The following is a 108,298-nucleotide window of genomic DNA, read 5'->3' as shown; positions in this document are numbered from 1 at the left end:
CTGCTCAAAACGGATGGTGGGCACGGATCGATCACACGTGAATGTCGCTTAATTTACAAGCTTCGAAGTTTCAGATGAGGATTCCATTCGGAAGCCGTGCTGAAAACGGTGTCGACCAAGCGAATGCCCGATCAGGAGGAAGCGGCCGTGACACACCTGTCCAGCAGCGGCTGAACCGCATCCACGTCACGCCATCCGCCGATTTCCGTCACACGACCTTCCATGTTTTTGTAGGTGCGGAAAAATTCAGCAACGTCCTCCAGCTGATTGTGAGCGATCTGATGAATGCTCTGAATCGTCTGCTGACGTGGATCTGCCACAGGCACACAGAGGATCTTGCCGTCGTAGTGGCCCATGTCGTGCATATCGAGGACACCAATCGGTCGTGCCTGAATCAGACATCCAGCGAAGGTTGGTTCAGCCATGATCACCATCGCATCGAGCGGTGAGCCATCCTCCGCAAGCGTGTTCGGAATGAAGCCGTAATCAAACGGATATCTGACCGCGGAATGGAGAACGCGGTCAAGAGCCATCACCCCCGCACCAGCGAAATACTCATATTTGTTGCTGCTGCCAGCTGGAATCTCAACGATCAGATTGACCAGTCCTGGAGATGGAGACGGGGTAAGAGCCCTGAGATCCATGACGCTCCTTGGCGGCGACGGAGGGATTGGTGGGACGATCGGTCAGCACAGCGGCCAATGGAATACCCAGCCCAGTGATGGCAAGGGTGAATCCGAAAACAGCAAGAGCAGGGATAGCCACGAACTGTGCTGCAGACACAGGGGGCTTGGGGGCAGGCTCAGGATCCATTCAGTGGTGGTCGGGGACATCCCAGGCTTTCCGCCCGGAGGCAGAGGCCGATTCAGAACATCTCATGGGCGTTCTGAAGGGAGATTGAGTCATGAATCGAGGACTCGATGACTCACATTCATTGTGACACCAATGCAAGTCTTATGCAGCGGGGCGATCCTGACGATCGCGGCGCGACGCCAGATCCGAAGGAGCTTCGGGAAGACCGTCAAGACGGGATCGGATTAAACGCAACTCATCAAGGATCGCTCCAAGTACTTGCTGGGTGGCTGTGGAAGGCGAATTGAGGACCTCAACGGTGACCTCCTTGATCCTCAGCACGTCCTTGGCGAAACGAGCTACCTCGTTGGGATGAAAAAGAAGGGGATCTTTTTGATCGCTCCTGTATTCAGGATTGAGTTTACGAGGGTTGAAAACTCGGTTGAGGTTGCGCGGATCAGTATTGGTGTAGCGATATACGGATGCACGAGATCGATTCAACGACTTCTGAACATCATCGATTCCAACAAGCGCTTCTGACTGCGAAAGTACAGATGCAGCATCACTCCGAAAATCCGAGGATTCGCTTACGGCCGGCACTGAAACTTCTATCGGCCGAGGAAACATGAGACAGCCCTGGGACAGCTTGGAATTTGCTGAACATAGCAGCTGAGACTCAGGACGCCAGCATCGATCACAGCAAAAGTGACAGTTCCCGGATCGACCGTTTTCTTGGCGGTGATAGCTTCCTGACCCCACCTATTTATTGCCGTCATGCGCGTCTCCCGCCTGTCGCTGGTGACGTTAAGGAACGTTCCCGCAGACGCTGAGATTCCATCTCATCAATTACTTGTTCGCGGTGGTTACATCAGACGTGTTGGGCCTGGCCTCTACGCCTACCTCCCCTTGATGTGGCGCGTGCTGAGCAAGATCAACACCATCGTTCGTGACGAGCTTGACAGCCTCGGTGCACTCGAGACGCTGCTTCCTCAGCTTCAACCCGCGGAACCATGGGAACGCAGCGGTCGCTGGCAGGGCTATACAGCCGGCGAGGGAATCATGTTTCATCTGGAGGATCGCCAGGGCCGGCAGGTGGGCCTTGGCCCAACTCACGAAGAAATCGTCACCGTGCTGGCCGGCGATCTGCTGCGCTCCTATAAACAGCTTCCGGTCACGCTTTATCAGATACAGACCAAATTCCGCGACGAGATCAGGCCCCGCTTCGGTCTGATGCGCAGTCGGGAATTCATCATGAAGGACGCCTACTCCTTTCACGCTGATGAAAAGGATCTAGAGAAGACCTATGCACTGATGGCCGGGGCCTATGCCCGCATCTTCAAGCGCTGCGGTCTGAACGCCGTTGCAGTGGATGCCGACAGCGGCGCCATCGGAGGAGCCGCATCCCAGGAATTCATGGTGATGGCGAATGCGGGCGAAGACCTGATTCTCTCCACGCCGGATGGGAGCTATGCCGCCAATCAGGAGAAAGCGGTGTCGCTTCCATCAGTTGCAGAGACACTGCCTCCGGGCGAGGAACGAAACCTTGACACGCCAGGTCAGGCAACGATTGAGGATCTCTGCGCTGCCAACGGCCTCTCCCCATCTCAGACCGTCAAGGTGCTGGTGCTGCTGGCCCGCCTCGACGATGGCCGAAAGCAACCGCTGCTGGTCAGCCTGCGAGGGGACCAGGAGCTGAACGACGTCAAATTGACCAATGCCGTGACCCAGCGCATGGGGTCCCCCGCACTGGAGATTGCACCAATCAACCCAGAGCAGCTCCGGCAGCAGGGGCTCTCTCCGCTGCCCTTCGGCTCCATCGGCCCTGATCTTGAAGACTGCTCACTGCAGGATGTTCGAAGCTGGGAAAAACGGTTTGTCCGCCTGGCGGATCCAACCGCCCTCAATCTTGACCGCTTCGTCTGTGGCGCCAACAGCGCCGACCAGCATCGCTGGGGAGCGACGTGGAGCTCGATGCCCGCTCAGATCGAAGCTGATCTGCGCAATGCCAAGGCCGGTGATCGCTCCCTCCACAACCAGGAACAGATCCTTGAGGAGAGGAGAGGCATCGAGGTGGGTCACATCTTCCAGCTCGGCAGCAAATACTCCGACGCTCTGGAGGCCCGCTTCACCGACAAGGACGGCAAGCAGGCGTCGCTGCTGATGGGCTGCTACGGCATCGGCATCTCTCGCCTTGCCCAGGCAGCAGTGGAACAGCATCACGATGAAGCGGGAATCTGCTGGCCAGTGAACATTGCGCCCTTCCAGGTGATCGTGGTTATCGCGAATGTGCAGGACTCGACACAGCTGGACTTGGGAGAGTCTCTTTACGGATCACTGCAATCCGCAGGAGTTGATGCCCTCCTGGATGACCGAAGCGAGCGTGCCGGAGTCAAATTCAAAGATGCCGATCTGATCGGAATCCCCTGGAGAATCGTTGTCGGTCGCGAAGCCGAAGCCGGACGGGTCGAAGTGGTGGAGCGTTCCAGCCGGTCCAACAGCACCATGTCGCATCAAGAAGCGCTGAACTCCGTGCTCGTGGCCGTCCAGGGGGGCACCTGATCGAAGTCTGCTCCGCCTTAAAGTTCCTCAAACTTTTCCTGCCATGCGAATAGCGCTGCAACGCCTCAGCCGACAACTCAGGGGATTCACCCTGGCCCTCTGCCTTGGTCTCTCCCTGTTGCTCACCGCTTGCGGCGACACCGTTTCAACCCTGACCGGTGACTACATCGAAGACACAGTGGCAGTCGTTCACTCTCTTCAGACCACGCTTTCACTGCCTTCAGATGCGGAAGGTCTCCAGACCTCGGAACAGGAAGCCCACGACCTCATCAATGACTACATGTCGAGGTATCGGCCCAGGCCCCAGGTGAATGGTCTCAGCTCCTTCACCACCATGCAGACAGCCTTGAATTCTCTGCAGGGTCACTACAACACCTACACCAATCGGCCGGTGCCTGAAGCACTGCGCACTCGCGTTGAAAAAGAGCTGAGCAAAGCCGAGAAAGCCGCTCTTCGTGGCACCTGAGCATCAGACCCCGCCAGGCTTTTCAGGTTCCAATCACAATTTCGCAACTCTCTTTGACCTCAGGCAGGTGGATCTGAGAGAGTTCCGGATTGTGCAGAATGGCGGCTTCGGGCCGCAGTGTCTTTGGCCAATGTTGTCGTCATCGGTGCGCAGTGGGGTGACGAAGGGAAAGGAAAGATCACAGATCTCCTCAGCCGTTCCGCCGATGTCGTCGTCCGCTATCAGGGCGGCGTCAACGCAGGCCACACCATCGTTGTGGACGATCAGGTTCTCAAGCTCCACTTGATCCCCTCTGGAATTCTCTATCCCGACACCGTTTGCCTGATCGGCTCCGGCACGGTGGTTGATCCCAAGGTGATGCTCGGCGAGCTCGACATGCTGATCGAGAACGGAATCGACATTGCCGGGCTGAAGCTCTCCTCAACAGCGCACGTGACCATGCCCTACCACCGCCTGCTCGATCAGGCGATGGAAAAGCAGCGAGGCGATCGGCGCATCGGCACCACGGGCCGGGGCATTGGTCCGACCTACGCGGACAAATCCCAGCGCAGCGGAATCCGCGTCATCGACATTCTCGACGAGGCGAGACTGCGCGATCGCCTTGAAGGCCCACTGAACGAAAAGAATCAGCTTCTGCAGACCATATACGGCGTGGAGCCGCTCGACTCAGAAGCGGTGATCAGTGAATATCTGGCCTATGGCAAACGGCTGGCCCCCCATGTGGTGGACTGCACCCGGGAGATTCACCAGGCCGCACGCGCTCGTCAAAACATCCTGTTCGAGGGCGCTCAGGGCACACTGCTCGACCTGGACCATGGCACCTATCCCTACGTCACGTCCTCCAACCCCGTCTCCGGTGGTGCCTGCATCGGGGCTGGCGTGGGCCCGACCCTGATCGACCGGGTGATCGGCGTGGCCAAGGCCTACACCACCAGAGTTGGAGAAGGGCCGTTTCCCACCGAACTCGACGGCAGCCTCAATGATCATCTCTGCGACCGGGGTGGAGAGTTCGGCACCACCACCGGCCGCCGCCGCCGCTGCGGCTGGTTCGACGGTGTGATCGGACGTTACGCAGTCGGTGTCAACGGTCTTGATTGCCTGGCCGTGACCAAACTCGACGTGCTGGACGAACTCGACGAACTTCAGGTTTGTGTGGCCTATGCACTTGATGGGGAAAGAATCGAACACTTCCCCTCCTGTGCAGAGGCCTTCGCACGCTGTCAACCGATTTTCGAGACACTCCCGGGCTGGCAGTGTTCCACCGCTGAATGCCGCACGCTTGAGGACCTCCCTGAGAAAGCCATGGCCTACCTGCGCTTCCTGGCCGATCTGATGGAGGTCCCGATCGCCATCGTCTCACTGGGCGCAGGTCGCGATCAGACCATTGTTGTTGAGGATCCGATTCACGGTCCAAAACGGGCACTTCTCAGCGCCTGATAACGGCAGAGCCCGTCAGGGCGTAAGACTGCCGCAGTCGATGCACCTTGTTCATGGCCGCTTCCTCCCGTTTCCAGCCCAACGCCTCCCTGGATGTCGTCGGAATCGGCAACGCCATTGTGGATGTGTTGGTGCAGACCAAGGACGGTTTTCTCAGTGAGCACGGTCTGCAGAAAGGGGGGATGTGCCTGATCGATGAACAGCAGGCGGAAGCGCTTTACACATCCAGTGGTCCTGGACTGGAAACCTCCGGCGGATCAGTCGCCAACACCATGGTCGGCATCGCTCAGCTTGGTGGGCGAACAGGGTTCATCGGTCGGGTGCGTGATGACCAGCTTGGATCGATCTTCAGTCACGACATTCGTGCAGTGGGCACTCGGTTTGAGACACCCTCCGCAACCACTGGCGCCACCACCGCACGCTGTCTCATCTACGTGACGCCGGACGCAGAGCGCACGATGTGCACCTTCCTCGGAGCCTCAACGCAGCTTGAACCGGAGGATCTCGACCTCTCGATGGTGAAGGAGACGAAAGTGCTCTATCTCGAGGGGTATCTCTGGGACAGCCCGGCAGCCAAGCGGGCCTTCATCGCGGCCGCGGAGGCTTGTCGTGCCGCCGGCGGAAAGGTCGCTCTGTCCCTCTCCGATGGCTTCTGTGTGGATCGCCACAGAGAGAGCTTTCTTGAGCTGGTGAACGGTCATGTCGATGTGCTGTTCGCCAACGAAGTGGAGATCAAATCCCTCTATGAAACAGAAGACTTCGACACCGCCATCGAGAAGGTACGCGGTTGTTGCTCAGTGACGGCGGTCACCCGCGGAAGCGATGGATCGGTCGTGCTCAGCGGCGATCAGCGCTGGGACATCGGCATCTATGGGCTCGGCGAACTGGTTGACACCACCGGTGCCGGTGATCTTTACGCCGGAGGATTTCTGCATGCCTTCACCCAGGGCGATTCTCTGGAGCGCTGCGGACAGCTGGGAGCTCTTTGCGCCGGTCAGATCGTCACCCAGCTTGGTGCTCGCTCCCAGGTCTCTCTGCCGGATCTGATGAAGAGTCATCTGAACTGAGGGCATCCAGCGCCCACGCCCCGTAGGCAGCTCCCGCCCGAGCTGCCAGGTGGAGGATTTCGGGAGTGTCGTAGCTGTGAATGGCTTCGAGAGAAGCAAGAAGCTGCTCCAGGCGCTGAGGGCTCGTCTTGATGATCAGCTGCACTTCCTGCGAACGCTCGATCTCCCCCTGCCAGCGATAACAGGACTGCACGGGCATCAAGGTGACGCAGGCCGCCAACCGCCCCGTGATCAATTGCTCAGCAAGGGCCTCTGCCTTGGACTGATCAGCCTCCGTGGTGAGCACCAGGCTCAGGTCCGTTGACATGGGCATCAAGCCGTCGACACAACTGGTTCACGCTATGAACCACCTCAACGTTGGGCATCGGGTTGGGGCGTTTCAGCTTCCAGAGCCTGACAGAACCTGTACTGGACAGCTCACTCCAGACTTGATCTGCAGATCCACCCGACTGCCGACAGAGCACATCGGTGATCTGCCAGCGACGACAGAGGGCGGCCTCCAAGCCACCGGTGCGTTCTCCACTGGCTGGTCTCAACACAGCCAGCTGCTCCCCACACAAGCCCGCGAGGCCGGCAAGACGAATGGCTTCAGGAGTGGGAAGCACCCGGGCGTGAACCCGAGCTCCGGCGAGCCTGGCAGCGGTGGCGGCGGCGGCCAGCTGCCGCGCCCCAACAGCGAGAAGCAGACGATGGCCTGACAGTGCACATCCGGCGAGATCACCCACCGTTTCCAGAACTGAACCTTCAAACACCGCGTGGTCAGGACGCTCGAATCGCATCAGCGGCAGATTGCTGCCGAAGCAGGCCGAACGGAGCTCGGTGCTGATTGTCATCGCAAAGGGATGCGTCGCATCCACCACATGCGATACCGCCCGAGCCGCCAGGTAATCACTGATTGACTCCGGGGACGGGAAAGGACCCACCTGCAGTGCATCCAGCGGCATACCCTCATAGGCCCTCGATGCAGCTGCACTGACAACGCTGACGCTGACGCGATGACCTGCCTCCAGCAGCGCCAGTGCGATGGAAGGGCCTTCACCTGTACCGGCGAAGATCAGCACATGAGTCAGGCGATTACGCCAGCGGTGCATCAGGATGGCGCTCACCGACCAGGCCGAGGATGAATCACTGCGTAATTGAGGTGGATGTTCTTCAGGCTCCCACCTTGCGTTACACCCAGGACAACCAGACACCGATCGCGGAGATGGAGGTGGGTTTTGATGCGTTGCGCCCGGATGACCCAAGAGGCCAGCTGAAAGTGGTCGGATGGGGCAATCTTGCCCAGGACCTCCAGAATCGGGTGCAGGTGGGTCAGCGGCTGCTGATCGAAGGCAGGCTGAGGATGAACACGGTGCCCCGTCAGGATGGCACCAAGGAGAAGCGGGCCGAATTCACCCTTGCCCGGCTCCACCCTGTGGGGGGAAGCGATGCCGCCGCAGCTCAGATGCCCTCCCCCGCTAAGCAGGCGCCAGCTGCCGCCGCTGCGGCACCCTCCCCTGCGAAGGAGCCTGCAGCGCAGTGGAACACCTCGCCTCTGGTACCGGACACTGACGACATCCCCTTCTGAGCCGCGGAAACACCTTTCAGCGCCGATCCTCTCAGGGCCGATCGTCGCCGTCACTGAAATGCTCGGAGGCACGCTGAAGCAGCTGCCCGAGCTCCCTCTCGAGTGCCGCCAGATCCAGGCGGAATTCCTGCCATCGACCCCGGTCGATCTGTTCCAGCAACCAGGCCCTGTCCTGCTCAAGCTGCTGGATCAGGGCTGTTGAATCCTCCATTGAACTCTGGTCCAGGTCTTGCGATCGGGTGCTGTCCATCAACTGCGGCCGCAGGTTCATCCATCCTGAACCCCGCACGGTCAGAATGGCGCCACTTCCAATGCCGCATGAACGATCTGCTCTCGCCAGGAAGCCTGGTCACCATCGCCGGCGGAGTGCTCACCGTGGTTGGTGCTGTGGCCTATGGAACCGGCGCCGCCAACCTGAGCCTGCCGACAATTTTTTACGGCATTCCGATTCTGCTGGGCGGTCTGGCCCTCAAATCATCGGAACTGCCACCGACTCGGCGTGTGACACCTAAAGCAAAGCTGAAGGGAGAACGTGAGGCTGCCACCCCTGAACTTGGAAAGCTTCTCGGCGATGTCACCCGTTGGCGCTACGGCCAAAAAGCCCATCTGGAAAGTTCTCTGGAATCGCTCAAGCTTTGGGATGAGGACAACCCCCCACAGCTTCTGGAGATTGAGGAGATCTGCCCCAGTGGCCACTACGGCCTGCGACTGAGGTTCGCCTGTGAGGCCGTTCCCATCCAGCTCTGGCAGGAGAAGAAAGGCCGACTCAGTCGATTTTTCGCCAAGGGATTCGAAGCCACAATCACTCCTCTGAAAGGAGACCGCCTGGATCTGTTTCTTCTGCCGGTGGGCGTTACCGCCTCTGGCGAACAGAGTGATTCCGGAGAAACGGTGAATGGATGATGCCCTCAGGGTCTCCGTTCTGAGTGAGGCTCTTCCCTATATCCAGCGGTTCGCCGGCCGCAGGATCGTGGTCAAGTACGGCGGTGCGGCCATGGCCCATGCCGAACTGCAAACAGCTGTGTTCAGAGATCTGGCGTTGCTCTGCAGTGTCGGGGTTCAGCCCGTTGTGGTGCATGGCGGGGGTCCTGAGATCAATCACTGGTTGAAGCGACTTGCCATCGCTCCAGAATTCCGGGACGGTCTTCGCGTCACTGACGCCGAGACGATGGACGTCGTGGAAATGGTTCTGGTCGGCCGGGTCAACAAGCAGATCGTCAACGGACTCAACCGGCTTGGCGCTAGAGCGGTCGGCCTCAGTGGCAGCGATGGCAGTCTGGTGGAGGCCCGCGCCTGGGGTGATGGCAGCCACGGGATGGTCGGTGATGTGGCACGCGTCAATCCCGACGTGCTCGAACCTCTGCTGGAGCGAGGTTATGTGCCGGTGATCTCCAGCGTGGCCGCCAATCTCGACGGCGTGGCCCACAACATCAACGCCGACACCGTTGCCGGCGAGGTTGCGGCCTCTCTCGAAGCTGAGAAGCTGATCCTGCTGACCGATACCCCCGGCATCCTTCGCAACCGCGATGATCCACAATCACTTATCCGTCAGCTCAAACTTTCAGAGGCCAGACAGCTGATTCATGACGGTGTTGTGGCCGGTGGCATGACACCCAAGACCGAATGCTGCATCAGGGCTCTTGCCCAGGGAGTCTCCGCTGCCCACATCGTGGATGGGCGTGTCCCCCATGCTCTTCTTCTGGAGGTGTTCACCGATGCGGGAATCGGCACCATGGTGGTGGGACGCAGCTGAGGCATGAGCACCGGGCTATCGGCAGCTGAGCGGGCACTTGAGCGTGGTGATTACGGCCTGTGCCTGCGCCTTCTGGAACCCCTCGCCGAAGCCAGCCCGATCACGGAGCCCGAGGGGGCGGCCATCCGGATGGTGATGGTGACGGCATGGATGGGACAGGGCGAAGAGCGCAAGGCCATTGCCACATGTCGGCTGCTGACACGCTGCAAGGACCCTGACCTGCGCAACCGTGCCCGTCAGCTGCTGAGTGTGCTTGAGGCTCCGAGCCTCGAACGTCCGGCGCGCTGGTCGATGCAGCTGCCCACTCTCGACATGGCTCCCCGGGTGGGGAAAGGAACCGTGACCGGCCGCCGCAGACGTGGCCCCAGTCCGCCACCACCACCCCCGACAGGTCCCACCCCGGCACCATCAGCTGGATTTGCCTCGCTGGTGCTGGCAGTTCTGCTCGGACTGACCCTGCTGCTCAGTGGCTGTGTGCGCATGACTGCCGAGATTGATCTGGCAGGTCCGGATCGCCTGTCGATGAGCTGGCGGATCAACAGCCTCAGCGGCAACAGCCTCCCATGGCAGCAGAACTTCGCGAAGTCACTGCGTCAGGCGGGTCTCGGCTGGTCGGTGCATCAGAGCCGAGAAGGTGCGCTGAACCTGAGCAGTCCGCCTGTTGGAGCTGACCGGGCCGCCACGCTGTTGCGCAGCAGTGTGGAGCTGGCGGGACGCAGCGCCGGACTGAGCCTGCCCGCTCCGGAACTGTCGGTCGTGGAGAGGAACTGGCTGATCGGGGTGCAGCAGCAACTGAACCTGAGCCTGGACCTCTCTCCCCTTGAGCGATTTCCAGCCGGTGATCTCCAGGTCACCATCACCCCTGTGCAAGATCTCCGACAGGTGAACAGCACACCCACAACGGGTCGGCTGGAGGGAAACAGACTGCTCTGGAGCCTAGAAAGCGGAAGCATCAACCAGCTGCAGATCCGGCGCTGGCAGTGGAGTCCTCTTGGCCTTGGCAGTGTGCTGATCGCTCTGCTGCTGCTGCTGAGTTTTCTGCTGCAGTCCGTGCGGCTTCGACTCGGCTTCGGCTACCCCGAGCTGCCCTCCTGATTCAGAGCTGCAAAGGATCCGGATCAACGGCGAGGGAAACATCTTTGGGGAGACCTTCCCAGAGTCCTGTTCCGGAAGGCAGGGGAATTTCACTCTCCCTGGGACCATGCAGAAGCAACTGCCAGCGGCTGCGACCCGCCACCCGCGCCACGGGTGCTGGAGCAGGACCCAGCAACTGCCAGCCTGCAGCGGTGCAGCCGGCGCGAATCCTTTCAGCCAGCAGGGTTCCGGCAGTCGCCGTATCAGTTGCGGACTCACCCGAAAGACGCAGCAGACAGGCCCGCGCGAAAGGCACCAGACCTGCCTGACGACGCAGAGCCGATTCCTCCTCCAGGAAGCGTTCGTAACGACCATCAACGAGATGACGAATCACCGGATGGTCGGGGCTGTAGGTCTGGACCAGCACCTCCCCGGGTTTCTCCGCCCTCCCCGCTCGACCCGCGAGTTGCAGCAGAAGCTGCAGGCACTGCTCTCCGGCTCTCAGATCAGGCCGATGCAGCAGGCCATCGGCGGCCAGCACAGCTGCCAGTGTCACTCGCGGCAGGTCCATTCCCTTGGCGAGCATCTGGGTGCCGACAAGTACGTCGGCTTCACCATCGGCGAACTGGGCCAGAAGCCTGCGGTGGCCATCCCGTCCTCCGGTGGTGTCCCGGTCGAAGCGCAGCAGGCGCAGATCACCGAGTTCCTCTCCCAGCCGCTCCAGCACTCTCTGGGTCCCTGCTCCAAAAGGCTTGAACGCCAGGGAACCGCATGACGTGCATGAGGGTGTGATGGCCGCTCGATGATCACACCAGTGACAACGCAGCCACTGCTGTGAGCCGCGGTTGCCGTGAACGGTGAGCGGAACATCGCAATGGGGGCACATCACCACCTCTCCACAGCTGCGACAGCTCAGAAACGTACTGTATCCGCGTCTCGGCACCAGCACGACCGCCTGTTCACCCTTTGCCGGCAGCTGTGCAAGACGATCCATCAGTGCGCGACTGATCAGTCGTTTGTTGCCCTCGGCCAGCTCATGGCGCATGTCGATGATCCGGACCGGCGGCAGCGGCTGGCTCGAGATCCGTGATCTCAGCCGGGCGAGAACCAGAGGTCCTTCTGGCCGCACAAGGCTCCAGCTCTCCAGCGATGGTGTGGCGCTTCCCAGCAGGAGACGGCCCCCCTGCAGCCTGACCCGCTCGGTTGCCATGACCCTTGCGTGGTAGCAGGGCATGGGTGAGTCCTGTTTGTAGGAGTTGTCATGCTCCTCATCAAGAACAACCAGACCGAGCGGTCGCAGAGGCAGAAACACAGCGGAGCGCGTGCCCACCACAACAAGCGGATCGTCGCTTTCGAGGCAATGCCGCCAGGCACGAACACGCTCGCGGGCGGTGCAGCCGCTGTGATACTCAAGAACCTGATCTCCGAATCGCTCACGGCAACGATCCACGAGCTGGGGAATGAGCCCGATCTCCGGAGTGAGCAACAGAGCGTGGCGACCGGCTACCAGCTCTGCAGCTGCCAGCTGCAGATAGACCTCGGTCTTGCCGGAGCCGGTGATGCCCCACAGCAATAGACCTCCACCTTCGGGGAGTGATCGAAAGCGATCCACCACAGATCGCTGCTCATCCGTGAGCGGGCGCGGTGACTCCAGCTCTGCAACGCAGGCTGATGTCCTGTCTGATCCACCGGGGCCTGCCTCTGATTTCCGTTGCCGGCGAATCAGGCCCTTGCTTTCCAGGCTCTTGACCATTCCCGATGGAAAGCCCTGCGCGAGAAGATCGCGCTGCCAGGCGCCACCGCCCCTGCGATCCAGCTCCGCAAGCAGTTCAAGCTGCCTGGCAGCCTTCAGGGTTGAGGGGGGATCAGCAGGTTCACACCGCTCCACCCACCACAACTGGCGCGAAACCGGACCCGCACAAGGTCGCTGCCCCAGCCATCCCGGCGGCAACGCCGCCTTGAGCATGCGAAAGGAACTGGTATGGCAACGGGCCGCCATGGCATCCAGCCATGACCGCCAGGATGGATCAACGGCGGCGCGCTGCACCAGCTCTTCGACGGGGTTGAGCCGAGCAACCCTGCAGTCAGCAGCATTCGCCCCTGCTTCGATCGGCCGACAGCCCGTGACCAGCCCCTGCAATCGACGGCCGCGCAGACGGACCGCCACCAGATCCCCCAGTCCCACTCCGAGACTGCGACTGTCGCAATAACTGAACGTACGCCCGTCTCGACCGGCCTCCAGCCAGACATCGACTTCTGAAACCGACTGCGCTGCAGAAGGACTGGTGGATTGATCGACGGGGGTTGCCGACATCACATGTTTTTCTTAAGATACAGATGTTGGACAGCTCATCAGCTGTTGTCGGAACAGAGCAGAGTTCCGTCCAGTGGGAAGACTCGAAGCTCGAGCCAGGGATTATCCCGACGGCCGACCGGTCTGCGAACGCCCCTGACAGCCCTGCCCCTGACCACAGCCCATCAATCGATTCACAATCACCGTCATCAGTTTCCAACCCCTTTGTCAGGGGAGATCTGATCATTGTGATGCGCCTGCAGGTTGAGCCTGTTTGCGTTTCAGTTGACTGCGTTAGTTCCGAACACCCTCACCATCCCTATCCCCATGAGTCCTGCTGCGAGCAAGTCAGCTCAGCCCAAGGCCGCGTCGCCCAAGACTGCCTCTCCCAAAGCGGCGGCATCGAAGGCGGCTCCATCCATCGTGATGCTGGCGGATTCGAAGGGACTTCCCAAAGGCATGAGCAAGAAGGGCAAACCGGAGTCAACAACCTCAGCCGCGAAGTCTTCAACAGCCAAAGCCTCAACCACGAAGACCGCAGCGAAATCGAAACCGGCCAGCAAAAGCAGCACAACCAAGAGCACCAAAACAACCAAGAGCGCGAAAACCCCCGCCAAGGCGACCCGAGCCAAGACCTCGGCCGCTGCCAAACCCGCTGATCTCGATGCGGCCGCCGATCAGTTGCTGGCCAAAGCCTCCGGAAACTCTGCGGCAAGCAAGGAAGAGAAAGCCAAAGCAGACGCCAAGGCCAAGGTGCTGGCAAGCATCAAGGTTGGGCCTAAAGGGGTCTACACAGAGGATTCCATTCGGGTTTATCTGCAGGAGATCGGCAGGATCCGGCTGCTGCGTCCAGACGAAGAGATCGAACTGGCCAGGAAGATCGCCGATCTTCTCTACCTTGAAGAGCTCGCTGCCCAGTTCGAGAGTGACAACGGACGCGAACCCGACAACAAGGAGTGGGCGGCGCTGGTCGAGATGCCTCTGATCCGTTTCCGCCGCCGGCTGATGCTCGGCCGCCGAGCCAAGGAAAAAATGGTTCAGTCGAATCTCCGTCTCGTGGTGTCGATTGCCAAGAAATACATGAATCGAGGTCTCAGCTTCCAGGACCTGATTCAGGAAGGCAGTCTTGGCCTGATCCGTGCCGCGGAGAAATTCGATCACGAGAAGGGCTACAAATTCTCCACCTACGCGACCTGGTGGATTCGCCAGGCGATCACACGGGCCATCGCTGATCAGAGTCGAACGATTCGCCTCCCGGTGCACCTTTACGAAACCATCTCGCGCATCAAGAAAACCACCAAAGTGCTCAGCCAGGAGTTCGGCCGCAAACCAACGGAGGAAGAGATCGCCGAATCAATGGAAATGACCATTGAAAAGCTGCGATTCATTGCCAAGAGCGCTCAGCTTCCCATCTCCCTTGAGACACCCATCGGCAAAGAGGAGGATTCACGCCTCGGCGACTTCATCGAAGCAGACATCGAGAATCCCGAACAGGACGTTGCCAAGAATCTCCTGAGGGAGGATCTGGAAGGGGTGCTGGCCACCCTCAGCCCGAGGGAGCGCGACGTGCTCCGCCTTCGCTACGGCCTTGATGACGGACGCATGAAGACACTCGAGGAAATCGGACAGATTTTTGATGTGACCCGAGAAAGAATCCGTCAGATCGAAGCCAAGGCATTACGCAAGCTGCGGCATCCCAATCGCAACGGAGTGCTCAAGGAATACATCAAATAATCAGCCACTCGATTCGCATCGCCCCAGGATCCCTGGCCACATAGGAATTCTGGGGCTTTTCAGTGTCTGAATATTGGCCTGGATACTGAGACATTTCAGCAATTATCAGCCTGAAGAAGCCTCAAAACGCACTCAGCCCGAGCAGTGCGCCCGTACCAGCCATCAATGGATGATCTGGTCACTTGGGGCAACAGTGGTCATCTTGGTATCGGTGATTGGTTGGAGTCGATGACGACATTGATGCATTTTCTCGAGGCCGATTACGGAGTTTGGACTTTACTTTTGGCGTTGTTGCTGGGCGCTTTGCAGACACGGCAGCAATGGACGCTCAGCCGTTGGTCGGAAGCCTCTTTACTTTGGATTGCGTTCTGGGTTCTTGGCTTTGGTGGCGTCTATGGATTCATCATGCATCTTGTCTTCGGAACATTCTCAGCAGAACAGATTGGCTGGCCCAATAGTCCTTTTCAGTACGAAGTGGCTTACGCCAATCTCATGATCGGCATTCTGGGTTACAGCAGCTTCCTGTATCGCAAACGTGATTACCTTCTGGCGAGCATGGTGGCTTTTGCCAGCTGGCTCTTCGCTGACGGGGTTGGTCATGTGGTTTCCCTTGTGGTGTTTAAGAAAAACGCTGCTTCCAATGCCGGTGCCGTGCTGTACACCGATCTCCTGACTCCTTTGCTCGTTATTCTTCTGCTCTGGATTAGTCGAGACGAACGCCGTCGGCTGAGCGGTCAGCGTCAAAGGATCCTATGATCACGTTTGTGGAGACAGGAACCCAAACATTCACTTACTTTTTCACGTTGCAGACATCAACGACGATGCAATCGGGTGGATCGGTGGTGACACAGCGGGGCATATCCTTCACACAATTGACGGGCTCTTTGACTCACTGAACTGCGGGTCGTAAGTAATTCATCTCTTTGGTCATTAATAGTGATCGGAATAGTCAGCTTGCCATAGATCTTATGAATCCAACCTTTTTCTCTTTCCCGTCGCTACCACCGCCCTCAACTGACCCAAATCCTCCAGTCCCTACATCGTGCACCCTCACGTCGCGATAACTTGCTCTTGATGTCAGAGCATTGATAACAGGTAGTTGTTGAACTTCTTGTCGCTGCGCTGTTGTATTCGCACCACCAAAGCGAACTTCAAGGTCTGCTGAAACTCTGGTTTCAAAGGCTTCGTCATAGGAGATGTTTATCCTTACGGTTAAACCCCTGCTGATTTCATAGGCCATGCGTCCAAGCACACCTGAACCATCAGCTGTTCCTAGATCACCATTTTGGTAGTAGTAACCAACAGAAGCATTCAGTTCAGGCGTGATGAAATAGCCAACATCCAGTCCATAGGTGTTGAGTGCTCCGCCTTGGTAGAAGACGTTGAGATCTTGTTCCGTGTCGCCAACGGGTAACAAGGCATAGGCATTGAAGTTCCAGTCATTAGCAACAGCTTCTGCATTGACTGCAACCTGCTGGAAGAAAGCACTCTTCTCTGTACCGCTGACATTGATTCCGGTATCGGCTCCACCTGTATTCATGGGGCGGCTGTCATAACCACCATTCAGTCCGAACATCCAACTGCGATCAGCATTGAGCCAGCGATAGCCAATACGCGTTGAGGTGCTGACAGTGGTGCCAGCCACATCGGTGTTGATGATGCTGCTGTCACCCTCACGGTCGCGAAATTGGCGTTGATCAGGGCATCAACAAACCAGACGCTGTTGTCGCCAACCGACAGTGGCAGGAACCCGCCGATTCCTGCCTGGTTCGGTGTTCCAGCACCCTGCAATGCGCCCTGGAAGCCAAAGTTGGGTTTGACCAGACCCTCGAGGCTGATGCTCATCACATCGCCGAGATCCTCAGCCTTGCCGTCCTGTGCCTTCAAAGGCAGCGGGGCGATGGCAACAGCAGACGCAAGCAAACCAATCGAGAGACGGCGGAGCATTGGCGTGGCGTCAGTCCGCGCATGATGCCGGGCTTGGCCTGACTGCGCTTGCCAGCCCCACCAAGAGCACAGGGCAGACAAAAAAACCTCTGCCTGAGGCAGAGGTTCCGAAGACTCCTTTGGGACTGTTGCTTTGTTGCAACCCCGCGAGTGTTGTTCCTCACTGTTGAATTCTCAGGACTTGGCGCTCGTGTGCAACCAAGTGAATTTGCTCTCGTAGAACCCGTCCGAAAAGGCCCCGAAACCGAACCTTCTTCCCCCCTCCAAAACCGCATCAACTGGAGATAGACCGAGAAGGTCCCAATCGGAGACACCCATGACAACTGCAACCCCGCCAATGCACACGGTGAACCTGGCCCTGGACAAGGGTCATGAGTTCACAGAAGAAACCATGATGAAAATGCTGGCTGACAGAAACCAACATTTCCCTGCCTGCCCCATCAACAACCGCTTTGGATGGGAAGAGGCTCTGATGACCTGCTTTGGAAATCACTCAGTAGCTGACCGACAAAGACTGATCTAAGAGTTGTCTAGTTGTGACCAGTGCAGTGAACAGCGCTAGCGCTGGCTAGACCTGAGGAAGTTGGTTCTCCTCACAGAGATTCCAACTCCTCACACCCACTGAAGATCCGATAGACGTCCGGGTCTTTTTTATTGATTTGACTCTCTCAATCTCTCCTGTTGAATCTCAGTGGGTCTGTTCATTGACTTATTAAACTGGATCGGTAGTCGATGGTCAATGTCAACATGAGATCAATTGACGGAGCAGCGTTATAGTCCATTCCAACAATTTCCAGTCAAATCAGGCGACCTGATTTGTTCTCAGGCGGCGAATGGTGACCTGAACTTTTGAACAACCACCATTAAGCACTATGTGTCTGTAGAGGGGTGCCGTAAGTATTTGAAGAAGAATGGGAATGAACCACTACCCTCTTCTCAAGGACATCCGTCTGAAGCCTGTCGGTGGCGAGGGAAACAGCGAGAATTGATTTGGCTGTTGCTTAGAGCAACCATTGCCCTGCCCGCATTGGGGATGGGATTTTGATGGGCTTTTGCAGCCGTGGTGAGCTTGCAGATGCATCAACTGTTTCAGCAGAGCCGTTTCAGGAGGTTCATGATTAAAAGGACTAACGCCTAGCAGGACACGAATGAGACCAACGAAGAAAGCACAGTTCTGGGTCTTTGTCTCCCTCGCAGGGGCGGGCTTCAGTTACTATCTCGTGGATAAGGGTATCCCTCAGGGCCTCTTTCTTGGATACATATGCATACTTAATGTAGGAAAATACATCGAAAAGAACTATCCACCTCGAAAGCGCAAGGGCGACATGAAAACCCTCTGGCGAGACGAATACATTCGCCTGAAAGGATGGGAGAGTATGACCGATATTCAGCGTCATGTCCTTACCAAAAAGGCAAAGTCTTCAGCAATGAAGAGACAGGAAGCTGCAATGATGAAAGAGCTACGAGAACTGAAATCAAAGCATCCATACCACCAGAGTCTTGTTTTCTGATCAGTAAGCCCAAGGATCACAGGGTTGTTGATCAGCTCTGGATCTTTGTCTTGGCTGGCCACCATGGCTCAGCAAGGCTGTTGGACATTTACTCTTGACAATTGCGTCGACGATCAATTTGCTGCGCCAGAAACTTGAAAGCATCGTTGATCAACTGCTGAGGGTCAGTCACCTCTGGATGGAGGCGCGAATAGACATTCAAAGTGTTGATTCTCAGTCGATTGGTGGCGTCTCCCTCTTCTTCAGACACCAAACCAAGCAGACGATGTGCTTCCTTGATGGTTTCGATCTGCTGGGGAGAAGGAATCCAATCCGCAAGCTTCGAGTTAGTACTGAATGGCTTGATCATTCCGCCATACACCTCAAGAGAACAAATGAGACCATGTTCTTGTTTCCTTATGGTCTTTAGTGTTATCAGAAGACCAAAAAGTAACGGTAAGAAAAGGCACTAGAGCATCGCCATCAATGGCTAAAAAATTTAAGTCTAAAGGACTAAGAGGTGGGATTCGATAGACATACAGTTGTGTTTGCAACGCCCTGTTGGGTGGAGTGGGCATGGAGTTTGCAGCCTATCGATGGGATATGGGACCCATTAAGGGCATTATTTATCAACCGCGATTGATGGAAGGGTGTGTTTATTAAACCTCTGACTGTCAAAAGGGTGATAATGACATCAAGTCATTGAATCACTCAGCTTGCAGATCAATAAAAATCGGGCCGATAGCTTCTTTTTATGGAACTTGTTTTGGGGTCTGAGCCATTCAGCGTGACTCAATGCTGTCGGTGAACTCCTGAAATGCCTTCTTCAAACGCTCAACGGGCGTTTCCGATGGAGGACATTCCTGATTGGTGGAACGCGTGTAGGCCTGAAGAATGCGAGCTTCAGGCTCAAGTAAAGCTGCGACTGCAGCCTTGAGCATCACAACATTGCGCTGGGGAGTTAATCCCTCCAGGTAGGAATGCAGAGACCAGGGTCCTGAGTCATCCTGCTTTTCAAGCCGCAGGGGCCTGATCAACTGATAAGCGCGGTCACCATCGGAATCGGTTGTCTGTCTGAGACGGGCGACCAGCATCACACCGCTGGTGAGCAGAACAAGACGGATGGATCCTTCGCTCAACAAAGGCAGGAAGGGAGCTGATTCGTCCACCTGAGAGAAAGAAGAGCCGGCGGATGGATGACTCACCTTCACCCCGTTGACCACAGGACCAGGCATTGCGACTCCTGAGAACGCAAAGATCGTAAAGCTGTTCGTCCTGAAGAGTGGGCCGTCTTGCTGATGCAGAGCCTGATCTATCTAGCTGAATTCTGTGAAATGTTGAGCAGAACCGGACCTTCGACTCCGTAGGCTGAATGGCTGTTTCAACGTGCCCATGGCTCTCGAGCAACTGCGCATCGCCTCCCGCCGCAGCCAGCTGGCCATGGTGCAGACCAACTGGGTGAAAGCCGAACTGGAAAAAGCACACCCGGGCCTGGCGATTTCAGTGGAGGCCATGGCCACTCAGGGGGACAAGATTCTGGATGTGGCCCTGGCCAAAATCGGTGACAAGGGGCTGTTCACAAAGGAACTGGAGGCCCAGATGCTGGTGGGTCGAGCGGAGATCGCAGTGCACTCCCTGAAAGATCTGCCGACCAACCTGCCCGATGGCCTGATGCTGGGTTGCATCACCGAGCGGGAGGATCCTGCGGATGCCCTGGTGGTCAACAGCAAAAATGCCGATTACACACTGGAAACACTTCCGGAAGGCTCCATCGTCGGCACGAGCTCGCTGCGCAGACTCGCTCAACTTCGCTACCACTTCCCTCACCTTCAGTTCAAGGACGTTCGGGGCAACGTCATCACCCGACTGGAAAAACTGGATTCAGGAGAGTATGACTGCCTGATCCTCGCAGCGGCAGGCCTCGGTCGACTTGGATTCGGAGATCGGATCCACCAGATCATTCCTGGTCACATCTCGCTTCATGCCGTTGGACAGGGAGCTCTCGGCATCGAATGCGTCACCGACAATCAGGATGTTCTCGACATCATTCAGGTGCTCGAGCATGCCCCAACAGCCGGCCGGTGCCTGGCTGAACGAGCCTTCCTGCGGGAGCTCGAAGGCGGCTGCCAGGTGCCCATCGGCGTTAACAGCCGTATCGACGACCATGAGCTTGTTCTCACAGGCATGGTGGCCAGCTTGGATGGCAAGCGACTGATCCGTGATGAACGCCGCGGGCCTCTCGGTAATCCTGAGGATGTGGGACTGAAGCTCGCCGCCGACTTGAAATCTCAAGGTGCAGGTGAAATTCTCCAGGAGATCTTCGCTTCGGTTCGTCCCGAGGCCTGACTGTGTCATTGCTGATCACAGCACAAGCACTCACTGGGTGATCCTCACCGGAGTGCCGACCTCAACGAGCTCATAGAGCTTCTGAACGTGTGCATTGAGCATGCGTACACAACCGTTGGACACGGCCGCTCGGATTTTCACCCAGTGCGGCCAGGGCGTTCCATGAATGCCGAATTGGTTGGGGCCCTGCTGCAAAAAGCCGATCCAGCGATGACCAAGCGGGCTAGCAGGCCCGGTGACCGGGTGGACCCGACCGGACTTCGTACTTTCGTACTGAGGGTTGACGAGCTTGGTCTCGACACGAAAGACACCTGTCGGTGTTGGGGTCTTGGGATCGCCAATCGCGACCGGCCAGCGTCCTATGGACTGACCAGCCCGGATCACACTGATGCGTCGCTGTTTGAGATCAAGATGAATAGTGGTCTCAGTATTCTCAGAACTCGCTCTCGCTGAGGCAATCAGAGACGAAGGGACCTGCAGCTGAGGCGAAGCAGCCACTGGACACCATGCAGCCGAAGCAAGGGCAGCGGCGCCGAACACCGCAGGAGCGAAACGATTGACGCACTTGAGACGCATTCCCGGACAGCCAAGACTCACTGGTCTCAAGCTATCCATCCGCCGGATAAAAAACCGCACACCAATGGAGGACTTTCTGAAGAAAAGCGTTCAACCAGCCGCCTGGGTGTTTCCGCGTCTTTGCTGAAAGGGAAAGATCCCTCGATTCTTCGATGCCAGAGCAACTTGAGTGGAACGCGGATGAGGCACGTCTCGTGCTTCAGGCCATCAAGACCGTGGGAACAGCTGGAGGAGCGTTACCGCTGGCGCCAATCACCTTGGAGATGATGGAGGCGATCCAGAACCACGTTCTGCATTCTCAGATCGACCTGAAGGAACTGGAAATCATTGCCCCAGCGGCCTGTCCCGATCGGCTCAGCCCTGGAAGCAAGCGTGACCAGCTGATTCAGATCCTGGTGCTGATTCCTTACGTGGACATGTCAGTCGATCCACGCATGGTGGGAGTTGTGGATGACTTCGCCGCTTGCCTGCATGTCAGTCCAGAGACTCTGAACGATCTCCACCAGGTCAGGGACAATCACCTCAGGCGATTGCTGCTGAATTACGGACGACGCAGCATGGGTGAGTTCCTGATGCTGGATACGCCGTCCAAATTCATTCGAGGGGTGATCAGCGCTCTTCATCAGGCCATCGGCGACCCCGCTGTGGCGCGGCGTTATCAGTCTTTGGAATCGTTCCCAGAAAACAGCCTTGGCCACAGCTTCTTCCACTGGTATCGCGACCGTCAGTGGGCCCTTCCCGGCGAACACAAGAGCACGTCAGAACTGCTGGTTAACCATGACTGCTGTCACATCCTGGGCGGCTTCAACACCGACACACAGGGAGAAATGAATGTGGCCGCCTTTCAGGCCGGTTTATTCACTGATGGATTCGGCTTTGAATCACTGCTTGAGGTGATGCTCGATTTCCATCTCGGCAAATCCTTCAGCACCACCACGGGCCTGATCACACCGGAAACCGGCCAGTTCATACCTGATGCGGCCATGGCTGGATATGAAAAGGGGCTGGCCTGCAACATCAACCTGATTCAGGACCTTGACTTCTGGGATGTTGCCGATCAACAGGTCACTGACCTCAGGGTCCGATACAGCATTCCGGCATCCGAAGGACCGATTCTCCTGAAACCCTGAATTGCCGGTTCAGGACAACACCGCAAAGGCGAACCAGAGCAGAACAACAGCAAAGGCAACATTGACGAACTGGCTTGCAGTCCAAGGTCGCTTGGGGTTTCGGGCTGACTCCAGCAGATGCAACACCGCGGCCTGCACCATGTAAATGCCGAAGACAAGGATGAGACATCCCAGCACCATGATTCCCCAGTTCAGCAAGGAGGCGACAACCGCCACCACCCCCCAGGCAAGATTGGCGAATCCAACCTCAATCTGGAAGTCATTGCGCTTGCCGAGATCCCAGTCCATCCGCACCGCATCGCTGCGATGAAACACGGCATGGCGGACGAATGACAACAGCCCCACGCCACCGACTGACCAGAGCGCTACCCACTGAACCGCAGAAGCAATCTGGCCGTTAGACAGGGCATTCAATCCAAAGAAGAGGCCGATGCCACCAACAAGCCAGGTGACCTGCATCAGCACCTTGCTGATGCGGGGATGGGTGGGCAGCATCATCACGTTGAACGCGTATCAACAAGTGGATCAATCCACAAGCTTGGGATCGATCTCAGCCTGATAACGAGCCTCACAGGTCTTGATGATCTCGATGGCTTTGTCTGTTCCGAAGAATCCGTTCACGCTGCAGGTTCCTGGCTTCTTCAGATCCTTGTAGTGCTCCCAGTAATAGGTGGTTTCTTTTTTCCAGTGATCACCCAGGTCCTCAAAGCTCTTGATGTGATCCATGCGCTTGTCATCGGCCAGCACCGCGATGACCTTGTCATCAACCTCACCACCATCATCAAAGGTCATGATGCCGATGATGCGTGCTTCAACGATCGAACCTGGAACCAGAGGCTCAGTGACATTCACGATCTCGATGTCGAGTGGATCGCCATCTTCATCCCAGGTCCGGGGAATGCAGCCGTAGGCGAAGGGATAGGCCAGCGAGGAATAACCAACCCGATCGAGCTTCAGGTGACCGGTCTCGGTGATCAGCTCGTACTTGTTGATCGTGTTCGAGTTGAGCTCAATGATTGTGTTCAGACGCAACTCGGATTCATCAGCGAAGGCCGGCAGCACATGCAGCAGGTTGGGCATGCTGCGGCTTGGAGCCTGGTCGAGGTTGGCCATGGAAGACGACATTCGAAGCGGTGATATTACGAGGCACGTCTCAGGGAGCTTCAGGCGCTCGCAAGGAACAACCGCTCCAGCTTGGCCTCGAGGTAGTTCAGGAACGGATCACTGGAGAGAGGTCGACCGGACACCTGCTCGACAAGCTGTTCGGCATTGAGGGAACGCCCGATTGGATGAACGTTGGACCTCAGCCAACCGAGCATGACGCTGAGATCACCACGGCGGACATGCTCTTCGGGAGAACCGATGGACGCTGCCATCGCCTCGCTCAACTGCGCGCTGACGAGGTGCCCGAGCAGATAGGAGGGAAAATAACCAAACAAACCTTCGCTCCAGTGCACATCCTGAAGGCAGCCCTGGGCATCGTCGACGGGAGTGACTCCCAGCAAATCGCGGTAGCGACGGTTCCATTCGCTCGGGAGATCCTCCACCGGCAGGCCCTGCTCCAGCAGAGCCAGCTCAAGATCCGTTCGCACAAGAATGTGAAGCCCGTAGCTGAGTTCATCAGCCTCCACGCGATTGCATCCAGGGGCAACCGGATTCATCGCTTTCCAGAGATCCACCGCCGACTCAAGCGGTGCACCCGCAGCGGCAAAGCGCTCCCACCAGAGTTCCGAGAAGGGTTCACTGCGGGCCACCCGGTTCTCCCAGAACAGCGACTGACTTTCATGCACGGCCATCGACGTGGCCTGGCCGAGAGGCCAGGCGAACCATTGATGCGTTGTGGTCGGCAATCCTTGCTCATAAAGCGAGTGGCCCCATTCATGGGCTGTTGCCAGAAAACATGAAAGGGGCTGGCCAGCCACCACACGCGTGGTGATGCGGAAGTCGCGAGGACCCAACGTGATCGAGAAGGGGTGTGGCGAAGCCGCCACACAGGTGATTCCCTTGTCCCTGCCCCAGTCACTGAGAAGCTGATCACAGAGCTGCTGCTGAGTCGACGCGGGCAGATCCCAGCCGAGAGACGACGGCCTGGAACTGCCCTTGAGTTGCTCTAGTAGCTCAGGCAAACGCCTGCGCAGCGGCGCGAAAAGATCCTGAAGCCTCTCCAGCGTGAGGTCAGGCTCAAATGGCTGCGCGAGGGTTTCCCAGCAACTTCGCGGTTCTGCCAGCTGACGGGCCTGTTCCTGTCGCAACTCCACCATCCGGCGCAGAGCCGGAGCGAACAAGGGGAAATCGGAACTGCTGCGGGCCTGTTGCCAGAGGTCGTAACCCTGGGATTTGGCTGTGGCGAGAGCACTGACAAGATCAGGATCCAGTGCTTGCTGCCGCTGCAGATCCTGCTCAAGCAGATCCAGATTGCGGCCCTGACCACTGATGGCTTCAGGGCAATCAACATCGTTGGCGCCGATTCGCCACTCCTCGCGGGCATCCGCGATCAGCTCCGCATAGTGCTCGGAACTCTGGCGGGAATGAAGCTGGCGAGCCAGCAATGCCAGTTGTTCTCCCCTCCAGGCCGCTCCACCGCTCGGCATCCGGGTGTTCTGATCCCAGTAAAGAGTCCTGGTTATGGACTCCATAACCTGGGTTTCGTGCAGGTGTGAGCCAAGACGATCCCAAGCCGTTGTCCCGGCAGCCATTGGCTTCATCGATCTGAAAAGACCTTAACCAGCTTCAAGATCCGGAAACAGATCCATGGGCTCTGATCAGCGCTTGACATGACTGAAATCAATCAGCCTTCACGCCTGTTCCTGATCATCGCTTGCAGTGGAATCATGCTCCCCACCCTCGGCGCGCAAAGCCCTCTCGAGAGCATTGACCTGGGCTGTTCGTTCAGGTGATTCAACGATGACATTGACCTGCCTGACAGCGACAAGTTTTCGCCACAGCAGTGCAATCAGCCAGGAGGCGGTTGCGAAGACTGCTGCGAAATACAGGAGTCTCATGATCTCCCAAGGTCCGCAGAGAAGTTGTTCTAATTGAAATGATGGTCCGAGGGCGTGGTTGAAATCAACAGCCCACTCATTTCAGTTCCTCGCCGTCTCGTCTTCAGAGGAGCTTTTCTGTTCCTCCTGTTGTTCATGCGTGAGCCGTTTCAACTGGCGACGGGCTTCCTGACGCCTGAACAGCTCATGAAAGCGAATGACCAGATAGTCGACGTCTGTCATCAATCAAGACCTCCATCGCAAGCTGACCGCACAATCAACGCATTGTCTCGCAAAAACTGGCGATTGGTTCAGTCTTTGCGGCAATAGCCACCGCCCATGGGATTCCAACCGGACGGACAGTTCGCATCCATTGCCGGGCGGAGTGTATAACTCATCAGCCCAAGAGCGCTGCACTTACCGTTTGACAGATCCGTGTAGCCCATCGGGCACTCCGCAGTGAGCTTCTTGACGACGCGCTGAGCGATCGCCGGGGAAGGCGAAACGCTGAGCATCGGAACAGCAATCAGCGGAAGCCAGACCATTCTGTTGATCATCTGTTGACCGAAACCGCTGCTCACGTTCCAGGCTAAAGCTGAAGTTCAGAAGAGATGGTCCATGGCAGCACTGCTCAGCCTTCAGGAACGCGACAACCTTCGCGCCACGCTGGCGCAGTGGCAGGTGGGAGATGAGCGGATCAAACGCCAGTGGCAATTCAGCGACTTCAGCGAGGCATTCGCCTTCATGACCAGGGTTGCGCTGTTGGCGGAAACGAAACAGCACCATCCCAACTGGAGCAACGTCTACAACCGGGTGACGATCGAACTGACGACGCACGACCTGGGAGGCATCAGCAATCTGGATGTTGAGCTGGCGCGTTCCATTGACGCCCTGCAGTGAGCCGCTGTCAGAGTGGAACTAGAGAAGAAAACCGTCTATGACCACCAGCGTGAAGCGAGCCGCAGTGCCGGTGACGATTCTCACTGGCTTTCTCGGAGCAGGGAAAACCACGCTGTTGAATCACATCCTGAGCAATCAGGAAGGGCTTAAGACAGCTGTTTTGGTCAACGAATTCGGAGAGATCGGGATCGACAACGAGTTGGTGGTAAGCACCAACGAGGACATGGTCGAACTGAGCAACGGGTGCATCTGCTGCTCGATCAACGGCGAGCTGCTTGAAGCCGTCGACCGCATTCTCAAAAGACCCAAGCCTGTGGAATATCTCGTGGTGGAAACCACGGGGCTGGCTGATCCGCTTCCCGTCGCGATGACATTTCTGGGCAGCGAGCTGCGTGATTTGACGAGACTCGACTCGATCATCACCCTGATTGATGCCGAGAACTTCGGGGCGGAGGCCATTGCCAGCGAAGTCGGTCGATCGCAGGTGATCTACGGCGACATCCTCATGCTCAACAAGACCGATCTCGTCGATGAGGGACGAGTGAAGGATGTCGAGCAACAGCTGCGCGACGTTAAGAAGGATGCACGAATCCTTCACTCGGTGAAGGGAGATGTGCCGCTGCCGCTGCTGTTGAGCGTGGGTCTGTTCGAATCCGACCGAGTGGTGAAAGAAGGCCATGACCATGAGCACAGCCATGACCACGGACACAGCCATGACCACGGGCACAGCCACCACGACCATGACCACGACCACGGGTCCGCTGATGACCTGGCCATTGAAGGCTTCACGTCACTGTCCTTCTCAAGCAGTGATCCCTTTGATCTGAGAGCGTTTCAGAATTTTCTCGACAACCAGCTGCCTGAAAGTGTTTTCCGGGCCAAGGGAATTCTCTGGTTCAAGGAAAGCGAGCGCCGCCATGTGTTTCATCTGGCTGGCAAACGCTTCTCCATCGATGACAGCGACTGGAGCGGAACCCGCAAGAACCAATTGGTGCTGATCGGCCGTGGACTCGACCATGACGCCCTGAGGCAGCAGCTTCAGGACTGCGTTTTCGTCGCTGGTGATCGTTAAGTGGGAGGGAAGTTGCCCCGTATTCAGCAAACTTGATTAGGGTGGCAAGCAATGAGGAGAGGGCATGGTTGAAGTTCTCGCGGCAGGTGGACTGGTAATGGTCCTGGCACTCGCCTACTGGCTGCTGCTCGACTCCGATGACGACAACGGTGGTGGAGGATTGATGGAGCCTGCCCTCGTTCCCATCCCTATTCGGAGCAACGATCGTTAACAGCGGCTTGTATTTGCTGTCACTTTCACAACCCTCACCTGGCGTGAGGGTTTTTTGATGCAGGCATTGAGGTTATTGAATACGCTTCTCAAGATCGGCTTCAAGTGTGTTTTTTCCGGCCTTCCTGCAGCAATCCAATGGATTCCTTCTGCCTGGAGAGCACCACACCCACTGGCTCCAGCAAACAGAACCAGAAGCCAGGTCTGCTCCTGAACACCAGTCCTAGCAAGTGATTCAAGCGTGAATAGTGACAGTTCCTCCATAGCAGATCCTCTTCGGCAAGGGGTGCTCACTCGTATGCGCAGCTTGCTGTCAGGCCGCTTTTGGCTGGTGGCAGGAGCCGTGGCCATTGCCTTCCTAGCTCTGCTTCCGGTCATCGGCCTGCTGGGCGAGGGACTCAATGGAGTGAGCAACGGCAATGCCAGCCTCAGGCCGGATGGTCTGATTCAGATCCGCGGCACGGTGGTGCTACTCCTTGGCACCAGCCTGTTGGGAGGTGTGATCGGCACCGCCAACGGTTGGCTGCTGGCGAACTGCCGTTTCCCAGGCCGCCGCTGGCTGCGGATCGCCCAGCTGCTGCCACTGGCCAATCCGTCGTATCTGCTAGCGGCAACCCTTGTGGATATCGGCAGTCTCGAGGGAATCACCATCAGCGGGATGGGATGGGGAATCGTCGTGATGGCGCTGACCACCTACCCCTATGTCTTCCTGCTCAGCGCCGAAAGCTTCACCATCTGCGGACGCCGACAACTGGAAGCCTGCCGCTCGCTGGGAGTCGGTCCCTGGAACAGTTTCCGCCGGATCGCACTGCCCATGGCCCTGCCGGCGATCGGAGCAGGCATTGCCCTCATGGGCATGGAGGTTTTGAATGAATACGGCGCTGTGCAACTGCTCAACATTCCCAGTCTTTCGGCTGGAATCATCGAGGCCTGGAGAATCGAAGGCAATCCCACCGGTGCCGTGGGTCTTGCGCTGATCACACTCGGCATCGTGATGGTCCTTCTGTTCGGCGAACGCAGACTGCGCAGCCGCAGCCGCCGCTGGTCAGAAGGCGTGGCAGGAGGAGAATCTCCTGCGTGGATGCTGAGCGGCGGACGAGCCTTTGCAGCCCAGGTGCTGGGAGCGGTACCTCCCCTGATCACCCTTGGCATTCCTCTGTTGTGGGGCGGAATGAACTGGCAGCAGCTGGCCACAGGTCTGACACCCGAATTGCTGCTGCTCACCCTGCGCACTCTGGGTCTAGCGCTGGCAGCGACACTGCTGGCAGGTCTGGCGGCCATGTTGCTGGCCATTGCCAAGCGCTGGAGTCCTGCCAGATGGCTCAGAGGTGTGACGTTTCTAGCGGGCATGGGCTACGCCATTCCAGGCGCAGTGCTGGCGCTGGCTCTGCTGGTCGTCGGCGCACCCTGGCAACTGTCTCCGATACTGCTTCTGCTCTGGGGATACAGCGACCGATTCCTCGCGGTCAACAAAGGAGGGATTGATGCAGCTCTGGAGCGACTCTCCCCCAGCCTTGACGAAGCAGCAACAGGGCTGGGCTTGCGTTGGCCGGCCGTGCTCAGACGGGTTCATCTGCCGCTTCTGCGAGGCCCAATCCTTGTTGGCAGCCTGCTGGTGTTCGTGGACACCGTGAAGGAGCTTCCGCTCACATTCGCACTAAGGCCTTTCGATTTCGACACGCTTGCCGTGCGGGTGTTTCAGTACGCAGGTGATGAGCGACTCGCCGCTGCGGTCTGGCCGTCCCTGATGATCCTGGTCCTGGGTCTGATCGCTTCATCAGCTCTGGTGCCCCGATTGGATCGGGACACGGAGTAGAGGTCGAGATCAGAAAGCGAAACGACTGGGCACACAGTCCTGCCCACGCCGAGGAGCCAGCACGGACAGCCAGCTGCTCTGTAAAGGGTGAAAACCATCGTCACTCACCAGCACAAGTGGAATTCGACCGTCTTTCATCACCGGCCCCCAGGCCATTCCCTCCCAGTTGGCTGATGGCAGACCACTCGCCAACAGATCCCAGCTTTGCCATGCTTGTATCGGCGGAGCTTTAGGCAACTCCCTCGCTGGAAGTCGCAGAATCTGCAAATGGGCAGTCCACCCAGCCGGCCATGAAAAACCGCGCAGCAGAGCGAGAACAGTTGCGTCATTTTCCATCGCCAGCAGTTCACTCAAGCCCAGCTTCCGACTGACGGCTGCACCTGCTGGTCCGATTTCGAATCCCCCCAGCGGTTCAAGTCGATGCTGCGAACCGGGCTGCGAACCGGAACCGAGGCGAGCGAAACGCACCCAGTCCTTTCCCTTCTGAGCCTTGTCCTGAATCAGCGGCGCCTCAGCTGCCATCAGCAGATCACCGGATGCCCTCTGCGTGAGTGCTTCGGGTCCCTTGTTGGCGGCAAGCCCCTGACCCTCCCTCTCCTGCCAGTCGGCCAAAAGGGGTACCTCCTGCTGCAGGCGTCCGTTCAAGAGGTTGTAACGCTGCAGTCTTGCCCTTCTCTCAGGGCTTCGTCGCCCCTCGCTGACGATCCAGATCTGATTGCCGTCAAGCACCAGCCCCTCTCCGTCAAAGCCCGCCATCAGAGGTGAGCCCTCTCGCCCCCTCAACAGCAGACGTCGCCCACCCTGCAGCGATGCCTGCTCCCCTTTCAGGAGATGGCTCAGGCCAGTGAACGACACCAGGTAACCCGTGGTTGCATCGCTCAGCAACCAGAGACGGTCCTGCTTCCGTTGATAGGCCAAAGCAGAGAAGCCACCAACACGATCGCCATCCAACCCTTTGGATGGGAGTTCAACGTTGTGAAGCAACTCCCAGCCAGCTGCCAGAGGGCAAGGAAGTGCCCGGGCTGGCGATGGCAAAGCCGACAGAGCTATGACCATCATGTCGTTAGGTGCCGTGAGCAACTGGAACATCATCACCACCACAGCCACAGTCGGCAGGCATTCCGCTGGACGGTTCTGCTCAATGCCTCTTTGAGCGGTTTGCAGATCGCTGTGGGGATTGCCTTCGGATCGATCGCATTGATCGGCGATGCCCTCCACAACGTCGGTGATGTGGCGGGACTCCTGATGGGCTGGGGAGCGGAGAGCCTGAGCCAAAGACCTGCCAAGGGGCGGTTCAGTTACGGCTTTGGACGCTCCACCCAGCTGGCAGCCGTCGCCAACGCCGTTCTGATCCTGATGGCTTCCGCCGTCGTCTGCGTGGAGTCGCTGCAACGATTCCGACAACCGGAGCTGGTGGTGGCATGGCCGGTTGCCATCGCCGCAGGCGCTGGCCTTGTCGTGAACCTGCTCTCCGCCCAGCTGTTCGGATCAGATCATCATGGTGATCTCAACCGCCGAGCAGCCGCTCTTCACCTGCTCGGAGATGCAGCCGTTTCTGCGGCGGTGCTGGTGAGTGCGCTTGTGTCCGGCATCACCGGCTGGACGTGGCTGGATCCACTCACAGGGCTTGGAGTCGGCCTGAGCGTCGGATGGCTCGGAATCATGCTGCTGCGTGATGGTCTGGCCGAGCTGATGGACGAAACTCCCCATCGCATTGATCCCGCAGCCGTTCTGGAGGCTCTGCAAACCATGCCTGGCGTTCAGGGAGTCCATCACCTGCACATCTGGTCCATCGGCGGAACGCGCGTGGCCCTCACAGTTCATCTCCAAAGGCCCAAAGAAGTGAGCCAACAGGATCCGCAGCTCCTGAGCGAGGTGAGACAGGCCATGCAACGAAAGGGCATCGAACACTGCACCGTTCAACTGGAAGAACTCGACGAAGACTGCGGCGAATCGCTCAGCTGATGCAAACGAACAGCGATCATGCGGTCCGCTTTGACACCTGTCGCGGCCATCAGATCAGCGAGAGTCACCACGAGTCGATAACTGAGTGCCACAGCCAGAAGTGCTGGCTCCGGAACGGATGAACTCAGGCGCAGCAGCAGCACCGCTTCAAAGACACCCAGTCCACCGGGCGCAGCAGGAACAACAAGCCCTGTGGCCCAGGCCAGAGCGAAGGCTGACATCCAGCTGCCGATCGGAAGCACTGGTGTCAGACCGAACACCTGAATGCAGCACCAGAACCCCGAGAAGCGGGAAGTGATGAACACCAGCTCGGCCAGGAGAGGAAGCAAGGGGTAGTCCTTGCGGCCGCTTCCCAGCTGTTCCAGCGGAGGCAAGGAGGCAAGATCGGGATCTGACCGGTTGAGTTGCCTTAAACGGCTGCGTTCCAGCCGGCTGAGCAAGGGCTCTCTCCAGCGAGGCAGTAACAGCAGAGCAGGCAGCGGAGTCAGCAAAGCCAGACCGCTCTGCCAGCCACCGAAGGGCACCCAGAGCAGGGCCGCCACCACCATCAACATGGGCTCCATCAAAACGGAGACCAGTGCGGGCCCCGTGCCGATGGAAGGGCCCAGGACCCGCACACGTTGGATGAAATGCCACACGCCGCCTGGCAGGTACTTGAGCAGATTGCTGCTGAGGTACAGAGGCACCAGAGGTGTTGAGCCCGTGCCATGTCCCAGCCAGCTCACCAGCACCTGCCAGGCGCCTGCATTGACAAGCAGGCTCAGCCAACTGAGGCCGAGAGCAAGCACAAGCCACCACCAGCCTTGAGCTGTGATTGAAAGGGATCGCAGTCCCGCTGCGTGGCCGGCCAGCGCCCAGACGACAAATCCCAGCGTGAGCAGGGTGATCCACAGCTTCACGCCGCCGGGAAACCTCACGCCTGCGGGAAGCTTTGCCGAGAGCAGGGACCGGAAACGCTTCAACATGTCCACTCCTGCTGGGAATCGAACTGAAGTGCTTCCTGAGAAAGCTTCTGCCAGAGCATCTCAGGAGAAAGGCCTGCTCGGTGTGCGAGTTCATGGAGAGCATCCCTCTCGGGCTTCACAGTCCTGGTTCCATCCGGCTTCAAAGTCTGCTTTGCAGCAAGCTCACCCCACGGAGTGGAGAGCGATCCTCGACGCCGCGGCAGCACCCAGCGCCCCTGACGCCGCTCGCGCAGTCCCAGGGTTGGACTGTCCTTCCACCAGATCCGGCGCAGGTCCGCCGCTCGCTCAGGCAGTACAAGAGCCGTCAAGGCGGTTCCTGGACGACCCTTCTTCATCTGCAGCGAGGAACAGGCCACATCGAGAGCACCCGCATCGCGCAGCTGCTGTATCAACCACGCCATGGCTTCAGCTGAAACATCATCAATCCAAGCCTCCTGAACGATCAGGTCCTGCCAACGAGGCTGATTGGATGCATCAGGGCCCTGTGGACGCTGGCGGATGAGGCGGAGCAGATTGGGGCGGTCAAGCTGACGATGGCCGAGGCCGGTTCCCACCGCGTCGGGAGCCAGCTGTTCAGGCCATCCGAACCCGTCTGCAAGCACAGCCATCAAAGCCAGCCCCGTCGGGGTTGTCAGCTCAGCTTCCGGCCAGTCCCCGCCCCAGCGAAGTTCAACAGAATGACGTCGCGCCAGCTCAAGCACCGCTGGGGCGGGGACCGGCAGCAGTCCGTGAGCCGTGGCCACCGCACCTCGTCCTGCGGGAGGAGGAACACACCAGAAGGACCTTGGATTGAGATGCTCCACGGCGGCGCAGACCCCAACCACATCAACGAGGCTGTCCATGGCTCCGACTTCGTGGAAATGCACGTGGTCAGCTGGAATGCCGTGAACGGCCGCTTCGGCGTCAGCGAGCGCGGAAAACACCGACAACACCCTGTCCTGCAGTGATGGAGGAAGCACGGCAGCCTCGATGATCCGACGCAACTCGCCCCAGCGTCGATGCGGTGGCTGCTGATCCCGGCCTTCAACATCGAGTCTGAGTCCGCGCAAACCGCCGTTTTGCGCTTCCTCGACTCGCAGTACATAGGCGTTTTCGAAACCAAGCTCCCTCAGAGGGGCATGAACCACCTCAGTTGGAACACCCAGATCAAGGAAAGCCGCCAGCAACATGTCTCCTGCCAGCCCCGTTGGACAGTCCACCACGTAGGTGGCATCGATCCCTGAGGTCATTTCACCTCCGGATCGAGACCCTCCAGCAGTCTTTCAGCGATGACATCGAGATCATCCAGACGTTTTCTGAGAAGCTGCTCCACCTCACGGCGGGCACGACGCTGCTCCCGTTGCGCAGTGGCGACATCCTGGCCTGAAAGACCCCAGATCCTGCCGAGCAGGGCACGGTCATCAGCCCCGCCACGAGCGGATCCCTCCAGCAGTGTCTCAGCCACCATCCCGGCCTGGAGAACCCTGCTCCAGCGACGCAGATCCTCCAGGGGTAAGCGGACCTGATCAGGGAGTTCGAATTCGGTGGCTCCATTGCTGCGCAGGCCTGCCTCCAGACAGGGACGGGTTCCAACCAGAACGCGCCGCACCTTCATCTCCTCTTCGCGGGCAACAAGCCAGTGGCCAGCTTCATGGCGCGCCACCCGACGCAGGCGTGTCCTGCCTCCGGGAAGGGCTTCAGCAAGAAGATGCCCTCCCATCCCCTCCAGCTGGGAAGCATCGAGGGTGAGTCCCAGTAGCCCACCACCGACAATCAGAGCGATCCAGGCAGGCGACAGGCCCACAAGCGGACCGAAGACCGCGAGTCCTGTGCATCCGGCGACTGCAAGCCCGGCGGTGGTGCTGGAAACGGGAGATGGGTTCATGAACTGCGAGCGGGTCGACTGCGTTCTGCAGGACGACGGGACGCGCCACCGCGGCCCTTGCCGCCACGGGTGGGCATCGGTGCGATCACATCAACGGACTCGACTTGAAGCAACTGTCCCTGACGACGCACGTCGAGGCTGACGAAATGGCGCAGGTGCGCAAGCTCGACATCACCACTGAGCTGCAACTTGAACGGCAAGGGACGGAAGCCATCAGCACGCGGCTGCTGACGCACCTTGATGACAACCTCCGAAGCCTCGGGCTTTGTGTAGATGAGCTCGCCTCTGATCGAGAAGTAATCGTCACCCTCAGGCAACGCATCGATGGATGGATCACCGGAATCGGTCTCCGGATCGGAAGCTGAAAGGGTGCTGGGCTCCCAGATTCCAGCGATCTGAAGATGCAGCTGACCAGCCTCCCTGCATCGCGGGTAAACCACCCAGAGGTGGGGTTTGCCCATGTCGAGATGACGACGCATCAACGTGAGCATTCGGCCCAGAACAACGGCATCAATCTCCTGTCCATCGGCATCAAGCAAATGGCCGCGGGTGGTTTGTTCTTCGGATTCCGGGCGGAAAATTCCGCGCACGACGCCGATCGCCCGGTACTGCAGCGGCTCGGTGACCGCGGGAATGGGATGGTCGCGCATCAGCTTTAGGGGCATCCACTGGCCCGCAGCAACTCTAGCCAGCTTCGACAAGGAGCCTCAGACTGGGCGAGCGTTCCCACGGCACGGTGGCGGGCTACTGGCGTCAAACGACGGAAACTCTGGCAAGGCTGGGCGCTGTTACTGGCCTGTGTGTGTTTGCGGGTTGGATGGTGATCAACTTTTGGCCTGCAACTGAACCTCAGGCGACCATCCGCGAAGACTCGTCCCCTTCCGAGCCATCCACTCTGGAGATTCTCAGAAGCCAGGTCAGGAACCACCCCGGCGACTGGCGCTGGTCACTGCTGCTGGCTCGCGCACAGCACGACAACGGAGATCGCGAAGCAGCCGTTCGCACCTTGAGACCTCTGCAGCGCCTGCATCCCGATCGACTCGAGGTGGTGACTTTATCGGCTCTGCTCGCTCTGGAAGCCGACCGGGAGGAAGAGCTGATCAAACATCTGAACGGACAATTCGAATCCGCAACCGCTGAACGTCGGCTTGGACTGGGACTGCTGATGGCTGATCTGCGCCGCATGTCAGGTGACTCGGAAGCCGCTTCGGATCGCTACCGAGATCTGATCAAAACCCATTCGCAACGACCAGAACCATTTCTGGCATTCGCCCTTCTCAAACGGGATCAGGGTGAGGGGGATGCTGCCATCGCTTTGCTGCGCAAGGCCATCAAACTGAACAGAAATCCCGCGACGTCAGCAGCGGAACTGAAGACGCTTGAACGTCGCTGGGCGCTTGAAGCTGCACGGAACAAACCGGCAAGCCGAGCTCTCAAGGCTGCGACAACTCCCTGAGCGCCTCGTCAATGGCATCGGAAGGGTCAGTGGCATCGTTCATCGATGAGGCCTGACGCAGGTTCCTCATCAGCTCCATCGGATTCGTGACATCGAGCACGGAACCCTTCTTTTTGGATTCCCCCGGGAGTGTGTTGTAGATGTCACGATCTGCATTGCGCTCAATCCCACTCGGCTGCGACAGCGTGGTCTGGGAATAGGCAGCGGGAGAAACCGGAAGCAAAGCGCTGCTGACGGCGATCACAAGACCGGAGGTCACGCGGAGCGATTGCATGGGATCAGATCCTCGGTACCGGTGGATGCTAAGGGTCTCCAAAGAGATGCAGCAGGGCTTCCGTGCAGATCGCGAGCTGGAATGTCAATTCGATTCGCACTCGACTGGATCATGTCCTTCGCTGGCTGGAGAACAGCGATGTGGATCTGCTGGCCTTGCAGGAGACCAAAGTCGATGATCCGCTCTTTCCATCGGAGTCTTTTCGCGCAAAGGGGTACAACGTCAGCTTCCATGGGCAGAAGTCGTACAACGGCGTGGCTCTGGTCAGCCGGCATTCACTGGAAGACGTTCGCCTGGGGTTCACCGGAGAACTGACTGCCGATCTGCAGACCGAAGAGCTGAGCCAACAGAAAAGAGTGATCAGTGCGCTGGTGGATGGGATCAGGGTTATCAACCTCTATGTACCGAACGGTTCCAGCCTCAAATCCGAGAAGTACGCATACAAACTCCAGTGGCTTTCCTGCCTCGAGAGGTATCTGAGAGCGACTCAGTTACGGGATGAGCCTCTATGCGTTGTGGGGGATTTCAACATCGGACCGGAGGCCAGAGACCTGCATGACCCGGACCGGCTCAGCGGTGGGATCATGGCTTCCGATGCCGAACGCGACGCCTTGTCTCAAGCGCTCGGGGATGATCTCAAGGACGCTTTCCGGCTGTTCGAATCGGGCAGCGGCCACTGGAGCTGGTGGGACTACCGAAGCGGCGCATGGAATCGAGACAGCGGATGGAGGATTGATCACATTTATCTGAGTTCCGATCTTCAGGAGCTGGCACTCAGCTGCAAGATCGACAAACGCGAGCGCGACCGCGAACAACCCAGCGACCATGCACCTGTGATCGTTGATCTCTCCTGGGAGCTGGAGGACGAATCCGGTGACGATGACGGGAGCTTCGTCGCTGATTGAGCCCAAAAATCAAAACGGAAATGGTTCAGTCCAAGGCGGTTGCTCTGACCGGAAACGACGATGAAGTTGCGTTCAAGGTCGATCCGTCACAGTCTTAAACAAGCCATTCCTGAATGCGGCAGCCAACACCGCGTGCGGCCTGGAAATGCCTCAGATCAAGCTCAGACGCTGTTCAGGCGCGAAATGATCAGGCCCGGAAACACGATGCTCTGACATGTATCACAAGTTCCGGAATCCCTGCTTCGTACACAGATCGGCCGTTTTGGCACGTTCTTGGGTCAGGATGTGGCACGGTTTGCATCGGCCCCTTGGCCTCCGCCCCCGTGACAGCACCAAGCTTCAACACCAGTCGCTCCCAGGAGCTGTTCAGTGCCGCCCAGGCTCTGATGCCTGGTGGCGTGAGCTCCCCAGTGCGTGCATTCAAATCTGTGGGTGGCCAGCCGATCGTTTTCGATCGCGTCAAGGGCCCCTACGCCTGGGACGTTGATGACAACAAATACATCGACTACATCGGCAGCTGGGGGCCCGCGATCTGTGGTCATGCCCATCCCGAAGTGATCAGTGCGCTGCAGGAAACAATTGAGAAGGGCACCAGCTTCGGAGCCCCCTGCGCACTCGAAAACACGTTGGCGGAGATGGTGATCGACGCCGTTCCCAGTGTGGAGATGGTTCGCTTCGTGAACAGCGGCACCGAAGCCTGCATGGCGGTGTTGAGACTGATGCGCGCTTTCACCGGTCGCGACAAGGTCATCAAATTCGAAGGTTGCTACCACGGCCATGCCGACATGTTCCTGGTCAAGGCCGGGTCGGGTGTGGCCACTCTTGGGCTGCCTGACTCACCTGGTGTTCCACGCAGCACCACCGCGAACACGCTCACCGCGCCCTACAACGATCTCGAAGCGGTCAAGCAGCTGTTTGCTGAGAACCCCGATGCCATTTCAGGTGTCATTCTTGAACCCATCGTTGGCAACGCAGGATTCATCCAGCCTGAGCCTGGGTTCCTCGAGGGTTTGCGCGAACTCACCAAAGAGAACGGAGCTTTGCTCGTCTTCGACGAAGTGATGACGGGCTTCCGTATCAGTTACGGCGGCGCCCAGGCGCATTTCGGTGTCACCCCTGATCTCACCACCATGGGCAAGGTGATCGGCGGAGGGCTGCCTGTGGGGGCCTACGGAGGTCGACGGGAAATCATGGAGATGGTGGCTCCTGCCGGTCCCATGTACCAGGCCGGCACTCTGAGCGGAAATCCCCTCGCCATGACGGCGGGCATCAAGACTCTTGAGCTCCTGAAACAGCCTGGCAGCTACGACAAACTCACCGCAACCACTGAAAAACTGGTCGCTGGCATCAAGGAGGCAGCAACGGCTGCTGGTCTGTCCATCACGGCGGGAAGTGTCAGCGCCATGTTCGGTTTCTTCCTGTGTGAGGGGCCTGTGCGCAACTTTGAAGAGGCGAAGGCAACGGATGCTGATCGTTTCGGCAGACTGCACCGGGCCATGCTGGAGAGAGGCGTTTATCTGGCGCCGTCTGCCTTCGAGGCCGGTTTCACCTCACTGGCTCACTCGGACGCAGACATCGAGGCCACGATTCAGGCATTCCGCGAAAGTTTCGCTGCAGTCGCCTGATCCAGGGAAGGTCATGAAATGAACCCCATGCCGCATCAAGCCACCGGCCTGGGGGGGCAGCTCAGAGGGCTTTTGGTAGGGCTTGCTTTGGTCTCTTCATCACTCCTGGGAGCTCCAGGCCGCAGTGGACCACTCAACACGCGGCTTGATCTTCCCGAGTGGCTTGACCTCAGCATTGACTACACCTCTGAGCCGATGACCGGTATCACCGGTGGGGCCCATCCTTCAGCGGCGAGCTGGTATCAAACTGTGGTGCTCGACCTTTCCATGAGCAGCGGTTTCGCAAAGAACCGGAAGGACTGGAACGAACTGGACCACTGGCAGCTCAACCTGCAGCTGACAAACAATGCCGGCGATTCCAACCTGAACAGCGAGCTGGGAGCGGCATTCGCCCTGCGAACCCTGTAGGTACCTGGATCACTGAAGTCTCAATGATCAGAAACCAGGGGGAAAGTTGGTGGCAAGCGGAACTTGGATTGTTATCGCTGAGTCCGGTTTCGCCCGGGGAGCCAGGCTTTCTGTCTGCACCCGCGATGAACAGCTACATCAGCTCAGTGCTCAACAACACTTTCAACCTGCTGATTGTGGGAGTACCGATCAATCCCTTCGTTGCCCCGGGTGTGAAGCTTCAGGCGAGTTCAGAGTCTCTCGGCTCCCTGGAATACGGATATTTCTACCTGAATCCTCAGAAAAACATCGCGTCAAGCCTTGGCGTCGATCCTGGAATTCCTGATGTAGAGGGAGGCGTTCAAGCCCTTCAATGGAAGAGCAATCCACTCTTGTCAAGAACTGATCTCAAAGAAGACATCATCATTCCAAAATCCAAAAAAAATATTGCCAGACAACTACCACAGCCTGAGGTTCAAATCGGGGGTTATTTGTCATCAACGCGTCTGCTCATTGACAACGGAATCGACTTGGGAGAAGGAACGAATCGAGGAATTTATGGATCTTTCACATGGCCAACGAATGTTGCAATTGGGCTGGATAATCGTCTCTGGGCCGCTGGCACGGTCAGCTTTGACCCTGGCAATAATCCGTATCCATCCTTTGTTGGAGGTGGCTGGTTGAGCCAGGGAATCATTCCAGGCAGACCCTTAGATGTGGTTGCATTTGGATTTGGACGAACAAGCTTCAGTCCAACCATCAATCCAGGCCTGGACTACGAAGGAATGGTGGAATTGAATTACTCCTTCTATTTATCAGACGAACTTCAAATCCAACCTGTTATGCAATGGATTATCAATCCAGGCGGGAAAGGACAGTCGCAAGGGATCTGGGCCGGTGGAATCCAGATCAATCTGAATCTCTGAGAGTCAGCGATAATTCTCAAACTGCAAAGGGATATCCAGTTCATCTTCTTTTGAACGTAACAACTGAATCACTTGCTGGAGATCATCCTTGCTCTTACCTGTCACTCGTAAACTGTCTCCCTGAATTGCCACGGTGACTTTCTTGAGCTCGTCTCGAACAATTTTGCTCATTTTCTTTGCAAGTTCCTGACTGAGTCCCTTCTTCAGCTGCACCGTCTGTTGAACGCGGTTACCACCCACTGTTTCCGCCGGCTGAAAATCGAAGATCTTCAAGGACAGATTTCTCTTTGTGGCTTTGGCTCGCAGAATATCTTCGACAGCCTGAAGTGTCATATCACTGGCCGTTGTGATCACAACAGCAGAGTCTTCAAGGACAATCTCCGTGCCGGAATCCTTGAGGTCATAGCGCTGGGAAACGTCCCTCCGCACCTGATCAAGCGTATTCACCAGCTCCTGACGATCAAAGTCAGAGACCACATCAAATGAATACGACGCCATTGATCAGATATCGGTGGCTGAAGGGTAGCAATGCTCATGGAGCTGCTCTCAACCTGAGATCTAACGACCAATCAATGGCGATGAATATCTGCGCTGCAATCAGCAAATCCATGCCAGACACAGCCTCAGGACAGGACGAAGAAGAGAACTGCAAAAGACTCGATGATGCAGCGGGATTGATCGCAGCGAACAACAGTCGATCAGTATTGTTTCAACCGCGATTTGATTGATTGTGTTCATCAATGACCTGCTGACAGGTACACCAGCAGCACCATTCGCCCTGTCGCTTGCGTTCTCGGGTGCGGTGGTGATCGCAAGCGTGATTCCCCTGGGAGCTGCCCGCTCACAGGCGGACTTCACCCTGGCCGACATGAAAGCTCCTAGAGCCATGTTCGACCGGCTTCCCGACTGGGGGAAACGGGCCAGCTGGGCTCATCAGAACAGCTTTGAAGCCTTCACATTGCATGCTCCAGCGGCACTCCTGGCCCTGATCACCGCGCTCCAGGTCGGAGGGCTTCAGGGCCTTGCCGTTCCTGCTGCGCTGCTCCAGCCGGTGCTGCGACTGATTTATCTGCCGGCCTATGTGGCCAATGTTCCTCCATTGAGAGGACTGTGCTGGGCAGGTGCTTTGCTGTGTACAGGCATCCTCTACATCGAGGGAGTGAAAGCTCTGCTGGCGTCCTAGCCCTTGCCTTGCTGGAATTGCTTCAGAGCAGCCAGCAGTGAGGCGGGTGACTGGGGATCCACCATCAGCACGCTGCCGGCGGGCGAATCAGCCATGCGCTGTCCCATGGCCATCCAGTTCTCAGCCAGCATCAGCCGGACGGCCTCTTCAGCCTCGGGGCTCTCGGAAAGAGCCCTGGCCATGACCCGGGCCGCTTCAGACTTCGCTTCAGCCATCACACCCTGCTGCTGGGCCTGGGCTTCGGCTTCAAGCAGGATCGCTTCCTTCTGAGCACGGGCGTCGAGAACGAGAGCCTCCGCACGGCCACGTGCCTCATTCAACTGAGCTTCCTTTTCGCCCTCGGAGCGGAGAATCGCGGCGCGCTTTTCCCGCTCGGCGGTCATCTGAGCCTCCATGGCCTGTTTGACCCCAGGTGACGGATTGATGTCACGCATTTCAACTCTGGTCACTTTCACACCCCATGGATCAGTGGCCTCATCAAGCTCCTTGAGTAGAAGCTCGTTGACCTCGCTGCGAGTGGTGAAGGTCTGATCGAGATCAAGCTTGCCCATCTCGGCACGAATCTGGGTCAGTACCAGATTCACCATCGCCGCCTGCAGATTGTCCACGGCGTAGTAAGCCTGGGAATGCTCCAGCAACTGCCAGTACACGACAGCGTCGACCTCGATAGAAACGTTGTCCCGCGTGATGCAGAGCTGAGGGGGAATATCCAGAACCCGTTCCTTGAGGGACTCGTGACTCACCACCCGTTCGACAACGGGAATCACAATGGAGAGCCCAGGCTGCAGCTCACGGTCATATTTACCGAGTCGCTCGACCAGTCGCGATCTGCCGCCGCTGGTGACCTTGACACTGCCACTGCCGAGCAGTGCGATCAGGATCAGTGCAGGCAGGCTCAGCAGCGCTTCCATGACAAATGGATGTCTGCGGAGACGTTAGTCCCCAAAGTAAGGCGAACAACCCACCAGACATGCCACCCCTTTGGAGTCCTTTGATCTGGTTGCTCGTGGCGGGAGCACTGCTGGTCGTGGAGCTGGTGCAGCCGAGTTTCGATGGCCTGATGTTCGCTGTCTTCGCCGGTCTTGCCTTGTCCGTGCTGACGGCCCTGCTGCCGCTCCCGGCCTGGATTCAGATCATCCTCTTCAGCCTCATCACGGTGCTGGGAACACTCTGGCTGAGCCGCTGGTCTGCGAGGCGCAACCCAAGACCCGGGCATCGGCGGTTGAAGGAGGACACCGCAGAGGTGCTGGTGACGATTGAACCTGGGGGAGAAGGCAGGGTCCGCTGGCATGGACAAAGCTGGGCCGCCAGCTCTCTGGATGTGGAGACCCCGCTTCAGGCAGGAGATTATGTGCTCGTGATCAACCGGGAGGGCACCAGACTTCAGGTTCTGCCGACTCCCCCGACGCCCTGAGCGTCAGTCGAAGAACAGCAGGCTGACGACCTTCCCCATGTCCTCGGCGTTCCGGCAGCTCGACAGCAGTGTCTCGCTGTCATGGAAAGCCAGACAGATCAGCTGGTCACAACGGCTGATGATGTCCTGATTGCAGAGACTGCTGGCCATCGGCAGAGGCAGATCATCATGTTCAGGCTTCTCGATCAGATGCAGAACACTTTCAAGCTGATCACGGATCTCAGGCCCTTGGCGACTGAGACTCTGCGGCAGAAGGACCGTGAGCTTGGAGGCATCCACAGCCAGAACGCCTCGAATCACGGCTGCATTGACTCCCTGCGCTCCTGATGTCACCAGAGAGTGACCTTCCTGAGCGAGCGACCGGGCAATCAGCTCGATCAGATGGATCGCGACCACAGGAACATGGCGGCTGCCGAGAATGGCAATTCTCCGAGCTCCCTTGTCCTGGAGCAAGGCCAATTCCTGAGCGAGGGTGTCAACCCTGTCGATTGCAGGAAGATCAAGAGATCGGCTCAATGACTACCTGCGGGCTTTACCAGACGCTAGCAGCGGTGAACCCTGTCGGGACCATCACTTTGAGCCGATCGCGAGGTGCTCAAGTCCCACGGCGCTGAGCAGGTCTGCAAGCCGGCAGTGTTCCTCCACAAGCCGGAAGGCATAAGTCGCTTTCACCGCTTCGTGCAGACGCACATGACCGAACGCCTGTTCGATCACTTCAACGGTGCCGAGCGTGTCCTGCTCGACCTTGAGCAATGGCACCTCCAGTTCATCCGCTCGACTGATCAGCTGAGGGAGTGGATCTCCCGCGCCCGTCAAAATCAGACATTGAGTGGATGCCTCAAGGGCAGCCAGCTGGATATCGGTGCGGTCGGCTCCTGTGACAACCGCCATGTTGCGGCGCCTGCGGAAGAACTCCATTGCTGAGTTCACGTTCATCGCCCCGATGCTGAGCGTCTCGACCAGCAGGTCAAGCTTCTCTCTGCAGCAGATCACCCTTGCATCGAGCCGACGCACGAGTTCACCCACCGTGACACTGCGCAGCAGCGGGGAACGAGGCATCACACCGAACACCCTGATGCCGAGCGCAAGGAGTGACGGCACGACATCACGTTCCAGATTTTCCACATCATCGGGAGTGACGGCGTTCAGCACCACTCCACGCAGTCGATCACCCAGCTGTTGACTGGCGGCCAGCAACGCATCGACGCTGCGACTGTCTTCCCAGAGGTGCACGAGCACTACCGGTGCATCGAGATCGCGGGCCAGTTGCACCAGACTCAGCCCGTAGAGCAGACCCTCATGGAGATTACCGGCGGCTTCCAGCAGGGTGACACTGTTCTCTGACTGTTCAAGACTGGTCCTGAGGTGCTCGAGACCCTCCCCGGCTGCCAAGGTTCCCTTGGCAAGACGTTGCTGTGCAGTCTCGGGAGACAGGAGATGGAGAGAGGGGATGAGGTCCTGATGGGGCAGACCGAGAGTCTCTCCAACAAAACGGACATCGTCATCGATCAACGGTGAAGGCAGAACTCCTTGATCGGACTCCCAGTCCAGGCTTGTGGCAAGCGGTTTGCCGAAAAGGACCCGAATGCCTTCCGAGCGCAGATGTCTTGCGATCCCCAGCACCAGGGCGGACTTACCGCTGAAGGGTTCACAGGATCCGATCAGCAGCGTTGAGCCCATCCGGAAGGTCTGAGGTTGATGCCCTCAATTTAAGGGGAGCGATCCTCCCCAATCCGATCAAGCAATAACCACCGCCAGAAGCTGTCTGGCAGGTCCTTGCGACCTTCCTCCGAAGCCTGCATCAACCAGTCCAGCAGTTGATGCGCCGGGCATTCGAACGAATAACGTTGCCGGGACTGTTCCTGAAAATGCAACTCACAGCGACACACCTGTAACGGAGCACTGGCCGGGCTCCAGCTCAGCACGTACCGGTGGGGAAGAGCATCACCGCGGGAACGCTCACCTTCAAACAGGCCCAGCGGAAGCTGATCAAGAGCATCTCGCAACGCCTGCTCTCGACGAAGCCCGCCGCAGTATGCAGCGAACAGCGCCTGTTGAGCGTCACCGGACGGACTGGACAAGGTCATACCGTCGAGCTGTTCCAAGGATGCACCAGTTCACTGCCATGGCCCAGCCAGTGCCAAGGACTTCTGCCCCAACCTCCGTCGCAGGGAGCTGGGTGGGACGAAGAGTGGGAATCACAGGTGCAGGTGGAGCCCTGGGCCGTGCCTTGACGCGCCGCTTGAGAGAGAAGGGCGCCTGGGTTGTCGCCCTGAGTCACCGCCCAAAGCCAACGGAACAGAACAGCCAGAGCGGGCCCCAGGAGTGGATCTGCTGGAGCTGCGGACAGGAGGAGAAACTGGATTCCACGCTGAGTCATCTCGATGTGCTCGTGCTCAACCACGGCATCAACCCTGGAGGAGATCAGTGTCCAGAGAGCCTGAACATGGCCCTCGAGATCAACGCTCTCAGCCAGTGGAGGCTTCTGCAGCGCTTTGAGCAGGTGGAGAGAGACCTTCCACAACAGTCACGTCCACCGGAGCTGTGGGTGAACACATCGGAAGCCGAGATTCAACCGGCACTGAGCCCTGCTTATGAATTGAGCAAGCGCTTGATCGGCCAGCTCGTGAGCCTGCGCTGGAGTGCGCCGCGTCAGCAGCGGAACGGACTTCCGAAACTGCGCAAGCTGGTGCTCGGTCCATTTCGTTCGGATCTCAATCCAATCGGTGTGATGTCAGCTGATTTCGTGGCAGAACAGATCCTCTGGCAAGCAGAGCTGGGCCTGCCACTGGTCATCGTGTCTCCCAATCCACTCACTCTGCTGCTGATGCCACTGATTGAGCTTGGACGGCTGACCTACAACAGAGTTTTGTGGACTAATCGCCACGGTCAGTGAGGATCTCGCATCCGTCGGAGGTCACTACAATTGTGTGCTCCCACTGAGCGGAGAGGCTGCCGTCGCGGGTGACCACTGTCCATCGGTCCCGGAGCGTGCGGCAGGCCTTGCTCCCTGCATTGAGGATCGGCTCAACAGCAAGTGTCATGCCTGGGCGCAGCTTGACGTTCGGCAGAGCATCCGTTCGGAAGTTGAACACGGAGGGCTCCTCGTGAAGATTGCGGCCGACACCATGTCCCGTGTAGTCCTCAACGACGCTGAAACCTCCTTGATGGACGCGGTCCTCGACGGCACCGGCAATGTCCAGCAGCGTGTTGCCGGAGCGAATCTGAGCCAGCCCTGCCATCAGGGACTCCTGGGCAACTCTGCTGAGGTTCGAGGCCTCATCGGTCACTTCACCAACACAGATGGTGACGCAACTGTCCCCGTGATAACCCTCGTAAAAAGCCCCTGTGTCCACCTTGAGCAGATCCCCCGCGCGTATCACCTTTTTATTGTTGGGGATGCCGTGCACCACCTCATCATTGATGCTCGAGCAGATGCTGGCGGGAAAGCCGTGGTAACCCTTGAAGCTTGGAGTCGCCCCCATTTCCCTGATGCGCCGCTCGGCATGGGCATCAAGATCGGCGGTGGTCTGACCGGGTTCGACCATCTCCATGATCTCCCGCAGCACTGTTGCCACGATCCGACTGGCCTTGGCCATGATTTTCAGCTCTCTCGCCGATTTGATCTCAACCCCACGACGCTGCTGAATGCGAGGGCCGGTGGCGGTCACGCTGCCGGTTTTGGTCGAGGCAAGCAGATCAGCGAACAAGTTCATCGGTGAATCCTTCGGGCAGTCCCGACGTCCTCCTGTCACGCTATCAATGGTGACGAGCTAATGCCGGTGGCTCTCTGGATGGCACGACTGCGGCGCTGGCACAGCAGGGTGGCGCCTCTGGTTCTCCTGCCGCTGATGACCACGGTCGTCACGGGCCTGAGCTACCGGGTGGCACGGGACTGGTTCGGTGTGAGTCGGGACAGCGCCCATTGGCTGATGAGCCTGCACGAAGGCGAATGGCTGGGGCCGCAGCTTGAGCCGGTGGTGGTGGTTCTCAACGCAATGGGCGTTCTCTGGATGTTGATCACCGGCGGGGGAATGATGGTGCAGTCCTGGCGAAACGCTTGGAAGAAACGCTCAGTCGACGGTGGGTCGGCAGGTTAAGGTGGTTGTTTGGCGTGATTACCCGGAGCAGGGATGGCAGCGGATCAGAAAGACACATCTGCGAATGACGGCGCGGATACGGTTGTCACAGACACTGAGAAAGAGTCCAAGAAGACTGCTGCTCCAGCTGCCAAGGCTGAACGCCTCAACCCTTCTGATCTGATCAGAGAGTTTGAGCAGGCGCAACAGAAAACCAACCTTCCTGATATCTACGTCGGTGACACTGTTCGGGTCGGCGTCCGCATCAGCGAAGGCAACAAGGAACGGGTGCAGCCCTATGAAGGAGTGGTGATCGCCAAGCGTCACGGCGGAATCAATCAGACCATCACGGTCCGTAGAATTTTTCAGGGCATCGGCGTGGAAAGAGTTTTTATGCTGCATAGCCCTCAAGTTGCCTCCATCAAGGTGGAACGCCGAGGTAAGGTACGTAGGGCGAAGCTTTTTTATCTGCGGGAACGGGTGGGCAAGGCCACCCGCGTCAAGCAGCGCTTCGATCGCTGAGGCTCAGGCCTCGTTCAATCCAATGCCATCGCCTTTGTGATGGTCGGGGGTACATCGCCTTGCGCCGTTAGTTCAGTTGGTAGAACGCAGGTCTCCAAAACCTGATGTCGGGGGTTCAAGTCCTCCACGGCGCGTCCGATGCCCCCTTCTGCAGTTTCCTAGTTTCGAGCATGGAGTTGGATCTTCAACCTGGTGATGTGGTCAAGGTCCTCGAATCAGCCGCCCTCGGCTGGGTTCGCGCCCGGGTCATTCGCGTCAAATCCGGTGGCCGTGTAGTCGTGCAGAGCGACCAGGGTCGCGAGTTCACTGCACGTGGCAATCAGGTTCGTCTAATTGAACCTGCAGGTTTCCGTCCCTGAATTCCGTGGGTTTAATCCCTTCACGAGTTATCCAGACCGGTGGCTGAGGTCACCGGTTTTTTATGTCTCCCCGAATGCTGCCACCGGGGGATCGTTTTTAGTCTCTGTTCAGTGCCGCAAGTCTGATCAGAACGGTTGGCACGCTCTGAAGCACTCAAAAGTCTGCGGTTTCCGCTCAATTCAACATGCAGCAGGGGCTTTCAACCTCTGCTGATCGAGAAGTGAATCTTCGATTCAATGCACGCAGATCTCAGGCGCTCACCCGTGGCCAGGACCCATGGGAAACAAGTTGTGGCCCCTTCTGGAGCGAAAGGATTCTGAACCCGTTGATCGCGCGTATTGACGGAGGGCAGGGCAACAGTCGATACTTTCGGAGTCGCGAGAGTGACGCAGATCCGATTCCAACGGACGAGCACCGTCGATCTGAATCCGATCTGGGACCGTAGTTCAACCGGTTAGAGCACCGCCCTGTCACGGCGGAAGTTGCGGGTTCGAATCCCGTCGGTCCCGTTCTTCATCCCGAGCCACACCATGGTGCGTGTTCGTCTGGCCCCAAGTCCAACGGGCACACTCCATATCGGGACGGCACGAACAGCTGTCTTCAACTGGCTGTATGCCCGTCATGAGGGAGGTCAGTTTCTGCTGCGGATTGAGGACACTGACAAGGAGCGCTCCAAGTCGGAATTCACCTCCAACATTCTTGATGGTCTCTCATGGCTTGGAATTGACTGGGACGAAGAACCCACAATTCAGAGCGAGCGGGTCGAAGAGCACCGTTCAGCCATCCAGACGCTGCTTGACAGCGGCCTTGCTTACCGCTGTTACGCCAGCGAAGAGGAACTCACGTCCATGCGTGAGGTTCAGAAAGCACAGAACCAAGCACCTCGCTACGACAACCGGCACAGAAATCTCACAGCGGAACAGGAAGCGTCCTTCCAGGCCGAAGGCCGTGAGGCGGTGATCCGCTTCCGGATTGATGACGATGCAGTGATCCAGTGGCGTGACCTTGTTCGTGGACCGATGCAATGGCGCGGAGCCGATCTCGGCGGTGACATGGTCATCGCACGACGTGCTCCAGCGGACCGAATCGGAGACCCTCTCTACAACCTTGTCGTGGTCGTCGATGACGCTGCCATGGCGATCACTCATGTCATCCGTGGCGAGGATCACATCGCCAACACGGCCAAGCAGCTTCTCCTCTACAAGGCGCTTGAACTGGCCGTGCCGGTCTTTGCCCATACACCTCTGATCCTCAATGCCGAAGGTCGCAAACTCTCCAAGCGGGACGGCGTCACATCAATCAATGATTTCCAGTCCATGGGGTACACCGCGGAGGCGATCGCCAACTACATGACCCTGCTGGGCTGGTCGGTTCCCGAAGGCATGGAGGAGCGCTTCACCCTCACGCAGGCAGCCGAGGTGTTCAGCTTCGATCGGGTGAACAAGGCCGGCGCACGTTTCGACTGGGACAAGCTCAACTGGCTCAATGCACAGGTTCTGCATGGCCTCACACCCCAGCAATTGCTGGACGACCTCTCACCGCTCTGGCGCCAGCAGGGATGGAGCCTTCCAGAGGATCAAAGCTGGGGCGTTGCCTTGTGCGAACTGCTGGGGCCCTCTCTGACTCTGCTGAAGGACGGCATTGACCAGGCACAACCCTTTTTTGTTTGCCCTGAGCTTGAGAGCGATGGTCTCAAGCAACTTGAGCTGGATGGAGCCAGGGACGCGATTGCTCAGCTTGTGAAATCGCTCGAGAGTGATCCATGGACTGGCATTGAAACCGCGACGGCACAAGCACTGCTGGCCGATGCAGCGAACAAGGCAGGTGTGAAAAAGGGCGTGTTGATGAAATCATTGCGTGCCGCCCTGCTGGGCCGTCTGCAGGGACCGGATCTGATCACGACCTGGTCATTGCTGGCCAGGGTCGGACAGGATCTGCCCCGTTTGAAGCGCTGCCTCCCCTGACTCTTCCGGCTCTGATTGAATCAGCCCCAAAACCCGTGCCAGTGGCTGTGCCGTCAGTCCCTGAATGCCCACAGTCATCAGAATTGTGAGAAACACCAGGCCCTGAAGTCGTCCTGCTCCGAGAATCCCTGCCTGTTCAAGGCGAATCGAGAAAAGAGAGGCCACGGCAGCCGTGACAATTCCCCTGGGAGCCAGCCATCCCATGAATAGGCGTTGGCGCCAGTCAAGTGGCAATCCGATGGTGGCGACACCAACTGCGGCCGGGCGCACCAGCAGCATCAGCACCAAAACACAGCTGACACCACCCCATCCGAGTGGACTGAGTTCAGCCCAGGACACATCAGCCGCCAGCAGCGGGAAGAGCATCGTGATCGCCAATCTGGCCAGTTCGCGAATGAGCTCATCGAGCTCAGCCGCCTGCGTTGATGGGCGACGACCCACCACAACGCCTGCAGCAACCGATGCCGGCAGACCGGATTCAGGTAGCAGCCATTCGCAGATGGCGAACATGAGGAACAGAACACCCAGAGTCAGCTGCAGCCGCAAGCCCACGGCATGCTCTGAGGGCAAACGTCTCAACAGCTCGGCAAGCAGCCATCCAACAACGATGCCGATCAGCACCCCACCACCGAGGCGAGACAGCAGCCCAATCGCCAGGCCCCTCCAACCGTAGAGATCGCCAAGCAGCAACTCAAGCAGCAGGAGTGCAAGAACGGCTCCCACGGGCTCGAGCACCAGTCCCTCCGCTTCGAGTACGTCCCCAAGAGGAGGAGCCAGACGAATCTGCTGCACGATCGGCGTCACAACCGTGGGCCCCGTTCCCAGAACGATGGCGCTGTAGACCGCAGCCACGGACCATCCCAGGCCGGCGAGCCAGTGAGCCGCAAGAATGCCTGCTCCCAGAGACAGCAGCAGACGCAGCAGGGAAATTCTCAGCACGGTCGCCTTGATGGTGTCGCCCGGCAGACGCAGATTCAGACCGCCATCAAACAGAACGAGACTGACCAGCAGTCCAACAGTGGTCTCAAGGCCTTCACCCAGATCCAGAGGCTCCACAAGGCCGAGACCGGATCGCCCGATCAACAGTCCTGACAACAGCAAAAGCACCACTCCAGGCAGTCCCGAGAGGGCTGCGAGCAATCGAGCACCTGCACCGGCAAACACCGTGATGCCCCAGAGCAGTCCAAGCCTCTCAGGCGTCATCGATGCATGCGAATTGCGGTTCCACACGCACGCCGATCACCGCTTCGGGGCGGATCACCAGATATTCACCTTCGAGATCACCGAGCGGGATATTCACAAAGGCCTGACCGCTCCCACCGCTGACCAGTCCTTGATACCAATCCTGAAATGTCTCAAGAGTGGGGAAATGCACCACCTCTGTCTGACCTCCTGAAAGGTGAAGCGAAATCTGGTAGCGGCGAGGGGTACGTGTCATCTGCGAACCGTACAGGCCCAGGGGGAAAGAGGGATCCCTCCTGCGACATAAAGCGGGTGGCGAGGCTGACCGCTGCGGGTCGTGCCGATTACCAGGGGAGGAGCCCCCTGAGACCGAGAAGCCAGAACTTGGGTGAGCATCATCACCACCTGCTTGTCTCTGTGATGCAGAGAACCCGCCTCACCCCAGCCAAGCCAGAGGTCCCATGCAGGTGATCGGGACCATCTTTCAAACCAGCTGATCAGCACACGGTCGGTTTCCCGGCCGACAGGATCTGCGCAGTGTCGCAAGCCACCCGGTGACGGTGTGACCCTCCCGAACAGATTGAGAACCACCAGCTGGTGATAGCCCCAGTCCCGAGCGAAGTTCCTCAATCGCTTGAGTGTTGGGTCGTCACGAGACCCATCGGCCAGGGAAGGATTGAGGCCTACAAACAGGAGCAACCTCGATGGTCCATCCAGTGGAGAGAGGGGAATTGGACGGTGCAGGAGCCAGCGGTAACGGCCGCAGGGACTGAAAACGGCATCAGCCGTTGAGCAAGGCGAGTGAAGCTTCAAGGATCCTGCCGCTGGCTCGACCATCTCCGAACGGGTTGACGGCCCTGGCCATCTGGTCATAAGCCCTCGGATCATCGAGGAGGTGTGAACACTCTCTGACGATTGCGTCAGAGTCTGTTCCGACCAACCGCGCAGTTCCGGAGTCAACCGCCTCGGGGCGTTCCGTTGTACGGCGCAGAACCAGGACCGGCTTCCCGAGAGCGGGAGCTTCCTCCTGAAGACCACCGGAGTCGGTGAGCAACAGGGTGCACCCTTTCATCGCCGCAACAAGCCGGTCATAGTCAAGGGGTTCGCTGAGCACGACCCTCGGGTGGTCACCGAGCAAAGCACGGAGAGGCTCCCGAACCGTGGGATTGCGATGCAGAGGCAGCAGCAGAACGGTGTCTGGATGAGTGTCCAGCACCTCAAGCATGCCCGCCGCAATGCTGTTCAGCCGTTCCCCCCAGTTCTCCCGCCGATGGACCGTGGCGAGAATCACACGCTGGTTCAACCAGTCGATGGGCAGATCAGAAAGAGCGGGGACCTGCTCAGCCATGCGCAGAAGAGCATCGATGACCGTGTTACCGGTGACCATCACACGACCGACCACACCGGAAGCGTTCAGATTGGCTTCCGAGCGCTCGGTGGGAGCGAAATGCAACTGGGAGACCTGGGAGATCAGGCGCCTGTTGGCTTCTTCCGGGAACGGATCGAGAAGATTGTCCGTGCGCAGACCAGCCTCCACATGACCGACGGGGATCTGCTCGTAAAACGCCGCCAGAGCAGCGGCGAAGGCCGTTGTGGTGTCTCCTTGAACCAGCACCAGTCCCGGAGGAAAAGCCTGGAAGTCATCCCTCAGCCCCTGCAGAGCTGCACAGGTGACGTGGGTCAGCGTCTGACGAGGGGCCATCAGATCAAGATCATGATCGGCTTTAAGACCAAACAGATCCATCACCTGGGTGACCATCTCACGGTGCTGTCCGGTCAGAACAACCCTTGTCTCAAGGGCCTGACATCCCTGGAATTCCTGGATGACGGGGGCAAGCTTGATGGCTTCCGGACGGGTGCCAAGAACAATGGTGACGCGGGGCATGCCAGCCATAAACCCTGGGTTGGTGGCGGAATCTTAAGCGGCTTTCACAAACCTCCCAGCAAGCCTTCACCTGCCGGTGCCCAGCATTGGCGAAGCTGAGGCAAGAGGAGAGCGAACAGCGTGAGTCAACCGATCTTTCCACCAGGCTTTCCCTCGGGAACACTGACTCCGGTTCGCCATGCCGCAAGGGTTGAGGAGCCGATCAGCTCGCTGCCTGAGCGGACGCCGAGTCTGGAACAAATCGTGCGCATCGCCCATGAGCAGGGACATTCCGATGTCCATCTCGGAGTCGGAGAAGCACCCAGATACAGAGACCGCGGCGAGATGCTGTCAACCGATTGGCCGCTATCCACCCATCAAGTTTTTCAGGGATGGCTCCAGGAAATCCTCTCTCCGCAGCAGATCGATGATTTCAATAGGAGCAAGGAATTTGACGGGTCCCATGCGTTCCCATTCGTTCGTGTACGCATCAACCTTCTCGACTCCCTGCGGGGCCCTGCGATGGTGCTGCGACTGATCCCGCAGACGATTCTCACGCTCGAGCAGCTGCAGCTGCCGAAGGTTCTCCAGGATCTGTCCTCAAAGCCGAAGGGACTGGTACTGGTGACTGGACCGACCGGTTCCGGAAAGAGCACCACTCTCGCCGCGATGATCGACTGGATCAATCGTCATCAGAAACGCCATATCCTCACCATCGAGGATCCGGTTGAATTTGTTCACTCCAGCCAGCAGTCACTGATCCGTCATCGGGAGTTGGGAATTCACACCCTGAAATTCCACAATGCTCTGAAGGCGGCACTTCGAGAGGATCCCGACGTGATCCTCGTGGGTGAAATTCGCGACAGAGAAACGCTGAGTACCGCACTGGAGGCTTCCCAGACAGGACATCTGGTGTTCGGAACATTGCACACCAATTCAGCTGTGAAGACTGTCGAACGAGTGCTTGGCTTGTTTGCTCCTGAAGACCAGGACAGCGTTCGCCGCTCCCTTTCTGAATCATTGCTGGGGGTGATCTCCCAGGGATTGATCCGAACCACTGATGGCAAGCGTGCCGCCTATCACGACATCCTGATCAACAGTGAGGCATACAAGGACTACATCCAGCGGGGAGCCCTGGATGAGGTGGAGGAAATCATGGAGCGAAGCGGGTTCGATGGAATGATCACCACCAATCAATCGTTGTTGAAACTGCTGGAGAACAATCGCATCGAAGCGAGCGATGCACTGGCTGCGAGTCCGAGGCCGAACGAACTCGATCAGGCCCTGCGGGGAAGGGGTGCAGTGTGACGCCCCGGTCCTCAGGCGGCTGGGGCACTGGCTGCGGACACCCTGATCACGAACAGAATCCCGAGTGAGACAGACAAACCAAGCATTGCGAGCCTGCCGTTCCAGATTTCAGCCTGAGGGGTGAATCCCCTGCGCCAGGCGTTCAGCTCACCGGAACCGACCTCTTCAACGTTGCTCTGCTGTCGCGTCTCAGCCTTGGTCGACATCACCCTGTTGCATGTCGCGACACCCTATGCACTGCAGCTCAGAAAGGCGGATTCGATTGATACAGAGGCGCGCAGTTTTCGAGAGCCCAGCGTGCTGAAACGCCAAGAGCCAGGGAACTGGAGATGGCCTCTGATTTCAGACGTCCAAGCGCGGCTGCAGCCACCATCGCTGCGTTGTCGGTGCAATAGCTGAGTGGTGCCAGGTGCACCTCTACCCCCTGTTCAACACCTTTTACATGCATGCAGTCACGCAAGCGTTGATTGGCAGCCACGCCGCCCACCATCACCAGTGTCGAGAGGTCTAGATCGTTGCAGCATCGAAGGCTGCGATCAACCAGCACATCCACAACGATCTGCTGGAAGCTGGCGGCCAGATCAGCCACAGGCAATGGCTCATCCCAGCTCCCGCACGCCTCCACCTGACGAAGCATCGCCGTTTTCAGACCACTGAAAGAGAAGTCGTAGGGGTAGAACCCCCCTCCGGGTTTCGAGACACGACCTTTCGGCAAGGTGAAACGAGCCACATCACCCCCAGCAGCCGCGGCCTGGATCGCGGGACCTCCTGGATACTCAAGTCCCAGCAGACGGGCCACCTTGTCAAAGGCCTCACCGGCGGCATCGTCATGACTGCGCCCAAGACGCTCCAGCGCTCCTGTTGCATCGACACGGATCAGTTCAGTGTGCCCGCCGCTGACCAGCAGAACGAGATAGGGCGGCTCTGGAGGGGACAGTGCCAACCGAACCGAAGCTAGATGGGCTTCAAGATGATGAACGGCGATGAACGGTCGGCTGTGAAGTGCCGCCAAAGTGCGCCCCGTCATCGAACCCACCATCAGTGCTCCCACCAGACCAGGGGTGACGGTGGCAGCCACAGCATCGAGTTCACGGATCGACAGGCCGGCGTCATCGAGCGCCTGATCGATCAGGTGAGGCAGGGCTTCCACATGCCTGCGTGAAGCGATCTCCGGCACCACACCACCCCACTGGGCATGCTCCTCGATCTGGGAAGCAATCCGGTGCGCCAGCACCCGCAGCCGACAGTCGCTCTGCTCCACAACCGCTGCGGCAGACTCGTCACAACTTGTTTCGAGGGCTAGGACCTTGGCCATGCAGGTCAACAGCTTCCACTACTGTCCATTTGATACATCCTGCCTTCCCGAGGCAGGTTCAACAGGCACCGTTCCGATGCGTCGTTTCTTCGCCCTCGCGCTTTCGGCCCTGCTGGTGTTCGGTTTCGCACCGGTCGCCAGAGCTGATGTGGCAGGACTGACACCCTGTTCCGAAAGTGCGCGCTTCCAGCAGCGTGCCAGTGCAGCCTCAACGCCACAGGCCGTCGCCCGCTTCAAGATGTACAGCAAGGCTTCCTGCGGTGAAGACGGCCTCCCTCATCTGATCGTTGACGGGCGCTGGAATCATGCTGGTGATTTCGTCCTTCCAGGCCTGATGTTCCTCTACATCACCGGCACCATCGGCTGGGCTGGACGCGAGTACCTCAAAGCTATCCGCGGCAAGAAGGATCAGAACATGCTTGAGATTCAGCTGGACATGAAACTGGCTCTGAATTCCGTGGTGAAAGCCGCCACATGGCCCGTGGCAGCCATCGCTGAGTTCAACAGTGGCAAGCTGACTGAAAGCGATTCGAAAATCACAGTTTCACCACGCTGACACCAAAAACTCTTCTCACCGATCGTTCAACGATGAAAAAATTTCTATCCACCGCACCCGTGGTTGCCGCCATCTGGTTCACTCTGACCGCAGGCATCCTGATCGAGTGGAACAGATTCTTCCCTGACCTGCTGTTCCACCCGCTCTGATTGATCAGGCGTTGTCAAGCCCCATCAACCGCTCAAGATCACATAGTGCTGTTTCGAGGTCATCATTGATGACGACGGCATCAAATTCCTTCTGAGCTTCGAGTTCAGTTTTTGCTCGCTTCAGACGACTGACAATCGCGGCCTCGGCTTCAGTGCCGCGACCGCGAATTCGCTGTTCCAGCACTCCGAAGCTCGGAGGTGCAAGAAAGATCTGAAAAGCCTCAGGGAAACTGCGACGCACCTGACGGGCACCCTCGAGTTCAATTTCAAGCAGAACGGGAGTGCCTGCCAACAGCCTTTCCATGACGGGTTGTTTGGGAGTTCCATAACAGTTGCCGGCGAATTCAGCCCACTCCAGCAATCCGCCCTGCTTGACCAGCTGGTCAAACGACTCCCGGGCGTGGAAGAAGTAATGAACACCGTCACGTTCACCCTGGCGTGGAGGCCTCGTGGTGGCGGATACAGAAAGCCAGAGCTGCGGATGATGCTCAAGCAGTCGTGTCACCAGCGTCCCCTTGCCGACGCCGCTTGGGCCTGTCAGCAAAGTGAGCCTGGCGCGGCGATCGGTCGTTGCCATGGCTTGTGTGTGGTCAGGCAGCAGGGTAGGAAGGCATCCCCTGTCGAAAGACCACCGGCTAGCGATGGCGAAGAGCACGCTTCAGGTGATGGACCTCACCAGCCTTCGGGCGGTGCTGGGTGATCTGCGGACACAGATCATTCCAAGTCGCTTTGAAAAAGCGCAACAACCCAATCAGCACAGCCTGCAGCTGGGATTTAGAACCCTCACAGGAATGATCTGGCTGGAACTCAGCTGGCAAGCAGACGCCGCAAGGCTGGTCAGGATTCCGCCTCCCTGCCGTGAAGGAAGTGGCAGCACCCTGGCTCAGCAGGTTCAGCACGGCCTGAGGCAACTGGCTCTGGTGCAACTGGAACAGCAGGACTTTGAGCGGGTTGTGCTGTTTCATTTCGCTCCACGCCCAGGGGAGACAAGTGTGCGCACCTTGGTTCTGGAGCTGATGGGTCGTCACAGCAATGTGCTTTTGCTTGACGAGCAGCAGCGGATCACCGCCATTGCCAGACAGGTCAGGCAGCACCAGTCACGCGTCAGGCCTCTGAGCAGTGGGGATCCCTACATCCCGCCGCCGTCGCTTCAGAACCTGCCACCAAGCCTTGAGGAACCGTTCGATCAATGGCAGCGCAGGCTCACTCTGGTCCCGCTCGGCCTGGGTCAGGCACTGCGCGATACCTATCAGGGCATCAGCCCCTCCCTGACAAGGCAGCTCATCAACATTCCCTCGACCGATGAGGGGACACCAGCGCTTTCAGCCAGCACTCCCATCGCAGAAATCAGCCAGAAACAATGGCTGCTGCTGCATGCGCGCTGGACCCGATGGCTGAACAAGCTCAGCTGTGGGGATTTCAACTTGCATCTGGATGAAGCCGGCGGCTACCGCGTCTGGAATGAACCTCCCGACTCAGCCAGCGAATCAGCCAGTGAAAGCGAATCACTCAGCCTGCGTTTAGGGCTGTACTACCGCAATCATCTCAACCAGCGAAAGCTGCTCAGAGAGAGCCTGGAACTTCAACAGCTTCTGGAACAGAGCCGACAGAAAGAACAGGCACAGCGCCTCGAGCAGGTCGAGCGACTGGACGCCACTGCTGGCGCCGATGATCTGCAACATCAGGCTGATGCCATTCTCTGTCAGGCCGCTCCTGAAAGAGAAAGTATTGAACGGGCCCAGAAGCTTTATCAGCGTGCCAGACGGCTGCGACGTTCGATTCCCTCGATCGAAGAGCGACTGGATCATCACGATCAACGGCTGGCGCTGATTGACGGCAGCGAAAACTTTCTGACGGACCTGATGCAGGCTGACTGGGACGATTCCGACGATCGCATCCGACAGCTGCGTGAATTGAGAGTTGAACTCGAGGACCTGCTGACCCCTCGCCGTCGACGCCGCCGCAGTGGTCCACCCCAGGGACAGCCACAGCCGCTGGAGCTCCTCACTCAGGACGGATTGCTGATTCAGATCGGCCGCAATCATCGCCAGAACGAGTGGATCAGCCTTCGGCAGGCTCGTGCAGGAGATCTATGGTTTCACGCACAGGAGTGTCCGGGAAGCCATGTGGTGCTGAAAGCCTCGGCAGCAGCTGCTTCGGAACAGGATCTGCAGCTTGCGGCAGACCTTGCGGCCTGGTTCAGCCGGGCGAAGGGAAATCGGCTTGTGCCGGTTGTGATGACAGGAGTGGAACATCTCCAGAGAATCCCTGGAACTGCGCCAGGGACCGTGAGACACCGACAGGCCCAGCTGGTCTGGGCGGAACCGGACCGCGCCTGCAGAAACCTTGAGGCTCGAAACCCCCTAGCCTGAATTGAGTCAACTGCACACTGACCTCTGACGCCGATCACGCCTGAAGAGTCACCGAAGCTGTCACCGCCGCCGCCGATACGGATCGGGGTTCAGGACGGTCCTCCCAACGACGTGGAAATGCCTCTGGTCGATCATCTGGAGGAACTGCGTCAGAGGGTGCTGCGCAGTCTTGTTGCAGTGGTTGTCTGTGCCCTGGCCTGTCTTCTGGCCGTGCGCCCACTGGTCAGAATTCTTGAGGAGCCCGCCGGTTCGATCCGCTTCCTGCAACTTGCTCCAGGCGAATTTTTGTTCGTGTCCTTCAAGGTTGCCGGCTACGCAGGACTCACGCTGGCACTTCCTTACGTCCTTTACGAAGGGCTCGCTTTCGTTCTCCCAGGCCTGACCCGCGGAGAACGCCGTCTGATTGCACCCTCCGTGGCGGGATCAGCCGTGCTGTTTCTGGCCGGACTTGGCTTTGCCTGGTGGGCACTGGTTCCTGCAGCCCTGAATTTTCTGGTCAGTTACGGCGCCGATGTCGTGGAGCCGCTCTGGTCGATTGAGCGCTACCTCGACTTCGTTCTGTTGCTCATGCTGTCGACCGGTCTGGCCTTTCAGCTTCCGGTACTGCAACTTCTTCTGGGGGTCTTCGGACTGGTCAGCTGGCAACGCATGCTCAGTGCTTGGCGTTGGGTCGTGCTGGTGTCGGCCCTGGCTGGTGCAGTGCTGACGCCCTCCACAGACCCGGTCACGATGTTGCTCCTGGCTGGAGCGATCACTGCGCTCTATCTGATCGGTGTTTTGCTTGTTGCAGGCATACAGAGATTCAGATCAGAAACTCCTCAAGAGTCCCCTCCCCCTGCAGCTGCAGACTGAGCGCTTTACCAAGTCTTGGCTTGTCCCGGGTCGTGAGCAACCACTCCCGAACCGTCTCTGCTTCCCCCAGTCTGTTGACGATTTCCAGGACCTCCGCGAGATGAGCACGGTAGTCAGGCTCATCCAGAGGGAAGGACTGTTGCTCGAGGTAGGCCCACATCACCTGGAAATACATTCGCCTGCGCCTGGTCACCAGCTGCAGGTCATAACTGGCTTGCCAGCGAGTGCGGAGCAGGTCGATGACTTCATCGACACCCAGAGGGCGCGACCCCCTCGCGGAAGAGTGATCAGCAAGCACTGACGAAGACCTTGAACATCAATGAAAATCCAGTCTCCGCAAAGTGTGACATGGCCATTAGCGCCCATAATGGGCCCCATCCAGTGCCCAACGAACGTCAGCCATGACTCAGATGCCAGCCGCTGATGTGCCCGGAATGGGCCGCAGGCAGTTCATGAACCTGTTGACATTCGGATCAGTGACCGGCGTCGCCCTCGGAGCCCTCTATCCGGTGGTGAATTACTTCATCCCACCACGTGCCGCAGGCAGCGGTGGTGGCACCAGTGCCAAGGATGAACTCGGCAACCCTGTGACACTCACCGGCTGGCTCAGCGACCATTCCACAGGCGATCGCAGCCTTGTTCAGGGACTGAAGGGAGACCCCACCTACCTGATTGTTGAAGGTGAAGATGCCATCGGCAGCTACGGCATCAACGCCATCTGCACCCACCTGGGTTGTGTTGTGCCCTGGAACAGTGGAGCCAACAAGTTCATGTGCCCCTGTCATGGAAGTCAGTACGACGCCACCGGCAAGGTGGTGAGGGGGCCTGCACCTCTCTCTCTTGCGCTGGCCAACGTGAGCGTTGAAGACGACAACGTTTTCGTGAGCCAGTGGACCGAAACCGACTTCCGCACGGGTGAGAAGCCCTGGTGGGGCTGATCAACAACTTTTTTCCCACCGCTCTCTCGAGAAACACGCCTCCGATGCGACGCATTCTTTTTTCAGTCTTCTCAGCCCTGATCCTGGGCACAGCCATCTTCACAGCTCCCTCCAGCAGCTGGGCTTACCCCTTCTGGGCTCAGCAGAACTACGCCTCTCCAAGAGAAGCCACAGGCAAGATCGTCTGCGCCAACTGCCACCTGGCCAAGAAAATCACCCAAGCAGAGGTGCCCCAATCCGTTCTTCCTGACACGGTTTTCAAGGCAGCAGTGAAAATCCCCTACGAACAGGGGATCCAGGAGATCGGTGCCGATGGAAGTGATGTCGGCTTACAGGTCGGAGCCGTGATCCAGCTGCCGGATGGCTTCACCCTGGCCCCACAGGAACGCTGGACCGACGAGATCAAAGAGGAAACCGAGGGCGTTTATTTCACGCAGTACAGCGACGATCAACCCAACATTCTTCTCGTTGGACCGATTCCAGGCGATCAGCATCAGGAGATCGTTTTCCCTGTCCTCTCCCCGGATCCTGCCACCGACAGCAACATCCATTTCGGCAAGTACCAGATCTTCGTAGGTGGCAATCGAGGTCGAGGTCAGGTCTATCCGACCGGAGAAAAGAGCAACAACACCGTTTTCACATCACCAGCCAGCGGAACCGTTTCAGCCGTTGAAGACGGCGACAACGGAGCCAGAGTGATCACCATCGCAGCTGCTGACGGCGAAACCGCCACTGAAACCATTCCCGTAGGCCCCGCTCTGATTGTCGGAGTCGGTGATGCGATCGAAGCCGGGGCTCCCTTGACCGATGATCCGAATGTTGGTGGTTTCGGACAGGTTGATGCTGAGGTCGTGCTGCAGAACCCAGTGCGCATTTATGGACTGCTGGCGTTCTTCGCAGCTGTTTCACTGGCCCAAATCATGTTGGTCCTGAAGAAGAAGCAGATTGAGAAGGTACAAGCCGCTGAGGGTGTCTGAGCTCAGTGTTGATCCCTGGAATTTTCTCCTCCCCAGGGCCCGAGCTGTTTCAGCTCGGGCCTTTCGTGCTGAGGTGGTATGGACTGCTGATTGCGATCGCCGTCCTGATTGGACTCAATCTCTCCAGCTGGCTGGCACGGCAACGCGGCCTCGATGCCAATCTGATCAGTGATTTGCTACCGATCCTTGTGCTGGCGGCGGTGGTTGGAGCGAGGACTTACTACGTCGCATTCGAATGGGAGTCTTACCAGCGCTCATGGTGGGATGCGCTCGCGATCTGGAAGGGAGGAATCGCTATCCATGGAGCACTCCTGGGGGGCTCGCTGGCAGTGATTGTGTTCTGCCGTTGGCGCCGGGTGTCATTCTGGGATCTTCTGGATGTGTTGGTGCCCTCAGTGGTGCTGGGTCAGGCGATTGGCCGCTGGGGGAACTTTTTCAATTCGGAGGCATTTGGAGTCCCCACCAATCTGCCTTGGAAACTTTTTATTCCAGAAGGAAACAGACCAGGTGTGTTCAAAACTGCTGAGTTCTTCCACCCCACATTTCTCTATGAATCCCTCTGGAACATCGCAATTTTTGTGTTGTTAATGACGCTTTTCCGGCTGGGCCGCCAACGAAAGATCTCCCTGCCTTCTGGAGCTCTCAGCTGCATCTATCTACTCAGCTACAGCCTTGGTCGTATCTGGATCGAAGCTCTGAGAATCGATCCGCTCTGCCTTGGCGGCCAACCTCCGTTCTGTGACGGCGGCCTGCGCATTGCACAGCTGATGAGCCTCAGCCTGATGGCCATCGCAGGCTTTGGATTGTTCTGGCTGTATGGACGAAAGACGCCTCTTCCTGATCCAGGACTGAAACAGACAGACCCCTCATGAGCAAAATCTCGATCGTGGGTGCCGGCCCGGGAGCACCTGATCTGCTGACACGCCGTGCTGAGAACCGCATTGTCAATGCTGAAGTTCTGATCTGGACTGATTCGCTGGTGTCACCCCTGATCGCGGATCTTGCGCCTGCTGGGTGTGAACGGATCAGGACCAGCTCGCTCACGCTGGAACAGGTTCTTCCAGTGATGGTCGAGCGCGCCAGCCGTGGAAAAAACGTGGTGCGCCTTCACGATGGCGACCCCTGTCTCTATGGAGCTCTCAGCGAGCAAGTCTGCGGACTTGCTGATGCCGGAATCGAAGTGGAAGTGGTTCCTGGCATCAGCGCCTATCAGGCAACCGCCTCGGCTCTGAGGGCGGAACTGACCATCCCAGGCCTTGTGCAGACCATCGTGCTGAGTCGCAGCGGAGGCCGAACCGGTGTTCCCGAACGAGAGGAACTGGGGAAACTCGCCTGTCTGCAGGCTTCGCTGTGTCTTTACCTCAGTGCCCGCCATGTGGACGAGGTTCAGGCCACGCTGCTTGAGCATTACCCAGCTGACACGCCGGTCGCGATCGGATACCGGGTCAGCTGGCCTGATGAATCACTGGACCTGGTCCCTCTCGATCAGATGGCGAGGATCACCCACGATCGCAATTTGATTCGCACCACGCTGTATGTGATCAGTCCTGCTTTGCGTTCAAGCAGTCGTCGGTCAAAACTCTATTCACCGGATCATGACCACTTGTTCAGGCCCAGGCACTGAAAATCCGGGCTGGTGGTGTTTTAAGATGACCAAATCGGGCGATTAGCACAGTGGTAGCGCACTTCCTTCACACGGAAGGGGTCACTGGTTCGAATCCAGTATCGCCCATGCATGACAAAGCCCTGCGTTGCAGGGCTTTCAGTTGATTCACAAGCAGCTCTGAAAGCTCACATGAGCATCACATAAGGCCATCAAATCAAAGGATTAATCGGCAAATAAAGGCTTTAATCTCGCTCGAATAGAGCTTGCGACTTGAACATTCAAAGGTTTCAGCTGATAGAGGCATTGAAAGGTTTATAGAGTCTTTCGAGGCCTTTATGCAGGACTGTTCGAATACATTCGGTGCACCGTACTTCTTTCGTCATGGCAAAGGGTTATTGGATCAGCACTGGAACGATTCATACACCACTGGCCATGGTCCCCTACATCAGCCGACTCACTGAATGGCTGCCCACAGTCGGGGCGAGATTTCTGGTGCGCGATGTTCAGTGCGATGTCCGAGAAGGCTCCCCTGGCTCCGTGATGGTGATCATTGAGTTCCCTTCAATCGAGTCAGCAGTATCAGCCTATGAGTCAACGGAGTATCAATCGATGATTGAGCTGAGAGCTCCCCATGCTGATCTCACACTCTCAATCTCTGAAGAGTTGGTTCCCTGAATCTTCGGGGTGTTGACCACTACGGATGTTTTGCAAAGTTTCGTGCATTATCTGTCTGTCTTCGGGTCATCACCGGAGATGCGTCGAAGCCAGGAGGGGTGGGACCCTCCTTTTTTTTGACAGAACTACGCTGCTTGACACGGCGCCTTAGACCAATCCGCAATTCCGTGAGTTGATACGCCAGGATCGCTGCGTTTCTGGAGACGTTCGATGCTTCGAATGAAAAATCCGGTTCTACAGAGAATCTGGGCAATCATCACCTGGCGATGGCGCATGCAGATTGCCCTCAATGCTCCATTTGCTCTGCTCTGGATTGCTGATAAGACAAATCCATCGGTTCATGCGTTCAACATGACAGCACTTTCAGCAATTCACGCTGAATGGCTGGCACCGATGATCGGCATTGCTTGATGTTTCAACCAGAAATTCTGTTCAGCGTCGGCGGAGTGTAAGTATCCAGAGCCAGGTAGCGAACAAAGCACCGACGGGAATCACAATCACAAACAGCTGTGCAATCACCAGATTGCGAACTTCAGGGTCCATGGTTCAGAGAGGGATCACCAGTGACCAGCGTTGACGTCTGTAGCGCCATCGCTTGCCTGAGTCCTCGGGCTCTGGAATGTCCCCTGCGTCAAAACCTTTGGGATCTGCAGGGTTATCGCTGACTTTCGAAGCACTCGTCATCGGTAACTCGTAGCCAACGTATTGATCACCCTCTTTTTTGCAGGATCTCACCGGAGCTTGCCCATGAGTGGTCCACAGACCTGTTCTGCGAACGGTGTACCGACCTGCGGAGTCGGCCCATCGTGTGCAGGCCTGCAAGGCTGATTCCTGCGACTCGTAGCGGCTCATGGCCTCAATGAAGCCGACGAGGTTGGGAACCTGCGTCACAACCAGAGCAGCCAGAAGGAGCTGCGTGATCCTGCTCGGTTTCATCCTTCGGCGTTGACTCCTTCACGATCGCTGGAAACCAGACCGCCAAGGTGAAGGCATGGGTCAGTCATGCCCGGGGATAGAAAATGACGAATTCCGATGTGGCAACCCTCTCTGTGTGCCTCGTGGCACTGACAGAAGTGCAGATCATGCCTAATTTCACTCCAGCTGTTTCACAAAGGGTCGGATGTGGTTGTCGGATTCCGAGCAGGTAAAGGATGAAGCAACCGTTTCAACTCTGCAGGAGATCGGTGAACTGCTCCGTGAGGCCCGCGTCAGACAGGATCTGAGCTGCGATCAACTGGCCCAGTCTCTGAAAATGGGCAGTGAACAACTTCAGGCTCTCGAGAATGGCGATCTTGAGAAGCTTCCGGAACCGGTGTTCATCAAAGCGATGACCCGCAGGGTCGCCTCAAAACTCGGCCTCGATGGCGACTCTCTTGTCAGCAGGCTCCAGGTCGTTCTTCCTGCTCCGGAGACTGTCAAGACCACAGGGAGTTCCATTTCCGGCAAAGCGGCTGCAACCGGTTCTGAACAGACGGAACGTTCTGTGAAGCCCTGGAAGCGTCTGGCCATGGCTGCCCTGGCGGTCGGCGCGGTCACAGGTGGAGCCATTGTGGTAGCCAGTCAGCGTAGCTCCATCGAACCCACTCCCATCACGGCTGCAACGGAGTTGAAGCAGTCCACAGCGCGAGACGCTCAGCCCGTGCAGTTTGAACAGAAAACCGCTGAGTCGATTTCCATCAGCAGCAGAGAACCCAGCTGGCTCTCAATCCGAAACGGCGAAGGCAAGATCATTTACGAGGGAACCCTTTCTGACGACAAATCCCTTCCTCCTGAATCTGATCTTGAGATCTATGCCGGACGCCCAGATCTCATCTTGATCAGTCATGGAGGCGAGTCACCCAGAGCACTCGGACCTATTGATCAGGTGCGCTGGTACAAACTCAGTCGTGAACTCTAACCTTGAGATTCAGTCCGGTCACATCACTCACCAGTGCTGAGCAGCTCTCAAGACTCCACTGTTCAAGGCTCAGGTTCTGATTCAGACGCTCCGGCACCAGCTCAAGAATCAGAACACTGCCCTTGACCCTGGCTTTCAGCTTCTGAACAACCGGATCGGGCCGACGATCCAGTGCTGCGGCAAGACGCAGCAACAACGCCATCTCTGACACGGTCCTTCTGTTGTCACGGGTCTGAAGCGCTTGCCAGGACTCATGACGCTTCTTGGGAAGACTGCGACGGTGGTAACGGGCGATGGCCGCGATCATCAGATGTTCGGATTCGGAATAACCCAGCAGCTCGCCATGGCGGATGAGATACCAGGAATGCTTGTGGTAGGCGCTCAGATTGATGTGCTGCCCGCAGGCATGGAGCATGGCGGCGGCCCAGAGCAGATCCCGGCCGGATCCGTCATCACGGTGCAAGGTCTTGTGAGTGCTGTCGTAAAGATTGAGTGCGTGGTTGGCAACCCGCTCGGCACGGACCTGATTGACCGCAAAACGCTGCACCTGATGGATCACGGTTCGCTGGCGGATGCTGCTCTGAAAACTGAAGCGATCTTCCAGAAGGCCATGGCGCAGCATCCAATCGACAATCAGCCCTTCACGCAGGGCCCTTTCGCTTAAAACCAACTCATCGACGCCAAGCATCTGCATGGTGGTTTGCAGGATCAGCGAGCCAGGCACGATGATTTCCGCACGCCGATCGTTGATGGGCGCTAGGGCACGGCGCTGCTCCGGTGTCATCACAGCCAGACGGTCGACGACACGGTTGAGACGCTGCCTGGAAACCCTGTAGCCATGGAGCTTCAGTGGCGGGCGATCGTCGTCGCTAGCCGCCAGCGCACCGATGGCCATCGCCGTACCGCTTGTCGCGACAAGCACTGGTGTCTCGCCCGGCTTGATCCGTCGATGCACCTTGTCAACCGCCGGTTCCAGCGAGCCCTGGATGAAAGCCTGCAGAAATGAGCGGCGCTGGGGAGGGATCGGATCATCCTTGACGAAATCCCGCTGCAATCTCACGGCACCCACGCGTGTGCTGGTGAGGGCTCGGGCATCCCTGCCATCAGCAAGGATCAGCTCCGTTGAACCTCCGCCGATATCCAGCACCAGATGGGGACGATCCCCGAAGGACATGCCTGACAACACACCCAGATAGATCAGTCGTGCCTCCTCCGGACCACTGACCAGATCCACATCCAGGTCGAGTTCGTCTTTGACTGTTTGCAGAAAATCCCTGCCGTTTGGGGCTTCTCGCACGGCACTGGTCGCTGCGACAACGATCTGCTCAACCTGATGGCTGATTGCAAGCTCGCGGAAACGGCGAAGGCTTTCCAACCCTCTGGCCATCGCTTCAGGTGTCAGCTCACCCGTGTCAGGGTCCCTCTCCCCGAGACGGGTACTGGACTTCTCCGCCAGATCAATGCTGAAGGTCGCCAGGGCCACATCCACCGAAGCCACGAGCATGTGCGTGGAATTGGTGCCCACATCGATCGCGGCCACGGTTCTGACTTTTCTCGCCCCACGCGAATCAGTGTTCGATGGCGTCTCTGCAGCTTGATTGCTGTCATCCACCGCGTTCGCTGGGGAAAGCTCGGCACCTGACATGGCGCACCGTGATGGAAACGGGCCCACTCTGCCATCGGCGCTCCGGGCCTGGTCGCGGCTGATTATGGTTCCGAAAATCCAAGCTTCAGGTTCTGCGAACTGTGACTGGCACGACCTTCTCTCGCGTCATGTCGCCCTGGGTGGCACTGCTGCGATGGAACAAACCGACCGGTCGCCTGATCCTTCTGGTGCCGGCCGGGTGGAGTCTATGGCTCGCCCCGGATGCACCTCCTTCTGCAGCACTTGTGCTGCAGATTCTGGTCGGCGGACTGGCTGTGAGCGGAGCCGGCTGCATCGCCAACGATCTCTGGGACCGGAACATCGACAGCGAGGTGGAACGCACGCGTCAACGTCCCCTCGCCAGCGGTGAACTCAACAGAACCCAGGCGACTGCCGGGCTGGTGCTGCTTCTGGCTCTGGCCCTGGTCGTCGTTCTCAGCCTCTCGTCCCAGATGCTGCTGTGTCTGCAACTGGCAGTTCTTGCTCTTCCTCCCATCCTGATCTACCCATCCGCAAAGCGCTGGTTCCCTTTCCCTCAGGCACTTCTGGCGATCTGCTGGGGTTTTGCGGTGTTGATCCCCTGGGCGGCCTTCACGGGAAGCATCGCGCCGTCGACACCTTTGATCGGATGCTGGTTCGCCACGGTGTGCTGGACCTTCAGCTTTGACACGGTCTATGCAATGGCCGACCGTCCGGATGATGCGCGGCTCGGCTTGCGGAGCAGCGCACTGACGCTTGGACGCAATGCCATCAGGACCGTTCGCTCTGGATATGGGCTCACCTCGACATCCCTCGCCGTGGCTGCGGCTGCGGCTGATGTGGGAGTGTTTTTCTGGCCCTTCTGGGTGATTGCCACCATTGGACTGTGGCGCTCCACGCACACCCTGAGAGCTGGTGAACAGCAGCCTGCAGCCGTCTATGCCAACCATTTCGCACGTCAGGTCCAGATCGGTATGTTGCTGCTGATCGGCCTGGTGCTTTCACGTCTGGGCTGATGCAGCATTCCGACCAGCTATGGACACTGCCTCGTCCCCTGCAGTCGGGCGACAGGGTCAGCATTGCCGCACCGAGCTCTGCGATCTGCGATCAGGCCAGCCTGCTCGCTGGAATTGCCGTGCTCGAGTCTTGGGGGCTGAGCGTGAACATCCCGGCCTGCATGGAACGTCGCTGGGGTTACCTGGCAGGTCGTGACAGCGAACGCGTCAGTGATCTGTCCGCTGACGATGCGTGTTCCCTGCTGGCCTGTGCCCGGGGTGGATGGGGAGCGGCACGTCTTCTTGAACAGACCATCGCCTGGAAGGAGGGCTGGCTTCTTGGCTTCTCCGATGTCACCGCCCTGCTCTGCAGCCGAATGGCACAAGGCCTCGGAGGCGGCATCCATGGTCCTCTGGTCACAACGCTGGCTGGAGAGCCTGAATGGAGCCAGCAGCGTCTTCACGATCTGCTGTTCGGACATCCTGTTGCATCCCTTGAGGGGACCTGCTGGGCCGGCGGCACGGTGACCGGTCCACTGATCGCGGTGAATCTCACAGTGGCATCACACCTGCTCGGCAGCCATCACCTACCCGATCTGCGCGGCGCGATCCTGGTGATCGAAGACGTGGGTGAAGCTCCGTACCGACTTGATCGAATGCTCACCCACTGGCGTCTTCTGGGCGCACTTCAGAATCTTGCGGGCCTTGGATTCGGTCGCTTCAGCGGTTGCGAGGAGGCTGAGAACAACGATCAGGCTGCCGGTTTCAGCCTTGAGCAGGTCCTGCGGGAACGCACTCGGGATCTGGGTTGTCCGGTGGTTGCGGATCTACCCGTTGGCCATGGAAACGGTGGCAATGCCGCTCTGCCGATGGGCGTTCCCGCTCAGCTGAATGGCGACAGCGGCACGTTGAGTCTGGAGCTGCCTTGTCATCGCTGAGCGAGCACAGCTTCAGCCACGGTGAGATCGAACGGCGTGGTGACCTTGATGTTGGCAGGGCCTGCATCCAGCACCCTGACCGGCCAGCCCAGACGTTCAAACAGAGAAGCATCGTCGGTCACCGACCAGCCATGAGCCCTGGCCTGGGCATGGCCTTCGCGCAGAGCGGCAACAGCAAAACCCTGGGGCGTCTGCGCTGCCCAGAGCTGGGCCCTTTCAGGTGTTTCAGTGATCATGCCCCCCTCGTCAACACGCTTGATCGTGTCGGTGACCGGCGTCGCAGCAATCACTGCGTCACCACCACGAACCACCTCGGTGCAGTGGTTGAACAGGCTGGGTTCAACCAGGCAACGGGCTCCGTCATGAATCAGCACATGCTCCGCATCACTGGGGAGTGCCTCCAACCCGCGCTCGACCGATTCCTGACGTGTTCTGCCACCCTCGATCCAGGCAACGGGCTTGGGAGCCCCCTGCAGGAGGGCAGAGATCTCACTGTGATCAACATGCTGACCCACAACGCCGATCCAACCGATGGCTTCAGCCGCGAAAGCCGACTCCAGGGTCCAGGCAAGCAGCGGCCTGCCCCGCAGCTTGAGCAGCAGTTTGTTGCGATCAGCTCCCATACGCCGCCCGCTTCCCGCTGCGACAATCAACAGATGCACAAGCGACTCCTGCTGCCAGCAGTCTGAAACGGCCTCCATACAATCAGCTCGCACCGATTGTGCCGCTGGTTCATGCGCGTTCTCGCTCTAAGCCCCGGAAGCCTTCAGCAGCAGCTCGAGCGTCTGCCCGCTCTCGCAGCTGCCGCTGATCAGCTCGAAGCCAGCCTCCAGGTGGCCTGTGATCCATCCCATCGCGGGTTGTGGTCGATGCTTCCCGCGGTGCAGAAAGTGATTCCCTTCCCGTTCGATGCCACTCCCAATCTTTCGGATTGGGCCAACCTTCTGGGTTTGGTGAGGGAACCTGACTTCCAGGCCTGCCTCAATTTCGCCACAGGAAGGCAGGTGAATTTGATGCTGTCAATGAGCCATATCCCGATGCGGGTGGCCACGGAAGGCTTTGCCAGCACGGCCTCCGCCACGGTGGGAGCGGGCTGGACGCCGCAGACACTTGAGGCCTTTCTCTCCCCGATGGGGGTTTCACTGAATGCCGATGCCTTCCGCCTCAGCCTGCCTGCGGAGGCCATGGAGAAAGCGCGCAGCGCCCAGCCCGCAGGGGATGGCCCTCTGCTGCTGCTTGCACCTGGAGCCTTTCCTGGTGACTGGCCTGAAGAACGCTGGACATCGCTCCCGCAAACCATCCGTGGCAAGTTGCCTCAGTTGCGAAGCCTGGTTCTGCCGACCGAAATGCCCGTGGTCGAGCGTGCCGCTGCCGTGGCCTGTGCCGATGTGGTGCTCAGCAGTTGCACCCTCACTCAGTTGATCGCCACCTACTGCGGCCTGCCTCTGGTCGCCATGGGCGCCGAAGCAGACCAGTTGCCCCAGAGAGACATGATTCGCAGGCTCGACAGAGAGGATCTGACTGCTCTGTCGGTCTCCGATGTGATGCAGGCTCTCGGCTTCTGATGACGCGCCCCCGGCTGAGCAGGCAACAGGTTCTGCTCAGCGGTCGTCCACGTCAGCTCCGACACCTTGCACGACCCTGGTTGCTGCCTGGACTGGCACTGACGCTGCTGGTCTTCGGCGGTGCCCTCGGTTACCGGATCACCGAAGGATGGGATTGGGGGGACTGCCTGTGGATGGTGCTGATCACGATCAGCACCATTGGCTACGGAGAGGTGGAGCCTCTGTCTCAGCCGGGGCGGTTGGTTACGGTCCTGATCATTGCCGGAGGACTGCTGGTTGTTCAGCTGTTGATTCAGCGCGTGCTTGGCTTGTCAGAATCCGGGTACTTCCGCCAGATGCGGGAGCTGAGGTTTCGCCGGATGCTGCGGCGCATGCAAGACCATGTCATTCTCTGCGGCTACGGCAGGATCGGCCGCGAGATCGGTGAACAGCTGCTGCTCGAGAAAGCACCGGTGCTGGTGGTTGAACTTGACCCCATGCGCAAACAGGCCGCTGAAGACCGTGGACTGAAGGTGCTCCAGGCCGACGCCACTCTTGACGAAACGCTGATCGAGGCCGGGCTTGATCGCTGCCGCAGTCTGGTGACCGCACTGCCCAGCAATGCGGCCAACCTTTACGTGGTTCTGAGCGCCAGGGGGCTGGAGAAACGATGTCGCCTCATCGCCCGTGCGGACAGCGATGAGGCTGCGGCGAAGCTTGAACTGGCTGGCGCAAGTGCTGTGGTGAGCCCTTACGTGGCCGGTGGTCGCCTCATGGCGACGACGGCCCTGCGACCGCTGGCGGTCGACTTCACGGATCTGCTGGCGGGATCCGACTGCGAGATCGAGGAATTCCGGCTCAGTGAGGATCCTTTGCTGATGAGCCAGATCGCCCATCGGACCCTGCAGGACCTTGACCTGGCGCGACGCACCGGAGCCATGGTGCTTGCCATTCGGGACAACAACACCTTGTCGGCGAATCCCAACGGAGAGGTCACCCTGGCCCCCGGCCAGATGCTGGTTGTGATGGGCAGCAAGCAGCAACTGCAGGACCTTCGACAGATTCTTGGCGACGCCATTGACGCCGTGGAAACCATGCGCGGCATGCAGTCGAATGAATGAACGCTGGTCTTGCAGGTCCGTACGATCAGTCGGTCACAGGTCCTTGCATGAGCACCACTCACACCCTTGATGGCCAGATCGCTCTGGTGACCGGCGCCAGCCGCGGAATCGGCCGGGCCGTTGCACTCGGCCTAGCCGACGCCGGTGCTGAAGTGGTCGTCAACTACTCGAGCTCTCCTGATGCGGCCGATGCCGTGGTGGCTGAAATCAAGGATTCCGGAGGCAAGGCCTACGCCCTTCAGGCCAATGTGGCCGACGAGGAGGCCGTGAACGGTCTGATCAAGACAGTGATCGAGCGAAGCGGAAGAATCGATGTGCTGGTCAACAACGCCGGCATCACCCGCGATGGACTGCTGATGCGCATGAAGACCGACGATTGGCAGGCGGTGATCAATCTGAACCTGAGTGGCGTCTTCCTCTGCACAAGAGCCGTGGCCCGCCCGATGCTCAAGCAGAAAAGCGGACGCATCATCAACATCACATCTGTCGTTGGGCTGATGGGCAACGCCGGGCAGTCCAATTACGCCGCCGCCAAGGCGGGAGTCGTGGGATTCACCAGAAGCGCCGCCAAGGAGATGGCCAGCCGCGGCATCACCGTGAATGCAGTGGCCCCTGGCTTCATCGCCACTGACATGACCAAGGATCTTGATGCGGAGGGAATCCTCGCGGCCATTCCACTGGGTCGTTTCGGCACTCCGGATCAGGTCGCCGGGGCTGTGCGGTTTCTGGCAGCTGACCCTGCTGCTGCCTACATCACCGGCCAGGTTCTGCAGGTTGACGGCGGCATGGTGATGGGCTGATCCGAGTCCGCGCAGGACTTCCGTATCAGGGCTCCAGAGGTTGCCCCAGCTCATCTCTGAGTCTGCGGATGCGCTGCAGCAATCTGAACCTGCGGCTGCGTTCTGTCGCCGTCAGAAAAATGCGCAACGGCACGTAGACAAGAGCCATGATCCCGGCCAGACCGGCCAGCAACACGAAGAACAGCGCCCCTGAATTGGCCATGGATCAAAGTTAACGAGAGCGGTCGCCTCCGGCAGGCACCAACTCCGGATGATTCGGCTTTCCCCACTTCCGATAGCGAGTCAGACGTCCTGTCGTTGTGGGACATTGACCAGCGGGTAAGTGTCGATCATGGCCAAGCTTCTCAGTTTTTCGGATGAATCCCGCTCTTCGTTGGAGCGGGGCATGAATGCTCTAGCCGATGCCGTGCGCGTCACGATCGGCCCGCGCGGTCGCAATGTGGTGCTTGAAAAGGCATTCGGAGCACCCGACATCATCAACGATGGCGACACGATCGCCAAGGAGATTGAGCTCGAGGATCCCTTCGAAAACATCGGCGCCAAATTGATCCAGCAGGTGGCGTCCAAAACCAAGGACAAGGCTGGAGACGGCACCACCACAGCAACCGTTCTGGCCCAGGCCATGGTTGAGGAGGGGCTTCGCAACACGGCAGCCGGAGCAAGCCCGATCGAATTACGCCGGGGCATGGAAGCCGCGGTTGAACACGTGGTCAAAGGCCTGTCAGAGCGGAGCCAGGCCGTCAGTGGAGATGCCATCCGTCAGGTGGCCACGGTCAGCGCCGGCGGCGATGAAGAAGTGGGGCAGATGGTGAAAGAAGCCATGGACAAGGTCAGTGTCGACGGTGTGATCACCGTCGAAGAATCGAAATCGCTGGCCACTGAACTGGATGTCACCGAAGGCATGGCCTTTGACCGTGGCTACAGCTCCCCTTACTTCGTCACTGATGGCGATCGCCAGATCTGCGAATTTGACAACGCCTTGTTGCTGCTGACTGACCGCAAGGTGAGCGCCGTGGCCGATCTCGTACCGGTGCTCGAAGCCGTTCAGCAGTCGGGTTCTCCCCTGGTGGTGCTGGCCGAGGAAGTGGATGGGGAAGCCTTGGCCACGCTGGTGGTGAACAAGAACCGCGGAGTGCTGCAGGTCGCCGCGGTCCGCGCCCCGTCATTCGGTGAACGCCGCAAGGCCGCCCTGGCGGACATCGCCATCCTCACAGGCGGCACGGTGATCAGCGAGGACCGGGCCATGACTCTCGAAAAGGTCACACTTGCCGATCTCGGGCGTGCCCGCAGGATCACGATCAGCAAGGACAGCACCACGATTGTGGCCGGGGAGGAAAGCCGGGACGCAGTTGCCGAGCGTGTGGCCTCGATCCGCCGTGAGCTCGACAACACCGAGTCGGAGTACGACCGGGAAAAGCTCTCCGAACGCATTGCCAAACTCGCAGGTGGCGTTGCGGTGATCAAGGTGGGAGCACCCACCGAAACCGAGCTCAAAAACCGCAAGTTGCGCATCGAGGATGCCCTGAATGCGACTCGGGCAGCCGTTGAGGAAGGAATCGTTGCCGGCGGTGGATCCACATTGCTCCAATTGGCAGGAACACTTGACTCCGTTGCCGCTCAGCTGCAGGGAGATCAGCGCACTGGCGTGGAGATTGTCCAGCGCGCACTGAGTGCTCCCCTCAAGCAGATCGCCATCAATGCCGGAGCCAACGGGGACATTGTTGTGGAGCAGGTGCAACGCTCCGGCAAGGGATTCAATGCCGTGACCGGCAATTACGAGGACCTTCTGCAGGCAGGCATCCTTGATGCCGCCAAGGTGGTGCGCCTTGGATTGCAGGACGCGGTTTCAATTGCGTCACTGTTGATCACCACCGAAGTGGTTGTGGCCGACAAACCTGAACCGCCTGCTCCTGCAGCACCTGGCGGGGATCCCATGGGCGGCATGGGTGGTATGGGCGGCATGGGTGGCATGGGAATGCCCGGAATGATGTGAACCCAGCGGTCTGTACCTGCTCGCCTGGGCCTGCTCAGAGGGCCTGAACCAGGCGGGCGTGTATCCGACAGACCGCCAGAGCTTCGCGTGGGGGCTTGCTGCAGAGATGCCCAAGCTCCCTGTTCAGAGCCTGAAGCTCACCCATCGGCAGACCTGCAACCGGTAGAGCCAGGACCATTCCGCCGACCATCGCCGGGAGGCAAATCAGGCGCAGCATGGCATGAGTCTCGCGGGACTCAGCCAGTCTGCCTTTTTAGGTGCCTGGAATAAGCTGCCACCTGGAGATCAACTCCTGTGATCGCAGTTCCTACAACCACTGCATCCGCCCCCCCGTTGAGAGCATCAGCGGCAGACATCGCCGAAGCGATGCCGCCTTCACACACCAGCAGCGTGGAGGGCGGCAGTTGCCGCCTCAATGGATGCAGGAGATCCATGGCAGGCGGAGAGAGCTGAGCGGTCTCCTCCGTGTATCCAAACAGGGTCGTACCCACCCAATCGCAGCCAAGAGCCGCGGCCTTCAGACCGTTTTCAACGCTGTCAATGTCCGCCATCAGCACTGCGCCGAGCTCCGTTTTCGCCTGCCTGATCAGCGGCCCAAGCTCTTGCCCAGAGGGTCGATCACGCGATGTTGCATCCAGCGCAATGACATCGGCACCGGCTGCCCAGACCGACCTGATCTCCTCCCATCGAGGCGTGATGTAGACGGAGCTGTCTGGGAAGGTGCGTTTCCACAGACCAATGATGAGAGCATCGGGACAACGTTCCCGAACGGCTCCAATGTGTTCAGGACTCTCCAGCCTGACTCCGATGGCACCGTTGCGAAGACTCGCCTCCGCCATGGCGGCGATCACATCGGGATGACGCATCGGAGACCCCTCTGGAGCCTGAACCGAAACGATGAGACCGCCCTCGAGATGATCCCGGCAGACACGCTGGCTGGAGGCGACAACCATGACGCCTCAGGACGCCTTGGGCAGATCATGCCGGCTGACGGGCAAAAGCCAGCGCCGCAGTCGCTGCGGCCCGGCAGCAGGAACCGGACGAAGATTCGGGGGCGGTGTCTCTGAACTGATCCCAGAATCGACAGCACGACTCACATCGTCAAGACAGTTTTTCAGCATGGAGCTGAAATGGGTCAACCCCTGGTCAGACTTTTCAGAATCCACAGATGAAGCTGCTGTGGGTTGGGCATCTTCGTGTTCAACCGGTTCAGAGCGATCGATCGGGGCCATCTCAGCCGATGAATCAGCGGTGGACATCAACGAAGGTTCTTCAGAATCCACCGGCAGGGAGTCAACACCGAAGCGATGCACCCACTGCAGCTGAAGTCGGGCCAGCAGCACTTGATCGTTCTGTCGCAAGGCCTGTTCGATCAGGTGCTGCAGGCTGATCTGGAGAGGGTCCTGATGCTGGTACGGGGAATGGTTCACGGAATCAGGCAAGCTTGCGGTTGAGCAGAGGGCGGATCAGCACGAACAACGCGGCCGTCAGCAGCGACAACACCAGAAGACAGGTGGTACCGGTGACAGAGCCGTAGGGCGCTTCCAGCAGAACCGATGACAGATCAAGCGGGCCGGCATAAGCGGCACGAATGGGTTCAATCGCGAAGGTAAGGGGATTTAACGCTGCAAGCCAGCCCAGCCATGGAGGCATGAAGCTCAGAGGGGCCAGCGCCGTGCTCGCAAACAGCAGAGGAAGGTTGGCCACAAAAATCACCGCAATGAGTTCAATGTGACCTGGAAGGGCAAACGCCAGCCCGAGGCTGAGGGCCGTGACCGCAAACACCAGCAGCAGCAGCGTGACCATCACCAGCAGCAGTCCAGCTGCGCCTGGCCAGCCATAACCAAGCAGAGATGCGGTGAGCATGATCGCCAGGCTCTGCACAAGACTCAGCGTTGTGATGTAGATCACCGAGGCCAGAACAATCGAACTGCGACTGCGCAGCGGAGCCACCAGCAGACGGTTCAGGAAACCGAATTCACGGTCGAACATCACCGGCAGACCTGCATTGAGAGCAGCACTGAATGCGGTGAACACAATGACACCGGCTCCCAGAAACCGTCCGTAGCTCATGCCTCCAGGCAGCAGACCCTCCGGTGCACGTGAGAAAAGAGCACCGAACAGCACCAGCCAGATCAATGGCTGCAGCACACCGGCGACCAAAGTTGAGGGACGCCGTTGCAGCTGAAGGAAGAGACGTCGCGTGAGCGCGAATGTTTCCTGCAGAAGCTCGGCTATGGCAGAGCCGTTGTCGGAGCTGGAGGAGCTTGTGCTGAGGGCAGGGCTGGTCATTGGCAAGACGGAAACTGAATGAACATCAGGAGAGGCTTCATCGCATCGACTGTCGTCGCTCCTGCTTGGGATCGCGCTGGCCTGCCACAGCAAGCTCTGCATCCATCAGGGTGCGGCCCGTGGCCTGCAGATACACATCATCGAGACTGGGGCGGCTTTGTGACAGGGAGAAGACATCAAGATTCTCAACCGCAAGTCGTTGCTTCAGCGTTGCAAGAACATGCTCTCCATCAACAACGAGATTGAGTGAATAGCCCTGCGCGCGGTTGATCACAATCCGCCTCACACCGTCCACCACTTCAAGAAGCTGGCGTACCCGTTCCGCTTCCGGCTGGTCGCTGAATTCGCGCACTCTCAGGGTCACACGATCGCCGCCAAGCTGCTGCTTCAGGGCTTCCGGAGCACCCTCTGCAATCACCTGTCCGGCATCGATGATCGCCATCCGATCAGCAAGAGCCTCCACTTCCTCGAGGTAATGACTGCTCAGCAGAATTGTGGTTCCCTGATCACGAAGGTCACGAAGCACCTCCCAGATCACAGCGCGACTTTCGATGTCGAGCCCGACCGTTGGCTCATCCAGAACAAGCAGCTGCGGTTGGTGCAGCAGTCCGGAAGCAAGATCCAGACGCCTTCGCATTCCACCGGAATACGTGCCGCAGCGACGATCGATCCAGTCACCCATCGACATCCGATCCACCAACTGATCGATTCGACGGTTCCGGTGCTGTCGCTGCAGATGGTAGAGATCGCCTTGAAGTGCGAGAAGCTCTCGACCCGTGAGAATTTTGTCGATCGCCACCTCCTGAGCCACATACCCCATCAGCTGACGAACCGTTCTTGGTTCCTGAAGCGCATCCACCCCTGCAACGACGACACGTCCTCGATCTGGAGCAAGCAGCGTGGCCAGAATGCGCAGTGCTGTGGTCTTGCCTGCTCCATTTGGTCCAAGCAATCCGTAGAGACAGCCTGAGGGAACAGACAGGCTGAGTCCGTTCAGAGCAGAAACGGCTCCATAGGACTTTTCCAGTTGATCCAGCTCAAGCAGTGACATCCCGCCTACGGAAACGATCGTTTGAAATCTAGGAAGCAATCCCAGAGAAGCCTGCGGCGACAGTCATCAGCCACTCCCTGAGTTGAAGGTCGAACAGGGAAGCAGCGGAGAATCGGCTGATGATCAGCAACAGGCAGATCCCGAAGAGATAGAGAATCGACCAGCGAAACAGACCTTTGGCGCGATCGATGCTGTCAGGCTCTTCAGCGAGTCTGCCGACCATCTGAAGCAGTCGCCCGTTGAAGGGCAGCAACAGCAGGCCATAGAAAAGCCCTCCCTCCGGCAGCGCCCAGATCCCGAACATGCTGACCAGAACTGTGGCCCAGCCATAACGGCGGATGGCTCGAGCGGTAACGACCGACCCCTCCACCACAGGCAGCATGGGAATGCCTACTTCCCGGTAGTCATCTCGCAGAAGCAGGGCAAGAGCCCAGAAATGCGCGGGCGTCCAGACCATTACGAGCGCAAAAAGCCACCAACCCCCCAGCCCCACATGACCGGTTGCAGCTGCTGCACCCACCAGTGGAGGGATGGCGCCGGCGACACCGCCGATCACGATATTCTGCGATGTTCGTGGCTTGAGCAATGCCGTGTACAGCAGGACATAGCTGCAGAGTCCGAGCAGCGACAGGCCTGCGGCGAGACAGTTCACACCGCTGACAAGCAGCATTGCCGCGGCCAGGGTGCAGGAAACTGCGCCGGTGAAAGCGGCTGTTGGCGAGAGCCGACCCGAGGGCAGAGCACGCCCACTTGTGCGTTGCATGCGGCCATCGAGTTCCTGCTCCCAGAGGCAGTTGAGAACTCCTGCGGCGGCGGCGGCAAGAGCTCCACCGCCAAGCGTGCAGGCCAGCCTTGGAGAGGACAGCGGCCAGCCCTCGGTCAGAGCCATACCGCCGAGTGTGGTCGCCAGCAGCAGTGGGATCAGGCGCGGCTTCGCCACTTCAAGCCAGGGAGGAAGCTTGATGCGCTTGCGTGAAGGAACGATCTGCTCGCGCGTGAGCGGAGCCGAGGATGCAGCTGTGCTGGAACTAGCCATGACACGCCTCCAAGGCGGAAGAGTCGACAACGACGGGGAGCGGATCGGATGCAGGAGGTTGACGCCTGCAGGTCAGACCTGCCAGAACCGCGACCAGCAGGCAGGCCACCAGCTGATGAGCAACGGTCACTGCGGGCTGCGATAGACCCAGACGCAACGTCGTCACACCAAGGCCGATCTGCGTGACAACAAGCAGAGGAGCCATCAACAGCAGCGGCCACTGTTGTCGGCCCCAGCGCCCACCCAGCAGAGCAACCAGCACGAACAGCAGCACAGAAAGAGCTGCCGGCGTTGCTGAGACACGATGCCAGTGAAGCCATTGACAGGCCTGACCTGCATCAAGACAGCGCTGAGACGCCCAGGACGTGGCCATTCCTGCACCCAGCAGACACTGCGCTGAAACAGCCAGCACACTCAGTGAGCCGAGCACAATCCACCAGCGGGGGGCAGCCTCGGACCCGGAGGGGGCCAGAAGGACCTGGGTGAGACCACTGACGGTGATTACCAGCATGAGAGCCAGAGCCAGATGAGACGTGACCACCGCGGAGGGCAACAGCTTCAACACCGTGAGCGCGCCCAGACCTCCCTGCATGGCGACCATCAGCACCAGCAGCACACTGAGCGGCAGCAACCATCCGGGCAGCTCTCGGCGATACCACCAGACGACAACCATCTGCACCAGCAGTGCCACGCCGACCACAAAGGCATCGAGACGGTGAAACCACTCAAGGAAGACCTGAACGTTCATCTGACGTCCAGGCAGCAGCGAGCCGTAACAGAGAGGCCAGTCTGGACAGGCGAGACCCGCCTGCATGACCCTCGTCGCTCCGCCGATCACCACCAGAACCACAAGTGCCACCACAAGATGGGCAGCCAACTGCGCTAGGCGTAGACGAACCGGAATTAACGACGATGCAGTCAACACAAACTCCTTAATGGAGATGGTTATCCACGGAACGTAGCTCTCTGAATCAGAACGGCACGATGTGTAGCTGACTGCAACATCATAATTTTCAGACTTGATGCGACTTTGCTGACAAGAGCACCCTTGAACTCAGAAAACCCGAAGGATTTTCAGGCTTGCTTAACAATCAACACGTGGTGATTGTTATCAACCTCCATAGCCTGAAGAGACATAAGTTGAGGTTCGGGGTGCCCATCCCCTCAGCAATTCTGACCCTGGTTCTGGGAATGCTCCTCGTGCTCGGGGGGTTATGGATCGGCCAGAACATCAACCTGCTGCCTGTTGACGCAAGCGCTAATGCCCCCATTTACGACGAGTTGTTTCGTGTTTTGTTCAGCATCGGCACAATCCTTTTTGTGGGGATAGTCGGTCTGATTGTGTTCAGTCTTGTCCGTTTCCGTCGTCGGCCAGGACAGCTCGGCGATGGACTGGCTCTGGAGGGCAATCTTCCTCTTGAAGTGTTCTGGACAGCAGTCCCTGCCATCGTGGTTCTGTTCGTAGGGCTGTACAGCTACGACATCTACGAACGCATGGGAGGAATGGTGCCTCTTGGCCATGGCGATCACGGCTCGGAGACGATGGTCGATCAACGCATCTGGGGTGGCATTGGTTCAACACAGGACTCCCAGACGGCAACAACAGTGGGCATCGCGCCATTACCCATCGAGGTCACAGCGATGCAGTTCGCTTTTCTCTTTCATTACCCCGACGGCGACATCATCTCCGGAGAAATGCATGTCCCCGTTGACCGGCCGGTTTCACTGAAAATGGAGGCCAAAGACGTGATCCATGCATTCTGGATTCCGGAATTCCGCCTGAAGCAGGACGTCATTCCCGGGCAGCCGACTGTCCTCGACTTCACCCCGACACGAACGGGCAACTATTCGATCGTATGCGCAGAGCTCTGCGGCCCATATCACGGAGGCATGCGCTCGAGTGTCGTGGTTGACAGCGCCGATGACTTCGATAGCTGGCTCCAGTCCAACCGAAAGATCCCAGCAGCCGAAGCATGACGATCACCGCTCCCCAGAAAACAGCGCCGACTTCACCGTCTCTGCAACCGGAGGGGTGGCTCCGCTACCTGAGTTTCAGCGTTGACCACAAGGTGATCGGCATCCAGTATCTCGTCTGCGGATTTGCCTTTTATCTGATCGGCGGAGCCATGGCAGGCGCGATCAGAACCGAACTGTTGAGTCCGGTTTCAGATTTCATGGCCAGAGATGTCTACAACCAGATCCTCACACTGCACGGAACAGTGATGATCTTTCTCTGGATCGTTCCCGTGGTCAATGGGGCTTTCGGCAATTATCTGATTCCCTTCTATGTGGGCGCCAGGGACATGGCTTATCCCAGGCTGAATGCGGTTGCTTTTTGGCTCATTCCTCCAGCTGGATTGATGCTGATCAGCAGTTATTTCATCACAGGTGCTGCCCAGTCAGGCTGGACAGCGTATCCGCCTCTCAGCATCACAACACCTGCAACCGGTCAGATCATCTGGATCCTGAGTGTTCTTCTTCTCGGTGGAAGTTCAATCTTCGGTGGCATTAATTTCATCGCAACGATTCTCAAGCTCCGTCGCCCGGGACTGAAGCTGATGCAGCTTCCGATGTACTGCTGGGCGATGCTTGGCACCAGCATTCTTGTGGTGCTCTCCACTCCGGTTCTCGCGGGCACCCTGATCATGCTGAGCTTCGACATCGTTGCTCACACTGGTTTTTTCAATCCTGGAATGGGCGGAAATGTTGTCGTTTACCAGCATCTTTTCTGGTTTTATTCCCATCCCGCGGTTTACATCATGGTGCTGCCTGCCTTTGGCCTGGTGAGTGAGATCCTTCCGGTTCACTGCCGCAAACCCCTGTTTGGTTACACCACCATGGTGTATTCAATTATGGCCATCGTCGGCCTGGGGCTGGTGGTGTGGGCTCACCACATGTTCACGAGTGGCACTCCGCCCTGGATGCGTCTTTTCTTCACCATCGCAACGGCATTCATTGCCGTGCCCACTGGAATCAAATTCTTCAACTGGCTGGCAACGCTTTGGGGCGGACGTATCAGTCTCAACAGTGCTGTGCTCTTTTCCTGCGGCTTCATTGTGAACTTCGTGCTTGGCGGAATCACTGGCGTCGCCCTCGCACAGGTGCCTTTTGACGTTCACGTTCATGACACCTACTTCGTTGTTGCCCACTTTCACTACATCGTCTACGGAGGTTCGGTGTTTGTGATTTTTGCATCGATCTATCACTGGTACCCCAAGATCACCGGGCGCATGCTTGATGAGCATCTCGGCCGTTTGCATTTCCTGCTGACCTTCGTTGGCTTCAACCTTTGCTTTGCTCCTCAGCACTGGCTCGGCCTGAACGGCATGCCAAGACGGGTTGCCGAATACGACCCACAGTTTCAGCTTGTCAATCAGATCAGCAGCGCAGGAGCGCTGCTGATGGCCATCAGCACCCTTCCATTCCTCTGGAATGTGATAGCGAGTGCTTTCTATGGCGCCATCGCAGGAGACAACCCGTGGCGGGCACTCACTCCCGAATGGTTGACCTCATCACCACCACCGGTTGAGAACTGGAAAGGCGAACCCCCTCTTGTGACCCATCCCTACGGCTATGGCACCCCCGCCAACGAGATTGATCTGAACTCCGCCAGCGGCAGTGATCTCTGGAGAGGTGGTCAATGACATCACTCACTCCTCCCAACGCTCAGTTCGACCATCTGGATGACCACGTTGCAGATCACGGAGCTGAACATCCGGACCACCGCATGTTCGGTCTGGCCACCTTCCTCGTGGCTGACGCCATGACGTTCGCCGGATTCTTCGCCGCCTATCTCACTTTCAGGGCTGTGAATCCGTTGATGCCAGGTGCGATCTACGAGCTTGAACTGCCGCTCCCAACGCTCAACACCATCCTGCTGCTGGTGAGCAGTGCAACCTTTCACCGCGCCGGCGTGAACCTGCGCAGACAGAACAACGAGCGCTGCCGCCTCTGGCTGATGCTGACCGCCTTTCTCGGGCTTGGCTTTCTCGCCAGTCAGATGGTCGAATACTTCACTCTGCCCTTCGGGCTCACCGACAATCTCTACGCCAGCACTTTTTATGCCCTCACCGGATTCCACGGGCTGCACGTGACCCTGGGGACACTGATGATCCTGATTGTGTGGTGGCAATGCCGCTCACCTTCAGGTCGTGTCACGGCCAGCAATCATTTTCCACTCGAGGCAGCCGAGCTCTACTGGCATTTCGTGGATGGAATCTGGGTCATTCTGTTTGTGATTCTGTACCTGATCTGACGAGCATCGAGATCGAATCAAGTGACAGAACTTCGATGGAATCCTTGCCCGGGTTGCAGTCTGGAGTCAGAATTGTTGTGTCTTTTCCGATAGACATGCTGGTTGGAGAGGAATTACTGAACAAGGCGCGGGCTCTCAGCAACCGCCCGGAAGATGAAATTGCACGGGGCTGCGGTTATGTCGGTCCGAGTGGCCGTCTGATGCGCAAAAGTTTCTACAGAGCCCTTGTGGAAGCCAAGGGATACAAACTTCCCTCCAGCAATGGCGGTTCAGGCGGCGGCAGCCGAGGACGGCAGGCAGAGTTCCGCACTCGTGTTCACGGCAACGGCAATCTGCTGATTGGTCATGCCTACACCAAACGCCTTGATCTTGTTCCAGGCCAGGAATTCAGGATTGAACTGAACAGGGATTCCGGCACGATCACGCTTCTGCCGCGTGCCGAATCCAGCTGACTAAAAATCCCTGACTTTTTTGTCAGGGCATCGATCACGCAGTTCGTTCAGCCATGACCTTGACCCAAGGAGACAGCGATCAGCTGCTCCTTGGGTTTGTTGCTTCAGGCTTGTTTCAGCCTGTGTTGTTCAAGCGACAGCAGGGGGATCCTGACCGTCATCGATGCTGGAGCTGAACGCAATCAGCTCGATTCCGCTGAACAGGAAACTGATGCCGACCAGGGTTCCGAGCACCCAGAGCAGGCCCCAGAACTTCAGGGTGACGATCAGCAGGCCGAGGATGAAGGTGATGACTCCGTTGGCGATGGCCCATCCAGCCCCGGGCTGACCGCTGTTGGCCAGTCCGTTGAAGAAGGCCACGACGCCCTCCACGAGAAAAACGATGCCGATGGCCAAGGCAAACGCAGCAACTTGCTCTGCGGCGTCACCGGGATCACGGAAGTTACTGATCATCGAGCCGCCGGCAACGATGAACAACGTGGACACCACAAGACGCCAGAAGCAGATCCAGCGACCCATCCGGCCGGAACGCGCAAGGTTGCTGACCCAGCCGACCACACCACCGACGAGAAACAGAACGGCAATCACACCTGTGGTCCAGAACGACGCGAGTACTGGGAAGATCAGGGCCAGGACGCCGAGAACAATCAGAAGAATGCCCTCTGCGATCGAGAAGGCTTTGAAGGTGCCCAGGGATTCGGAGCGGTCCTCGGAATTCATGAACAGTTCAGAGTGAACAACATCCGAAAGGTATTGGGACCTCACGAATCCCGCCGTGGTTCGTGCCTGAGGGTCAGCTCCATCCGTGCTCCGCGAGCCAGGCAGCGCTGATCGGCGGTGCTTCGCTCTCGCCCCCCCCGGCACTGATCAACCTCTCGGTGTAGCGAGCCAGCAGATCGATTTCGAGATTCACCTCATCGCCAACCTGCAGATCACGAAGGGCGGTGACCGACCACGTGTGCGGAATCACGGCGAGCCAGAAGCGTGCTCCTTCATCAGCACAACCCGCCACCGTGAGGCTGATGCCATTCACCGCGACACTGGCTTTGTCACAGATGTAGCGACCGAAGTCCGCATCCCGCCAGCGCAGTTCCAGATGCCATGACTGGGGCAGAGACTCCACAGCGACCACTTCACCGATACCGTCCACATGGCCGCTGACAAGATGCCCTCCCAGACGATCAGAGAGACGCAGAGCTGGTTCGAGATTCACAGATCCTCCTCCTGCGGCCTTCCCTCCGAGAGTGGTGCGCTGAAGCGTCTCCTCACTCACATCGGCAAGAAAACCGTCTCCCACAAGTGACGCCACCGTGAGACAAACCCCGTCCACCGCGACGCTGTCACCAAGCTGCAGGGGAGCAAAAGCACTGCAGCCGTCGACCAGCAGAGCGCGGCCACGTCGTTCGACCTGACCCACCGCCTGGACCAACCCCGTGAACATCGCCCATCTCCATCCCCTCTGCACTGGTCATAATCGAGACAGCGGCGGAGCCGTACTTGATCGAGATGAGCGTGGCGGGAATCGCCCTTGATGCCAGCAGCCGCAGTCCGATCGTGCTGCTGCGTGATCCCTCCCGCAGCCGTCAGGTGCCGATCTGGATCGACCAGGCACAGGCGCACAACATCATGGCCGGCCTCAGTGACACGCCTCAGCCCAGGCCCCTCAGCCATGACCTGATGGCTTCCTTGCTCGACGCAGGTGGTTTGAAGCTGGAGCGTGTGATCATTCACGCGATCGAAGACAGCACCTTCAGAGCCGTGCTGCGCCTGTGCGACAGCGACCACGACACCGCGGCGGCCGAAACGGATGAGCCTGATCCTGCTGTCTGTCCGGATGACAACCGCCTGGAGATCGATGCACGCCCCAGTGATGCCATCGCACTGGCCATTCGCACCGGCAGCAGCATCTGGATGCTCGAGGAGGTCGTCGCGGAAGCCTCGATCGCAGTGGACGCTGAAGCGGATGCGGAGGACCGTGATGAATTCCGACGCTTTCTCGACGGGATCAGTCCCGCAGCCCTTGGACGACATCTTGAATCACGGCAACCGGGAGATCCGAGGGACTCCCAGGGCGACCCTCCTGCCCCTTGAGCAGCACACTGCCCCGACCTGTTCTGCGTCGCCCATTCGGCGACGGAGCCGATGTGAGCCTGTTCACACTCGGCACCATGCGCGCCCTGCAGGCTCCCGACCAGATGCTGCAGGTGTTGCGTGCAGCCCTGGCTGCTGGCATCAACCATCTCGAGACAGCCCCGGCCTATGGGCCCGCTGAAGCCTTTCTGGGCAAGGCCCTGGCACAGCTCAACAGGGAAGGAGCTGCTCCCTCCGGCGGTGGCTGGGTGATCACCAGCAAGCTGCTTCCCGGGCAGAGTTTTCTTTCGGGAACCAGAGCTCTGGAAGCCAGCCTGGACAGGCTCGGAATCGACACGCTGGATAACCTGGCCATACATGGCCTGAACCTGGACAGCCATCTCGACTGGGTGCTCCAGGGAGAGGGAGCCCGGCTGATCGACTGGGCCCTCACAAGCGGCAGGGTCCGCCAGGTTGGCTTCAGCAGCCATGGCTCGTATGACTTGATCGAGCGTGCAATCGCCAGTGACCGCTTCAGGTTCTGTTGCCTGCATCTGCATCTCCTGGACCCAACACGCATGCCGCTGGCACAGCTGGCCCTCGATCGATCCATGGGCGTGCTGGCGATTTCACCGGCAGACAAAGGTGGTCGTCTCCAGGCACCGAGTGAGCAGCTGAAGACTGACTGCACTCCCTTCCAGCCACTGCAGCTGGCCTATCGCTTTCTGCTGGCGGCGGGCATCAGCACACTCACTGTGGGCGCCAGGAACGCAGCCGACCTCAAACTGGCTCGGTCGCTGGCTGCCAGTGACGGTCCGCTGGATCCGGAGGAGAAGAGGGCACTCGCTCATCTTGAGCAGCAGCGCGGGAGTCGGCTGGGACATGAGCTGTGCGGTCAGTGCCGTGCCTGCCTGCCCTGTCCAAACGATGTACCCATCCCAGAGCTTCTGAGGTTGCGCAATCTTGCCCATGGTCATGACCTGATGGAATTCGCAGGGGAGCGCTACAACCTGATCGGGCGGGCCGGTCACTGGTGGGAGACGGTTGATGCAAGCCAGTGCGACCGCTGCGGTGACTGCCTGCCGCGATGCCCGCACCAGCTACCGATTCCTGATCTGCTGGCGGAGACGCATCGGCTTCTGGCAGCTGCTCCACGCCGGCGGCTATGGGGCTGATGCTTCCCAGAGCTTCTGCAGACGTTGCACCTCGGCAGGGTCAGGCGGAGGCAGCGTCCAACTTCGCTGCCAGAGCGATTCCTGAGGGAGCACCAGGGAGCGAAGCCGTTGAGGGATCCTTGTCTCTGCGGAGATGAGCTCGTCCCTGGGCAGCGGCGGAATCCAACCCTGTGCCAACAACCGAGACAGCAACGGTTGCTTCCACGCTTTCAGCACCCAGTCCTGCGGGATGGGTTCAGCGGTCTGGGAAGGCCGAACCAGCAGCGTCCAGTGCAGCGGCGAACCCTGCTCCGGCAACACAGCGATGAGTCTGGGATCACGCTGAAGGCTCGCCATGCAGCGTTGCAGAGGCAGTACGGCCACCCTGGCATCACCCTGCAGAAGCCAGTTCATGCCGAAGCGGTCATCAAAACTGATGGCCGCCTGACGCAGGCGCCGCAAGGAGTCGCCATCACCCATTCTCTGGGCGATTGAACACAGCAGCCTCGGGCTGGATGGCAGCAGCAGCTTGCCCTTGACTGCCGGGTCGAGCAAGGCATCCCAGCCGGCATCAGGAGCGGGTGCGTTCTTCCCCTCACGCCGAAACACCATCACCCAGGGACTGAACGCCACCGGCAACAGCAGGCTCCTCCAAACCGAAGGCATCTCGTTGAGGAAGCGTTCTCCCGAGGAACCCATCCTCGCCAGAAGGGCGTCCGCGGCGATCGCCTGCAAACGATCGGGGCTGATCACTGACAGCCAGCCATCATTCAGCGCCAGCAGGTCCGTTGGAGGTGGCCAGGGACTCTTCAGGGGAGTTGCTCCAGAGAGCGCGGTGAAACGCCAGGGTGCCGGCAGATCGCGACGCCAGAGAGCCGGCAGGACCTCCGGCATAGAGCGCAGAGTGGGAACCGCACCACCCCGACGGCAGCCGCTGAGCCCAAGCGCTGCTGTCACAGCGACGAATCGGAGAAACCGACGACGGTTCAGCAATGGCGCCGGAACAACTGGCTTCATGATCCGAACCTACGGGGCGACAGTGTCCTTGTCGTCTGTCGCCAGCAACTGATCGAAGGCCCGGTCACAGGAGTGCACCAGTGTGTCGACGGAAACACCTCGCCATTGAGCCAGCAGGGCCAGTCCACCAGCCCCTACTCCTTCCTTCACATGGCCCTGCTCGAAGTCGCGCAGACGGGAATGACGACTGGAGGAGAAGCGCAGACCAGCGGCATAGGCCTGCAGTGAGACCGAGTAATGCTGCTCCAGATTGCTGAGCAGCGTCACCAGGGAAGAGGCAGGCGTTGCAGCCTGCAGCCGTTCCGCGGCAAGCCATGCAGTTGTGCCGATCAGAACCCGATCGCAGAGCTGCTGACGACGGTCCGCTGTAAGAGCATGAAGAGCCAATGCAAGCACCGCAGCCATCTGACTGCCACCGGCCAGCAGAACGGGCTGATCAGCCTCGAGCACCCCGATCAAGATGCCTGTGGAGAGGGCCTGAAAGGGATCACCCACTGCTGCAAGCAATGCCTGTGCGTCGAGGTGACGGCGGCAGGGAAGCCGAGACAGCCCCTCGCTGACCAGCCGCTGCTTGAGCGCCATGGGTGGATGCAGGGCACTGCCACTGACCAGTGCCTGAACAGGCAGTCCCAGCCCTGTCAGGACAGCCAGGGCTGTGGTGGTCCCGCCTGGAACAGATTCCGCCAGCACCAGCGGCCGTCGCAGTCCTCGCCCGAGACGACGACCGCGATGCACCAGTTGCTGCACCCGTTCGAGCTGCATGGCACAGCCGCTGGAGACGCACTCCGAGGGGCCGGCACATGGATCTTCAAAGCGGAGATGGGGGAAGTGAGGCGGAACGGGCAGGCCGAGAGCAGCGACCTGCGGATCGAGACCAAGCTGCTGGCAGACCACCCAGCTGATCAGGGCGGGTGAGACGCCAGCCGGAAGAGGTGGCAGTGACCAGCATGGCGGTACTGATGGCCCCGTCAGCAGCAGTTCCGCATCGGCCAGAGCCGTTGTGCGGCGAGCTTCTGGCGTACACCCAGCGGCGGAGATTCCCTGTTGCTCGGCTGTCCTTGTCGACGCAAGAACCAGAAGCAGGTCCGGCAAAGGCTTGGCGAACTCAGACCAGATGGCTGTAAACCGGCTTGCGTCAGCCGTAGTGGCCGACCCTGTGAGACGACGCACACCAACCGGAAGGTCAGAGGGGGTCGAGGGCGACCAGTCCATGCAGCAGCGGGGGAGGGTCAGGAACGGGGGCCTGAAGTCGGGGGAAAATCCAGTAGGCCAGGGCGTGGAGAGCGAGGACGTACACCAGCTGCTGGATGAGCACGAGAGCGAGAGCCATCGACTGAACCAGCAGCAGATCTGGGGCGAGTGGCAACTGCAGCAGTTCCAGCAACCTGTCGAGTAGTCCCGCACCGGCGCGGGTGATGACCACCCAGAGGTTTTCACCCACCAACAGCGAAAGAGCAACAACCCGCACGAGGAAACCGGCAGCACCGATCAGCAGGCCAATCCCCCAGCTCAGCCACCAGCTGCAGCGGTGGACCCAGCACCAGCCGAGCCAGACGGAGAGCAGTCCGTAGGGAAACAACATCAGGGGTCCGCGGACGGGACCCATCAAGGCGATGAGCAGAAGAATCGCTACCGCCAGACCCTCGACCCCCGCTCGGGCACCTCGCCGGACCGCCAGCAGGGCAAGTGGCAGGGGCAGGGCCAGGCGGAACAGCGCTCCACCAACCGGTAGGTAATACAGAGCAAGCCAGATCAATGCAGCCGCAGCCGCCAGATACGAGGATTCCATCATTCGCAACGCCTGGCGATGGCTGAGAGCAGGTCGCATCAGGAGGCAGGCTTCGGCGCGGGGTTGGACGACTGATTCAGGTCGCGCACGGGCAGCTTTTCGATGGTCTCCACCTCAAAACCAATACCAGCACGCCGCAGAGCTTCCGTGACTCCCTCAGCGGGAGCAGCTGGATCAGCTGCGGAGAGGCGAATCATGATGCGATAGGGCAATGTGCGCTCAGGAGCAGCCTTCGTCGCAGCGGAATCGGAATTGGCATCGGTGGCGGTGGCGCGATCCATGCCATTGCCCTTGGTGGAGGACAGCTCCGGTCGCTCTTGGCGAGAGTCCTCAGTTGACTTCTCGTTTTGATTGATCCCCGCCTTGTCTTTCGTTCCCGCCTGATCGCTGTTGATCGAACTGGCCGGCTGTGTGTTCTTGTCAGCAACATCCCTGCCGCCTGATCCGGCGTCATCTTGATCTGGCTGGCTGAAAGTTTTGCTGGCCGCCTCGGACTGAGCCCCTGTCTGAGTGCCTGACTGAGCATCAAAGCTTTCAGACAACCGCTGGCCGAAGGTCGTGCCGTCACAGGCCTGCAGCAGCATCAAAGGCACAAGCGACAGGACAAACAGCCTGGTGCTCATCAGGAGTCGGCCGGGCGAATCACACGAACGGCACTGGCACGCAGACGGCCTGACTTCGTTGTGGCGGGAGGTTTCTTCGCCGCAGGCTTCTTGGCTGCGGCTTTTTTTGCAGCAGGTTTCTTGGTGCTGGAAGCCTTGCGGCCACCCTTCTTGGTGGCTGCCTTGGCCTCCAGCAGCTCCACCGCCTGCTCAAGGGTGATGTCATCCGCTCCCTTGCCTTCGGGAAGAGAGGCATTGATCTTGCCCTGCTTGACATACAGGCCGTAGGGGCCGTCGTAGACCTGCACGGTCTCGTCACTGCCTTCCGGCTTGCCGAGATCCTTGAGTGCCGTGCGACCACCTCTGCCACGTTTGGGCATGGCCAGCAGCTCAAGCGCACGGGAAAGCCCAACGGCAAGAACATCGTCCTCACCCTTCAGCGAGCGGTAATCCTTTTCGCTCTTTCCCTTGTCCCAGACCACATAGGGGCCGAAACGACCCAGGCCTGCCTGGACCCTGCCACCGTCAGGGTGTTCTCCAAGCAGTCTGGGCAATCGCAGCAGTCCAAGAGCGTCGTCGAGGCTGAGATCCTCAGGCTTCACCCCCTTGGGGAGCGACGCGCGCTTGGGCTTGGGGTTCTCATCGCTCACCTGCCCGCGCTGCACATAGGGCCCGTATTGACCGAACAGCAGATAAACGAGATCGCCGGTTTCCGGATCCTCACCCAAAGCCTCAGGCCCATCAGCCTTCTGCTTGAGGATGAGCTCTGCCTGATCATGGTCGAGATCAGCAGGAGTGATCTCGCGAGGCAGGGTGGCCTTGATCAACTCCTCCTCACCGTCGTCTCCGACACGTTTCGCTTCGAGATAGGCACCGAAGCGACCGATCCTGACCACACAGGGAAGTCCCTCAAGATCGATCGTGCGCGATGCGCCGGGGTCGATATCACCCTCCCGCAGATGCACCTGAGACTCCAGTCCCTCATTGCCCTTGTAGAAGCTCTCGAGATAGGGAAGCCACTGCACCTTGCCGTGAGAGATCTCATCAAGGGTGTTCTCCATCCTTGCGGTGAAGGAGGTGTCCACAAGATCAGGGAAGTGCTCTTCAAGCAACGCTGTGACCGCGAAAGCGGTGAAACTTGGCGTGAGTGAATTGTTCTGGAGCGCGGCATAGCCGCGATCCACGATCGTTCCGATGATCGAGGCATAGGTGGAGGGCCTGCCGATCCCCTCCTTCTCGAGCATCTTGACCAGAGAAGCTTCCGAAAACCGAGCCGGAGGCTGGGTTTGGTGGCCGAGCGCCTCAACATCTTTCAGGCTGGGAGAATCCCCCTGCTTGAGGCCGGGCAACAACACTTCCTGGCCTTCCAGGGCCGCATCAGGATCATCACTGCCCTCCACATAGGCACGGAAGAAACCGGGAAAATCAATGCGCTTTCCATTGGCTCGGAACACTGCATCAGCAGCGCTCAGATCGATGGACAGCATGGTGAGCCGGGCTTCTGCCATCTGACTCGCGACGGTGCGCTTCCAGATCAGTTCGTACAGGGCGAGGTCCCGGCCATCAAGACCGGTCTCCTGGGGCGCACGAAAACTCTCGCCGGCAGGACGAATCGCTTCGTGAGCCTCCTGTGCGTTTCGAGCCTTGGTGCTGAACTGCCTGGCCCCCTTGCTCAGATACTCCTTGCCGTATCGCGATTCCACACAGCTGCGGGCTGCGCTGATCGCCTGATCGGAGAGATGCACCGAATCGGTGCGCATGTAGGTGATGAAACCGCGCTCATAGAGACCCTGCGCGCAGCGCATTGTTTCTCTCGCGGAGAGACGAAGCTTGCGGTTTGACTCCTGCTGAAGTGTGCTGGTTGTGAATGGTGGAACAGGCCGTCGCACCGTGGGTTTTTCCTCCACGGAGGTGACACTCCAGGCCACTGACTTGACCATTTCGGAGAGTGCCTGGGCATCACTTTCGCTGAGAAGGCGGACCTTGCTGCCCGCCTTGAGCTCTCCTGTGTTTTCATCAAAATCATTGCCGGTGGCAATGCGCTGCCCCGCAAGATGGGTGAGCTTGGCGTCGAAACCACTGCCGCTCTGTTCAAGACTGGCCTTGAGATCCCAGTAGCTGCCGCTGCGGAATGCCCGACGGGCGCGTTCCCGTTGCACCAGCAGCCGGACCGCCACGGACTGAACGCGACCCGCTGACAGCCCCCAGGCCACCTTCTTCCACAGCAAAGGCGAGAGGGTGTATCCAACCAGACGATCAAGGATGCGCCGTGTTTCCTGGGCATGGACCAGTTCCATATCCAACTCACGGGTCTGGTCGAGAGCGCGCCCTATCGCCTCCTTGGTGATCTCATGGAACACCATTCTTTTCACCGGAACCTTTGGCGCAAGCAGCTGCAGCAAGTGCCAGCTGATGCTTTCGCCTTCCCGGTCTTCATCAGTCGCCAGCAGAAGCTGATCCGCACCTTTAAGAGCGTCCTTCAGCTCCTTCACCGTTTTTTTCTTGTCCTTCGGCACCACATAGAGGGGCTCGAAATCCGACTCGGTGTTGACGCCGAGGTTGGCCCATTTCTGGCCTTTTTGCGCCGCTGGAATCTCACTGGCGTTGTTGGGGAGATCACGCACATGCCCCATGGACGCCTCCACCCGGAAGTCCTTGGGAAGGAATCCACGGATGGTGCGGGCCTTGGTGGGGCTCTCAACGATGACCAGGGTGTGCGCCAAAGGAGGGCAGATAACCGTTCCCTTCTTTATCGCACCGCCGCTCCGATTGCAGCGAATACGGTGGATGCCACAAGGATGAACGGAAGCGCGGCTACAGTCGCCCGAACCGCTCCGCCCTGCGCGCGCCATGCCCGAGATGGGTGCCTTGCTCCTCGACACCCAGCCACTGGCAGCGCCGGGTGATTTGCTCAATCTGGCCCTGAACGCCGGTGCCATCGCCCCGGAAGGCGCGGTACTGCTGGCGATGCTGGCCACCCTTCTGGTGGATCTGGCCGGCGAAAAAGTCGCTGTGCGCTGGGTTCCTCCCATCTGTTACGCGGGCCTGGGCACAGCCCTGTTGCTGCTCGCATTGCAGTGGAACGCTCCGCTTGAGCCCTCCTTCCTCGGCGCATTTCTTTCCGATCACCTGGCGATTGCCTTCAGAGCCGTGGTGGCCTGTTCAACGCTGTTGTCCCTGCTGATCAGCTGGAGGTACGCCGAACAGGGTGGAACCCCTGTGGGTGAATACGCTGCGATTCTTCTGGCAGCAACACTTGGAGGCATGCTTCTCTGCGGTGCAACCGATCTGGTGAGCATCTTTGTCTCTCTGGAAACCCTTTCAGTCGCGAGTTATCTGCTCTCGGGCTACATGAAACGGGATGCGCGCAGTTCGGAAGCCGCTCTGAAATATCTGCTTGTGGGCTCCGCTGCAGCTGCAGTCTTTCTCTATGGCTCCTCGCTCCTCTATGGACTCAGCGGCTCCACCAGCCTGGAAGCGATCGGACAGTCACTGCTGACCAGTCCCACTCCCCTCGCCGCTCTCGCGCTGGTGTTCGTTCTGGCAACCGTGGCCTTCAAGATCGCCGCAGTTCCCTTCCACCAGTGGACACCGGATGTCTACGAAGGATCTCCGACTCCGGTGGTCGCCTTTCTTTCAGTCGGTTCGAAGGCCGCCGGCTTTGCGTTGGCCCTGCGGATTCTGGTCGGCTGTTTCGGCAGCTTCGACACGCAGTGGAAACTGCTGTTCACCGTGCTGGCGGTGCTCAGCATGAGCCTCGGCAACGTCGTTGCGCTCGCCCAGACCTCGATGAAACGGATGCTGGCCTACAGCTCCATCGGTCAGGCCGGTTTCGTGATGATCGGTCTGGTCTGCGGTACTGAAGACGGTTTCGCAGCCATGGTCCTGTACATGGCCGCCTACCTGTTCATGAATCTGGGGGCCTTTGCCTGCATCATCCTGTTCTCCATTCGCACCGGCAGTGATCGCATCTCCGATTACGCCGGTCTCTACCAGAAGGATCCCCTGATCACACTCGGGCTCAGTCTCTGCCTGCTGTCGCTCGGAGGCATCCCACCGATGCTCGGGTTCTTCGGGAAGATCTATCTCTTCTTCGCTGGCTGGGCTGATCACCAGTACCTGCTTGTTGTGGTCGGACTGATCACCTCGGTGGTGTCGATCTACTACTACATCGGCGTGATCAAGATGATGGTGGTCAAGGAGCCACAGGAAGCCTCCGATGCGGTGAAGGCCTATCCACCGATCCAGTGGAACACTCTGGGGCTGCCGCCACTGCGGGTGGCTCTGGTGACCTGCGTGGTCGTTACAGCGGTTGGTGGCATTCTCTCCAACCCCCTCTTCCAATGGGCCAGCGACGCGGTGGCTGGGACCCCGATCCTGCAGCAGGCCATCGCCGATGCCTCCGGAGCCACCCTTGGCTGAGGGTGCGAAAGGTGAACGCTCCGCCGTCGCGGAGCTGCGCGGAGTCGACAAGGTCTACGGAACCGGTGCGGGTCTGGTCAGGGCACTCGATCAACTGGATCTGACTGTTCGTAAAGGCGATTACCTTGCCGTGATGGGTGCAAGCGGCTCGGGCAAAAGCACAGCGATGAACATTCTTGGCTGCCTCGACCGACCCAGCAACGGCTCTTATCACCTGAATGGGAATGCGGTTGAGGATCTTGATGACGATGCGCTGGCGGATCTGCGCAATCAGCAATTGGGGTTCGTGTTTCAGCAATTCCATCTTTTGCCCCACGCGACAGCTCTTGAAAATGTGATGCTGCCGATGATCTATGCAGGCCTCTCTCCCCAGCAGAGGCGGGACAAGGCGAGAGAAGCGCTGGATCGAGTGGGTCTTGGGGAAAGAATGCAGAACAAGCCGAATCAGCTTTCAGGAGGTCAGCAGCAGAGAGTCGCCATCGCAAGAGCCATCATCAACCAGCCTGCACTTCTCCTGGCTGATGAACCAACCGGCGCACTCGATTCACGCACGACAGACGACGTGCTCAATCTGTTCGATGCCCTCCACGACCAGGGGATCACTCTGGTGCTGGTGACCCATGAAGACGATGTGGCTGCCCGTGCTGAACGAGTGGCACATTTCCGTGACGGCCGTGTTGAACGCTGGGATGGACATGCTCAGCAGTCCCGACCGACCTGAGCAGGCCGATTAGGCTGAATGAAGGGTGCACTGGATTGCATGGTCTCCTCAGCTACTCCGAAGACCAGGCTCCTGCTCGTGGATGACGAGGCACGCCTCACGGAGCTCCTGAAGATGGAACTGGAGGTCGAGGGGTATGAGGTGGATGTGGCCGCCGATGGGGCCGCTGGCCTGATCCAGGCACGCACTGAGCCATCCCCGGACCTGATCGTTCTGGACTGGAATCTTCCCGATTTCAGTGGTGTGGATATCTGCCAGCGAATCCGCAGCAGCTCCATCACCACACCAATCCTGATGCTCACCGGTCACGACGATGTTGCTGATCGGGTGACGGCCCTTGATGCCGGTGTGGATGACTACCTGGTCAAACCCTTTTCGATCGAGGAATTGATGGCACGTCTGCGGGCCATGCAGAGACGTGCCAGCACCTTCTCCGCTGCGACTGGCGAAGGACAGCATCCTGAAATGCTCCAGGTTGGAGACCTGGTGATGAACACCAGCACCAGGGATGTGAGTCGCTCAGGCCAGATGATTCAGCTGTCTGTGAAGGAATATGAGTTGCTCAACTTCCTGATGCGGGGTCAGGGGAAAGTGCTCGAGCGCGCCGAGATCATGCGCGGAGTCTGGGGCGAGAACTTCTACGGCGATGACAATCTTCTCGATGTCTACATCCGTTATCTGCGCCAGAAGGTCGAATCGACTGACCGACCTGCTTTGATCCACACCGTGAGAGGAGTCGGTTTCATCCTGCGGGAGGAGCGTCAGGAGCAGACATCATGAGTCCTTGGAACGCTCAAGGCTGGTCATCAGCTGTCCCACCAGCAGCGATACGGCATCTGCACCGGAAGCAGTGAGTGGATTGAGATCCATATCCCCTGGATCGACTGCCACCCAGCCACCGGCCTGGGGCCTGCGCAGTTCAAAGTGAAGATGAGGTCCGGTGCTGAGACCTGTGCTTCCGACGCGACCGATCACCTCCCCCTGGCGGACTTTCTGGCCGGACTTGACGTAGATCTCTGAAAGATGTCCATAGAGGGTCCGGCGTTTGGGCTGATCATGATCCAGCTCCACAGCGATGCCGTAACCACCCGCAAGACCACTGCTCAGGACTGTTCCTGAAAGAGCAGCAACAACGGGAGTCCCCTCCGGGGCAGCGAAGTCCTTGCCTGCATGCATCAGCCATCTGCCGATGATCGGATGAATCCGCCAGCCGAACTCACTCGTGGTGATCGCTGAACCCATGACTGGAAACAGCAGCCTGCGGTCTCCGTTGCCGGCGACCGAGGCGGGGCGGGGCGACACTGCAAACACCTTCTCCAGACGAAACGCAGAGGAGGAACCTGCAAGCAGGGCCTTCACCGGCACTGAGATCGGAGGTAGCGGTGTGCCGTCAGCACCGCGGCGGGATAACCCCGTGAGCGTTTCATCACGGCCTTTCAGGACAACGCGCGGTCGTAGACGGGACCCACGCCGGCGCACTGCCACTCCACTGCTGCATTCCTGCTGCGAGAGCGCACCGCTCTGACAGGCCTGCTGAAACACCGGAACATCCACAGGCCTGGCCTGTTCGCCGGTTTCAAGCTGACGACGTTCCCGCGGAGTGATGACACGGTTTCTCTCCAGAGACTCCAGCGAACGGTCAAAGGTGAGCGGCGCCTGCGGCTTGAGCTCTGAAGGTGCCAGTGGTGCCTGCGGCTTGAGCTCGGAGGGAGGCAGCGGGGCCTGCGGCTTGAGCGCAGATGGGGCCAGCGGCGGCTGCGGTTCGAGCGCGGAAGGATCCAGCGGGGCCTGCGGGGCAGGAATGGACAGCAGAACCGATGCAGCAAGCCAACGCAGAACCAACGGATCAAAACGGTCTCATCAGGCGAGACTTTAGAGATCCTGATCAGGACTGTCCGTCCAACGCGTCCAGCTGGTCCTCCGGGCCCCCTGCTCCAGGAGCAGGCGTCCGTCGATCCCGAGGCCTTGCACTCGCCAGGCCTCTCCTGTGCCGGGATCGGGTACCGATGCAGTCCAGAGGCGCTGTTCGGCCTCAGCGACCACCGTGCTGGGCATGAGCGCCAACTCACAGGCACGATCCAGTGCCCGAAGCACAGCGCCTTGCCAGACCCTCAGCCTGCATCGCCCCGAAGGAAGGCACTGGCGCAGGGAGATCGCGCCGGGGGGCACCGGATTGTTCACATTGAGTCCAATCCCGATCCGGGCGAGGCGGACACGACGTCCTCGGAAGATCAGGGTGGGAAGCACGCCGGCCAGCTTGCGTGAATCAACCATCAGATCATTGGGCCATTTGATGGCCACCTGAAGGCCGCTGGACTCCAGCTGCTCCGCCAGGGCGAGAGCCACGGTGAGACCGAACAACCCCGTCGAGCAGTCGTGCTGGGGCCAGGGCAGGGCCGCACTCAGCCAGACGCCTCCGACGGGTGATATCCAACGACGTCCGTACTGGCCATGACCCTGGGTCTGGTGGTCAGCCAGCACAGCGCGAGCGCGAGACTGGTGGCCACGCCAGGGCCTTTGCAGCAGCCACTGAGACAGCTCGGTCTCGGTGCTTGCACAGACAACCAGCTTCTTCAGCCGCCAGGACTGGTGCCCATGACGGCGGAGATCATGCAGCAACCGCCCCCGGCCGACATGCGCGAACTTCAATGGTGCCGATCCCACCAGGGATGGAGGCGAGTCACGGCATTCTCAAGGTCCTCGACCGGGCGGACAAGAGCCAGACGCAACCAGCCACTGCCCGAATCGCCGAAGCCGGAACCAGGGGTCAGTGCCACACCGCAGTGCTCCAGCAACTCAGCGGCAAGCTGTTCATCGCTCCAGCCCCTGTCGGCCGCCCATCCGGGAACGGGCATCCAGAGGTAGAGAGCCATGGATGGCTCGGGAACGTCCCAGCCGAGAGCAGTCAGGGCCTGCCGCATGCGGTCGCGACGCTGGCGGTAGACGGGCAGGAGACGTGAAGGCCAATCGGCATGTTGATCCAGCGCCACAATCGCGCCCTTCTGAAGGGCCTGACACTGATTGAAATCAACGACACCTTTCAGCTGGCGCAGTGCATGGATCAACGGAGCTGCACCCACCGCAAACGCCAGTCGGAACCCCCCGAGACACCACCCCTTGGACAGGGAAAAGAATTCGATTCCCCGCTCACGCCACTGGGGGCAGCGCAACAGTGACGGGGCATCACCCTCCAGTGCAAGATCCACGTAGGGGTTGTCATGGGCCAGCACCAGATCGTGTTGGACCGAAAGGTCCATCGCCTCATCAAGCCAGGCCTGCTCTCCAGTGCAGGCGGTGGGGTTATGAGGAAACCCGAGCACCATCAGACGCAACTGCTGCCACTGATCAGAGGAGAGCACATCAAAATCCGGAGCCCAGTCCCGTTCAGCAGTCAACGGAAGGGTATGAATGTGAGCATCGGCCAGTTCAAGTCCACCCCGGTGGGAGGGGTAGGAGGGATCAAGGATCAGAGCGGAGTCCCCGGGATCAAGAATCGCAAGAGGCAGATGGGCTGTCCCTTCCTGCGATCCCACCAGCAGAAGCACCTCGGTCTCGGCATCCACCTGGATGCCGAATCGTTGCTGACACCAAGCGGCAGCAGCATTCCTGAACGGTTGCGTGCCTGCATGCAGGCAGTAGGACGCGCTGGAGGGATGCTGAAGCACCTCGGCCATGGCTTCCACGGCAGCCACTGGTGGCGACAGATCAGTGGATCCCAGTGACAGATCGATCAGAGGCTGATGGTTCTGACGTTCGCTTGAGGCGTAGGCCGATTTACGCCGGTCATTGCGATCAAAGACTCCGCTGCCGAGCCTTGCGAGGCGATCAGAGGTGATCATCCTGGACATCGGCGATTGAGAACTGCTGATCAATCCTGAGTGATCAGATCTTGTCGATGGATCGGCGGAGCTCCTCGAGATCGTTGTCAACCTCAGACACATTCACAGGCTGCACGGCTTCGGATTTGCCTTGATCAGCTGCTGGGAGCGCAACGGCTTCTGGTCCACCGGCCAGTTGCTGTCGAAGAGCAGCGAGATCATCATCCACATCACTGCCGCCTTCGAGAGCGGCGAACTGGCTCTCCAGATCAGCGCCTGCCAGCTCAGCCGCGGCCTGGCTGCTGGCTTCCATCGCCTGAACCTTGTCCTCCATGCGCTCAAAGGCAGCCATGGCGGAATTGCTGCCCATGTTCCCAACGGCACTCTGAAGCTGCTCCTGGGCCTTGGCCGCCTGGGCCCTGGCTTTGAGCATGTCCTTCTTGGTTCGGGCCTCGGCGATTTTGCCCTCGAGTGCCACAAGACTCTTCTTCAGGGTCTCCACCTGAGCGTCCTGACCCTGCACCTGCTTGGCCAGGGTTGCTGAGGTCTCCTGAAATGTTTTTCGCCGGGTGAGGGCTTCCCGGGCCAGGTCCTCTTCGTTCTTCTTGAGAGCGAGCTCCGCGCGTTCATACCAGGTGCGCGCCTGGGTTTCCGCTTGCTCGGCCTGATTGCGAAGACGCTTCTGACTGGCGATCGCCAAGGCGACCGCCTGGCGCAGCTTGACCAGATCCTCCTGCATGTCCGCCACGGACTGGTCGAGAATCTTCACGGGATCCTCGGCCTTGCTCACGAGATCGTTGACGTTGGCGCGCAGCAGTCGGCTGAGCCGGTCGAAGAAACCCATGGATCGGGGCGGTAGCGATTTGAGGGTAGCCAGCAAATCAATGGCTCTTGCCTAAGGTCAAACCAAATCGGCAATTGGCATGGTTCGGGCCCCGAAATCTCAGCGCCGCCGCTTTGGGAACGGTGAGCTGCTGATGCCACCGGAACCGGCACCCGTTCAGCCAATCAGCGGCTGCCTGGAAGCACTCAAAAACCAATGGCGACGAGAGGGGTCACTGGCAGCTCTTTGGCAGGACTGGCCGAAACTGGCAGGCGATCCGCTCTCCAGCCATTGTCAGCCGCTGGCGCTCAGGAGCGGGACGCTGATCGTTGGAGCCAGCCACCCGCAGTGGCGACAGGCCCTGCTTTACAGCAAGCCTCAGCTGCTCGCTGCCATCCGTGCAGCCGACCACCCTGTTCGTGATCTGCGGATTCAGCAACACCATCCAGCAGGGCGCTCACCGGCAGGAGACCCGCTCGAAGACTGGAAGCGACACCCCAGTCGCATCGATGTGCACGGCATCGATGCATGCCCGCGTTGCGGAACGCCGTCGCCCCTCGGAGAGATGGCGCAGTGGGGGCATTGCAGCTTCTGCCGTCGCATCCAGCTGAGCGAGTTGTCGGCGCAGGATGATCGGATTCAGTAACGCTCTGGCCGTGGCTTCTTCCAGGTGAGAGAGACGCCGTCATCGAGCAGATCCGATGCACGCTGGTCAAGTCGGGATCGATCCAGCCGCCACAACTCGTAGATCCCAGCGCTCCCCAGTTTCTGCGGATTGAGACCCTGCCAGTGCTGTCTTGCTGCCGTCCCCCGGTTGATCACGACCAGCACGGAGGGCGATGCGCCGACCTCCGTGCGAGGCAAGCCCTTGAAGCCTTGTCGCTGCTCATGACTGAGGCGATCAGCGAGATTGGCGAGAGCTGCCCTCGACTGGCCTTCATAGACCACCACCTGGTTTGTGTAGAAGTGAAGCGAAGGTTTCAACACGCCGATCATCGCCAGTGGCTCCCCTGGACGACGCCGTTCAACAACCTGCTTGGCGAGCTGCCGGACCGGTAGCTGCCGGACTCGATCTCCAAGCTGGATCATCGGCACAAGGGCAATGATCTGAAACAGCACCATCGGTCCCTGCCAGATCAGCAGTCGTCCGGACACAGGGCGCCAAAAACTCCAGGTCCCAAGCACGACGGCGAGAATGAAACACGCGGCCGCCCTGATCACCAGCCCACTGGCCATCAGCTCAGCCGGCAGTGTGGGCATCTCCGGATCCTGAATCAAAGGGATCCAGAGGGGCGAGGCCAGCAGCCCCGCCGCCAGGATCGCTGTGCAAAGAGCGGTCGAACACCAGGCAATCAAGGGCCACTTGCATCGCTGAAGCGACGGGGGATGAGCTGTCAAGGCGATCAGCAAGGCGGCAGCCGGAGTGGCTGGAAGCCAGTAGCTGGGCAACTTGGTCGCCGCTGCGGTGAACAACAGGAACACGGCCAACAACCAGCAGCCGGCGAATTGGCCAAGGCTCTCTCCGGATGGCATGAGCCGCGAGGAAGCATCTCCTGCGAAATCAGTGATCACCCTCCCCAGACCAAGAAGAAGCAGCGGGGTGAATGGAAATGACGCCACCACCAGCACAGGTCCAAAAAACCACCAGGGCTGAAGGTGGTCGTTCACAACGCTGGTGAGGCGTTGAAGGTTGTGATAGCCGAAGAAACTGTCCCAGAAGGGCTGTCCCTCCACCAGCAATTCGGCTGCATACCAGGGAAGACTGATCAGAGCCGTGATCAGCAGACCCTGAACAGGCCTCAGAGAACGCCAGAGGCCTGCCAGATCTCTGCGAATCACAGCGAACAGCACCAGGGTGATCCCTGTGAGCACAACCGCCACAGGACCTTTGGTCAGCACGGCAAAGGCCAGCACGATCCAGGCCAGCCACCAACGTCGTCCCGATCCACTGGCGTAACAGCGCCACTGACACAGCAGGCTGAGAGCGAGCGTTCCTGTGAGCAGCGAATCACTGACAGCGGTTCTGCTCCAGATCAGCACCAGGGGGGACAGCGCGAAAGCCAGCGCTGCGGCGATCGCCGTCCGGCAGGGATGTGAATCGCCCCGCAGCGGGAAGCGCAGCAGCGTGTCGCCGAGAGCGAGCATGGTCAGCACCGAAGCCAGAGCCGAGGGCAGACGGGCGGCCCAGGTGCCGAGCGGGTCCCAGACCGTTCCTGCTGGCAGGGCATAGCCCAGACCCATCAGCCAGTACACCAGTGGTGGTTTGTCGTACCGAGGCAACCCGTTGACCCGTGGTGTGAGCCAGTCGCCGGTCTCCGCCATGGCACGGCCTGAAGCCGCGAACAAAGGTGGCGTTTCATCGACGAGCCCCGTGTTTCCGAGCTGCCAGCAGAAGATCACAACGGCGAGCACCAGGATGAGCAGCATTCCTCGCCGTCGCTGTCGAACGGTTGGACGAACAACTGAAGCAATCGGGTCTGATGAGTCCGCTGTCATCAGGAGATGGTGCCATCCACTGGAGTCAGCCCCCTGCGGATCCAGGCCTCGACCCGTGCGGCGAGTCCCTCCTGACTGGCGCAGCGCTCCACCCAGCCACGACAGGCCTGACGGTCGATCGACGACGCTCGCAGGGTTGCCTGCTCGAGGGCATCGCGGTCATCCGGGGGAACCAGCCAGCCGGTTTCGCCGTTCTGGATGATCTCTCCTGGGCCTCCACGGTCGTAGGCGATCACCGGAACCCCACAGGCCAGTGCCTCCACCACAACATTGCCGTAGGCCTCATTCCACTTCGGCGTGTTGAGCAATGCCCTGCAACCGCCGAGCTCTCTCTGCAGCTCGCTGGTCGGCTTGAAGCCGCACCATTCGATCGTTCCAGCGGGAACGGCACTCTCGATACGCCTCGCATAGGCATTGTCTTCGACGAGGCCCCAGACCCTCAGCGTCTCGCCCAGCCGGGCGGCAACCGCTGCCGCATCCTCCAGCCCCTTTTCGGGAGCCACCCGACCGGCCCAGCCCAGGGGACCATCCGTTCCGAGCTTCAGCTCGTAGCGGGAGAGATCAAAACCGTTTCCCACCACCTCAGGAGGTTCGACCAGATCGAAGTCACTGGCCTGACGGCGGGTGTGAAAGGCGAGGCGGCGCTGATCCCAGCGCGCGAGATCAGCCACCGCACCATCCATCACCGCGGAGACGGATCCCATGCTCACCAGATGAAAGATCCTGCTCTCAACATGAGGCGTAAGCCACATCGGCAGCCAGTCGTATCCGAAATTGATCAGGGCATCGGCATCGCTGGCCAGCTCCAGCGCGCAAGTCCAGAGCCGGGGCAGCACAGCATCCTGGGGAATCCGCATCGGAGAATCCCGCTCGGCATGTTGCCAACTCGGTTGATCCACCCCTGGGACCGTATGGAGAGTCACCTGTGCGCTCTGCACCGGTGAACAGGAGCCATCGGGAGCAACGAGATGCAGATGGAGACCACGCTGCACCAGGCCCTGCACCAGCGACGCAAGCGTGAGTTCCACACCACCACCCCTGCCGCTGCCGAGCTGTCCCACGGGCGTGCTCACCAGCACCAGGGTCAGAGGACGATCGCTCATGCGTTGAGATCCCCGGAAGGGCTGACAGTGGCCGAAAGCCAGGGCTCCCAGAGTCGCTGTCTCTGGCTCACCAGCACCACCGACATCATCACCAGCAAGACCGCCAGCCATTGCAGGGTGTCGAGGCGTTCCCCGAGTAACACTCCTCCGGAGGCCAGCGCGAACACCGGTGTGAGGAAACCGAGTGTGCTGAAACCGGTGAGGTCTTCCCTGTTGGCGAACCAGAAAAAAATGGAATAGGCCAGAGCGCTGCCCAGCAACGAGGCGTAGGCCATCTGAACCCACTCTGAAGCTGTCCAGGGAGGAATCAACGCCGTGCTGGGATCCAGCCCGTGCCAGGCGAGGAGAGGCAATCCCCCCAGCACCATGTGCCACCCGGTCACTGCCACCGGATCACTGTTCTTACAGGCGAAACGGCACAGCACGGTGCCCAGAGCCATCGCCAGCGCCGCCAGAAGCATCCAGCCAGTCCCCTCCTGCCAGCCCGCCTGCAGCTCGGACAGATCAGCCTGCAGCCACCAGTGCTGAAGAAGAGGTGCGGGCACCCCAAGACAGACAATCCCGGCGAGTCCGACCACAAGTCCGATCCAGCCGATCGGATTGATCGATTCCGCGAACAGCCAGCGCGCCAGCAGAGCCACGATCAGCGGCTGCGAGTCGATCAGCACCGATCCAAGCCCGGCACCGGTGCCCTGCAGGCCCTTGGCCAGAAAAAACTGAAAAAGAAACGCATCCACGAGCATGAACAGCAGGAACCAAGTGCGATCTGCCGAATCAATCTTCAGTGGTCTGCCGAGGTAGGGAACAGCGACAAGCAGCACGATGCCCGCCGGAAGCAGCCGCAGACAGGCCACCAGAGGAGCACCGCCAGAACGCACCAGAGGGGCCATTGCCGCCATGGCGGTGCCCCACAGGGCGAAGGGCAGCACCATCAGCAACCAGCGCTGCAACGTCGACATCGAAATACGCAGACAGGGTCCTTTTTAAGATCCGGCGAGTTGAACAGAGGATCATGGGGTGGCTTTGGCGCCGTAAGTCCAAACGCCGCATGGCGCGCATCGTGATTGAGGGGGCGATCAGCAGCTCGACGCGACGCAGGGTGCTGAAGGCTCTTCGCGACGTGCAGGAACGGGAGTTCCCGGCACTCCTGCTGCGCATCGACAGTCCGGGAGGAACGGTCGGCGACAGCCAGGAGATCCATGCAGCCCTCCTGCGTCTGCGCGAAAAAGGCTGCAAGGTGGTGGCCAGCTTCGGCAACATCTCCGCGTCCGGAGGTGTTTATGTGGGCGTGGCAGCCGATTCGATCGTGGCCAATCCCGGCACCATCACCGGCTCGATCGGGGTGATTCTGCGAGGCAACAACCTGTCCGAGCTGCTGGCGAAGGTCGGCGTCCGATTCGAGACGGTCAAGAGCGGAGCCTTCAAGGACATTCTGTCCCCTGACCGGGCTCTCAGTCCTGAGGAGCGTGAGCTGCTGCAGAGCCTGATCGACAGCAGTTACGACCAGTTTGTTGGAGCGGTGGCCGAAGGCCGTGGTCTGGACAGGGACACGGTGCGAACCTTCGCAGATGGGCGTGTGTTCAGTGGAGCGCAGGCCAAGGACCTGGGGCTCGTGGATGAGCTGGGAGACGAGGAACAGGCTCGGTTGGTGGCAGCCCGTCTGGCCGAGCTTGATGAAGAGCGCTGCCGACCGGTGACCCTGGGCAAACCTCGCAAGCGCCTGCTGCAAGGTCTTCCTGGATCAAGCCTCTTACTGAGACTCGATCAGTTGCTGACCACGGAACTGGAGCTGAGCGGCCAGCCCCTCTGGATGCACAGACCATGACGGCACCTCGGCTGCTGCGGGGCCTGCGCGGAGCCACAACCTGTGCTGAAAACAGCGCTCACGCCATCCATGAGGCTGTCGCCGAACTGGTGGACGTTCTGATGGACATGAACGCACTCGATCCAGACCAGCTGGTCTCCGTGACGTTCTCCGTGACCGCCGATCTGGATGCCAGCTTTCCAGCAGCGACGGCACGCCGCCGATCGGGCTGGGAAGACGTGGCCCTGTTGGATGTTCAGCAGATGGCCGTCCAAGGGGATCTTGCCCGTTGTATCCGTCTGCTGGCTCACGCCTGGATTCCTTCCGACAGGTCGCTTCACCATCCCTACCTGCGGGGAGCATCACGATTGCGCCCGGACCGATCTGGTCACAACTGACAGATCAGGGGCCGACCCCCGAAGCACCTGCGTTCGCAAGATTCTCAGGACAATTCATTCACGAACTACGGCATTCGCGCCGACCGCTATCGAAACACGATGAAACGACATTGTTCTCCCACCTCCAGACGCCGCGCAGGACTGGCAGCTCTGATCGGTTGCGGTGTCCTCGGCGGAGCGGCTCTGCTGCCCCTTTCTGCACCCCATGCCGTTGCTCAGAACACCCCTTCCCTGCTGGAATTCCGATGGGATTCAGGAACTGGATATCGCAAGCTCTACTTTGTCCAGTCCAGTCAGCGCCGCCGTGAGCGTTCGGAATACTTCTTCATGCTGCGCAAAAAAGATCGCAAAACCGCGATCCTCAAGCTGAGCATCACGGTTCCCAGCTATTTCAACGCTCGCATCCGTCCAGAGGCACTGACACTCTGCAGGATGTCGATGGGAGGAATGCTCTCAAGAAGCAAGTGCAAGGAAGTGCTGCCTGCGGTCTTCGAGGTGAACGAGAAACAGACAGCCATCGAGGTCTTCCCCGACACTCCGATCCCGACCGGCGGAACCTATGCCGTGGTGATGAATGTGTTCAACCCGAGCCAGGGCGGAATGTTCCAGTTCAATGCTCTTGCGCAGGCCCCGGGGGACGTTCCTGTGTCCGGCTACCTCGGCAGCTGGCTTGTGGATATCGACTGACCCTGACTGATAAAGTCCCTCCTTGACGAAAGGCCGGACGCCGTAAAAAACCCATGACGAAGCGAACTCTTGGAGGCACAAGCCGTAAGCGCAGACGTGTTTCAGGTTTCAGAGTGCGCATGCGGACACACACTGGTCGTCGCGTGATCCGTAGCCGCCGCAAGCGCGGCCGTTCACGCCTGTCCGTTTGATTCCCGCATGTTCCAGCGATGGTCCTGCCGGCATCCATGCGTCTGCGTGGCCATCGCTGCTTTGATCACCTGCACCGGAGAGGCAAGCGCTTTCACGGCACCCTGATGGTGCTGCGCAGGGCTTCTGCCAGCCATGGCCTGCTCCGCCGTCAGACAGCTGCGCGTCAGTCGAATGTCCCATTCGCATCGCCGACCTGCAGGGTGGCTGTGGTGATCAGCAGCAAGGTCAGCAAGCGCGCCGTGATCAGGAATCGATTGCGGCGACGCCTGCATGATCATCTGCGCGCAAGATTTGGACATGCTCCGGAACATGCCTCTGTCTGGCTTCTGATCAGTTTGAAGCCCGGAGCGGCCACAGAGGATCACGGCTTGCTGGAAGAATGCGACAGATTGCTCGAACAGGCGGGCCTGAAGCCATGACCAGCTCCATCAAGGAAGACATTTTTTACGAAGGAGGTCCTGCGAAGGGTGATCTCATCTTCAACATCCTTCTGGGTTTCACCCTGATCGCTCTGCCATTCACGGTGGGCGCCATCGTGCGGGCTCTCTGGCTGCGATTCCGCATCACCAGCCGGCGAGTGTCCGTGAGTGGTGGCTGGATGGGCAAGGACCGCAGCCAGGTGGTCTACAGCCAGATCCGTGAGGTGCGCTGTGTTCCCCGCGGCTTTGGCGCCTGGGGCGACATGGTGCTCGTGCTCACGGATGGCTCACGACTTGAGCTTCGTTCAATGCCTCGCTTCCGGGAGGTTGAGGCCTACATCCAGGAACGCATCTCAGGCAGGAGCGAATCCGCCGGTTCCAGCAGTGAGAGCATTCCTAACAAAGGCTTTGCTGCCTGATCCTGCACAGTCGCGCAACGGCATCGACGCTGTTGCACACTGGCATCACCCTTCACCGCCCATCGGAACGCCATCGTGATCGGTTACATCTCCGACAATCTGCTGCTGCCGATCCTGGATTTCTTCTACGGATTGGTGCCCAGCTATGGCCTCGCGATCGTGGCTCTCACGGTGGTGATTCGCCTGGCTCTGTTCCCGCTCAGCGCAGGATCGATCCGCAGTGCACGGCGCATGCGTATTGCCCAGCCCGTGATGCAGAAGCGGCAGGCTGAAATCAAGTCCCGCTATGCCAGCAACCCTCAGAAGCAGCAGGAAGAACTCGGCAAGTTGATGAAGGAGTTCGGCAGCCCCCTGGCCGGGTGCCTGCCGCTGCTGGTGCAGATGCCGATTCTGTTTGCGTTGTTCGCCACCCTGCGTGGGTCACCGTTCGCGGACGTTCCTTACACCCTCAATCTCAAGGTGCTGCCAGCGGAACAGATCGCGGCGGTTGAGCCCAAACCGTTCACGACGGCGAGTCACTCGATTTTTGTGACGGAAACCGATCACGTTCCAGTGATCGCAAGCCTCCCCGGTGGAACCAAGATCGGTACCGGTGAGAACGTTCAGATCCAGCTCCAGACCAAGAGCGGGGAGCCCTTCACAGACGTTCTCGACGATGTTGAGAACGGACGCTCCTTCCTGCCAGCCTGGACGGTCACCAAAGGCGAATCGATTGTTTCCGTCTCGGAAACAGGAGAGATCACAGCGCTCGCTCCCGGTGATGCCACCGTTGAAGGAAAGATCCCAGGCCTGGCAGCCCGCAGTGGCTTCCTGTTCATCAAGGCTCTCGGCCAGGTGGGCTTCTACACCGACGGGGCTGTCAACTGGGACATCGCGATCCTTGTTGGCTCCTTCGGACTGAGCCTGTTCATCTCCCAGCTGCTGTCGGGCATGGGCATGCCCGCCAATCCTCAGCAGTCCACTGCCAACAAAATCACCCCGGTGATGATCACAGGAATGTTCCTGTTCTTCCCACTGCCAGCCGGCGTTCTGCTCTACATGGTGATCGCCAACATCTTCCAGGCCGTGCAGACCTTCCTGCTGACTCGTGAGGCTCTGCCTGACAATCTGCAGGCCATCCTGGACGAACAGCTCAAGCAGCAACCCGAACCAGCTGCAGCCGGTGGAGTTGCTGGAAGCCGTTTGCCTTTCGAGCCAAAGGGCGGCAACAAATGATTCCCGGCCTTGAGCCGGTACCGCTCAGGGAGCTACAAGCTCTGGGAAGCCCCAGGGTCTGGTCAGTGGAGGGTCAACTCGACGAGATGCCAAGCCTCACCCCTGTGCGAGGCACCATCAGGGCTGAACATCTCGGCAATCTCCTGGAGGTTGAAGGGTCTGTGCAGACCATCATCTGCCTCCGCTGCGACCGCTGCCTCGGTCACTTCAACCAACAGCTCAGCGCTGTCTCCAGGGAACTGATCTGGCTTGGCACGG

128 protein-coding genes, 3 tRNA genes and 1 pseudogene (2 of these 132 running past the window's edge) are annotated in these 108,298 nt (G+C 59.1%); 69 read left to right on the top strand and 63 right to left on the bottom strand.

What is annotated here, in order from left to right:
- From SIB83_RS12015 to SIB83_RS12000, 4 genes are all read right to left on the bottom strand, one after another.
- On the bottom strand, positions 1-24 hold the 5' portion of the coding sequence (locus SIB83_RS12015; RefSeq protein ID WP_413745944.1) for a 2Fe-2S iron-sulfur cluster-binding protein. 336 nt of this gene lie to the left of the window's left edge; only the first 24 of its 360 coding nucleotides appear in the window; the start codon lies at positions 22-24; its stop codon lies off the left edge, out of view.
- A gap of 107 nt (positions 25-131) precedes the next feature.
- Positions 132-644 (bottom strand): inorganic diphosphatase, encoded by a 513-nt coding sequence (locus SIB83_RS12010; RefSeq protein WP_413401477.1) that lies wholly within the window; start codon positions 642-644, stop codon positions 132-134.
- Positions 586-813, bottom strand: coding sequence for a hypothetical protein (locus SIB83_RS12005; RefSeq protein WP_413401476.1), 228 nt, complete (start codon positions 811-813; stop codon positions 586-588). The genes SIB83_RS12010 and SIB83_RS12005 overlap by 59 nt, the downstream gene beginning before the upstream one ends.
- Before the next feature lie 141 nt (positions 814-954).
- Entirely contained in the window at positions 955-1,419 is a 465-nt protein-coding gene (locus SIB83_RS12000) for a resolvase (protein WP_413745943.1), read from the bottom strand.
- Positions 1,420-1,566: 147 nt separating this feature from the next.
- Here SIB83_RS12000 and SIB83_RS11995 point away from each other — a divergent pair, with 147 nt between their 5' ends.
- The 4 genes from SIB83_RS11995 (at position 1,567) to SIB83_RS11980 (ending at position 6,321) form a co-directional block, all read left to right on the top strand.
- Positions 1,567-3,351, top strand: coding sequence for a proline--tRNA ligase (locus tag SIB83_RS11995; protein WP_413745942.1), 1,785 nt, complete (start codon positions 1,567-1,569; stop codon positions 3,349-3,351).
- Between the two features lie 43 nt (positions 3,352-3,394).
- Positions 3,395-3,817 carry a photosystem II protein Psb27 gene (gene psb27, locus SIB83_RS11990; protein ID WP_413745941.1) on the top strand — a complete coding sequence of 141 codons (423 nt, stop codon included), beginning with the start codon at positions 3,395-3,397 and terminating at the stop codon, positions 3,815-3,817.
- 117 nt (positions 3,818-3,934) lie between these two features.
- Positions 3,935-5,254 carry an adenylosuccinate synthase gene (locus tag SIB83_RS11985; protein WP_413745940.1) on the top strand — a complete coding sequence of 440 codons (1,320 nt, stop codon included), beginning with the start codon at positions 3,935-3,937 and terminating at the stop codon, positions 5,252-5,254.
- A gap of 53 nt (positions 5,255-5,307) precedes the next feature.
- Positions 5,308-6,321 carry an adenosine kinase gene (locus SIB83_RS11980; RefSeq protein WP_413401467.1) on the top strand — a complete coding sequence of 338 codons (1,014 nt, stop codon included), beginning with the start codon at positions 5,308-5,310 and terminating at the stop codon, positions 6,319-6,321.
- Here SIB83_RS11980 and cutA read toward each other — a convergent pair.
- Together cutA and SIB83_RS11970 are read right to left on the bottom strand one after the other, a co-directional pair.
- Positions 6,257-6,628 (bottom strand): divalent-cation tolerance protein CutA, encoded by a 372-nt coding sequence (gene cutA, locus SIB83_RS11975; RefSeq protein WP_413401465.1) that lies wholly within the window; start codon positions 6,626-6,628, stop codon positions 6,257-6,259. The genes SIB83_RS11980 and cutA overlap by 65 nt on opposite strands.
- Positions 6,588-7,427 (bottom strand): precorrin-6A/cobalt-precorrin-6A reductase, encoded by an 840-nt coding sequence (locus tag SIB83_RS11970; protein WP_413745939.1) that lies wholly within the window; start codon positions 7,425-7,427, stop codon positions 6,588-6,590. Before SIB83_RS11970 ends, cutA begins: the two co-directional genes overlap by 41 nt.
- A gap of 14 nt (positions 7,428-7,441) precedes the next feature.
- Between SIB83_RS11970 and SIB83_RS11965 the strand changes: the two genes are divergently transcribed.
- On the top strand, positions 7,442-7,888 hold the full coding sequence (locus tag SIB83_RS11965; protein ID WP_413745938.1) for a single-stranded DNA-binding protein: 447 nt from the start codon (positions 7,442-7,444) through the stop codon (positions 7,886-7,888).
- Between the two features lie 31 nt (positions 7,889-7,919).
- Here SIB83_RS11965 and SIB83_RS11960 read toward each other — a convergent pair whose 3' ends face one another.
- Positions 7,920-8,099: a hypothetical protein gene (locus SIB83_RS11960; RefSeq protein ID WP_413406337.1), complete on the bottom strand. Its 180-nt coding sequence runs from the start codon at positions 8,097-8,099 to the stop codon at positions 7,920-7,922.
- Positions 8,100-8,206: 107 nt separating this feature from the next.
- On the opposite strand from SIB83_RS11960, the gene SIB83_RS11955 reads away from it, so the two are divergent.
- From SIB83_RS11955 to SIB83_RS11945, 3 genes are read left to right on the top strand one after another with little or no spacing between them, the layout of a single operon-like run.
- Complete coding sequence (locus tag SIB83_RS11955; RefSeq protein WP_413745937.1) at positions 8,207-8,791, top strand: DUF2854 domain-containing protein; 585 nt, start codon at positions 8,207-8,209, stop codon at positions 8,789-8,791.
- A complete protein-coding gene (gene argB / locus SIB83_RS11950; protein ID WP_413745936.1) occupies positions 8,784-9,641 on the top strand; it encodes an acetylglutamate kinase in 858 nt (285 codons plus the stop codon). Before SIB83_RS11955 ends, argB begins: the two co-directional genes overlap by 8 nt.
- A 3-nt stretch (positions 9,642-9,644) precedes the next feature.
- Positions 9,645-10,736 carry a DUF3153 domain-containing protein gene (locus tag SIB83_RS11945; protein ID WP_413401456.1) on the top strand — a complete coding sequence of 364 codons (1,092 nt, stop codon included), beginning with the start codon at positions 9,645-9,647 and terminating at the stop codon, positions 10,734-10,736.
- A gap of 1 nt (position 10,737) precedes the next feature.
- Here SIB83_RS11945 and priA read toward each other — a convergent pair whose 3' ends face one another.
- Complete coding sequence (gene priA, locus SIB83_RS11940) at positions 10,738-13,029, bottom strand: primosomal protein N' (RefSeq protein ID WP_413745935.1); 2,292 nt, start codon at positions 13,027-13,029, stop codon at positions 10,738-10,740.
- Between the two features lie 306 nt (positions 13,030-13,335).
- Here priA and rpoD point away from each other — a divergent pair, with 306 nt between their 5' ends.
- Entirely contained in the window at positions 13,336-14,742 is a 1,407-nt protein-coding gene (rpoD, locus tag SIB83_RS11935; RefSeq protein ID WP_413401453.1) for an RNA polymerase sigma factor RpoD, read from the top strand.
- A 165-nt stretch (positions 14,743-14,907) separates the two neighbouring features.
- On the top strand, positions 14,908-15,498 hold the full coding sequence (locus tag SIB83_RS11930) for a DUF6790 family protein (RefSeq protein WP_413745934.1): 591 nt from the start codon (positions 14,908-14,910) through the stop codon (positions 15,496-15,498).
- Between the two features lie 193 nt (positions 15,499-15,691).
- On the opposite strand, the pseudogene SIB83_RS11925 reads toward SIB83_RS11930, so the two are convergent.
- Positions 15,692-16,689 (bottom strand): annotated as a pseudogene (locus tag SIB83_RS11925) (carbamoyl-phosphate synthase).
- Between the two features lie 1,148 nt (positions 16,690-17,837).
- Here SIB83_RS11925 and SIB83_RS11920 point away from each other — a divergent pair.
- Positions 17,838-18,200 (top strand): hypothetical protein, encoded by a 363-nt coding sequence (locus SIB83_RS11920; protein ID WP_413745933.1) that lies wholly within the window; start codon positions 17,838-17,840, stop codon positions 18,198-18,200.
- An 88-nt stretch (positions 18,201-18,288) separates the two neighbouring features.
- Here the strand turns inward: SIB83_RS11920 and SIB83_RS11915 are convergent, their stop codons facing one another.
- Positions 18,289-18,549 (bottom strand): hypothetical protein, encoded by a 261-nt coding sequence (locus tag SIB83_RS11915; protein WP_413406081.1) that lies wholly within the window; start codon positions 18,547-18,549, stop codon positions 18,289-18,291.
- A 412-nt stretch (positions 18,550-18,961) separates the two neighbouring features.
- The gene (locus tag SIB83_RS11910) at positions 18,962-19,414 is read right to left on the bottom strand and encodes a DUF6561 domain-containing protein (protein WP_413406079.1); all 453 of its coding nucleotides are present in this window, start codon (positions 19,412-19,414) and stop codon (positions 18,962-18,964) included.
- A 157-nt stretch (positions 19,415-19,571) separates the two neighbouring features.
- Between SIB83_RS11910 and hemC the strand changes: the two genes are divergently transcribed.
- Positions 19,572-20,525 (top strand): hydroxymethylbilane synthase, encoded by a 954-nt coding sequence (gene hemC, locus SIB83_RS11905; protein WP_413745932.1) that lies wholly within the window; start codon positions 19,572-19,574, stop codon positions 20,523-20,525.
- 30 nt (positions 20,526-20,555) lie between these two features.
- On the opposite strand, the gene SIB83_RS11900 is transcribed toward hemC, so the two are convergent.
- Positions 20,556-21,140, bottom strand: coding sequence for a L,D-transpeptidase (locus tag SIB83_RS11900; RefSeq protein ID WP_413745931.1), 585 nt, complete (start codon positions 21,138-21,140; stop codon positions 20,556-20,558).
- A gap of 113 nt (positions 21,141-21,253) precedes the next feature.
- On the opposite strand from SIB83_RS11900, the gene SIB83_RS11895 reads away from it, so the two are divergent.
- Positions 21,254-22,231, top strand: a complete 978-nt coding sequence (locus SIB83_RS11895) for a hypothetical protein (RefSeq protein ID WP_413406073.1) — start codon at positions 21,254-21,256, stop codon at positions 22,229-22,231.
- 9 nt (positions 22,232-22,240) lie between these two features.
- Here the strand turns inward: SIB83_RS11895 and SIB83_RS11890 are convergent, their stop codons facing one another.
- The 6 genes from SIB83_RS11890 to SIB83_RS11865 all read right to left on the bottom strand — a co-directional run bounded on the left by SIB83_RS11890 (position 22,241) and on the right by SIB83_RS11865 (position 25,793).
- Positions 22,241-22,729, bottom strand: a complete 489-nt coding sequence (locus SIB83_RS11890; RefSeq protein WP_413406071.1) for a DUF6790 family protein — start codon at positions 22,727-22,729, stop codon at positions 22,241-22,243.
- 27 nt (positions 22,730-22,756) lie between these two features.
- Entirely contained in the window at positions 22,757-23,344 is a 588-nt protein-coding gene (locus SIB83_RS11885; RefSeq protein ID WP_413406069.1) for an inorganic diphosphatase, read from the bottom strand.
- Positions 23,345-23,394: 50 nt separating this feature from the next.
- Positions 23,395-24,927 carry a carboxypeptidase M32 gene (locus SIB83_RS11880; RefSeq protein WP_413745930.1) on the bottom strand — a complete coding sequence of 511 codons (1,533 nt, stop codon included), beginning with the start codon at positions 24,925-24,927 and terminating at the stop codon, positions 23,395-23,397.
- A 99-nt stretch (positions 24,928-25,026) separates the two neighbouring features.
- Positions 25,027-25,233 carry a hypothetical protein gene (locus tag SIB83_RS11875; protein ID WP_413406065.1) on the bottom strand — a complete coding sequence of 69 codons (207 nt, stop codon included), beginning with the start codon at positions 25,231-25,233 and terminating at the stop codon, positions 25,027-25,029.
- 81 nt (positions 25,234-25,314) lie between these two features.
- Positions 25,315-25,455, bottom strand: coding sequence for a hypothetical protein (locus tag SIB83_RS11870; RefSeq protein WP_413745929.1), 141 nt, complete (start codon positions 25,453-25,455; stop codon positions 25,315-25,317).
- 68 nt (positions 25,456-25,523) lie between these two features.
- Complete coding sequence (locus SIB83_RS11865; RefSeq protein ID WP_413406062.1) at positions 25,524-25,793, bottom strand: hypothetical protein; 270 nt, start codon at positions 25,791-25,793, stop codon at positions 25,524-25,526.
- 37 nt (positions 25,794-25,830) lie between these two features.
- Here SIB83_RS11865 and SIB83_RS11860 point away from each other — a divergent pair, with 37 nt between their 5' ends.
- The 4 genes from SIB83_RS11860 to SIB83_RS11845 all read left to right on the top strand — a co-directional run bounded on the left by SIB83_RS11860 (position 25,831) and on the right by SIB83_RS11845 (position 29,210).
- The gene (locus tag SIB83_RS11860) at positions 25,831-26,112 is read left to right on the top strand and encodes a 4a-hydroxytetrahydrobiopterin dehydratase (RefSeq protein WP_413745928.1); all 282 of its coding nucleotides are present in this window, start codon (positions 25,831-25,833) and stop codon (positions 26,110-26,112) included.
- 37 nt (positions 26,113-26,149) lie between these two features.
- Positions 26,150-27,184, top strand: a complete 1,035-nt coding sequence (locus tag SIB83_RS11855; protein ID WP_413745927.1) for a CobW family GTP-binding protein — start codon at positions 26,150-26,152, stop codon at positions 27,182-27,184.
- A 64-nt stretch (positions 27,185-27,248) separates the two neighbouring features.
- Positions 27,249-27,395 (top strand): hypothetical protein, encoded by a 147-nt coding sequence (locus SIB83_RS11850; protein ID WP_413745926.1) that lies wholly within the window; start codon positions 27,249-27,251, stop codon positions 27,393-27,395.
- Positions 27,396-27,692: 297 nt separating this feature from the next.
- A complete protein-coding gene (locus SIB83_RS11845; protein WP_413745925.1) occupies positions 27,693-29,210 on the top strand; it encodes an ABC transporter permease in 1,518 nt (505 codons plus the stop codon).
- 9 nt (positions 29,211-29,219) lie between these two features.
- Here SIB83_RS11845 and SIB83_RS11840 read toward each other — a convergent pair whose 3' ends face one another.
- Positions 29,220-30,428, bottom strand: coding sequence for an esterase-like activity of phytase family protein (locus SIB83_RS11840; RefSeq protein WP_413745924.1), 1,209 nt, complete (start codon positions 30,426-30,428; stop codon positions 29,220-29,222).
- Here SIB83_RS11840 and SIB83_RS11835 point away from each other — a divergent pair.
- Positions 30,345-31,175 (top strand): cation diffusion facilitator family transporter, encoded by an 831-nt coding sequence (locus SIB83_RS11835; protein ID WP_413747372.1) that lies wholly within the window; start codon positions 30,345-30,347, stop codon positions 31,173-31,175. The two genes, SIB83_RS11840 and SIB83_RS11835, sit on opposite strands and share 84 nt — an antisense overlap.
- Here SIB83_RS11835 and SIB83_RS11830 read toward each other — a convergent pair.
- Genes SIB83_RS11830 through SIB83_RS11815 form a run of 4 tightly spaced genes read right to left on the bottom strand, consistent with a single transcriptional unit; the run spans position 31,130 to position 34,654 of the window.
- A complete protein-coding gene (locus tag SIB83_RS11830; RefSeq protein ID WP_413747371.1) occupies positions 31,130-32,140 on the bottom strand; it encodes a lysylphosphatidylglycerol synthase domain-containing protein in 1,011 nt (336 codons plus the stop codon). The two genes, SIB83_RS11835 and SIB83_RS11830, sit on opposite strands and share 46 nt — an antisense overlap.
- Complete coding sequence (gene larC / locus SIB83_RS11825) at positions 32,134-33,369, bottom strand: nickel pincer cofactor biosynthesis protein LarC (protein ID WP_413406053.1); 1,236 nt, start codon at positions 33,367-33,369, stop codon at positions 32,134-32,136. The genes SIB83_RS11830 and larC overlap by 7 nt, the downstream gene beginning before the upstream one ends.
- On the bottom strand, positions 33,366-34,004 hold the full coding sequence (locus SIB83_RS11820; RefSeq protein WP_413406050.1) for a hypothetical protein: 639 nt from the start codon (positions 34,002-34,004) through the stop codon (positions 33,366-33,368). The genes larC and SIB83_RS11820 overlap by 4 nt, the downstream gene beginning before the upstream one ends.
- Positions 34,001-34,654 carry a hypothetical protein gene (locus SIB83_RS11815; protein WP_413747370.1) on the bottom strand — a complete coding sequence of 218 codons (654 nt, stop codon included), beginning with the start codon at positions 34,652-34,654 and terminating at the stop codon, positions 34,001-34,003. The genes SIB83_RS11820 and SIB83_RS11815 overlap by 4 nt, the downstream gene beginning before the upstream one ends.
- A gap of 86 nt (positions 34,655-34,740) precedes the next feature.
- Between SIB83_RS11815 and SIB83_RS11810 the strand changes: the two genes are divergently transcribed.
- On the top strand, positions 34,741-35,460 hold the full coding sequence (locus SIB83_RS11810) for a tetratricopeptide repeat protein (protein ID WP_413745923.1): 720 nt from the start codon (positions 34,741-34,743) through the stop codon (positions 35,458-35,460).
- Here the strand turns inward: SIB83_RS11810 and SIB83_RS11805 are convergent.
- Positions 35,438-35,734: a hypothetical protein gene (locus SIB83_RS11805; protein WP_413406047.1), complete on the bottom strand. Its 297-nt coding sequence runs from the start codon at positions 35,732-35,734 to the stop codon at positions 35,438-35,440. The two genes, SIB83_RS11810 and SIB83_RS11805, sit on opposite strands and share 23 nt — an antisense overlap.
- 62 nt (positions 35,735-35,796) lie before the next feature.
- Between SIB83_RS11805 and xth the strand changes: the two genes are divergently transcribed.
- From xth to SIB83_RS11785, 4 genes are all read left to right on the top strand, one after another.
- The gene (xth, locus tag SIB83_RS11800) at positions 35,797-36,639 is read left to right on the top strand and encodes an exodeoxyribonuclease III (RefSeq protein WP_413406045.1); all 843 of its coding nucleotides are present in this window, start codon (positions 35,797-35,799) and stop codon (positions 36,637-36,639) included.
- Positions 36,640-36,962: 323 nt separating this feature from the next.
- Positions 36,963-38,264, top strand: coding sequence for a glutamate-1-semialdehyde 2,1-aminomutase (gene hemL, locus SIB83_RS11795; RefSeq protein WP_413406327.1), 1,302 nt, complete (start codon positions 36,963-36,965; stop codon positions 38,262-38,264).
- Between the two features lie 18 nt (positions 38,265-38,282).
- A complete protein-coding gene (locus tag SIB83_RS11790) occupies positions 38,283-38,672 on the top strand; it encodes a hypothetical protein (RefSeq protein WP_413745922.1) in 390 nt (129 codons plus the stop codon).
- 146 nt (positions 38,673-38,818) lie between these two features.
- Positions 38,819-39,577 (top strand): carbohydrate porin, encoded by a 759-nt coding sequence (locus SIB83_RS11785; protein WP_413745921.1) that lies wholly within the window; start codon positions 38,819-38,821, stop codon positions 39,575-39,577.
- Between the two features lie 3 nt (positions 39,578-39,580).
- Here SIB83_RS11785 and SIB83_RS11780 read toward each other — a convergent pair whose 3' ends face one another.
- Positions 39,581-40,075, bottom strand: a complete 495-nt coding sequence (locus SIB83_RS11780) for a nucleotide-binding protein (protein WP_413406041.1) — start codon at positions 40,073-40,075, stop codon at positions 39,581-39,583.
- 232 nt (positions 40,076-40,307) lie between these two features.
- On the opposite strand from SIB83_RS11780, the gene SIB83_RS11775 reads away from it, so the two are divergent.
- The gene (locus SIB83_RS11775) at positions 40,308-40,760 is read left to right on the top strand and encodes an MAPEG family protein (protein WP_413406039.1); all 453 of its coding nucleotides are present in this window, start codon (positions 40,308-40,310) and stop codon (positions 40,758-40,760) included.
- On the opposite strand, the gene SIB83_RS11770 is transcribed toward SIB83_RS11775, so the two are convergent.
- Positions 40,757-41,671: an SPFH domain-containing protein gene (locus SIB83_RS11770; RefSeq protein WP_413406037.1), complete on the bottom strand. Its 915-nt coding sequence runs from the start codon at positions 41,669-41,671 to the stop codon at positions 40,757-40,759. The genes SIB83_RS11775 and SIB83_RS11770 overlap by 4 nt on opposite strands.
- Positions 41,672-41,730: 59 nt before the next feature.
- Between SIB83_RS11770 and SIB83_RS11765 the strand changes: the two genes are divergently transcribed.
- Positions 41,731-42,174 carry an NfeD family protein gene (locus tag SIB83_RS11765; RefSeq protein ID WP_413406035.1) on the top strand — a complete coding sequence of 148 codons (444 nt, stop codon included), beginning with the start codon at positions 41,731-41,733 and terminating at the stop codon, positions 42,172-42,174.
- A gap of 3 nt (positions 42,175-42,177) precedes the next feature.
- On the opposite strand, the gene SIB83_RS11760 is transcribed toward SIB83_RS11765, so the two are convergent.
- From SIB83_RS11760 to ebsA, 3 genes are read right to left on the bottom strand one after another with little or no spacing between them, the layout of a single operon-like run.
- Positions 42,178-42,690: a DNA recombination-mediator protein A gene (locus tag SIB83_RS11760; protein ID WP_413406033.1), complete on the bottom strand. Its 513-nt coding sequence runs from the start codon at positions 42,688-42,690 to the stop codon at positions 42,178-42,180.
- Between the two features lie 54 nt (positions 42,691-42,744).
- A complete protein-coding gene (locus SIB83_RS11755) occupies positions 42,745-43,854 on the bottom strand; it encodes a phosphotransacetylase family protein (RefSeq protein WP_413745920.1) in 1,110 nt (369 codons plus the stop codon).
- Positions 43,855-43,883: 29 nt separating this feature from the next.
- A complete protein-coding gene (gene ebsA / locus SIB83_RS11750; protein ID WP_413745919.1) occupies positions 43,884-44,279 on the bottom strand; it encodes a type IV pilus biogenesis protein EbsA in 396 nt (131 codons plus the stop codon).
- 20 nt (positions 44,280-44,299) lie between these two features.
- Here ebsA and SIB83_RS11745 point away from each other — a divergent pair, with 20 nt between their 5' ends.
- Positions 44,300-45,070 carry an SDR family oxidoreductase gene (locus SIB83_RS11745; protein WP_413406027.1) on the top strand — a complete coding sequence of 257 codons (771 nt, stop codon included), beginning with the start codon at positions 44,300-44,302 and terminating at the stop codon, positions 45,068-45,070.
- Here SIB83_RS11745 and map read toward each other — a convergent pair.
- The gene (map, locus tag SIB83_RS11740) at positions 45,051-45,890 is read right to left on the bottom strand and encodes a methionyl aminopeptidase (protein ID WP_413406025.1); all 840 of its coding nucleotides are present in this window, start codon (positions 45,888-45,890) and stop codon (positions 45,051-45,053) included. The genes SIB83_RS11745 and map overlap by 20 nt on opposite strands.
- A gap of 60 nt (positions 45,891-45,950) precedes the next feature.
- Between map and SIB83_RS11735 the strand changes: the two genes are divergently transcribed.
- From SIB83_RS11735 to gltX, 6 genes are all read left to right on the top strand, one after another.
- Positions 45,951-46,274, top strand: a complete 324-nt coding sequence (locus SIB83_RS11735; RefSeq protein ID WP_413406023.1) for a PepSY domain-containing protein — start codon at positions 45,951-45,953, stop codon at positions 46,272-46,274.
- A gap of 33 nt (positions 46,275-46,307) precedes the next feature.
- Positions 46,308-46,775 carry a 50S ribosomal protein L19 gene (gene rplS, locus SIB83_RS11730; RefSeq protein WP_413406021.1) on the top strand — a complete coding sequence of 156 codons (468 nt, stop codon included), beginning with the start codon at positions 46,308-46,310 and terminating at the stop codon, positions 46,773-46,775.
- A 61-nt stretch (positions 46,776-46,836) separates the two neighbouring features.
- Positions 46,837-46,909: transfer RNA gene (locus SIB83_RS11725), tRNA-Trp, on the top strand.
- 36 nt (positions 46,910-46,945) lie between these two features.
- Positions 46,946-47,134 carry a hyperconserved protein Hcp gene (locus tag SIB83_RS11720; RefSeq protein WP_006043540.1) on the top strand — a complete coding sequence of 63 codons (189 nt, stop codon included), beginning with the start codon at positions 46,946-46,948 and terminating at the stop codon, positions 47,132-47,134.
- Between the two features lie 436 nt (positions 47,135-47,570).
- Positions 47,571-47,644, top strand: a tRNA-Asp gene (locus SIB83_RS11715).
- 21 nt (positions 47,645-47,665) lie between these two features.
- Positions 47,666-49,099 (top strand): glutamate--tRNA ligase, encoded by a 1,434-nt coding sequence (gene gltX / locus SIB83_RS11710; protein WP_413745918.1) that lies wholly within the window; start codon positions 47,666-47,668, stop codon positions 49,097-49,099.
- Here the strand turns inward: gltX and SIB83_RS11705 are convergent.
- From SIB83_RS11705 to wecB, 4 genes are read right to left on the bottom strand one after another with little or no spacing between them, the layout of a single operon-like run.
- Positions 49,043-50,302, bottom strand: a complete 1,260-nt coding sequence (locus SIB83_RS11705) for a cation:proton antiporter (RefSeq protein ID WP_413745917.1) — start codon at positions 50,300-50,302, stop codon at positions 49,043-49,045. The two genes, gltX and SIB83_RS11705, sit on opposite strands and share 57 nt — an antisense overlap.
- Positions 50,292-50,537: a hypothetical protein gene (locus SIB83_RS11700; RefSeq protein ID WP_413745916.1), complete on the bottom strand. Its 246-nt coding sequence runs from the start codon at positions 50,535-50,537 to the stop codon at positions 50,292-50,294. Before SIB83_RS11700 ends, SIB83_RS11705 begins: the two co-directional genes overlap by 11 nt.
- Positions 50,534-51,094 carry a DUF1643 domain-containing protein gene (locus tag SIB83_RS11695; RefSeq protein ID WP_413745915.1) on the bottom strand — a complete coding sequence of 187 codons (561 nt, stop codon included), beginning with the start codon at positions 51,092-51,094 and terminating at the stop codon, positions 50,534-50,536. Before SIB83_RS11695 ends, SIB83_RS11700 begins: the two co-directional genes overlap by 4 nt.
- Complete coding sequence (gene wecB / locus SIB83_RS11690) at positions 51,063-52,175, bottom strand: non-hydrolyzing UDP-N-acetylglucosamine 2-epimerase (RefSeq protein ID WP_413745914.1); 1,113 nt, start codon at positions 52,173-52,175, stop codon at positions 51,063-51,065. The genes SIB83_RS11695 and wecB overlap by 32 nt, the downstream gene beginning before the upstream one ends.
- Positions 52,176-52,328: 153 nt before the next feature.
- On the opposite strand from wecB, the gene SIB83_RS11685 reads away from it, so the two are divergent.
- Positions 52,329-53,453: a type IV pilus twitching motility protein PilT gene (locus tag SIB83_RS11685; protein WP_413747369.1), complete on the top strand. Its 1,125-nt coding sequence runs from the start codon at positions 52,329-52,331 to the stop codon at positions 53,451-53,453.
- 11 nt (positions 53,454-53,464) lie between these two features.
- Here SIB83_RS11685 and SIB83_RS11680 read toward each other — a convergent pair whose 3' ends face one another.
- Positions 53,465-53,659, bottom strand: coding sequence for a high light inducible protein (locus tag SIB83_RS11680; RefSeq protein ID WP_413406010.1), 195 nt, complete (start codon positions 53,657-53,659; stop codon positions 53,465-53,467).
- Positions 53,660-53,697: 38 nt separating this feature from the next.
- Positions 53,698-54,768: a tRNA (adenosine(37)-N6)-threonylcarbamoyltransferase complex transferase subunit TsaD gene (gene tsaD / locus SIB83_RS11675; RefSeq protein ID WP_413745913.1), complete on the bottom strand. Its 1,071-nt coding sequence runs from the start codon at positions 54,766-54,768 to the stop codon at positions 53,698-53,700.
- A 76-nt stretch (positions 54,769-54,844) separates the two neighbouring features.
- Here tsaD and SIB83_RS11670 point away from each other — a divergent pair, with 76 nt between their 5' ends.
- Both SIB83_RS11670 and psaJ read left to right on the top strand, forming a co-directional pair.
- A complete protein-coding gene (locus tag SIB83_RS11670) occupies positions 54,845-55,324 on the top strand; it encodes a Photosystem I reaction center subunit III (protein WP_413406323.1) in 480 nt (159 codons plus the stop codon).
- 32 nt (positions 55,325-55,356) lie between these two features.
- Positions 55,357-55,473, top strand: a complete 117-nt coding sequence (gene psaJ, locus SIB83_RS11665) for a photosystem I reaction center subunit IX (protein WP_066905917.1) — start codon at positions 55,357-55,359, stop codon at positions 55,471-55,473.
- A 4-nt stretch (positions 55,474-55,477) separates the two neighbouring features.
- Here the strand turns inward: psaJ and gmk are convergent, their stop codons facing one another.
- A complete protein-coding gene (gene gmk / locus SIB83_RS11660) occupies positions 55,478-56,050 on the bottom strand; it encodes a guanylate kinase (RefSeq protein WP_413745912.1) in 573 nt (190 codons plus the stop codon).
- 64 nt (positions 56,051-56,114) lie between these two features.
- Here gmk and SIB83_RS11655 point away from each other — a divergent pair, with 64 nt between their 5' ends.
- Both SIB83_RS11655 and tatC read left to right on the top strand, forming a co-directional pair.
- Positions 56,115-57,845, top strand: coding sequence for an NFACT family protein (locus tag SIB83_RS11655; protein ID WP_413745911.1), 1,731 nt, complete (start codon positions 56,115-56,117; stop codon positions 57,843-57,845).
- A gap of 117 nt (positions 57,846-57,962) precedes the next feature.
- Entirely contained in the window at positions 57,963-58,697 is a 735-nt protein-coding gene (tatC, locus tag SIB83_RS11650; protein ID WP_413745910.1) for a twin-arginine translocase subunit TatC, read from the top strand.
- Here tatC and SIB83_RS11645 read toward each other — a convergent pair.
- Positions 58,648-58,995, bottom strand: coding sequence for a DUF3067 family protein (locus SIB83_RS11645; RefSeq protein WP_413745909.1), 348 nt, complete (start codon positions 58,993-58,995; stop codon positions 58,648-58,650). The genes tatC and SIB83_RS11645 overlap by 50 nt on opposite strands.
- A gap of 103 nt (positions 58,996-59,098) precedes the next feature.
- Here SIB83_RS11645 and petC point away from each other — a divergent pair, with 103 nt between their 5' ends.
- The 7 genes from petC (at position 59,099) to SIB83_RS11610 (ending at position 63,304) form a co-directional block, all read left to right on the top strand.
- On the top strand, positions 59,099-59,635 hold the full coding sequence (petC, locus tag SIB83_RS11640) for a cytochrome b6-f complex iron-sulfur subunit (RefSeq protein ID WP_413405999.1): 537 nt from the start codon (positions 59,099-59,101) through the stop codon (positions 59,633-59,635).
- A gap of 44 nt (positions 59,636-59,679) precedes the next feature.
- Positions 59,680-60,612 (top strand): cytochrome f, encoded by a 933-nt coding sequence (gene petA, locus SIB83_RS11635; protein ID WP_413747368.1) that lies wholly within the window; start codon positions 59,680-59,682, stop codon positions 60,610-60,612.
- 20 nt (positions 60,613-60,632) lie between these two features.
- Positions 60,633-61,484, top strand: a complete 852-nt coding sequence (gene lgt / locus SIB83_RS11630) for a prolipoprotein diacylglyceryl transferase (protein ID WP_413406319.1) — start codon at positions 60,633-60,635, stop codon at positions 61,482-61,484.
- Positions 61,481-62,236 carry a precorrin-4 C(11)-methyltransferase gene (cobM, locus tag SIB83_RS11625; RefSeq protein WP_413745908.1) on the top strand — a complete coding sequence of 252 codons (756 nt, stop codon included), beginning with the start codon at positions 61,481-61,483 and terminating at the stop codon, positions 62,234-62,236. The genes lgt and cobM overlap by 4 nt, the downstream gene beginning before the upstream one ends.
- 36 nt (positions 62,237-62,272) lie before the next feature.
- Positions 62,273-62,344 (top strand) — tRNA-Val (locus SIB83_RS11620).
- Between the two features lie 255 nt (positions 62,345-62,599).
- A complete protein-coding gene (locus tag SIB83_RS11615; RefSeq protein WP_413405996.1) occupies positions 62,600-62,893 on the top strand; it encodes a DUF1330 domain-containing protein in 294 nt (97 codons plus the stop codon).
- Positions 62,894-63,103: 210 nt separating this feature from the next.
- Positions 63,104-63,304 carry a hypothetical protein gene (locus tag SIB83_RS11610; protein WP_413405994.1) on the top strand — a complete coding sequence of 67 codons (201 nt, stop codon included), beginning with the start codon at positions 63,104-63,106 and terminating at the stop codon, positions 63,302-63,304.
- A gap of 135 nt (positions 63,305-63,439) precedes the next feature.
- Here the strand turns inward: SIB83_RS11610 and SIB83_RS11605 are convergent, their stop codons facing one another.
- Positions 63,440-63,829 carry a hypothetical protein gene (locus SIB83_RS11605; protein WP_413745907.1) on the bottom strand — a complete coding sequence of 130 codons (390 nt, stop codon included), beginning with the start codon at positions 63,827-63,829 and terminating at the stop codon, positions 63,440-63,442.
- Between the two features lie 190 nt (positions 63,830-64,019).
- Between SIB83_RS11605 and SIB83_RS11600 the strand changes: the two genes are divergently transcribed.
- The gene (locus SIB83_RS11600; protein WP_413745906.1) at positions 64,020-64,790 is read left to right on the top strand and encodes a helix-turn-helix domain-containing protein; all 771 of its coding nucleotides are present in this window, start codon (positions 64,020-64,022) and stop codon (positions 64,788-64,790) included.
- On the opposite strand, the gene SIB83_RS11595 is transcribed toward SIB83_RS11600, so the two are convergent.
- Positions 64,774-66,435, bottom strand: a complete 1,662-nt coding sequence (locus tag SIB83_RS11595; protein ID WP_413745905.1) for a Ppx/GppA phosphatase family protein — start codon at positions 66,433-66,435, stop codon at positions 64,774-64,776. The genes SIB83_RS11600 and SIB83_RS11595 overlap by 17 nt on opposite strands.
- Positions 66,436-66,563: 128 nt before the next feature.
- Here SIB83_RS11595 and SIB83_RS11590 point away from each other — a divergent pair, with 128 nt between their 5' ends.
- Together SIB83_RS11590 and SIB83_RS11585 are read left to right on the top strand one after the other, a co-directional pair.
- Positions 66,564-67,430, top strand: coding sequence for a 4-hydroxybenzoate polyprenyltransferase (locus SIB83_RS11590; protein ID WP_413405986.1), 867 nt, complete (start codon positions 66,564-66,566; stop codon positions 67,428-67,430).
- Complete coding sequence (locus SIB83_RS11585; RefSeq protein ID WP_413745904.1) at positions 67,430-68,347, top strand: S66 peptidase family protein; 918 nt, start codon at positions 67,430-67,432, stop codon at positions 68,345-68,347. Before SIB83_RS11590 ends, SIB83_RS11585 begins: the two co-directional genes overlap by 1 nt.
- On the opposite strand, the gene ispD is transcribed toward SIB83_RS11585, so the two are convergent.
- Positions 68,338-69,009 (bottom strand): 2-C-methyl-D-erythritol 4-phosphate cytidylyltransferase, encoded by a 672-nt coding sequence (gene ispD / locus SIB83_RS11580; RefSeq protein ID WP_413747367.1) that lies wholly within the window; start codon positions 69,007-69,009, stop codon positions 68,338-68,340. The two genes, SIB83_RS11585 and ispD, sit on opposite strands and share 10 nt — an antisense overlap.
- A 72-nt stretch (positions 69,010-69,081) precedes the next feature.
- On the opposite strand from ispD, the gene SIB83_RS11575 reads away from it, so the two are divergent.
- From SIB83_RS11575 to fabG, 3 genes are read left to right on the top strand one after another with little or no spacing between them, the layout of a single operon-like run.
- The gene (locus tag SIB83_RS11575; RefSeq protein ID WP_413405982.1) at positions 69,082-69,912 is read left to right on the top strand and encodes a glycosyltransferase family 9 protein; all 831 of its coding nucleotides are present in this window, start codon (positions 69,082-69,084) and stop codon (positions 69,910-69,912) included.
- Positions 69,912-71,012 (top strand): potassium channel family protein, encoded by a 1,101-nt coding sequence (locus SIB83_RS11570; protein ID WP_413745903.1) that lies wholly within the window; start codon positions 69,912-69,914, stop codon positions 71,010-71,012. Before SIB83_RS11575 ends, SIB83_RS11570 begins: the two co-directional genes overlap by 1 nt.
- 47 nt (positions 71,013-71,059) lie before the next feature.
- Complete coding sequence (gene fabG / locus SIB83_RS11565) at positions 71,060-71,812, top strand: 3-oxoacyl-[acyl-carrier-protein] reductase (RefSeq protein WP_413745902.1); 753 nt, start codon at positions 71,060-71,062, stop codon at positions 71,810-71,812.
- A 25-nt stretch (positions 71,813-71,837) separates the two neighbouring features.
- Here the strand turns inward: fabG and SIB83_RS11560 are convergent, their stop codons facing one another.
- Complete coding sequence (locus SIB83_RS11560) at positions 71,838-72,014, bottom strand: hypothetical protein (RefSeq protein WP_413405976.1); 177 nt, start codon at positions 72,012-72,014, stop codon at positions 71,838-71,840.
- A 129-nt stretch (positions 72,015-72,143) separates the two neighbouring features.
- Between SIB83_RS11560 and groL the strand changes: the two genes are divergently transcribed.
- Positions 72,144-73,805, top strand: coding sequence for a chaperonin GroEL (gene groL / locus SIB83_RS11555; protein WP_413745901.1), 1,662 nt, complete (start codon positions 72,144-72,146; stop codon positions 73,803-73,805).
- Positions 73,806-73,839: 34 nt separating this feature from the next.
- Here the strand turns inward: groL and SIB83_RS11550 are convergent, their stop codons facing one another.
- Genes SIB83_RS11550 through SIB83_RS11520 form a run of 7 tightly spaced genes read right to left on the bottom strand, consistent with a single transcriptional unit; the run spans position 73,840 to position 79,106 of the window.
- Positions 73,840-74,022: a hypothetical protein gene (locus tag SIB83_RS11550; RefSeq protein ID WP_413745900.1), complete on the bottom strand. Its 183-nt coding sequence runs from the start codon at positions 74,020-74,022 to the stop codon at positions 73,840-73,842.
- Positions 74,023-74,041: 19 nt separating this feature from the next.
- On the bottom strand, positions 74,042-74,758 hold the full coding sequence (locus SIB83_RS11545) for an N-acetylmannosamine-6-phosphate 2-epimerase (protein ID WP_413745899.1): 717 nt from the start codon (positions 74,756-74,758) through the stop codon (positions 74,042-74,044).
- A 6-nt stretch (positions 74,759-74,764) separates the two neighbouring features.
- Positions 74,765-75,235, bottom strand: a complete 471-nt coding sequence (locus SIB83_RS11540; protein ID WP_413405969.1) for a hypothetical protein — start codon at positions 75,233-75,235, stop codon at positions 74,765-74,767.
- Between the two features lie 4 nt (positions 75,236-75,239).
- Positions 75,240-76,097, bottom strand: a complete 858-nt coding sequence (locus tag SIB83_RS11535; protein WP_413745898.1) for an ABC transporter permease — start codon at positions 76,095-76,097, stop codon at positions 75,240-75,242.
- A gap of 37 nt (positions 76,098-76,134) precedes the next feature.
- Entirely contained in the window at positions 76,135-77,148 is a 1,014-nt protein-coding gene (locus SIB83_RS11530; RefSeq protein ID WP_413405965.1) for an ATP-binding cassette domain-containing protein, read from the bottom strand.
- A gap of 28 nt (positions 77,149-77,176) precedes the next feature.
- A complete protein-coding gene (locus tag SIB83_RS11525) occupies positions 77,177-78,184 on the bottom strand; it encodes a heme o synthase (protein ID WP_413745897.1) in 1,008 nt (335 codons plus the stop codon).
- The gene (locus SIB83_RS11520) at positions 78,177-79,106 is read right to left on the bottom strand and encodes a COX15/CtaA family protein (RefSeq protein ID WP_413745323.1); all 930 of its coding nucleotides are present in this window, start codon (positions 79,104-79,106) and stop codon (positions 78,177-78,179) included. Before SIB83_RS11520 ends, SIB83_RS11525 begins: the two co-directional genes overlap by 8 nt.
- Positions 79,107-79,336: 230 nt before the next feature.
- Between SIB83_RS11520 and SIB83_RS11515 the strand changes: the two genes are divergently transcribed.
- From SIB83_RS11515 to SIB83_RS11500, 4 genes are all read left to right on the top strand, one after another.
- Positions 79,337-80,161 carry a cytochrome c oxidase subunit II gene (locus SIB83_RS11515; RefSeq protein ID WP_413745896.1) on the top strand — a complete coding sequence of 275 codons (825 nt, stop codon included), beginning with the start codon at positions 79,337-79,339 and terminating at the stop codon, positions 80,159-80,161.
- A complete protein-coding gene (gene ctaD / locus SIB83_RS11510) occupies positions 80,158-81,828 on the top strand; it encodes a cytochrome c oxidase subunit I (RefSeq protein WP_413405956.1) in 1,671 nt (556 codons plus the stop codon). The genes SIB83_RS11515 and ctaD overlap by 4 nt, the downstream gene beginning before the upstream one ends.
- Complete coding sequence (locus SIB83_RS11505) at positions 81,825-82,439, top strand: heme-copper oxidase subunit III (protein ID WP_413405955.1); 615 nt, start codon at positions 81,825-81,827, stop codon at positions 82,437-82,439. The genes ctaD and SIB83_RS11505 overlap by 4 nt, the downstream gene beginning before the upstream one ends.
- 95 nt (positions 82,440-82,534) lie before the next feature.
- Positions 82,535-82,891: an AbrB family transcriptional regulator gene (locus SIB83_RS11500; RefSeq protein WP_413747366.1), complete on the top strand. Its 357-nt coding sequence runs from the start codon at positions 82,535-82,537 to the stop codon at positions 82,889-82,891.
- A gap of 129 nt (positions 82,892-83,020) precedes the next feature.
- Here SIB83_RS11500 and SIB83_RS11495 read toward each other — a convergent pair whose 3' ends face one another.
- Both SIB83_RS11495 and SIB83_RS11490 read right to left on the bottom strand, forming a co-directional pair.
- Positions 83,021-83,611 carry an HdeD family acid-resistance protein gene (locus tag SIB83_RS11495; RefSeq protein ID WP_413405953.1) on the bottom strand — a complete coding sequence of 197 codons (591 nt, stop codon included), beginning with the start codon at positions 83,609-83,611 and terminating at the stop codon, positions 83,021-83,023.
- A gap of 73 nt (positions 83,612-83,684) precedes the next feature.
- On the bottom strand, positions 83,685-84,332 hold the full coding sequence (locus SIB83_RS11490) for a riboflavin synthase (RefSeq protein ID WP_413745895.1): 648 nt from the start codon (positions 84,330-84,332) through the stop codon (positions 83,685-83,687).
- 65 nt (positions 84,333-84,397) lie between these two features.
- Between SIB83_RS11490 and SIB83_RS11485 the strand changes: the two genes are divergently transcribed.
- Positions 84,398-84,982 carry a bifunctional nuclease family protein gene (locus tag SIB83_RS11485; protein WP_413405949.1) on the top strand — a complete coding sequence of 195 codons (585 nt, stop codon included), beginning with the start codon at positions 84,398-84,400 and terminating at the stop codon, positions 84,980-84,982.
- Positions 84,983-85,059: 77 nt separating this feature from the next.
- Positions 85,060-86,136 carry an aldo/keto reductase gene (locus SIB83_RS11480; RefSeq protein ID WP_413747365.1) on the top strand — a complete coding sequence of 359 codons (1,077 nt, stop codon included), beginning with the start codon at positions 85,060-85,062 and terminating at the stop codon, positions 86,134-86,136.
- On the opposite strand, the gene SIB83_RS11475 is transcribed toward SIB83_RS11480, so the two are convergent.
- Genes SIB83_RS11475 through topA form a run of 5 tightly spaced genes read right to left on the bottom strand, consistent with a single transcriptional unit; the run spans position 86,125 to position 92,246 of the window.
- On the bottom strand, positions 86,125-87,132 hold the full coding sequence (locus SIB83_RS11475) for an ABC transporter substrate-binding protein (RefSeq protein ID WP_413745894.1): 1,008 nt from the start codon (positions 87,130-87,132) through the stop codon (positions 86,125-86,127). The two genes, SIB83_RS11480 and SIB83_RS11475, sit on opposite strands and share 12 nt — an antisense overlap.
- A 9-nt stretch (positions 87,133-87,141) precedes the next feature.
- A complete protein-coding gene (locus tag SIB83_RS11470) occupies positions 87,142-88,344 on the bottom strand; it encodes a nicotinate-nucleotide--dimethylbenzimidazole phosphoribosyltransferase (protein WP_413745893.1) in 1,203 nt (400 codons plus the stop codon).
- Positions 88,316-88,960, bottom strand: coding sequence for a DUF2232 domain-containing protein (locus tag SIB83_RS11465; protein ID WP_413405944.1), 645 nt, complete (start codon positions 88,958-88,960; stop codon positions 88,316-88,318). Before SIB83_RS11465 ends, SIB83_RS11470 begins: the two co-directional genes overlap by 29 nt.
- Positions 88,960-89,544 (bottom strand): hypothetical protein, encoded by a 585-nt coding sequence (locus tag SIB83_RS11460; RefSeq protein ID WP_413745892.1) that lies wholly within the window; start codon positions 89,542-89,544, stop codon positions 88,960-88,962. The genes SIB83_RS11465 and SIB83_RS11460 overlap by 1 nt, the downstream gene beginning before the upstream one ends.
- The gene (topA, locus tag SIB83_RS11455) at positions 89,544-92,246 is read right to left on the bottom strand and encodes a type I DNA topoisomerase (protein WP_413745891.1); all 2,703 of its coding nucleotides are present in this window, start codon (positions 92,244-92,246) and stop codon (positions 89,544-89,546) included. The genes SIB83_RS11460 and topA overlap by 1 nt, the downstream gene beginning before the upstream one ends.
- 127 nt (positions 92,247-92,373) lie before the next feature.
- Between topA and SIB83_RS11450 the strand changes: the two genes are divergently transcribed.
- Genes SIB83_RS11450 through SIB83_RS11440 form a run of 3 tightly spaced genes read left to right on the top strand, consistent with a single transcriptional unit; the run spans position 92,374 to position 95,446 of the window.
- The gene (locus SIB83_RS11450; protein ID WP_413745890.1) at positions 92,374-93,945 is read left to right on the top strand and encodes an NAD(P)H-quinone oxidoreductase subunit N; all 1,572 of its coding nucleotides are present in this window, start codon (positions 92,374-92,376) and stop codon (positions 93,943-93,945) included.
- Positions 93,920-94,666 carry an ABC transporter ATP-binding protein gene (locus SIB83_RS11445; protein ID WP_413745889.1) on the top strand — a complete coding sequence of 249 codons (747 nt, stop codon included), beginning with the start codon at positions 93,920-93,922 and terminating at the stop codon, positions 94,664-94,666. Before SIB83_RS11450 ends, SIB83_RS11445 begins: the two co-directional genes overlap by 26 nt.
- 39 nt (positions 94,667-94,705) lie before the next feature.
- Positions 94,706-95,446: a response regulator transcription factor gene (locus tag SIB83_RS11440; RefSeq protein ID WP_413745888.1), complete on the top strand. Its 741-nt coding sequence runs from the start codon at positions 94,706-94,708 to the stop codon at positions 95,444-95,446.
- On the opposite strand, the gene SIB83_RS11435 is transcribed toward SIB83_RS11440, so the two are convergent.
- Genes SIB83_RS11435 through SIB83_RS11420 form a run of 4 tightly spaced genes read right to left on the bottom strand, consistent with a single transcriptional unit; the run spans position 95,441 to position 99,328 of the window.
- Positions 95,441-96,508 (bottom strand): peptidoglycan DD-metalloendopeptidase family protein, encoded by a 1,068-nt coding sequence (locus SIB83_RS11435; RefSeq protein WP_413745887.1) that lies wholly within the window; start codon positions 96,506-96,508, stop codon positions 95,441-95,443. The genes SIB83_RS11440 and SIB83_RS11435 overlap by 6 nt on opposite strands.
- A gap of 30 nt (positions 96,509-96,538) precedes the next feature.
- Positions 96,539-97,315: a biotin--[acetyl-CoA-carboxylase] ligase gene (locus SIB83_RS11430; protein WP_413405931.1), complete on the bottom strand. Its 777-nt coding sequence runs from the start codon at positions 97,313-97,315 to the stop codon at positions 96,539-96,541.
- Entirely contained in the window at positions 97,312-98,505 is a 1,194-nt protein-coding gene (locus SIB83_RS11425) for an aminotransferase class I/II-fold pyridoxal phosphate-dependent enzyme (RefSeq protein ID WP_413406313.1), read from the bottom strand. Before SIB83_RS11425 ends, SIB83_RS11430 begins: the two co-directional genes overlap by 4 nt.
- A gap of 43 nt (positions 98,506-98,548) precedes the next feature.
- Complete coding sequence (locus SIB83_RS11420) at positions 98,549-99,328, bottom strand: PspA/IM30 family protein (RefSeq protein ID WP_413405928.1); 780 nt, start codon at positions 99,326-99,328, stop codon at positions 98,549-98,551.
- 79 nt (positions 99,329-99,407) lie between these two features.
- Between SIB83_RS11420 and SIB83_RS11415 the strand changes: the two genes are divergently transcribed.
- Positions 99,408-99,953 carry a DUF721 domain-containing protein gene (locus tag SIB83_RS11415; RefSeq protein ID WP_413745886.1) on the top strand — a complete coding sequence of 182 codons (546 nt, stop codon included), beginning with the start codon at positions 99,408-99,410 and terminating at the stop codon, positions 99,951-99,953.
- On the opposite strand, the gene SIB83_RS11410 is transcribed toward SIB83_RS11415, so the two are convergent.
- The 3 genes from SIB83_RS11410 to SIB83_RS11400 are packed head-to-tail and all read right to left on the bottom strand — an operon-like array spanning position 99,947 to position 103,865.
- On the bottom strand, positions 99,947-101,803 hold the full coding sequence (locus SIB83_RS11410; protein ID WP_413745885.1) for an ArnT family glycosyltransferase: 1,857 nt from the start codon (positions 101,801-101,803) through the stop codon (positions 99,947-99,949). The two genes, SIB83_RS11415 and SIB83_RS11410, sit on opposite strands and share 7 nt — an antisense overlap.
- Positions 101,803-102,906, bottom strand: a complete 1,104-nt coding sequence (locus SIB83_RS11405; protein WP_413747364.1) for a glycosyltransferase family 4 protein — start codon at positions 102,904-102,906, stop codon at positions 101,803-101,805. Before SIB83_RS11405 ends, SIB83_RS11410 begins: the two co-directional genes overlap by 1 nt.
- A complete protein-coding gene (locus SIB83_RS11400; protein WP_413745884.1) occupies positions 102,903-103,865 on the bottom strand; it encodes a DMT family transporter in 963 nt (320 codons plus the stop codon). Before SIB83_RS11400 ends, SIB83_RS11405 begins: the two co-directional genes overlap by 4 nt.
- 53 nt (positions 103,866-103,918) lie before the next feature.
- Between SIB83_RS11400 and sppA the strand changes: the two genes are divergently transcribed.
- From sppA to SIB83_RS11360, 8 genes are all read left to right on the top strand, one after another.
- Positions 103,919-104,731, top strand: coding sequence for a signal peptide peptidase SppA (gene sppA / locus SIB83_RS11395; RefSeq protein ID WP_413405920.1), 813 nt, complete (start codon positions 103,919-103,921; stop codon positions 104,729-104,731).
- Positions 104,728-105,108 (top strand): chorismate mutase, encoded by a 381-nt coding sequence (gene aroH, locus SIB83_RS11390; protein WP_413405918.1) that lies wholly within the window; start codon positions 104,728-104,730, stop codon positions 105,106-105,108. The genes sppA and aroH overlap by 4 nt, the downstream gene beginning before the upstream one ends.
- A gap of 99 nt (positions 105,109-105,207) precedes the next feature.
- Positions 105,208-105,795, top strand: a complete 588-nt coding sequence (locus SIB83_RS11385) for a DUF2808 domain-containing protein (protein ID WP_413745883.1) — start codon at positions 105,208-105,210, stop codon at positions 105,793-105,795.
- A gap of 53 nt (positions 105,796-105,848) precedes the next feature.
- A complete protein-coding gene (rpmH, locus tag SIB83_RS11380; RefSeq protein ID WP_074159280.1) occupies positions 105,849-105,986 on the top strand; it encodes a 50S ribosomal protein L34 in 138 nt (45 codons plus the stop codon).
- An 18-nt stretch (positions 105,987-106,004) separates the two neighbouring features.
- Positions 106,005-106,406 (top strand): ribonuclease P protein component, encoded by a 402-nt coding sequence (locus tag SIB83_RS11375; RefSeq protein WP_413745882.1) that lies wholly within the window; start codon positions 106,005-106,007, stop codon positions 106,404-106,406.
- Positions 106,403-106,825: a PH domain-containing protein gene (locus SIB83_RS11370; protein ID WP_413405914.1), complete on the top strand. Its 423-nt coding sequence runs from the start codon at positions 106,403-106,405 to the stop codon at positions 106,823-106,825. The genes SIB83_RS11375 and SIB83_RS11370 overlap by 4 nt, the downstream gene beginning before the upstream one ends.
- A gap of 75 nt (positions 106,826-106,900) precedes the next feature.
- On the top strand, positions 106,901-108,040 hold the full coding sequence (yidC, locus tag SIB83_RS11365) for a membrane protein insertase YidC (RefSeq protein WP_413405912.1): 1,140 nt from the start codon (positions 106,901-106,903) through the stop codon (positions 108,038-108,040).
- Positions 108,037-108,298, top strand: partial view of a YceD family protein gene (locus tag SIB83_RS11360; RefSeq protein ID WP_413405910.1) — the start only. Its footprint extends 287 nt past the window's final position; the window shows 262 of its 549 coding nt (coding positions 1-262); it begins with the start codon at positions 108,037-108,039; its stop codon lies off the right edge, out of view. The genes yidC and SIB83_RS11360 overlap by 4 nt, the downstream gene beginning before the upstream one ends.

Origin of the sequence: Synechococcus sp. MIT S9507 (assembly GCF_047304715.1) — a bacterium.
Lineage (GTDB): Bacteria > Cyanobacteriota > Cyanobacteriia > PCC-6307 > Cyanobiaceae > Synechococcus_C.
The sequence above is the reverse complement of the archived record's forward strand: the minus strand, read 5'-3'. Positions and strand labels throughout refer to the sequence as shown.

Excerpts from the sequence above, each read along its gene's own strand:
- ctaD (WP_413405956.1), top strand. The coding sequence starts at position 80,158 with ATGACGATCACCGCTCCCCAGAAAACAGCGCCGACTTCACCGTCTCTG.
- wecB (WP_413745914.1), bottom strand. The coding sequence starts at position 52,175 with ATGGCTGGCATGCCCCGCGTCACCATTGTTCTTGGCACCCGTCCGGAA.
- SIB83_RS11900 (WP_413745931.1), bottom strand. The coding sequence starts at position 21,140 with ATGGATAGCTTGAGACCAGTGAGTCTTGGCTGTCCGGGAATGCGTCTC.
- SIB83_RS11445 (WP_413745889.1), top strand. The coding sequence starts at position 93,920 with ATGCCTCCGGAGCCACCCTTGGCTGAGGGTGCGAAAGGTGAACGCTCC.
- SIB83_RS11605 (WP_413745907.1), bottom strand. The coding sequence starts at position 63,829 with ATGAAACCGAGCAGGATCACGCAGCTCCTTCTGGCTGCTCTGGTTGTG.
- SIB83_RS11830 (WP_413747371.1), bottom strand. The coding sequence starts at position 32,140 with ATGTTGAAGCGTTTCCGGTCCCTGCTCTCGGCAAAGCTTCCCGCAGGC.
- SIB83_RS11410 (WP_413745885.1), bottom strand. The coding sequence starts at position 101,803 with ATGACAGCGGACTCATCAGACCCGATTGCTTCAGTTGTTCGTCCAACC.
- tsaD (WP_413745913.1), bottom strand. The coding sequence starts at position 54,768 with ATGGCCAAGGTCCTAGCCCTCGAAACAAGTTGTGACGAGTCTGCCGCA.
- SIB83_RS11960 (WP_413406337.1), bottom strand. The coding sequence starts at position 8,099 with ATGGAGGATTCAACAGCCCTGATCCAGCAGCTTGAGCAGGACAGGGCC.
- SIB83_RS11955 (WP_413745937.1), top strand. The coding sequence starts at position 8,207 with ATGAACGATCTGCTCTCGCCAGGAAGCCTGGTCACCATCGCCGGCGGA.
- SIB83_RS11860 (WP_413745928.1), top strand. The coding sequence starts at position 25,831 with ATGGCAGCACTGCTCAGCCTTCAGGAACGCGACAACCTTCGCGCCACG.
- groL (WP_413745901.1), top strand. The coding sequence starts at position 72,144 with ATGGCCAAGCTTCTCAGTTTTTCGGATGAATCCCGCTCTTCGTTGGAG.
- SIB83_RS11575 (WP_413405982.1), top strand. The coding sequence starts at position 69,082 with ATGCGCGTTCTCGCTCTAAGCCCCGGAAGCCTTCAGCAGCAGCTCGAG.
- tatC (WP_413745910.1), top strand. The coding sequence starts at position 57,963 with ATGCCTCTGGTCGATCATCTGGAGGAACTGCGTCAGAGGGTGCTGCGC.
- SIB83_RS11910 (WP_413406079.1), bottom strand. The coding sequence starts at position 19,414 with ATGCCTGGTCCTGTGGTCAACGGGGTGAAGGTGAGTCATCCATCCGCC.
- SIB83_RS12005 (WP_413401476.1), bottom strand. The coding sequence starts at position 813 with ATGGATCCTGAGCCTGCCCCCAAGCCCCCTGTGTCTGCAGCACAGTTC.
- rpoD (WP_413401453.1), top strand. The coding sequence starts at position 13,336 with ATGAGTCCTGCTGCGAGCAAGTCAGCTCAGCCCAAGGCCGCGTCGCCC.
- psaJ (WP_066905917.1), top strand. The coding sequence starts at position 55,357 with ATGAAAAAATTTCTATCCACCGCACCCGTGGTTGCCGCCATCTGGTTC.
- SIB83_RS11505 (WP_413405955.1), top strand. The coding sequence starts at position 81,825 with ATGACATCACTCACTCCTCCCAACGCTCAGTTCGACCATCTGGATGAC.
- SIB83_RS11530 (WP_413405965.1), bottom strand. The coding sequence starts at position 77,148 with ATGTCACTGCTTGAGCTGGATCAACTGGAAAAGTCCTATGGAGCCGTT.
- priA (WP_413745935.1), bottom strand. The coding sequence starts at position 13,029 with ATGTCGGCAACCCCCGTCGATCAATCCACCAGTCCTTCTGCAGCGCAG.
- SIB83_RS11745 (WP_413406027.1), top strand. The coding sequence starts at position 44,300 with ATGGCCCAGCCAGTGCCAAGGACTTCTGCCCCAACCTCCGTCGCAGGG.
- SIB83_RS11770 (WP_413406037.1), bottom strand. The coding sequence starts at position 41,671 with ATGGAAGCGCTGCTGAGCCTGCCTGCACTGATCCTGATCGCACTGCTC.
- gltX (WP_413745918.1), top strand. The coding sequence starts at position 47,666 with ATGGTGCGTGTTCGTCTGGCCCCAAGTCCAACGGGCACACTCCATATC.
- SIB83_RS11765 (WP_413406035.1), top strand. The coding sequence starts at position 41,731 with ATGCCACCCCTTTGGAGTCCTTTGATCTGGTTGCTCGTGGCGGGAGCA.
- SIB83_RS11680 (WP_413406010.1), bottom strand. The coding sequence starts at position 53,659 with ATGTCGACCAAGGCTGAGACGCGACAGCAGAGCAACGTTGAAGAGGTC.
- SIB83_RS11400 (WP_413745884.1), bottom strand. The coding sequence starts at position 103,865 with ATGTCGACGTTGCAGCGCTGGTTGCTGATGGTGCTGCCCTTCGCCCTG.
- SIB83_RS11570 (WP_413745903.1), top strand. The coding sequence starts at position 69,912 with ATGACGCGCCCCCGGCTGAGCAGGCAACAGGTTCTGCTCAGCGGTCGT.
- SIB83_RS11805 (WP_413406047.1), bottom strand. The coding sequence starts at position 35,734 with ATGCAATCGCTCCGCGTGACCTCCGGTCTTGTGATCGCCGTCAGCAGC.
- SIB83_RS11670 (WP_413406323.1), top strand. The coding sequence starts at position 54,845 with ATGCGTCGTTTCTTCGCCCTCGCGCTTTCGGCCCTGCTGGTGTTCGGT.
- SIB83_RS11790 (WP_413745922.1), top strand. The coding sequence starts at position 38,283 with ATGAACCCCATGCCGCATCAAGCCACCGGCCTGGGGGGGCAGCTCAGA.
- argB (WP_413745936.1), top strand. The coding sequence starts at position 8,784 with ATGGATGATGCCCTCAGGGTCTCCGTTCTGAGTGAGGCTCTTCCCTAT.
- SIB83_RS11485 (WP_413405949.1), top strand. The coding sequence starts at position 84,398 with ATGAGCGTGGCGGGAATCGCCCTTGATGCCAGCAGCCGCAGTCCGATC.
- fabG (WP_413745902.1), top strand. The coding sequence starts at position 71,060 with ATGAGCACCACTCACACCCTTGATGGCCAGATCGCTCTGGTGACCGGC.
- SIB83_RS11405 (WP_413747364.1), bottom strand. The coding sequence starts at position 102,906 with ATGAGCGATCGTCCTCTGACCCTGGTGCTGGTGAGCACGCCCGTGGGA.
- SIB83_RS11535 (WP_413745898.1), bottom strand. The coding sequence starts at position 76,097 with ATGACCAGCCCTGCCCTCAGCACAAGCTCCTCCAGCTCCGACAACGGC.
- SIB83_RS11700 (WP_413745916.1), bottom strand. The coding sequence starts at position 50,537 with ATGACACGTACCCCTCGCCGCTACCAGATTTCGCTTCACCTTTCAGGA.
- SIB83_RS11495 (WP_413405953.1), bottom strand. The coding sequence starts at position 83,611 with ATGAATTCCGAGGACCGCTCCGAATCCCTGGGCACCTTCAAAGCCTTC.
- SIB83_RS11585 (WP_413745904.1), top strand. The coding sequence starts at position 67,430 with ATGCAGCATTCCGACCAGCTATGGACACTGCCTCGTCCCCTGCAGTCG.
- SIB83_RS11870 (WP_413745929.1), bottom strand. The coding sequence starts at position 25,455 with ATGACAGACGTCGACTATCTGGTCATTCGCTTTCATGAGCTGTTCAGG.
- SIB83_RS11815 (WP_413747370.1), bottom strand. The coding sequence starts at position 34,654 with ATGCGCGACCATCCCATTCCCGCGGTCACCGAGCCGCTGCAGTACCGG.
- gmk (WP_413745912.1), bottom strand. The coding sequence starts at position 56,050 with ATGGCAACGACCGATCGCCGCGCCAGGCTCACTTTGCTGACAGGCCCA.
- SIB83_RS11755 (WP_413745920.1), bottom strand. The coding sequence starts at position 43,854 with ATGGGCTCAACGCTGCTGATCGGATCCTGTGAACCCTTCAGCGGTAAG.
- petC (WP_413405999.1), top strand. The coding sequence starts at position 59,099 with ATGACTCAGATGCCAGCCGCTGATGTGCCCGGAATGGGCCGCAGGCAG.
- SIB83_RS11655 (WP_413745911.1), top strand. The coding sequence starts at position 56,115 with ATGGCGAAGAGCACGCTTCAGGTGATGGACCTCACCAGCCTTCGGGCG.
- SIB83_RS11595 (WP_413745905.1), bottom strand. The coding sequence starts at position 66,435 with ATGTCAGGTGCCGAGCTTTCCCCAGCGAACGCGGTGGATGACAGCAAT.
- SIB83_RS11895 (WP_413406073.1), top strand. The coding sequence starts at position 21,254 with ATGCCAGAGCAACTTGAGTGGAACGCGGATGAGGCACGTCTCGTGCTT.
- SIB83_RS11780 (WP_413406041.1), bottom strand. The coding sequence starts at position 40,075 with ATGGCGTCGTATTCATTTGATGTGGTCTCTGACTTTGATCGTCAGGAG.
- SIB83_RS11500 (WP_413747366.1), top strand. The coding sequence starts at position 82,535 with ATGCTGGTTGGAGAGGAATTACTGAACAAGGCGCGGGCTCTCAGCAAC.
- SIB83_RS11560 (WP_413405976.1), bottom strand. The coding sequence starts at position 72,014 with ATGGCCAATTCAGGGGCGCTGTTCTTCGTGTTGCTGGCCGGTCTGGCC.
- SIB83_RS11440 (WP_413745888.1), top strand. The coding sequence starts at position 94,706 with ATGGTCTCCTCAGCTACTCCGAAGACCAGGCTCCTGCTCGTGGATGAC.
- SIB83_RS11525 (WP_413745897.1), bottom strand. The coding sequence starts at position 78,184 with ATGGCTAGTTCCAGCACAGCTGCATCCTCGGCTCCGCTCACGCGCGAG.
- SIB83_RS11490 (WP_413745895.1), bottom strand. The coding sequence starts at position 84,332 with ATGTTCACGGGGTTGGTCCAGGCGGTGGGTCAGGTCGAACGACGTGGC.
- larC (WP_413406053.1), bottom strand. The coding sequence starts at position 33,369 with ATGACCTCAGGGATCGATGCCACCTACGTGGTGGACTGTCCAACGGGG.
- SIB83_RS11415 (WP_413745886.1), top strand. The coding sequence starts at position 99,408 with ATGGTTCGGGCCCCGAAATCTCAGCGCCGCCGCTTTGGGAACGGTGAG.
- SIB83_RS11850 (WP_413745926.1), top strand. The coding sequence starts at position 27,249 with ATGGTTGAAGTTCTCGCGGCAGGTGGACTGGTAATGGTCCTGGCACTC.
- SIB83_RS11965 (WP_413745938.1), top strand. The coding sequence starts at position 7,442 with ATGAATCACTGCGTAATTGAGGTGGATGTTCTTCAGGCTCCCACCTTG.
- cutA (WP_413401465.1), bottom strand. The coding sequence starts at position 6,628 with ATGTCAACGGACCTGAGCCTGGTGCTCACCACGGAGGCTGATCAGTCC.
- SIB83_RS11615 (WP_413405996.1), top strand. The coding sequence starts at position 62,600 with ATGGCAAAGGGTTATTGGATCAGCACTGGAACGATTCATACACCACTG.
- SIB83_RS12010 (WP_413401477.1), bottom strand. The coding sequence starts at position 644 with ATGGATCTCAGGGCTCTTACCCCGTCTCCATCTCCAGGACTGGTCAAT.
- aroH (WP_413405918.1), top strand. The coding sequence starts at position 104,728 with ATGACGGCACCTCGGCTGCTGCGGGGCCTGCGCGGAGCCACAACCTGT.
- SIB83_RS11475 (WP_413745894.1), bottom strand. The coding sequence starts at position 87,132 with ATGAAGCCAGTTGTTCCGGCGCCATTGCTGAACCGTCGTCGGTTTCTC.
- SIB83_RS11545 (WP_413745899.1), bottom strand. The coding sequence starts at position 74,758 with ATGGTTGTCGCCTCCAGCCAGCGTGTCTGCCGGGATCATCTCGAGGGC.
- SIB83_RS11885 (WP_413406069.1), bottom strand. The coding sequence starts at position 23,344 with ATGGCCAACCTCGACCAGGCTCCAAGCCGCAGCATGCCCAACCTGCTG.
- SIB83_RS11915 (WP_413406081.1), bottom strand. The coding sequence starts at position 18,549 with ATGATCAAGCCATTCAGTACTAACTCGAAGCTTGCGGATTGGATTCCT.
- map (WP_413406025.1), bottom strand. The coding sequence starts at position 45,890 with ATGAACTTGTTCGCTGATCTGCTTGCCTCGACCAAAACCGGCAGCGTG.
- SIB83_RS11945 (WP_413401456.1), top strand. The coding sequence starts at position 9,645 with ATGAGCACCGGGCTATCGGCAGCTGAGCGGGCACTTGAGCGTGGTGAT.
- SIB83_RS11470 (WP_413745893.1), bottom strand. The coding sequence starts at position 88,344 with ATGGACTGGTCGCCCTCGACCCCCTCTGACCTTCCGGTTGGTGTGCGT.
- SIB83_RS11425 (WP_413406313.1), bottom strand. The coding sequence starts at position 98,505 with ATGATCACCTCTGATCGCCTCGCAAGGCTCGGCAGCGGAGTCTTTGAT.
- rplS (WP_413406021.1), top strand. The coding sequence starts at position 46,308 with ATGGCAGCGGATCAGAAAGACACATCTGCGAATGACGGCGCGGATACG.
- cobM (WP_413745908.1), top strand. The coding sequence starts at position 61,481 with ATGAGCAAAATCTCGATCGTGGGTGCCGGCCCGGGAGCACCTGATCTG.
- SIB83_RS11930 (WP_413745934.1), top strand. The coding sequence starts at position 14,908 with ATGGATGATCTGGTCACTTGGGGCAACAGTGGTCATCTTGGTATCGGT.
- SIB83_RS11420 (WP_413405928.1), bottom strand. The coding sequence starts at position 99,328 with ATGGGTTTCTTCGACCGGCTCAGCCGACTGCTGCGCGCCAACGTCAAC.
- SIB83_RS11855 (WP_413745927.1), top strand. The coding sequence starts at position 26,150 with ATGACCACCAGCGTGAAGCGAGCCGCAGTGCCGGTGACGATTCTCACT.
- SIB83_RS12000 (WP_413745943.1), bottom strand. The coding sequence starts at position 1,419 with ATGTTTCCTCGGCCGATAGAAGTTTCAGTGCCGGCCGTAAGCGAATCC.
- SIB83_RS11920 (WP_413745933.1), top strand. The coding sequence starts at position 17,838 with ATGAGACCAACGAAGAAAGCACAGTTCTGGGTCTTTGTCTCCCTCGCA.
- SIB83_RS11735 (WP_413406023.1), top strand. The coding sequence starts at position 45,951 with ATGCCGGTGGCTCTCTGGATGGCACGACTGCGGCGCTGGCACAGCAGG.
- SIB83_RS11705 (WP_413745917.1), bottom strand. The coding sequence starts at position 50,302 with ATGACGCCTGAGAGGCTTGGACTGCTCTGGGGCATCACGGTGTTTGCC.
- SIB83_RS11995 (WP_413745942.1), top strand. The coding sequence starts at position 1,567 with ATGCGCGTCTCCCGCCTGTCGCTGGTGACGTTAAGGAACGTTCCCGCA.
- SIB83_RS11590 (WP_413405986.1), top strand. The coding sequence starts at position 66,564 with ATGTCGCCCTGGGTGGCACTGCTGCGATGGAACAAACCGACCGGTCGC.
- SIB83_RS11720 (WP_006043540.1), top strand. The coding sequence starts at position 46,946 with ATGGAGTTGGATCTTCAACCTGGTGATGTGGTCAAGGTCCTCGAATCA.
- SIB83_RS11385 (WP_413745883.1), top strand. The coding sequence starts at position 105,208 with ATGAAACGACATTGTTCTCCCACCTCCAGACGCCGCGCAGGACTGGCA.
- SIB83_RS11465 (WP_413405944.1), bottom strand. The coding sequence starts at position 88,960 with ATGCGACCTGCTCTCAGCCATCGCCAGGCGTTGCGAATGATGGAATCC.
- SIB83_RS11820 (WP_413406050.1), bottom strand. The coding sequence starts at position 34,004 with ATGAACCCATCTCCCGTTTCCAGCACCACCGCCGGGCTTGCAGTCGCC.
- SIB83_RS11480 (WP_413747365.1), top strand. The coding sequence starts at position 85,060 with ATGCGCGCCCTGCAGGCTCCCGACCAGATGCTGCAGGTGTTGCGTGCA.
- psb27 (WP_413745941.1), top strand. The coding sequence starts at position 3,395 with ATGCGAATAGCGCTGCAACGCCTCAGCCGACAACTCAGGGGATTCACC.
- petA (WP_413747368.1), top strand. The coding sequence starts at position 59,680 with ATGCGACGCATTCTTTTTTCAGTCTTCTCAGCCCTGATCCTGGGCACA.
- sppA (WP_413405920.1), top strand. The coding sequence starts at position 103,919 with ATGGGGTGGCTTTGGCGCCGTAAGTCCAAACGCCGCATGGCGCGCATC.
- SIB83_RS11875 (WP_413406065.1), bottom strand. The coding sequence starts at position 25,233 with ATGAGACTCCTGTATTTCGCAGCAGTCTTCGCAACCGCCTCCTGGCTG.
- rpmH (WP_074159280.1), top strand. The coding sequence starts at position 105,849 with ATGACGAAGCGAACTCTTGGAGGCACAAGCCGTAAGCGCAGACGTGTT.
- SIB83_RS11880 (WP_413745930.1), bottom strand. The coding sequence starts at position 24,927 with ATGGCTGCCGGGACAACGGCTTGGGATCGTCTTGGCTCACACCTGCAC.
- SIB83_RS11460 (WP_413745892.1), bottom strand. The coding sequence starts at position 89,544 with ATGAGCACCAGGCTGTTTGTCCTGTCGCTTGTGCCTTTGATGCTGCTG.
- SIB83_RS11550 (WP_413745900.1), bottom strand. The coding sequence starts at position 74,022 with ATGCTGCGCCTGATTTGCCTCCCGGCGATGGTCGGCGGAATGGTCCTG.
- SIB83_RS11610 (WP_413405994.1), top strand. The coding sequence starts at position 63,104 with ATGCTTCGAATGAAAAATCCGGTTCTACAGAGAATCTGGGCAATCATC.
- SIB83_RS11450 (WP_413745890.1), top strand. The coding sequence starts at position 92,374 with ATGCCCGAGATGGGTGCCTTGCTCCTCGACACCCAGCCACTGGCAGCG.
- SIB83_RS11890 (WP_413406071.1), bottom strand. The coding sequence starts at position 22,729 with ATGATGCTGCCCACCCATCCCCGCATCAGCAAGGTGCTGATGCAGGTC.
- SIB83_RS11375 (WP_413745882.1), top strand. The coding sequence starts at position 106,005 with ATGGTCCTGCCGGCATCCATGCGTCTGCGTGGCCATCGCTGCTTTGAT.
- SIB83_RS11845 (WP_413745925.1), top strand. The coding sequence starts at position 27,693 with ATGCGCAGCTTGCTGTCAGGCCGCTTTTGGCTGGTGGCAGGAGCCGTG.
- SIB83_RS11980 (WP_413401467.1), top strand. The coding sequence starts at position 5,308 with ATGGCCGCTTCCTCCCGTTTCCAGCCCAACGCCTCCCTGGATGTCGTC.
- SIB83_RS11370 (WP_413405914.1), top strand. The coding sequence starts at position 106,403 with ATGACCAGCTCCATCAAGGAAGACATTTTTTACGAAGGAGGTCCTGCG.
- hemC (WP_413745932.1), top strand. The coding sequence starts at position 19,572 with ATGGCTCTCGAGCAACTGCGCATCGCCTCCCGCCGCAGCCAGCTGGCC.